The following is a 113,152-nucleotide window of genomic DNA, read 5'->3' as shown; positions in this document are numbered from 1 at the left end:
GTCAGCCGGCCCGTGCCGGAACGACTTATTTTGCCAGATCGTTGCTATTCTGTCCGTTCTTCTGCAGGGAGTCGCGGATTTCACGCAGCAGCACGATGTCTTCCGGCGTGGCCGGTGCAACTGCCGGCGCGACCGGTTCGCTGCGGCGGGCCTTGTTCATCAGGCGCACCATCTGGAAGATGATGAAGGCCAAAATGACGAAATTGAGCAGAATGGTGAGGAAATTACCGTAGGCCAGCACGGCGCCCGCCTTTTTCGCTTCCACCAGGGTCATCGTGGTAGCTTGACCATTCAGGGGCAGATAGTAATTGGCGAAATCGAGTCCGCCGAAAATGCGGCCGATGGGTGGCATGATCACGTCTTGCACCAGGGAATCGACAATCTTGCCGAAGGCGCCGCCGATGATGACACCGACCGCCAGATCGACGACGTTGCCTTTCATTGCAAATTCTTTAAATTCTTTCATCATTGCCATGAATTTCTCCTTCGGATATGTATAAAAAACATGCCGATCATACTATTGATTCCCGGGTACACCAACTTGTGGTTGCCGGCGAGACCAATTCCGGCACAGCCGTGCGCATCTAGTTCGAAAGAACTAGCCACCTCCTGCAAAAGTATATAAATTATGGTACAAGCAACGTTTTTGTTTTATTCGTTGTTTGCTTCACTTATAATTTGCGGTTGCCAGAAGTGGCTTTTTCACTTCCGGATAATCAACAAGAAACTGGCATGGGCTGCGCCATAGTCCGAAGTTCCGCAGGGATGTTGCCACTTTACCGTACAAAGATGCGGGTTGCGGCAATCAGTGGGAAAGAGCTTCGGCGACGGGTTTTTCGCGGCTGCCACTCATAATAAAGATTCGCATTTTGACTGATTGGGGTTTGCATGAGTAACGAAAAGCAGGTCGATTCAGGCCGTCGCGGCTTGCTCGTCGCCACGTGCGCGGCGGGCAGTGTAGTTGGATTGGCAACCGCGGGAGCCTTGGTAAGCACCTTCCAGCCGTCGGAGCGCGCGAAAGCGGCTGGCGCGCCGGTCGAAGTAGACATCACCACCTTGCAACCCGGCGAAATGCGCACCGTCGAATGGCGCGGCAAGCCGGTCTGGATCCTCAAGCGCACGCCGGAAATGATCGCGTCGCTCAAACAAACCGATGGCAAAGTCGCCGATGCCAATTCCCAACGCAATCCCGCCGAATTCACGCCTGAATACTGCATGAACGAGGCACGCTCGATCAAGCCTGAAATTCTCGTCGCTGTCGGCATCTGCACCCACCTTGGCTGCTCCCCTTCCTCGAAATTTACCCCCGGCCCGCAACCGTCGCTGCCCGATGACTGGGAAGGCGGCTTCCTGTGCCCTTGCCACGGCTCCACCTTCGACATGGCAGGCCGCGTGTTCAAGAACAAGCCGGCGCCGGACAACCTGCAAGTGCCGCGTCATATGTATCTGAGCGACACCAAATTGCTGATAGGTAAAGACGAGAAAGGCGAGGCTTGATCATGGCTGCTTTCAAAGAAACGAAGTTCCCGGCAGACGCTCCCGTCGCCGAAAAAGCGCTGGGCTGGGTCGATGACCGCTTTCCCCTGACCAAGCTGTGGAACGACCAATGGGGCAAGTACTACGCCCCGAAAAACTTCAACTTCTGGTACATCTTCGGCTCGCTGGCCATGCTCGTGCTGGTCTTGCAGATCGTCACCGGCATCTTCCTGACCATGCACTACAAACCGGATGCGGCCCTGGCCTTCAATTCCGTCGAGTACATCATGCGCGAAGTACCGTGGGGCTGGCTGGTGCGCTACATGCACTCGACGGGCGCCTCGGCCTTCTTCATCATCGTCTACCTGCACATGACGCGCGGCCTCCTGTACGGCTCGTACCGCAAGCCACGTGAACTGATCTGGCTGTTCGGTTTCGCCATCTTCCTGTGCCTGATGGCCGAAGCGTTCTTCGGCTACCTGTTGCCATGGGGCCAGATGTCGTACTGGGGCGCCCAAGTGATCGTCAACCTGTTTGGCGCCATCCCGCTGATCGGCCCTGACCTATCGCTGTGGATCCGCGGCGACTATGTCGTTTCCGACGCGACCCTGAACCGCTTCTTTGCCTTCCACGTGATCGCCATCCCGCTGGTACTGCTGGGCTTGGTTGCAGCGCACTTGATCGCCCTGCACGAAGTCGGTTCGAGCAACCCGGACGGCATCGAAGTCAAAGAAAATCTGGGCGCCGATGGCCACCCGGTCGATTCGATTCCTTCGCATCCGTACTACACCGTACATGACCTGTTCGGCGTGTCGATCTTCCTCGTCATTTTCAGCGCCGTCGTCTTCTTCGCGCCGGAAATGGGCGGTTATTTCCTGGAATACAACAACTTCCTGCCCGGCGATTCGCTGAAGACCCCGCTGCACATCGCGCCAACCTGGTACTTCACGCCGTTCTACTCGGTGCTGCGTGCCACCACGGCCGACTTCATGTACGTGCTGATGGGTGTCGTGGCTGCCTACGTGGTATTCATCTGGCTCAAGTCGCGCCTGTCGACGATCGTCAAGTCGGTCATCGCCGGCATCGCCATCGTCGCCATCATCGGCATGCTGCCGCAGGTGCTGGACGCGAAATTCTGGGGCGTGGTGTTCTTCGGCGGTTCCGTCGTGATCCTGGCCTTCCTGCCATGGCTCGACCATTCGCCGGTGAAATCGATCCGCTACCGTCCGACCTGGCACAAATATGTGTACGCCATCTTCGGCCTGTCGTTCCTGATCCTCGGCTACCTGGGGACCCAGGCGCCAACGGATACGAAAACCATCGTGTCGCAAGTGTGCACCCTGATTTACTTCAGCTTCTTCCTGTTGATGCCATGGTGGAGTGCAATGGGCAAGTTCAAGACCGTGCCGTCGCGTGTGACGTTTCACCCGCACTAAGCCGCTCTCACGCCACGCTCAAAGGACATACATCATATGAAGATTGCAAAAAAACTGCTCGCCATCCTGGCCTTCGTGCCTGCCATGGCTCTCGCCAGCGAAGGCGGCTTTCCGCTGGACAAGGCTCCTGACCGCCAGACCAACATGGCGGCGCTGCAACATGGCGCCAAATTGTTCGTCAACTATTGCTTGAATTGCCACGCCGCCGTGTCGATGCGCTACAACCGGCTGCGCGACCTGGGTTTGACGGAAGACCAGATCAAGCAGAATCTGTTGTTCTCCGGCGATAAAGTCGGCGACTTGATGACGACAAGCCTGGCACCGCAGGACGCCAAGGCTTTCTTTGGCGTCGTACCGCCGGATTTGTCGGTAATTTCGCGCGCGAAATCATCTTCCGCTGGCACAGGCGGCGACTACCTGTATACTTACCTGCGTACGTTCTATAAAGACGACACTCGTCCGACCGGCTGGAACAACATGGTCGTGCCGAATGTTGCCATGCCGCATGTATTATGGGAATTGCAAGGTGTCCAGTCTGCCAAGTTCGTGGAAGAGAATGATCCGCACGACGCTGGCAAGAAGATCCACAAATTTGCCGGCTTCGAGCAGGTCAAGCCAGGTACGTTGAACAAGATCGAGTATGACAATGCGGTAGCCGACCTGGTCGGCTACATGGAGTGGATGGCCGAACCGGCACAGCAGACACGCAAGCGCCTGGGCGTGTGGGTGCTGCTGTTCCTGTCGGTCTTTGCTCTGCTGGCATGGCGCCTTAACGCGTCGTTCTGGAAGGAAGTCAAATAAGTGAGGCGCCGGCCATAGGCCGGTTTATGCCTGTTTCTGCGTTGTCCGCATGAGTGGACAAGCGACCTGGGGTGAGCCGTTCGCGGCTTCACCCCCTTTGTTTCTAAGGAACTATAAAAAATGATGGTTCTCTATTCGGGTACAACCTGCCCATTTTCGCAACGCTGCCGCCTGGTCCTGTTTGAAAAAGGCATGGACTTCGAAGTGCGCGACGTCGACCTGTTCAACAAACCGGAAGACATTTCGACCATGAATCCGTACGGCCAGGTGCCTATCCTGGTCGAGCGCGAACTGATCCTGTATGAATCGAACATCATCAACGAGTACATCGATGAGCGCTTCCCGCATCCGCAACTGATGCCGGCCGATCCGCTGATGCGTGCCCGCGCGCGCCTGATGCTGTTCAATTTCGAAAAAGAACTGTTCGTGCACGTGCACGTGCTGGAAAGCGAACGCGCCAAGAGCAACGACAAGGCCCACGACAAGGCACGCGCGGAAATCCGCGACCGCCTGACGACCCTGGCGCCGCTGTTCCTGAAAAACAAGTACATGTTGGGCGACGAATTCTCGATGCTCGACGTGGCTGTCGCGCCGCTGCTGTGGCGCCTGGACCACTACGGCATCGAACTGTCGAAGACGGCTGCACCGCTGATGAAATACGCCGAACGCATCTTCTCGCGTCCGGCCTATATCGAAGCACTCACTCCTTCGGAAAAAGTGATGCGTCGTTAAAAGATATTCCCGGCAGGCAGCGCTTGCCGGGATATCTTGCGTCAGCAGCCAGTCTTTTGAATTACCGGTGCGCCACCCTGTCATTGACAGGGGCGCTCCCGCCTCACAGTGTCTACCATGTCTGAAATCTCAACCAAACCTTATATGCTGCGCGCCATCTACGAGTGGTGCACCGACAGCGGCTACACGCCTTATCTCGCGGTCAAAGTCGATTCGCGCACCACGGTACCGATGGAATACGTGAAAAAGGGCGAAATCGTGCTCAACATCAGCTTCGGCGCCACCAGCGGCCTGAAGATGGACAACGACGCCATCCGCTTCCACGCCCGCTTTGGCGGCGTCTCGCGCGAAATCTACGTACCGGTCGACAACGTGATGGCCATCTACGCCAACGAAAACGGCCAGGGCATGGCTTTCGAGCCTGTGTTGGGCAACGATGACCCCGACGCGCAACCGACGGACAGCCCGGCCTCCGCCGACGTCCCGCCGCCAGCGATCGCCCCGGTCTCCAGCGCCCCGACCCTGTCGTCCGTGCCGACCAGTTCCCCCGAACAACGCGACAACGCCACGCCCGGCGACGACGAGCCACCAAAAAAAGGCGGCCGCCCGACCCTGACACGCATTAAATAGCGTATAATTCGCAACGCGCAGTTTTTGCCGACTTAGCTCATTTGGTAGAGCAGTTGATTTGTAATCATCAGGTGGCCAGTTCGAAACCGGCAGTCGGCACCAGAATTTTAGTAGGAAATCAAAGGGTTACATGCTTCGGCAGGTAGCCCTTTTTTCTTTTCTCTGACCCGTCCTGGAATAAGTTGACACTTTTTCGATGCAGAGATGGAGTGTCAAATGGAACAAGGGTTTAGGCGCAGCCAGCGCGATTACAGTCTGGCTTTTAAATTGAGCGTTGTCGAGCAGGTGGAAAAAGGCGAGATGACGTACAGGCAGGCGCAACTACGCTACGGAATACAGGGTCGGTCGACAGTTTTGGTATGGTGTCGCAAACACGGCCTGCAGGATTGGACGCATCCACGGGGCCGAAGCCAAGGGAGCGCGATGATGACAGACAAGCCGACCAAGCCACTGACGCCAGAGCAACGCATTAAGGAGTTGGAGCGTCAACTCAAGGAAGAAAGACAGAAATCGGCGCTGTTCGAAGCGGTTCTCGACGTCCTGCGTGACGAGTACGGGGTGCCGGTAAAAAAGCCTTTGGGCAGGTCATCGCGCGCAAGCAAGTCGAAGGATTAAGCGTCGAGCGGGCCTGCCGCTGTGTCGGCATCAGTCGCCAAGCCTATTACCAGCGCCGTCAGCGCGAGCAACAGTGCCTGGACAGGGCACAAACTGTCGTCAAACTGGTGCAGCCGATACGTCTGCGCCAGCCGCGCATCGGCACGCGCAAGCTGCACAGCATGCTCGGTGCAGCCTTTTCCCGAGAAAAGATCAAAGTGGGACGCGATGGGCTCTTTGACATCTTGCGGCAGGAGCGGCTGCTGGTACAACCGCAGCGGGCCTATCACAAGACCACGAACAGCCATCACCGCTTCCGGCGCCATCCGAACTTGCTCAAGGAGGGACCGGGGCAAGTGTTTGCCACGCAGCCGGAGCAGGTGTGGGTAGCCGATATCACGTATCTCCCGACCGCCGGAAAATTCGTCTATCTGAGCTTGGTGACGGATGCATACTCGCGCAAGATTGTGGGCTACCATGTGCACGCGAGCTTGCAAACCGAGGAAGTCAGCGAGGCCGTGAAAATGGCACTGCGAGCGCGACAGCGCAAGACGCCGCTGATCCATCATTCAGACAGGGGCATCCAGTATTGCTCTACTTACTATCAGGAAATTCATCGTCGTCACGGACTGACTTGCTCCATGACAGATGGCTACGACTGCTATCAGAATGCGCTGGCCGAACGTATCAACGGCATTCTGAAAGGCGAGTTCCTGCTGAATCGACCTGCGGACCTGAAACAGGCGAGCAAAATGGTGGCGCAATCGGTGCGGATCTATAACCAGGAACGGCCGCATACGGCCCTGCAATACAAAACGCCCGATGCGGTGCATCGGGCGTTTCTACAGCAATAAATACTGTCAACCTATTTTAGGACTGGACACTCCCTTCCGCGAACCACTCCCGTGGCGCATTGCTGCACCGCGCAATGACTATCAGCACGTTTAGGCGCAAGATGAGCATGTGCTTGCGCAAAGCAGGCTCCCGATGTCTGGCTTGCCTACCTGGGAAAATATCATGTCCGCACATACTTACAAGCTGATCGAACTGGTGGGAACATCGACCGAAAGCAGCGATCAGGCGATACGCGATGCCATTGCCAAGGCGGCGCTGACGGTCAAGCACATGGATTGGTATGAAGTGACGGAATCGCGGGGCCATATCGTCGATGGCAAGGTGGCGCACTTCCAGGTCACGCTCAAGGTCGGCTTCCGGCTCGAATAGCCGTACTGCGGCGCGCTCAGCGCCGCCCGGCTACTATCCGGCTCTCCAGCCACTCCCGGCCGCCGCTGTCCAGCGCGGTCTCAATGACCTTTTCCGGCAAGCTGTAGACGGTTGCCCAGCTGGCGCGGCCGTCCTGCGTATTCGCGGGGAAACTGTGCGTTTCAATCGGCCAGTGGTATTTGCGTTTCAGCGCCTTGACGATAGCGGCCAACGAGACGCGGCCTTGCAGCGGTTCGGCGCCGGACTGGTCGCGGTTCGACAGCAGCACGGCCAGGACCTGGCCGCGGCCCGTGCGCGCGCCGGGGAAGGTGGGGGTTTTTTTTGCCATGGCCTATTTTACCGGGCAATGATCAGCGAGAGGCGATGTGCCGCACCTTTGATCTGGCGCAAGCACCGCAGCGGCATTGCGGCCACGATGGGCATGTCACCAGGCGTGCCAGGCCCCTTTGGCAGCCTGGGCTTGATACAAGGGGCACAGGAGGACATCATGCACAGCCTGAACATTCACGCCATGCAATGGCAACCCGTCGCCGATATTTCCGCCGTCGATCCGCTGCTGCCCGGCGATCTCGCCTGCTTTCGCGAACTGCGCGACGTGCTGCAACGCTATGGCGCACTCGACCGCTTCGGTATTTCCCTGATCCACCGCCATTTCGACATCGCCGATGACGAAGAATTGATGGAATACACGGATGTGGAGCAACGTACCCTGACGGTAAAACCTGTCAAGAAAAGCGACATCGACTGGCAGCACACGACGATTACCAACTGGAAATTGACGGAAGGCGAGGAAGTGGCGCGCATCGGTTGCGGCTGCGCACGCAATTCGGGCGGCCACCTCGGCTATCACCGGGGCACCTGAGGCTGGCCGGCGCCACCCGCCAGGCGGCGTCGGCCTTTCTTACACTTTGCCCTCTCCAGTTCAGTCCGCTTTGCGCAAGTGTTTGATTCAATATGCTTTTTTTGTGTGGCACGCAAGCTGCTTATCACTGTCTACAAGATGAATCCAGGCAAGTCGAACTGGATTCCTTGCCCCCGGATTTTCCGAGACTGACCACGATAAGAGGCTGCGATGAACGTCGATCACACACGAAGCAAGACCCTGGGCTGGCTGGGCGCACTGGCGGCGGCGAGCCTGCTGGCCAGCGGCCAGGCGCATGCCGGCGCGTACGGCCTGGCCGTCAATGAATTGAACAATTTCCGCATCACCACGAGTGCCGGCACCTTGTCGTTGGCCGGCGCCAATCGCAATGCCAGCGACAGCGCCTTCTTTCAGGGCGGCGTGGCCGTCAATCCGCGCGCCGTCAATACGGGCCCGGCCGCCAACGCCGACGTGCTGCAAGTGTGCTCCGGCGCCGGCTGCGGCGCCTCGCCGCAAAACCACTATGCGCCCACCGCCGCGCTGGAATTCGCGCGCGGCGATGCGCATTCCTTCGGCAACATGCTCACTGCCGCCGGTTCCACCGTCAGCGCCGTGTCGGAAGCGCAACGCAACACGGTGGGGGCGGCGTCCTCCACAGCCGGCGACACGCTCACCGGCTCCGTCAACCTGACCCTGTCGAGCGCCGGCTTCATCACCTTCAGCTTCATGGGACGGCGCGACCTACTGGCCAACGTCACGACCATGGGCGACAAGTCGAACGTATCGATCATGGATATCTTCAATATCTCGTGCAACAGCGCCAGTCCCGTCGGTTGCCTGTCGAAAGCGAATGCCGACGGCGTGATCTTCCAGTTCGCGCCCGATGGCGATGCCAACAATGGCAGCGACATCAACGGCAACCATGGCGCCGGCAGCCTCGACCCGTTCAGCCTGAACATGACGGCCGGCACGAATGACCCGGCCAGCGGGCGCGCCTTCACGAATGGCTTTGCGATGTTTTCCCTGACCTCGAATTTCGCCCTGCCGGCCGGCAGCTATACCTTGAACTTTTCGAAATCAACGCGCACCGATATCGTCGTCATCGATCCCCTGGTCGTGCCCGAACCAGGCACGCTGTTCCTGCTGGGCACGGGACTGGCTGGCCTGGCTTTTACGCGCCGCCGCCGGCCAAGCTAGACACCGGCATGCCAACAACACGCGGCACCCGCAAAGGCGCCGCGTTTTTTATGCAGGCAAGAACGTGTTAACCGAGCCGCGCCAGCGCCTGGCGCGCCAGCTGCAGTTGCTGCAGATAATAGCGGTGCAGCATGGCCGGATCGCTCAGGTCGCGCCCCAGCACCAAGCGCAGCTCGCTGGCGGGGCAATCGGCGGCCTGGGTCTGCACCTGGGTTTGTACCTGCAGCCCCAGCTGGCGGGCCAGCTGACGCGCCGCCTGCTCCTGCGCGGGCCGGTACTCGACGCGCGTGCGCGCCACCTGGAAACTGGTTTCATTGGCCAAGCGCACCACCTGCACGGGAGCACCGGCCAGGCTGCGCGCCAGCGCTGCGGCCAGGCCGGGCACGCCATTGCCGTTCACAATTTCCAGGCGCGGACGGGTCACGGCAGCGGCCGGCATGGACCGCTCCGCCATGGCAGCAAGCACGCCGCGCGCGGCCACCGGCACGCGCTGCAAGCGCGCCATTCCGTCGGTTTGCGTGATGTCGATGCGCGCCATGGCAGGCGCATCCGGCAGCGGCGCGGCCACGGGCACAGCCTGCGGCGGCGCCTCGCTGCGCAAGACGGCCAGGCCGCGCCGTAAGTCATGTTCCTGCAGGCTCTGCGCCTGGCGCCGCATGACGACGGCGCGCGCGTGCTGTCCCAGCCGTTCCAGCACTTGCGCCAGGTGCTGCCAGGCCAGCGCATTGAGCGGGTCGAGCAGACACGCCTGTTCCAGCGCCGTCAACGCTTGCGCATCGCGCCCGCTCAGGGAATAGGCGTGACCGAGATTGCTGAACAGATACGCCTGCTGCGGCTGCGGCGGACTGGCCTCCCGCGTCAAGGCCAGCCAATGGGCGATCGCCGCATCGTGTTCACCGCGCTGCGCATGCAGCACGGCCAGGCCGTTGCGCGCATTCACATGGCGCGGTGCGGCGCGCAACGCCTGTTCATAGGCCGCTTGCGCGGCAGGCAAGTCGCCCCGCTCGAAATGCTGGCGCCCCGCCACGTAGGCGGCATCGGCGTCAGGCCACTGCGGCAGCGGCGCGTGGGCCAGCTGCGTGGTGCAGGCGGCCAGGCCCAGGCAGGCGCAGGCGGCGGCCAGGCGGGAAATCGTCAAGCGCATGATAGCTCCTTTCAGCGGTTGGCCATGGCCGGCACGAGCACGCGATAGACTTCGATCACGGCCGGCCCCATGAGCACCAGCATGAGGGTGGGAAAGACGCAAAAGATCAGCGGGAACAGCAGTTTCAGGGCGATCTTCGCTGCCGCCTCCTCGGCCAGCAGGCTGCGCTTGCCGCGCAGGTTTTCCGAATGCACGCGCAGCGAATCGCCCATGCTGGTGCCGAAACGTTCCGATTGAATCAGCATGGCGACCAGAGTGTCGACGTCTTCCACGCCGCTGCGCAGGGCCAGGTTGCGCAGCGCCTTTTCCTTGGAAAAGCCGGCGCGCATTTCCATCAGCACCAGTTGCAATTCCTGCGCCAGCACCACGCTCTTGATATGGATTTCGCCCGACACTTTGACGAGCGCGCGCTCCAGGCTCAGGCCCGCTTCCACGCACACGGTCAGCAAGTCGAGCGCATCGGGGATGTTTTCAAAGATGTCGCGCTGGCGCCGCTTGGCCGTGCTGGCCAGCACCAGGTTCGGCAGGTAGTAACCGAGGGTGGCACTGACGCACAGCAGCAAGAGCAGCACGCTGCGCAGCTGCGCCGCCATGGCGCTGGCCGCGTACAGGCCCAGCACGGTGGGAAACAGCAGGGCCAGCACGGTTTTCGCCGCAAAGTACAGGGCCGGCGCGCTGGCCTGGCTCCAGCCCGCGTTCATGAAGCGCGTGCGCAGCGGCGAGCGCTCCCAGCCCTCTTCCGGCAGAGAAAGCTTGCTGAACGGCTGCGCCACGCGCGCCACGCGCTCCACCCAGCCAGAGTCGGCCACCGCCTCGCTGGCGGCCGGCGCCATGGAACCGAACAGGCGCTGGCGCAAGGTGCCGGGAAAGAAGATCACCCATGCCAGCAGGGCCAGCGCCACCACCACGGCAAAGACGATCACGAGAAACAGCAGTTGTGCACCGCTCATGCGACCTCCTGTTTTATATCCTGATACGAATGACGTTGCGCATCCACACGATACCCAGCGCCACCATGCCGGCCGCGTACCACAGCAATTTGATGCCGCTGGGATCGGTCCACAGCAGGCGGATGTATTGCGGGTTGACCAGCGCCATGACGCCGATCATCACCACCGGCATCAGCCCCAGCACCCAGGCCGACATGCGCCCCTCGGCCGACAGCACGCGCACCTGCCCCAGCAGCTTCAAGCGGGCGCGGATGATGCGGGCGATGCTGACCAGCACCTCGGCCAGATTCCCGCCCGATTCGCGCTGCACCAGCACGGCGATGACGAGGTAGCGCAAGTCCGTCAGCGGAATGCGCGCGGCCAGGTTTTGCAGCGCTTCGTTCATCGGCACGCCGTAATTGATCTCTTCGTGCGCCATCTTGAATTCGCCGCTGATCGGCTCATTGAGTTCATCACCGACCATCTGCAGCACATTCGAAAACGAGTGCCCGGCGCGCAGCGCGCGGGCCAGGAAATCGGCCGCTTCCGGCAATTGCGCCTCGATCTTTTTCAACCGCGCCGCGCGCGCGCGCAGCACGACCATGCACGGCCCGCCGCCGGCCACGCCCAGCAGCAGCAAGGCACCCGGCAGCGGCATGGGCCAGATGACCAGCCACAGCAGCGCCACCAGCAGCAAGCCGCCCGCGCCGCCCAGGAACTGCGCCACCGACCAGGACAAACCCGATTGCAGCAGCAGGTGGTCGAGCTTTGCCGCCTGCGGCAGGCGCCGCAGCCAGCGCTCGAGGCCGGGCGTGCGCGCATAGCGGCGTTGCTTGAGGATGGAGACCCGCTCGCCGCCCGCCTCGCCGCGCGTCGCCATCAGCCGCAAGCGCCGGTTGATGCGCCGCGCCGCGCTGCCATGCGTGCCAGACCACCACAGCCAGGCACCTTCCACCATCAGGATGCAGGCGGCGAACAGCAGCACGGCAAAGCCGTAGAAGACCAGGTCCATGCTGCCTCCTATTCGTAGATGCGGTCAGGGTCGAAGACGCTGTCTGGCACGGGCGCGCCAAACATGCGCAAGCGTTCCGTGAAACGCGGCCGCACGCCCGTGGCGCAAAAGTGGCCCAGCACCTTGCCGGCGGCATCGACGCCCGTCTGCTCGAAGCGGAAGATTTCATGCATGGCGATGATGTCGCCCTCCATGCCCGTCACCTCCTGCAGGCTGACCAGCTTGCGCGCGCCGTCCGTCAGGCGCGACACTTGCATCACCACCGTCACGGCCGAACAGATCTGCTGGCGCGTGGCGCGCGGCGTCAGGTTCACGCTGGCCATGCCGACCATGTTTTCCAGCCGCGCCAGCGCGTCGCGCGCCGTGTTCGAGTGGATGGTCGCCAGCGACCCTTCATGGCCCGTGTTCATCGCCTGCAGCATGTCGAGCGCCTCGGCGCCGCGCACCTCGCCCAGGATGATGCGGTCGGGCCGCATGCGCAGCGCATTGCGCACCAGCGCGCGCTGGCTCACTTCACCCTTGCCCTCGATATTCGGCGGACGCGTTTCCAGGCGCACCACGTGCGGCTGGCGCAGCGCCAGTTCGGCCGCATCCTCGATGGTGACGATGCGCTCGCTGCCGGGGATGAAGCCGGACAGCACGTTGAGCAGGGTCGTCTTGCCGCTGCCCGTGCCGCCCGAGATCAGGATGTTGACCTTGGCCTGCCCAAGCGCCTGCAGCACCTGCACCATGGGCGGCGTCAGGCTTTTGTAATCGAGCAGATTGGCGATCGTCAAAGGCTGCACGGCAAAGCGCCGGATCGACAGGATCGGGCCATCGACGGCCAGCGGCGGAATGATGGCATTCACGCGCGATCCATCGGGCAGGCGCGCGTCGACCATCGGGCTCGATTCGTCGACGCGCCGTCCCACGCGCGAGACGATCTTTTCGATGATCTTCATCAGGTGCGCATTGTCGTGGAAGGTCACGTCCGTCAGCTGCAGCCGCCCGCCTCGCTCCACGTAAACCTTGTCGCAGGTATTGACGAGGATATCGGACACGCTGGCATCGGCCAGCAGCGGTTCCAGCGGGCCAAAGCCCAGCATCTCGTGCTGGATGTCGAGCACCAGGCTATGCCGCTCGTGCTGGTTCAGCACGATGCGCTCTTCCTCGATCACGCGCTGCACCAGCAGCGCCAGCTCGTGCTTGAACTGCTCCGCCGTCAGGCGTTTCAAGCGTTCCAGGTCGATACGGTCGAGTATCGTCTGGTGCATGGTTTTTTTCAGTTCCTGGTAGGCATGCAGCGCCAGCGCGCCCTGTCCATGCGTGGCGGGGCGCACCGTTTCATTCGCCGCCAGGCGTTCGCGTAAAGTCATCTCGGCTCCCATGATGGCTCCCGGCGGGAGCCTTGACATCTATCCTGTCCTAGGCCTCGCTGCGGCTGAACAGGCGGTCGAACAGGCCGCGGCTTTCCGTCACGCGGCGCGCCGTCACCAGCTCCACCAGTTCGGCCAGGCTGCGCGCCACGGCGCTGGTGCGCGACAGCTGCAGCAGCGGAATGCCCTGGTTGACGGAATCGGTGGCGGCGATGTAATCGTTGGGCACCGTGTGCACCACTTCCGCGCCCAGCGCCTGCTCCAGGTCCGCCAGGCGCAGGCGACCGCCCTTTTCATAGCGGTTGACGATCAGGCGCAGGCGCTCGCCCGGATAGCCGAGCGAGCGGAAAATGTCGAGCAGGCGGCGCCCGTCGCGGATGTCGGGCAAGGCCAGCTGCAGCACCGGATAGATGGCGTCGGCATTGTCGAGCGCGCGCAGCGACAGCGCATCAATCTGGCGCCCCACGTCGAGCACGATGTAATCGTAGTGCTGGCGCGCCACGGCCAGGATGCGGTCCATATGCTCGGGCTGCATGTCGACCTTGTGCGCGGGGTCGTCGGCCGCCGCCAGCACGCCGAAGTTCGGCGTCACGTGCACCAGGCACGAGGCGAGGAAGGCGCCATCCATGCGCGCGATCTGCGCGCAGATGTCGGACAAGGTCATGGCCGGCTTCTGGTCCGAGACATACAGGGTGGCGTCGCCGAACTGGCCGTGCAAGTCGATCAGCAGCACCTTGCAGCCGGCCAGGCTGGCCAGCGCGTAGGAAAAATTCGTCGATAGAAAAGTGGCGCCGCTGCCGCCCTTGCACGAAATGAAGGCGAGCACTTTGCCGTCGCGCATCTGCGTCACGCCGGCCTGGATATCGACCCGGTCCATCGCCTCGTGGAAGGCCTTGTGCACCAGCGGCAGCTGCAGCACTTCGCGCATGCCGGCGCGCATGGCGCGGATCAGCACATCCTGCTGCTGGCCGCGCGTGAGCAGCATCAGCACGGCCAGCGGATACTGGCGCGCCAGGCGCTCGAGCAGGTCGGCTTCGTCGGCATCGATGCCGCTGGCGTCGACGATCACCAGCTCGGGCGCTTCGGGCAGCATGCGCTCGACGGCGTCGCGCAGGCCGCTGCGCCGCTCCAGCAGCCGCAGCACGGGCATGCGGGCCGCGCCTTGCGCCGCGATTTCATCGTGCAGGCTGGCATCGCGGGTAATCACCAAGGCTTTCATCCCCCCCTCCTTCATTCAAGGCACTACATTCGGCTGCGCCGACGGCTTGGCGCTCATGGACAAAAGCCGGGATTGTCCGGATAGCCCAGCGACTCGGCCACCGCCATGGTGGTCCCGCTGGGCAAGCGTATGGAGCCTGCGCCAGAGGGAAACATCATCCCCAGCAGCGGCAGCACGGGCCGGTACGGCACGCGCTCGCAGCGCGCACCCTCGCCGGGCTGGCACAGGCGCGCGCGCACGAAGCGGATGCAGCTGGCGCCCTGCGGATCATCCAGGCAATTGATGCGGTTGCGCTGCGGGCAACCCGGCAGCACCGTCACCGGCACGGCCGCCAGCGCGGCGCCCCCCGCGCTTTCCGACAAATAATCGATGCGCACATGTGCGTCGCTGATGCCGCCGCCCAGCGGCAGCGTGCCCGGCGTGGCGCGCAGCACGGCTTGCGTGCGCACGGCTTGCAAGGCGCCGGCATTGCTGAAATCGGTGACGGCGGCGGCGCGCGCCGCGCGCCGGGTAATCTCATGCACCATGTTCCACACGTACACGGCGCGCGCCATTTCCAGCATGGCGAACAGGAACAGGAAGAACAGCAGCGCCAGCATGGCGAATTCGACGGCGAAGACGCCGCCCTGGCGCTGCCGACGGAGGCGCGGTTCAATGGACATAGCGCAAGGTCGCGTTGGCCCGCAGCGGGATCGGCGCCAGTTGCGGCAGCCACTTGCGGGTCAGCGCAGGCAGGAAATCCACCGGCATGTCGGCGGTGACCTTGATGCGCACCTGCAGCGGCGCCGTGGCGTAGCTGCCGCAGGCATAGGAATCGTCGGCGTACACGCAATCCACATTGACCCATGCGGGATTGATGCCCGGCCAGCTTTCCGCCATCGCTTCGGCCACCATTTCCCGCGCCAGCGCGGCGCCCTGGCTCGCCGTGTCGAACTTGCCCATCTGCGGCAGCGGCATGGTCGCCATGTAGCGCGCCGCATCGTGCGCGCTTTTTTGCAGTGCCGTGTACACCAGCAGCGCGCGGCCGAACAGCAGCACGAAGGGCAGCAGCGCCATGAAGAACAGCAGGATCAGCGCCAGTTCGATGGCGGCGACGCCGCCCTGGCGGCGCGCGGCGCGGCAGGGTGGCCTCATTGCAGCAGCTCCGCGGGGCCGGCCAGCGTGCCCTCGTCCGCCAGGCCGGCAAATTCGCCGCTCAATACGCCATTGCTGGCCGGCGCCGTCATGAAGAAGCGGCCGATGCCACGCACCTGCGCCAGCACGTCGCTGCCGGCCGGCACGGGGCAGGCCAGCAGGGGGATATGCAGCAGGCGCCGCTGCGCCACGCCCGTGTTGCCGGTCGGCGCCGTCTGGAAGCCCAGCGTCTGGTAGGGCGGCGTGGCAGGATAGCCGGACTTGGCGGCCGGCGCGGCCGGGCTGGCCGGATACAGCTTGGGCCAGTCGCTGGTGGCAAACGGCAGATAGCCGCCGGCCGGCTTCGGGTTGCTGTACCTGGCCGCCCTGGAAAAAGACCACAGCGGCCCGTAACTGCCGACGGCGGGCGGCGTCGCGTTCGATTCCGGGTCGGCCACGGACAGCAACGGATTGCCCGTGCTCAGGGCGCTCGGCGCGTCGGGCGCGTTCGTCATCCACCAGCTCGCGGCCGTATTCGGATAGGCGCGGATATTCGTGTCGGGCGGCGCCGTGACGGCATGGCAGCCGCTGCCCGCATGCTGGTTGAAGCGCGCATTGAAAGCCGTCCACAGCGCGGCGGGAAAAGGCCGGTGCACGTGCACCTGGGCGCTGCCGATGCGCGGATACTGCACCGTGCCGCTGCAGACAAACGGCAACACGCTCGCTTCACCGACCTGCTGCGACACTCCCACCACGCCCGGCTGGCCCAGCGGATTGAGCACGAAATGTTCGGCCGTGGCGCCATGCGGATTGAGTTTCAACAGGTTATACGCCACGCCGCGGCGAAAGCCATATTCCAGCAATTCGACGGCCGGCAGCAGTGCCGCATTCGTGCGCGGGCTGGCCGCGCTGGCCGACAGCGCGCAGACGGCCAGCGGCATCAGGTGCAGGCTGGTGCGCCCCGCCACGGCGCGCGCGCCCGTGTCCAGGGTGCGCAGCGCCGGCGACCAGGCGCCGAGGAAGGCCGTCGCCACCCGCCCCAGCGAGGGTGTATTGGCCTGCGTATCGACGCGCACGAACAGCGCCGTGGCAGCGTCGGGCACGGCGCCCGCCGCATGCCACCCGCTGGCGGGTGCGTCGGGCGCGCTGGCGAAGCGGATGCTGGCGTCCGACAGGATGGCGCCCTGCATGCGGCGCCGCCATGCGCTGCGGTCGGCCGCACTGCCCTTGGCTTTTTCCACGGCGGCGAGCAAGCCCTCGGGCGTGCCCACCAGTTCCGCGGCGGCCGCCATCGCCGCATTGTCGGCCAGGTTCTGCAGTTCCGTCTTGCGGCCGATGACTTGCCCCACATCGAGCGCCAGGCCGATAAAGCCCAGCACCACGATGAGCAGGATGGAAAAGGCGATCAGCATCGCCCCGCGCTGGCGTCTATTTGCCACTGCCGCCTCCCAGCATGAATTGCACCGGCTGCGGCGCCTGGGCATTCGGTTCGGCAAACGACGCGCGGTAGCGCTGCATGACGGCGTGCGCGCTGGGTCCGTCGAGGCCATCGGCCGGCGTGCGATTGCCCGCGCTGGCCGGATCGCGCACCTGCTGCGCCATGGCCAGGCGCACGGCGTCGCCGAAGCGCCGGTCCAGCTGCGGCGTGCTGCCGTACGCGCAGGCGGCCAGCTGCATGGCCAGGGCCAGGGCCGCGAGGCGCCGCAGCGATGTCAAGAGCGAGTTCGGCATGGCGTATCTCCCCGTCTCATTTCAACTCGAAACCGTTGGCCGCGCGCGGTGCTGGTACCGACGGCGGCACGGACGGCGGCGCCAGCGTGCCTTCCATCTTGCCGCCCAACATCAAGTCCATGCGCGAAGGCGGCGCCAGCTGCGCCGTCGGCAGCACGGCGTCGGCCGGCAAGGGTTTCACCAGATGCGCGGTAATGACGAACAGCAATTCCGTGCGGTCGTGCTGGAAATCCGTGCTGCGAAACAGCGCACCGAGGATAGGCACTTCGCTGAGCCAGGGCACGCCCGCGATGTTGCTCACCTGGTTGTTCTTGATGAGGCCGCCGATGGCGTAGCTCTGGCCGTCGTACAGCTGCACCGTGGTCGAGGCGCGCCGCGTGGTGATGACGGGCAAAATAGAACGTCCGCTGACGCCGGCGGCGGAAATGCCCACGCCCTCGCGCGACAGTTCCGACACTTCCGGCGCCACCTTCAAATTGATGCGCCCGCCCGACAGCACGGTCGGCGTAAAACGCAGGCCGACGCCGTATTCGCGCTCTTCCAAGGTGATCTTGTTATTGTCCTGGCCGACGGGAATGAATATCTTGCCGCCAGCCAGAAAACTGCCCTCCTGTCCGCTGATCGCCATCACCGTCGGCTCGGCCAGAATGCGCACCAGGCCATCCTGTTTCTGCGCCTCGATGGTCAGTTGCTGGCGGCCATTCGACTTGCGCACGTCGAGCAAACCATTGGCCGTGCCGCTGAGGAAATTCGACAGCAAGGTGGTGGCCCAGCTGCCGGAAGCGAAGCGCAGGGTGGCGCCCACTTCCAGCCGTTCCAGCAGCGACTTCGACACTTCGGCGATCTGCACGGCCAGCATCACCTGCTGCGGCGCGCTGACGTCGAGCATGTTGATGATGCGGCTGTTCGCGCCGCCCGCGCCGCCACCGGGCGCCGTGGCGGCGAGGGGCATGGCGGCGCCATCGGCAGGTTTGGGCAGCGCCAGCGGCACTGTAGCGCGACGCACATAGGCGTGCGCCAGCTCGACGGCGCGCAGCACGGCGCCCGCATCCTGCACCGTGCCCGACAGCACCAGGGTGTCGGCCACGGCCGTGACGCGGATGGCTTTTTCTTCCGGCATCAGGGCCGCCAGGGTCGCTTGCAAGCCGGCCGGGTCCATGCTGACGCTGACGTTCACCACGCTGCACACGCCGCTCCTGCCCTGGATGATCATGTTCGTGCTGCCCACGTCGACGCCGACCACATACAAGGTGTCGGGGGCAACCAGCATGGCCTGCACGACGGCCGGATTGCCGACGCTGCGCTGTTGCACGGCTTCAGGCAGGCGCAGCATGCTCGACTTGCCCACCTGCAGCTGCAAGTTACCGGGCGAGGCCGCTTCACCGCCGCAGCGCGGGCCAGGATCGGCCGCCGCGCCCGCAAGCGGCGACAGCAGGCAGAACAGTATCAGCAGGGCGCGGTTCATGAGCGTGTCCATGGTTGGCTAAAAACATTCGCGCGACTGGCGCGTCCCGTCGATGACGCCGCTGCACTGGCGCGTCGCTTCCGGCGGCGCCTTCGCCACGCGTACCGGGCGCGGCGCCACGGCCAGCACAGGTGCGGCGGGAACAGGAGCGGGCTCGGCGTCGTGCGGTCCGCCCAGCAGGGTCAGCTTGGTGGCGCCCGCCGTCACGCCCGGCTGCGGGTCGACCTGGTTGCGCAGCACCAGCGACAGGCTGCCCACGCTGCGCGCCAGGTCCAGGTTTTCCGCCTGCTCCGGCGTCACTTCCAGGGTCACGGCATTGACCACGCGCGGCTTGGTCTCGTCGCGCCCCACTTCCTGCGCCACGGCCAGCACGAGGATGCGTTCGAGCACGATCTTGGAAATGTTGCGGCTTTGCGGAAACGCGCGGTCGCCGGCATCCTGCTGGGTACTCACGATGATGTCGACATAGTTGCCCGGCAAGGCAAAGCCGGCAACGCCGATCACGTCGTTGACGCGCACGGTGATGGCGCGGCGGCCTTCCGTGATCAGGGCCGACAGGCCGCCCAGGGTGCCGGCCGGCGCCAGCTTGGCTTCGCTCAGCGGCTCGCCGCGCAGCACGCTGGTTTTCAGCACCCGTCCCGCCAGTTTTGCCGGGTCTTGCAGCGCGCCCTGCGGCAAGCTTTCCGCCGGCCATTCGGCCATGCGCAGCATCTCTGGCGTCAGGCGCTGGCCCAGGTTGACATCGCTGGCGGCCACGACGATCTTGCCCTTGCCGGCCGGTGTCTGGCGCAGCAGCCAGTGCGAGGCCAGCAGCACGGCCAACAAGCCCAGCACGACCGCCAGGCCCATCATCAGGAGGGCGCGCCGGTTTTTCATGCGATGCGCTCGCACAGGCTGGCGGCCGGCATGTCGCAGCTGGCAAACAGGCTGCTCCAGGCTTGCTCCAGGGCGGCCACCGTCAGACAGGCCTCGCTGCCGGCAAAGCCGGCGAAGTCGCCTATGCGCGCCAGCAATTCCTGCGGATAGCTGGCCAGCAAGGGCCGTCCCTGCGCGCCATGCAGCTGCAGCAGATGGTGCACGGCCTGCTCGTCGATGGCCATGCCGGCCAGCCGGCATTGCTGGCGGAACAAGGCGCGATAGGCGCTCTCGGCCAGCGGCCCCACCTGCACCTTGTAGCCGATGCGGCGCAGCAAGGCGGCATCAAACAGCTCGCCCGGCGGCACGTTCGTGGCCAGCACGAGGGCATTGTCGAACGGCACGCTGATCTGCACGCCGCCGGGCAAGCCCAACTGGTCGCTGCCGCGTGCCAGCGGCTGCATCAGCCGCGTCAGCAATTCTTGCGCGCCCAGGCGCTGGCGGCCCAGGTCGTCGATGATCAGCATGCCGTTGTTCGCCCGCACATGGGGCGGCGCCTGGTAGCAGCCGCCGCTGGCGTCATGGCGCAGTTCCAGCATGCCGGCGTCGAGCTCGGCGCCCACGTGGATCACGGGACGCTGGCACAGCACCCAGCGGATGTCTGTGCTGCGCCGCTCCAGCGCCTGGCGCGCATGGCTGACGTGCTGCGGCGCGGGCGGCAGGTGCTGGGCCGGATCGTACAGCTGGATGATGTCGTGGCCGACGACGATGGCGTAGGGCACGGCGACTAGACCGTGCAGCAATTGTCCCAGCTGCAGCGCCAGGGTCGACTTGCCGCTGCCTGGCGGACCGTACAGCAGCAGCGAACGCCCCGAATGCAGGGCCGCGCCGACCACGTCGAGCATGCCCGGTCCCGCGTGCGCGCCTCCGAGCACAGCGGCCAGGTCATCGCTGCCGACGCGCTGTTCCTGCGCCAGCCACGACTGGCGCGCCACCATGGCACGATACGCTTCCAGGGTAACGGGAGCGGCACCGATATATGCGCAGCGCTCAAGAAAAGCGCTGGCGCGCTGCTTGCCGGCGCTCGTCAGCTGGTACTGCACATCGATATCGGATTCGCCGCGCCAGGCCACTTCGGCCATCTGCTCCGTCACCATGAAATCGAGCACTTCGCGCAAGACATTGATCGACAGGCGCAAGCGCGTCGTCAGCGCGGACAGGTGCGTCTTGCCGCCCACGAACATCAGCTTGGCGATCAGTTCGACGACCAGCGGCCGCTCAAGTCCCGTTTCACGCAAGCTCTTCGGCTGCGGCGGCAAGGGCGGCATCAGGTTCGCGTCGGCAGGACGCGGCGCACTCTCGGTGCTCAGGGAATAGTCGACCTCGGTCATGCTGCGTCTCCTTAGCCGGTTAAGCGGGCATTCAACAGAATTCATTCTAGCGAGCGGGGACTGGCGCCCATTGATCAAGAGCAATGAATACCAATCAGAAATAGTGCCGCCCTTGCACCAGCAGGCAGCCCAGGGCAATGGCCAGTCCGTACGGCATGTTGCCCACGCTGGCGCCGCTACCGAGTGCGGTTGGCGCCAGGGGAATGCCTGCCATGCGCGCGATCATCGGCCACAGCAGCTGGCGCAGATTGAGCAGGCAGGCGCGCCACTTGCCCTGGTACGTGATCATCAGCACGGCCATCAGGCCGCCCAGGACAAACGTGGCGAAACAGATCTGCAGCACGGGCCAGGGACCGGCAAAGGCGCCCGCCATGGCGATCAGCTTGACGTCGCCGGCGGCCATGCCGCGCAGCACATACAAGGGTAAAAAGAGGAAAAAGCCCGTCGCCATGCCGCCCAGCCACAGCGGCAGCACGTTTTGCGGCCACAGCCACAGGTGCACGACCAGGGCAGTGAGGATGCCGGCCAGCACCAGCCAGTTCGGAATCTTGCGGCGGATCAAATCACTGACGGCGGCCCCCGTCACAAAGCACAGCAACAGCAAATCGCACAAGGCAGTTGCAGGCATGGCACACCTCCCGAAAAAAACCCGCCACCGGCCGGCCGATGACGGGCACCCGCTTAGGGCGTCAACACCAGGTTCGACGAAATGTCGGTGAGGACGGCCAGCAAGTTGGTCTTGATCAGCAAGAAACCGGCCGTGATGGCGGTAGCCATCAAGGCCGCAATCAGGCCGTATTCGATTGCCGTAATGCCATCCTCATCCTTGACAAACTGCTGTACTGCCGACAGGAAGGTATGCATGACAAGCTCCCAAAAGTGAATCACAAGTCCCTGGCGCAATCGGGTGTGAAACATTGCCCATTCCTGCTAATATGTTTCCTGCCGTAAATTTCTGCGCCATTGCATTGACTATAAAGCGTCCACGTTTTGGCAAATTGACGCGCCACAAGTTTCCACATGGAAATTATCAAACCCTGTTGAAATGACGGCTGACGCAAACAAATGTTGCGATCAGGATTGAAAGCCTTCGTCAGAGCAAGTTTTTTGCAATGCAGTGCATGAATCTCATGTATTTACATGAAATATTGCATACGTTAATTGCCTATTAGGCAAAAAGACATTATCCTGCTTAGCTCTTCTTTGGAAAGGCCTCTCGCCCGGCGGTACAGAGCGTCATGCCACCAAATAAATCTTGGCTTCTTGTAGACGGACGCGAACATGCTCTTGCTTGATGCAATGCTGGTATGACGACACTTGTGTGACTACTTTCCAGAGATCGACAATGGATTCCCTACTGAAACACATGGTGGACATGACCGGGCACCGCGACCACACGATGCTGGACATCTCCGTGATCTCGGCGGTCCAGGAACTCGCTGCCGCGTCGCAGACCCGTGTGCTGGCCCTGACCACCGTGCGTGGCCAGGTGTTCGTGCGGTCGCGGGCCATCATCGTGGCGGGCAGCGTGGCCCGCATGGAAGAGCATAACGACCCTACCCTGCCGGGCGAACCGCTGTCGGACTATCCAGCCCTGGCTGCCTGCATCAAGCGCCATGAAGCAAGCGCCGACACCCTGTGCGCCGACGGCCGCCATCTGCTGTGGCTGCCCATCTGGATCGGCGACCAGGTCACCACCTGCCTGGAAATCACCAACCCCACGCCGTACACGGGCGCCACCATCCAGGTGATCGGCGGCATCGTCAGCGTGTACCGCAATTTCCAGAACCTGCTCGACTACAGCGAACGCGATTCGCTCACCGGCTTGTTGAACCGCAAGACCTTCGACGACCAGCTGGCGAAAATCCTGCAAAGCCGCGGCGAACCGGAAGCGGAGAAGCCGCGTCCCGTCGATGAGGAACGGCGCCACCATACGGACACGGAACGGCAATGGCTGGCCGTGATCGACGTCGATCATTTCAAACTGGTCAACGATAAATTTGGCCACCTGTATGGCGATGAAGTGCTGATCCTGATCGCCAACCAGCTGCAATCGTCGTTCCGCTCGCAAGACCGCATCTTCCGCTTCGGCGGCGAGGAATTCGTCGTGCTGCTGCGCTCGATCACCCTGGACAATGCGCAGAAAATCATCGACCGCTTCCGCACCAACGTCGAGGCGCACGACTTCCCGCAAGTGGGCAGAGTGACCGTCAGCGTGGGCTTCGTCAGCATCAACGCCTACGAGGCGCCCGTCATCATCCTCGGCCGCGCCGACCAGGCCCTGTATTACGCGAAAAGCCATGGCCGCAACCTGGCCTGCCATTACGATGAGCTGGTGGCAAAAGGTCTGTTAACAACCATTACCTCGAACGATACGGCAGAATTCTTCTAGGCATCCGCCAGCGATAAAAAACGCATGGGATCGACCTGCCACTTGGCGGCCGACTCATGGCCGACGATCTTGTCGGCGCCGCCGAAGCCGAAGCCGCGCGACAGGTCGACCGTTTCCGGCTTGATGTAGGTCTTGCTCTTCGTACTGAAAAACACATTCACCTTCGGCGCCAGCAGATTGCTCTCGTGTGCCTCGACAACGACGGCCAGGCGGCCCGATTCCAGCATCACCATGGTGCCGACCGGATAGATGCCCACGCAGCGCATGAAATCCTGCGCGAACACGGGGTTGAAATGGAATTTGCTCCATTCATAGATCTTGCGCAAGGCTTCGGCGGCGGGAATCCCCTTGTGATAGCTGCGGTCCGATGTCAGCGCGTCATACACGTCGACGATGGCGGCCATCTGCGCCAGCTCGCTGATGGCGTCGCCGGCCAACTGGTCCGGGTAGCCGCTGCCGTCGCGCCGTTCATGGTGATGCAGGGCGATGTCGAGGGGAATCGCGCCCACCTCGGGCGACTGGCGCAGGATGTCGTAGCCGTCGCGCGGATGGCGTTTGATCAGGGTAAATTCTTCCGGCGTCAAGGGACCGGGCTTGTTCAGCACGCTGTCGGGCACCAGGGCCTTGCCCGTGTCGTGCAGCAAGCCACCGAGGCCCGCCTGGTGCGTGGTAGCCGCATCGATGCCGCGCGAGCGGCAAAACGCCACCAGCAGCGCGCATACGCTGACGGAATGCAAAAAGGTGTAGTCATCCTTGCTCTTGATGCGCAACAAGCCGACCAGGGCGCCAGGATTGCGCAGGATCGATTCGGTGATGTCTTGCACCGTGTGCTGCACGCGGTCGAGCTCAACAGCTTTGCCCAGGCGCACGTCGGCCATCACCGTGCGCACCAGGCTGGCCGCCTGCCGCCGCACCTGCGTGGCGCGCGCCAGCTCCATACCCAGCGACACGCGCGTGACCACTTGCGGCAGCGTGGCGATCTGCACCAGTTCGCGCTCCGTCTCGGCGCGCGCCTGCGCCACGGTGGGCGCGTCCTGCACGTCGAGGCCCTTGCCGCTGTCGATCACCACGTCGTGGATGCCGGCCTGCACGATCTTGCGGATCTCATCGTCGCTGCGCAACAGGAAACGGTTGCGCACGAACGGATGCGTCATCCAGTCGCAACTGAGGTCATGAATGTACATGCCCACTTTTAATTGAGACGAATCAACTTTCTTGAGCATGCTGTCATCCCACAAATACGCGGCTGGAGCACCGAAGGCGCTAGAATGAGTATAACAAAATTGTTATTCTGCTGGCCGCGTTCGGCGCCGTGGCGCAACACCCCGTTTTTTCCGCTCAACGCACCGCTTCTGGGACCCATGGAACTGCGCCAATTACGCTACTTTGTTGCCATCGTCGACCACGGCTCGCTGTCGCGTGCTGCCCTGATCCTGCACGTGGCGCAGCCGGCCCTGACGCAGCAGCTGCGCCAGCTGGAAGAGGAACTGGGCGTGCAACTGCTGCACCGCTCGGCCCAAGGCGTGCTCAGCACGGACGCGGGCAAGGTGTTTTACGAACATGCGCAGGCGATCCTGAAACAGGTGGCCGACGCCCGCTCGGCCGTCACGCAAAGCGCCACGCGGCCGTCCGGCAATGTCACCCTGGGCTTACCGCACAGCATCTCCGGCGCCCTGGCCCTGCCCCTGCTGCTGGCCGCGCGCGAACGCTATCCCGAAATCACCCTGCAGCTGACGGAAGAAATCACGGGCAACCTCAATGAACAGCTCAAATCGGGCCGCATCAACCTGGCCGTGCTGTTCGACGATGGCCAGCTGACGCCGTTTTCCTGCAGCCCGCTGGTGGAAGAAGAGATGCGTTTTATCTGCCGCAGCGATTCGCCATTCGCGCCCACCGGCCATGCCGTGTCGTTCCAGCAAGCCCTGAGCGCCACCCTGATCCTGCCGGGCCTGCAGCATGGCGTGCGCCCGCGCATCGACAGCCGCGCGCGCGAACTGGGCTTGGAAACGGCGAACGTGATCGAGATCAATTCGATCGCCATCCTGAAATCGGCGATCCTGGCCGGCATGGGCGCCACCATCCTGCCGGCCGCGCCCCTGTTGGCCGAACTCGATAGCGGCGCCATGCGCAGCTACGCCATCCACAGCCCCGTCCTGTCGCGCACGGTGGCTCTGTGTGCGTCAAAAAATATCCCGCTGACGAATGCAGGCAACGCCGTGAAAAACCTCGTGCTGCAAGTGGCCGCCGAGCTGTGCGGCAGCGGGCGCTGGGTGGGGGCGAACGTGCTCTCGCCTATGGCATAAGTATTTCTTATACCCCCATCGGCAAAGCGTATTTGCCCACTCCCCTGACTCGTTCTACACTGACCACATTAACTATTTTAAATTTAAAATAGTTATATGCCGCCCACACGCGGCCATCCCGTCTGCACAGCGCGCGCCTTACCGGGCGCGCCCCTTGTACAGCCGTTATCTGAAACACCCTTTTGGAGACAGCCATGTCCGTGACCACGGAAAACGGCTCCGCAGCGTTCGTTAGAAACGCCGGTGCCGCGCCATCTACGCCCCCCGACACTTCCCGTTTGACCACCGTCAGCCTCGACGACAAATACACGGCCACTTCCGGCGCCATCTTCCTGTCCGGCATCCAGGCCCTCGTGCGCCTGCCGATGATGCAGCGCCTGCGCGACCAGGCCGCTGGCCTCAACACGGCCGGCTTCATCTCCGGCTACCGGGGCTCGCCCCTGGGCGGCCTCGACGAGAACCTGTGGAAAGCCAAGAAACAGCTGGAAGCGCACCACGTGCAGTTCGTGCCCGGCGTCAACGAAGACCTGGCCGCCACGGCCGTCTGGGGTTCGCAACAGGTCGACCTGATCGGCCCGGCCAAGTACGACGGCGTATTTGCCATGTGGTACGGCAAGGGTCCGGGCGTGGACCGCTGCGGCGATGTCTTCAAGCACATGAACCACGCGGGAACGTCGAAACTGGGCGGCGTGCTGCTGGTGGCTGGCGACGACCATGGCGCGTATTCGTCGACCCTGCCGCACCAGTCCGACCATTTGTTTTCCGCCTCGATGATTCCCGTCCTGTATCCCTGCAATGTGCAGGAATACCTGGACCTCGGTATCCACGGCTGGGCCATGTCGCGCTTTTCCGGCTGCACGGTAGCCTTCAAGGCCCTGGCCGACACGGTCGAATCGTCGGCCTCCATCGATGCCGACCCGTTCCGCGTGGAAGTGAAGATTCCGCAGGATTTCATCATGCCCGAAGGCGGCCTGAACGCGCGCCTGTCGAGCATCCCGCTGGGCCAGCAGGCGCGCAACCAGGAAGCGCTGATGCAGGATTACAAGATCTATGCAGCCCTGGCCTACGCGCGCGAAAACAAGCTCAACCACACCACCATCGACAGCCCGAACGCCAAGCTGGGCATCATCGCCTCCGGCAAATCGTATCTGGACGTGCTCGAAGCACTGGAAGAGCTGGGCATCGACGAACAGATGGCGGCCGACGTGGGCATGCGGCTGTTCAAGGTCGCCGTGCCGTGGCCGCTGGAACCGGACAGCGTGCGTGAGTTTGCGCAAGGTCTCGATGAAATCCTCGTGGTAGAAGAGAAGCGGCAAATCGTTGAATACCAGTTGAAAGAACAACTCTACAACTGGCGCGACGACGTGCGCCCGCGTGTCATCGGCAAGTTCGACGAAAAGGGCGAATGGGTGGCGCCGCGCGGCGAATGGCTGCTGACCTCGAAGGCGGATTTTTCCGTCTCGCAAGTGGCGCGTGTCATCGCCAGCCGCATCGCACGCCTGATTTCCGACCCCGTCACTTGCGACCTGATCAAGGCGCGCTTGAGTTTCCTCGACGCCAAGGATGCGGTATTAAAGAAAGCCGTGAATACGCCGTTCCGTCCCGCGTTTTACTGCTCCGGCTGCCCCCACAACACGTCGACCAAGGTACCGGACGGCAGCCTGGCGCTGGCCGGCATCGGCTGCCACGTGATGGCCACGTCGATCTACCCGGAAATGAACAAGCTGACCACGCACATGGGCGGCGAAGGCGCGCCGTGGATCGGGCAAGCCGCGTTTTCCGAGCTGCCGCACGTGTTCCAGAACCTGGGCGACGGCACATACTTTCATTCCGGTTATCTGGCCATCCGCGCCGCGCAGGCGGCCAAGGTGAACATCACCTATAAAATCCTGTACAACGACGCCGTCGCCATGACGGGCGGCCAGCCCGTCGACGGCCTCATCACCGTGCCCATGATGGCGCAGCAGGTGGCAGCCGAGGGCATCGCCCGCATCGCGCTCGTGACGGAAGATTTATCGCGCTACAGCGACCGCAGCAACCTGCCCGCCCACCTGACCTTGCACGACCGCAAGGACATGGATGCCGTGCAGCGCGAATTGCGCGAGGTCCCCGGCGTTTCCGTGCTGATCTACGACCAGACCTGTGCGGCGGAAAAACGCCGGCGCAGGAAAAAAGGCGAGTATCCCGATTTACCGAAACGCATGGTCATCAACGACGCCGTCTGCGAAGGCTGCGGCGACTGCGGCGTGCAGTCGAACTGCGTGTCGATCCTGCCGAAAGAGACGGAATTTGGCCGCAAGCGCACCATCGACCAATCCTCGTGCAACAAGGATTACTCGTGCGCCAAGGGCTTTTGCCCCAGCTTCGTCACGGTCGAGGGCGGTAGCCTGAAGAAGACCAAGACGGGCGCCAGCAAAGCAGGCGAGACGGACAACTTCGGCCCCTTGCCGGAACCGGTACTGCCCGCTTGCGACGCGCCGTACAACATCCTCATCAACGGCATCGGCGGCACGGGCGTCATCACCGTGGGCGCCCTGATGGGCATGGCGGCCCACCTGGAAGGCAAGGGCGCGTCCGTGCTGGACATGACGGGCATGTCGCAAAAGAACGGTTCCGTCACCTCGCACGTGAAAATCGCCAGGTCGCCTGCGCACATCCGCGCCCAGCGCATCGCCACGGGCGAAGCGGACCTGATTCTGGGCTGCGACATGCTGACGGCCGGCGCGCAGGATGCCGTGTCGAAAATGCGTCCGGGCCGCAGCCTGGCCGTCGTCAACCTGCACGAGCAGCCGCCGGGCACGTTTGCGCAGAATGCCGACTGGCAATATCCGACGGCGGAAGTGCGCCAGCTGATCGAGGAATCCGTCGGTGGCGCGGACGCGGCCGACTTCATCGACGCGACCAAACTGGCGACCGCGCTGATGGGCGACTCGATTGCCGCGAACCTGTTCATGCTCGGCTACGCCTGGCAAAAAGGCCGTATCCCGCTGACGGAAGCGGCCTTGCTGCGCGCCATTGAATTGAATGGCGTGGGCATCGAATCGAACAAGAAAAGCTTCCTGTGGGGCCGCCGCGCCGCCGTCGACGTGCGCAAGGTAACGCAGATCGCCATGCCGTCGCAAGCGATCATCGTGCAAATGCCACAAAGCCTCGATAGCGTCATCAAGAAAAGAGTGGAGTTCCTCACCGCGTATCAAAATGCCGCGTATGCGGATGGTTACTTGACCCTGGTCAAGCAGGTACGCGACCGGGAAAACACCCTGGGATTGGGCCAGAAGCTGTCGACAGCTGTCGCCAAGAGCTATTTCAAGTTGCTGGCCTACAAGGACGAGTATGAAGTGGCGCGCCTGTACACGGATGGCCGTTTCGTGGAGCAATTGCAGCAGCAATTCGAAGGGAATTTCTCCGTGAAATTCAACCTGGCACCACCACTGTTCGCGAAGAAAGATGCGAAAGGCCACCTCGTGAAAGCGGAGTTCGGTTCCTGGATGTGGCGCGCCTTCAAGCTGCTGGCGAAAGCCAAGGGGCTACGGGGCGGCACCTTCGACGTCTTCGGTTATACGGCCGAGCGCAAGATGGAACGCGCGCTGATCGTCGAATACCGCGAACTGCTGGCCGGCATGCTGGTCAACCTGACGGCGGACAACCTGGCGACCTGCGTGGAACTGGCGACCCTGCCCGAAAAAATCCGCGGCTTCGGCCACGTCAAGGAAGCGGCCGTCGACACGTATCGCCTGGACAAGGCGAGATTGCTGGCCGTGCTGGCTGATGGAAGCAAGCACGCAGCATAAAAGACAACGCAGAGCCTCGGCTCTGCGTTTTTTTTCAATCCGCGCAGCGCCCCACTGTCGCCCCCGGCAACAGCACCGGTTGCCAGATTTCCTGCAGCCGTTCCGGCGGCGTGCCAGCCAGCAGCGATTGCAGCATTTCGACCATCTTGGCGCCCGCGCGGCGCAGGTCGGGCTGGTCGATGGTGGTGACGTTGATGCCGATCAAAGTGTCTTCCACATTGCCCCAGACAATGACGGAGATTTCCTTGCCGATCTCGATACCCGCATCCATCAGCGCGCGCACCACGCCGACGCCGGACAAGTGGTTGTCGACGATGACGGCCGTGGGACGGGGCGAACAGGCCAGCAATTGCTGCATGGCCTGGTAGCCGCTGCGGCGATCAAAAGTATTGTCGAGCAGATAGGCGGGATCGACCGGCAAGCCCGCTTGCGCCATGCAACGGATAAAGCTTTCCTTGCGCTCATAGGCGAAATGCAAGTCCAGCGGTGCGCTCAGCAGGGCGATGCGCTGGTGGCCATGCGCCGCCAGGAAGGACACGGCCAGGTCGATGCCCGTGTCATTGTCGTAGTCAAAATATGCATACGGCGCGTCGATGCGCGTGCGGCCATTCGCGACAAAGGGAAAACCGACTTTCGTCAGGTAGGCGATACGCTCGTCGAGCACCTTGGTGCGGCCCACCACCAGGCCATCGACCTGGCGCCCGCGCACCATGGTTTCATACGAAGGCTGTTCATTCTGCGGTGACACGGGGGCGATGATCAAACTCATCTTCGACGCTTCGACGGCGTCCGACATGCCATTCACCACGGAAAGAAAGACGCTGTCGCCCAGGTCGCTGGGCAGCAGGGGATAGATCATGCCCAGCACATTGGTGCGGCCGACGGCCAAGCTGCGCGCGAGCGGGTTGGGCCGGTAGCCGACTTTCTTGGCGGCGGCCAGGACGATTTCACGGGTGCGGGAATTGACTTCCGGATAGCCGTTCAACGCCCTGCTGACTGTCGTTTTCGACATGCCGAGGGCAATTGCGAGGCTCTTGAGATTCATGTTAACTACCTGTCTGTATGGCAAAAGAAACCAACTCTGACCGTCAATTATAGCCCAGAGCGCCAAACAGACCGCGCATTAGCGTGCGCAGACCCGGTAGAAAAACAACAACATATTGACTATTTAAAAAGCAACGTTTTAAATGTGACCACGTCTACCCTCTGCGCAGTGATGGTAGTCAGACAAGGGCGAAAAACGATAGCAGGTACTCACTTTGACAAGTGCTGCAGCCGCTTCAGGATGACGGCTTGGCAATGCAAGGCGTGCACGATAGCATTATCAAGAAAACATAATTTACTGGAACTGTGCGAGAATTTGTCCTACTCTTGATTCAGGTAAAGATTACCGCTTGGCATGTTGCACCTGGTCCAGCACATCTTCCTGGATTCCCTTCTCTTCTGTACACGCCTGGGCATACTTTCAAAGGTGAACAATGTGGTCACGCTAACGTCTGTCAATAACTTGCAAGCCTCGCTGGTCACGGCGCAACGCCGGGTCGAGCAAGGCCAGAACCAGGTACAGCGCGACAGTGAACAGCTGGCGCAAAGCCGCCAGTTGCTGGCGCGGGAACAGGAATCGCTGAGCCAGACACAGCGCAGCAGCCAGCAAGCCCAGGCCGATGCCCCCACCGCCATCAAGGCGCCGCAGCTGGACCAGGCGATCAAGGTGGCCGTGCCGCAACAAGCCATCCCCGCCGTGCCGAAAAGCACGCCCCAGCTGAACGGCTATGGCCAGACTCTGGGACGCCTGATCGACGTGACGGCGTAGATTACCGCACCATCTCTTCTTCCAGCATCCCCAGCCACCATTTTTCACCTTTTTTCGGCTGCGCCAGGTCGACCGCCTCGCCCATCTGCGGCGTAGCCAGGTTCACGCCCTGCTTGGCCGCCAGCCCCGTGATGCGGTCGAACGGTTCATGCCAGGCGTGCAGCCCCAGGTCAAAGGTGCCGTTGTGCACGGGCATGAGCCACTTGCCACGCAAGTCCAGGTGGGCTTGCAAGGTCTGTTCCGGCTGCATGTGCACGTCCGGCCACAGCTTGTCGTAGGCACCCGTCTCGATCATGGTCACGTCGAACGGGCCGTACTTGTCGCCGATCTGCTTGAAGCCATCGAAATAGCCGGAGTCGCCGCTGAAAAACACGCGTACCTCGGGCGCGTCGATCACCCACGACGCCCACAGGGTTTGATTGCTGTCAAACAAGCCGCGTCCCGAGAAATGCTGCGATGGGGTGGCGACGAGTTTCACGCCAGCAATCGTCGTGCCTTGCCACCAGTCGAATTGCTGCACCTTGTCCTTCGGCACGCCCCATTCGACCAGGGTATCGCCCACGCCCAGCGGCGCAACAAAATGTTCCGTCTTGGCGGCCAGCTGCAGCACGGCAGCATAGTCGAGGTGGTCGTAATGGTTATGCGACAGGATCACGGCCTTGATCGGCGGCAAGTCGGCGATGCTGATGGGCGGCTGGTGGAAACGCTTCGGTCCTGCCCACTGCACCGGCGAGGCCCGCTCGGAAAACACGGGGTCGGTGAGGAAAAACTCGTTGTTGAGTTTCAGCAGCAAGGTCGAATGGCCAAGGCGAAACAGGCTGTTATCGGGCGCGGCCAGCAGTTGCACCCGGGTCAAGACTTGCACGGGCACGGCAGCAGCCGGCACTGTGCTGTCCGGTTTATCAAAGACAAATGTCCACAGCAACTTGAGCGTCGCTGTCGTGCCCAGCTTGTACATTTCCACGGGGTTGCGGAATTTGCCTTCGTGGCGTTGTGGTGATTCAGCGGGCGCGGCAGGCGCGGCGCGCAGGGTGCAAGAACTCATGATGATCAGGACTCCCAGAAAGAAGAGACGACGTGCGGCTCGGTGCAAGTGCATATGTGGTCCGGCAAGGAATGTACAAGGGTTAAATTACACTACACAGTGTAGTTCCTATTTCTAGCAAAGTAAACCAAGAGGTGTAAAATATTGTTTTCAAAGGAGATTTTCAGCCATGGCAGCACCGCAACGCCTCACCGACCGCAAGCGCGTCGCCATCGTCGATGCCGCCATCGCCGAGTTCCGCGACCACGGTTTTGATGCGACCAGCATGGACAGGATCGCTGCCACGGCCGCCGTTTCCAAGCGCACCGTGTACAACCACTTCCCCAGCAAGGACGAGTTGTTCGCGGAAATCCTGCAACGCATGTGGGAAAGCAGCGTGGCCCAGCCCGCCGTGCCCTATGTTGCCGACCAGCCGCTGCGCCCGCAAGTGCTGGCCCTGGTCGAGCAGAAAATGGTGTTGTTATGCGACGCGGCCTTTATCGACCTGGCGCGCGTGATCTTTGGCGAAACCATCCACTCGCCCGAGCGGGCGCAAGCCATGGTGGCGCGCCTGAATGAAAAGGAAACGGGCCTGAATATCTGGATTCGGGCGGCGCAGCAAGACGGGCGCATCAAGGCAGGCGAGACGCTGGAAGTGGCGCACCTGCTGATGTCTCCGTTAAAAACCTTTGCCTTCTGGCCGCAGATCACCATGGGTGAGCCTCTGCTGGGCCCGGCACGCCGGCGCGAAGTGACGGAACTGGCCGTCGATATCTTCCTGTGCTACTACGGCGTGGCAAAACAGACGGCATAAACGGGCGGCAAGTGGGCAGAGATGGTCTGCCAGTGTTCGCCCTCGTCGCCCGAATACCAGGCGCCGCCCGTCGTCGACGCCATCAATAAACTTCGGCCATCATCGGCCAGCGCCAGCCCGTGGCGGTAGATGAGGTCGTAGCAATGCTGCTGCGGCAAGCCCGCGCGCAAGACCTCGAAGGTTTTACCGCCATCGCGCGTGCGCGTGACGGCAAGCGCGCCATCGATGGGAATGCGCAGCACGTCCGCCTGCGCCGGCACAAACCAGGCCGTGTCGCCATTGCGCGGATGCACGGCCACGGCAAAGCCGAAATGCGACAGCGGCGCCGTGGTGACTTCCTGCCACTGCCAGCCGGCATCGTCCGAGCGCCAGATGCCGTTATGGTGCTGGCACCACAGCGCGTCCGGCGTGCCGGTGCTGCGCACGATGCGGTGCGGATCTTGCACGGCTTCGTTTTCATCGAGCTCGGGCGGCATGTAGTCGGCGCGCATGCCCGTCGCGCTCAGGGCCCAGCTGGCACCGCCATCGAGCGTTTGCCACACGCCGCCGCAGGACACGCCGACCAGCACTTTATGACTGTCGCGCGGGTCGACGCAGATGCTGTGGATACCGGGCACGTCGTAGCCGCCGCCAAACCACTGCGCCCGCTGCGGCACGTTCCACAAGGATTCCACCAGCTGCCAGCTGTCGCCGCGGTCGCTGGAACGGAACAGGCCGCCAGGTAAAGTCCCTGCCCACAGCACGCCAGGCTGGTCCGCGCCGCCCGCCGCCAGCGACCAGATCTGCCGCACGGTCCAGTCCACGCTATCGGTGCTGCCCTCGGGCTTGGCGGGATAGGCGGGCACGGCGACTTCGCGCCATTCTCCGCTGTCCGCATCGCGCCGGTGCAGCTTGGCGCCGAAGTGCCCCAGGTTCAAGGCCGCGTACAGGGTACCGTCGCGGCCATCGTGCAGCAGCATGGAAACGGGATCGCCGGCAAACTGCACCAGCGCCAGCTGCCAGGCACCGGCCGCATCGACATCGAACTGGAACAAGCCCTTGCGGGTGCCGAGATACGCGCGCTGCGGGACTGCTGTCATGGCATCAACCTCCTGAAAGGGCCTGCAAGATATACACCTGGCTGTCGGGCCGCAAGGCATCGTCGAGCACGCGTCGCTCGCGGCAGCGGGCGCCGTCGATGAAGATCACCACATTGGGGCGCAAGGCCCCCTGCTCGTCGAGCACATAACCGCGCAGGCGCGGCTGCTGCGCAAACGCGCTATCCAAGGCGGCGCGCAGGCGTGGCGCAGCCACCTCGAGCGTGGGGACGTCCAGGAAGCGTGCCAGTTGTTGCGTAAAATGCAGATGCGCCATGCTGCCCTTCGACGTCCTCGGCCTCGACTCATTCTAGTCCGCTTTGCGGCCAATACAATTAAAATAGCGGCAAGCACACAAGGAGGCCAGGCATGACGATTACCCCGGAAGAACTAGCGGTGCTGATGCAGGAAGTGGAAGTGGCCGATCCCATCGATTTTGCCGACTTGCCCTTCGACGAGCAGGAATTGCGCGGGCTGATCGCCAACCACCTGTGCGAGATGGCCGACGCGATGGAAAGTTTCAGCCCGGAAGACCGCAACCTGGCCCTGCTGGCCGTGGCGGCCAAGCTGGTGTTGGAAAACCTCGTCTTGCACGTGCAGTTGCTGCGCCGCCACGGCTTGCCCGTCAGCGACAGCGTGGAAGCGCTGCTGCAGCGCCTCAAGGGCGGCAAGCCGTCCTGAATTAATTGCCCGTGCGCACGGCGCGCGCCTGAATGGTGAGATCGCTTTCCGCCACGGCCACGCAGGGCAGGATGTAGCCGTCGAAGCGTTCATCGGGGCTAATGCCGGGCCAGTCCACCGTATAGCGCACCTTTCCCTCGGGCATGTGACAGAGGCAGGTGCGGCAAGTGCCGTTGCGGCAGGAACTGAGCAGGCGGATGCCGGCCAGCTCGGCGGCGGCCAGCAGAGTCGTTCCCGCGTCGGCCGGGAATTGCCAGCCTTGCGGAAGGATGGTGATGGTAAAGGAGCGCATGGCTCCAGTGTAACAGTCAGCTTGCCAGGGTCGTCCAGCTCGCGCCATTGGCATGGCTGCGCAGCACGGCTTCCGCAAAGGCCAGGCCGGCCACGCCATCGGTGACGGTGGGCAGCCAGCTGGCTTCCTTGGGCACGGGCAAGCCCGATTGCAACGCACGTATGCGCAAAGCCGCATCCAGGTACAGCTGGGCGAACGCTTCCAGGTACCCTTCCGGATGGCCGGCCGGCACGCGCGTGGCGTGGCGCGCGGCGGCGCTGTCGACCCGGCCAGGACGCAGCAGTTGCCGGTTGCCGCCCTGCGGCGTACACCACAGTGCATTCGGTTGTTCCTGGTCAAAGTCCAGTTGCGCCTTGCTGCCGAACAGGCGCAGGCGCACCGTGTTTTCGCAACCGGTCGCCACCTGGCTGGCCCACAGGGTGCCTTTCGCTCCGTTGGCGTAGCGCAGCATCACCTGCACGTGGTCGTCCAAGGTGCGATTCGGTACAAAAGTCGACAATTCCGCCAGCACGGACTGCGGCGTCAAGCCGCTGACAAACTGCGCCAGGTGATACGCGTGCAAGCCCACGTCGAGCAGGGTGCCGCCTGGGCCAGCTTTCAGCGGGTCGTTATGCCAGTTGCCTTCGTTCATGCCGCCCGCCGCGATGGCATCGGCCAGCCAATCCTGCGAATATTCCACTTGTACGAGGCGCAGCTCGCCGATCTCGCCCGCCTCGACCATGGCTTTCGCGTGGCGCAGCAGCGGGTAGCCGCTGTAGGTATGCGTGAGCGCAAACAGCAGATTTTTCCGCTCGGCCAGCGCCGCCAGCTTTTGCCCTTCCGCCAGCGAGATGCCCAGCGGCTTGTCGCAGATCACATGGATACCCGCTTCCAGGAACGCCGTGGCGACGGGCGCGTGCAAGTGATTCGGCGTGACGATGGCCACGGCTTCGATGCCGTCCGCACGCGCGGCCTCCGCCTGCGCCATGGCGCGGTAATCGCTGTAGCAGCGCTCGGGCGCCAGGTGCAGCGCCGCGCCGCTGTCACGCGCGCGGTCCGGGTCGGACGACAGGGCGCCCGCCACCAGTTCATATTGGTCGTCGATGCGCGCCGCGATGCGGTGCACGGCGCCGATGAATGCGCCCTGCCCGCCCCCTACCATGCCCAGCCGTAAGCGTCGCTGCATGTCGTTTCCTTATTTCAAGCCAAGCAAGTGATGGATTTGATCCTGGTCAACCGCACTGCCCGCGAAATCGTCAAATGCGTGTTCGGCCACGTGGATGATGTGATCGCGGATGAAACGTGCGCCCTCTGCAGCGCCATCTTCCGGGTGTTTCAAACAGCATTCCCATTCCAGCACGGCCCAGCCGGGGAAATCGTACTGCGCCATCTTGGAAAAGATGGCCTTGAAATCGATCTGCCCATCGCCCAGCGAGCGGAAGCGCCCGGCCCGGTCTTGCCAGTCGGCATAGCCGCCATACACGCCCTGGCGCCCGTTCGGCCGGAATTCCGCATCTTTCACATGGAAGGCCTTGATGCGCGCATGATAAATGTCGATGAAGGCCAGGTAGTCGAGCTGCTGCAGCACGAAGTGGCTGGGGTCGTACAAGATCGACGCGCGCGGGTGGTCGTTGACGGCGGCCAGGAAGCGCTCGAAGGTCACGCCGTCATGCAAGTCCTCGCCCGGATGCAATTCATAGCAGACGTCCACACCGGCCGCGTCAAACGCATCGAGGATGGGCAGCCAGCGTTTGGCCAGCTCGGCAAATGCCGTTTCCACCAGGCCAGCCGGGCGCTGCGGCCATGGATACAGATACGGCCAGGCCAGCGCGCCGGAAAACGTCACGTGCGCCGTCAAACCCAGGCGCTGCGAGGCGGTGGCCGCCCACAGCAGTTGCTGCGTGGCCCAGGCCGTGCGCGCGGCGGGATCGCCGCGTACGTGTTCGGGCGCAAAGCCGTCGAACAGGGCGTCGTAGGCGGGATGCACGGCGATCAGCTGACCCTGCAAGTGCGTCGACAGTTCCGTCACCTGCAAGCCATGGCGCGCCAGCAAAGCTTTCACGTCGTCACAATACTGCTGGCTATTGGCCGCTTGTTCCAGATCAAACAATCGCGGCGCCGTCGGCAGCTGCAAGCCCTTGTAGCCCAGGCCGGCCGCCCATTGCGCCAGGTGATCGAGCGAGTCGAACGGCGGTTCATCGCCGAGAAACTGGGCCAGGAAAATGGCCGGGCCCTGGATGGTTTTCATGGGTATCCTTTAGCCCCCAGGAATCTGGCCCTGGGGGAGGTTCAATTTAAAAAGGCGAGTTCGGAAAGTAAAACTGCTTGGCGTTCTCGCGCGTGATCAGCACCGAAGGGATGATCGTGTTGGCCGGCAATTTATCACCTTTCAGGCGCGCTTCCGTCGTCAGCTTGATGGCGTCGTACATGAACTTTGGCGAGTAGGACACGTCGGCCACGATCAGCGGGTCGGAACCGTCCATGATCTTTTTCACGGCGCCCTTGGCGCCCGCGCCGCCGAACACTTGCTTGATGTCCGTGCGCTTGGCTTGCGCGATGGCTTTTTGCACGCCGATGGCCATGTCGTCATCGGCGGCCCAGACGGCGTCGATGTGCTTGAAGCGGGTCAGGTAATCCTGCATGACCTTGAAGGCATCGTCGCGGTTCCAGTTGCCATATTTGGCGTCGAGCACCTTGATCTCGGGATGGCCCTTCATCACGGCACTGAATGCATCGTAGCGTTCGTTGTCGAGGGTGGTCGGCATGCCGCGCAGCACGACGATATTGCCCTTGCCATTCAGGCTTTTCGCCAGGTATTCGGCCGGCAGCTTGCCGAAGGCCGTGTTGTCGCCCGCGATGTACGCATCCTGCGATTGCGTGTTCGTCAAGCCACGGTCGACCACGGTCACGTAGACGCCCTTGTTTTTCACTTGCGCGACGGGCTGCGTCAGCGAGGCCGATTCGATGGGGAAGATCACCAGGGTGTTGATCTTGTTCACCGTCAACATGTCCTGCAGCTGATTGGCCTGCTCGGGCGCCGTGGCGGCCGTCTTGACGATGATCTTCAGGCCAGGATGGGCTTTTTCCAGTTCCGCCTTGGCCTGGTTCGCCCACCAGACGATGCCGGAAGTAAAACTGTGCGTGGCCGTGGGTATGGCCACGCCCACCACCAGCTTTTCTGCGGCTTGCGCACTAGGCAGCGCCCACGCCTGCATCACCAGCACTGCCATCCCTGCTACCCGTATAAAGCTCTTCATGCTGCTCTCCTCCAAGGTTGTGGGCGCCCGTTGGCTGCCCTTTCAGAACGCCGCTGTGTTTTTATTTGCGGCCTCGCTGCAGGAAGGCGACGGCAATGATCACCACGCCTTGCACTGCGGCATTCAGGTAGACACTGATGATGCTGGTCAAATTCAGGATATTGCTGATCACGGACAAGAGGATGGCGCCGATCACGGTGCCGACGATGCGCCCCTCTCCGCCCTTCAGGGCCGTGCCGCCGACGACGACGGCGGCGATGGCTTCGAGTTCCCACAGCAAGCCCGTCGTCGGCGTAGCCGAGCCCAGGCGCGGTACGTACAGCACCGTGGCGATCCCCACGCAGACGCCCAGCAGCATATAGGTGGCAATTTTCACCTTGTCGACATTGATGGCCGCATAGCGCGCCACTTGCTCGTTGGAACCAATCGCCTGCACGTGGCGGCCAAAGGTCGTGCGGTTCAAAATGATGGCGCCGGCCGCGGCGACAAACAGGAAAATCCAGATGGGTATCGGCGCGCCCAGAACGCTCGTGTAGTACACGGGGCTGTACAGCTCGGACAGGGTGGCGTCCAGCGTCAGGGCACCGCCATCAGCCAGGTAGGTCAAGACGGCGCGGAAGATGCCCAAGGTGCCCAGGGTAACAATGAACGGCTCGATATTGCCCTTGCTGATGAGCAAGCCGTGCATCAGGCCGAATCCGGCACCCAATACCAGCGCCATGGCGATGCCCAGCACCAGCATGGTGATCGGCGCCAGGTTGCCGCCCGCGCCTTGCGCCAGCGCATTCATGAAATAAATCATGCAGCCGGCGATCAGGGCCGCCATCGAGCCGACCGATAAATCGATGCCGCCAGAAATAATGACAAAGGTCATGCCGACGGCGATGATGCCGATAAACGCCGTGCGCGTGAGCACGTTCATCAGGTTGTCGAGGGTGGCGAAGTCGCCGTTGAGCAAGGTGCCCGCGATGCACAGAGATAACAGTCCCAGCACGGGGCCAAAGCCCTTGATGCGCGCGCCGAATCGAGCAATAGGGGATACGGTGGTGTCAGTGCGTGCCGGTTGCATGGGCAATCAACTCCTCTTCAGTCAGGTGGTCAGCAGACAGGGTGGCTTGCAAGGTGCCGGCGCGCATCACGGCCACGCGGTGGCACAGGCCTATCAATTCGATCAGTTCGGATGAAATCACGATCACGGCGCGCCCTTCGGCGGCAAGGCGGTGGATCAGGAAATAAATGTCGCGCTTGGCGCCCACGTCCACGCCACGGCTCGGTTCATCAAGCACGATGACACGCGGGTCCGAATGCAGGTATTTCGCCAGCGCCAGCTTTTGCTGGTTGCCGCCAGACAGCATGCGCGCGCGGCTGTCCAGGTCGCCCGTGCGGATATTGAAATCCTCGACGGCCTTGGCCAGCGCCCCCTTTTCCGCTTTCAAGTCCAGCCACGGCCGCGCATAGCGCTCCATCGTCATCATGGTGAGGTTTTCCCGTAAACCCAGGTTCACGTGCAAGCCCTTGCCCTTGCGGTCTTCGCTCAGATAGGTCATGCCGTGCTGCATGGCTTCACGCGGCGTGCGGATGTCCACGGGCTGGCCATTGATCTCGATCACACCCGCGCTGCGCGGACGCAAGCCCAGCAAGGCCTCGAACGATTCCGTGCGCCCCGCGCCCACCAGGCCCGCAAAGCCCAGCACTTCGCCGGCGCGCACCTCGAAGGACAGATCCTTAGCCCAGCCGGGCACAGACAAACCCTCCACTTTCAGCAACACAGGAGCGTCTTTCGCCAGCGGCACTTTGGCCGGGAACATGTCCGACAATTCGCGCCCCACCATCAGGTTCGCCATCTGCTGGCGCGTCAAGCTGGCCGTCGGCTCGCGCGTGACGAAACGCCCGTCGCGCATGACGATGACCTCGTCCGTGTTGCGCTCGACCTCGTCGAGCTTGTGCGAGATATATAAAATCGTCACGCCATCCGCTTTCAGCTGCGCCATCACGGCAAACAATCGCTGGGTTTCCGCCGACGTCAGGGTGGCCGTCGGCTCGTCCATGATCAGGAAGCGGGCGCGGCGCGACAGGGCCTTGGCGATTTCCACAAGCTGCTTTTCAGCAACTATGAGGTCGCGGATTGTCGTATCGGGCGACACGTCCAGGCCCACCTGTTTCAAGTAACGCGACGCTTCCTCGCGCATGGCGGCCTCGTCGAGCAGCCAGCCGCGCGTTTTCTCGTGGCCTAAAAACATGTTTTGCGCCACCGTCAGGTGCTCGGCCAGGTTGAATTCCTGGTGGATCAGCACGATACCGGCCGACTCCGCCGCGCGCGAACTGGCAAAGCGCCGGGGTTGGCCATCGACCAGCAACTGCCCTTCGCTCACAGCCTCGTAGCCGGCAAGGATTTTCATCAGGGTCGACTTGCCGGCGCCATTTTCACCCAGCAAGCCATACACGCGCCCCGGCGACAAGGTAAAACTGACGCCATGCAAGACGCGCACGGGGCCGAAATCCTTGCAGACCCCCTCGAAACCGACGGCAACGCTCACTATGCACTCCCTCGCAAAATTAATTGGTGTTGCAACAACACGCCAGGCACTTGCGCCGCCGGGTCCGCCAAACGCTGCAGCAACAAGCGGGCCGCCGTCTCGCCCAGCTCGCGCATCGGTTGCGCGATCGTGGTGAGACCGGGGTCGATCTGCGCGGCGATGGCGATATCGTCGAAGCCGATGACGGCCACGTCCTCGGGCACGCGTTTTTTCAGCTGGCGCAGCGCGCTCAAGACGCCAATGGCCAGGGTGTCGGAGACGGCAAAGATGGCCGTTGGGGCATCCGCTTCCGCCATCATCCGCAAGGTGGCGGCCGTGCCCGCTTCGTAATCGAGGCTTTGCACCGTGTGCACCCACTGCGGCTGCACGGGCAGGCCGGCGGCAGCCAGGGTGTCCAGGTAGCCTTGCTGGCGTTGCCGTGCGTACAGATAGCGTTCATCGGAGTTGATCAGGCCGATGCGCGTATGGCCACGCGCCAGCAGATGCGCGACGGCGTCGGAGGCGGCCCGGTGGTTGTCGATGCCGACATACGGCACGGCCACGGCAGGGTCGAATTCGCAGCAGGCCACCCACGGCAGGCTGACGGATTCATGTGACAGGGCGTGCTGCACCGTGTCCGGGTCGAGGCAGATGGCACCGTCGGCGCGGTGCATGCGCAGCAAGTCGAAGTACGAGCGCTCGCGGCCCGCGTCGGCGCCCGTGTCGCACAGCAGCACGAAGTAACCGTGTTCGCGCGCCACCGTATCGATGCCGCGCACGATTTGCGCATAGAAGGGGTTGCCCACGTCGGGCACCATGGTCAGCAGCATGCGGCTCTCGGCCGTGCGCAGGCTGCGCGCCAGGTGGTTCATGCGGTAGCCGAGCGCGGCCACGGAAGCGAGGACCTTGTCGCGCGTGGGCGCCCGCACTCCCGCCTGCTCGTTCATCACGCGCGAGACGGTGGCCACCGACACGCCCGCATGCGCGGCAACGGCGCTGATGGAGACGGTTTCTGTCGGCAAAGGGGATGGGACGGCTGCTGGCATGGCGCTTTTCATATAAATGTAATCGATTACATTTATATGCCAGTCGCGCGCACGATGCAAACATTATCGATGCTGCGATGCGCAAAAACTGTGTAAAAAGCGGCCCTGCGCAGGCCTTCGGAAAAGCTATTTCTGGGGCTGCAAGGCGCTCTGCTGCACGGCAAAACCGGCGCGCACGGCGGACAGGGCCGCCACCCACAGGATCAGGCCGGCACCGAGGCAACCGATGGGATGGATGGGGCCGTGGCGCACGGTGAGCGGATAGCCGATGGCCCATACGCACAGGGCCATGCCGATGGCCAGGTGGCGGCGCGCCTTGAACAGCCAGGCCAGCGGAAAGAAATGCAAGCCCACGATCAAGATGACGGCGGGAATGAACCACGCCTGCAGTCCCATGTTTTTCAGGACGTTACCGACGATGAAGATGGCGATCCATTGCCCCGCATTCACGATATTGAACAGCCTGCCCACGCGCCTGGCCTGCGGCGATTGTTCCGCCGCAGCATGCGCGGCGCGGTGGCGGCGAAACTGGCGCCACGCCAGCATGAACAGCAAGACGGTGATGCCGGCAATCGGCAGCAGCGCCGCGGATTGCGCGCCATACGTCTGCACGCACCAGGCGGCCACCCACAGGCCGCCAAACACGGAAAAGAACATGGCGCCAATGGCGCTACGGGCAAGCGCGGCGGCGGGGTCGGTGTTTGGCATGGTCATGGCATGGTCTCGCAGTGAAAGTGCTTACTTCATCATCGCACAAAACGTCTCGGGATTGCCATCAAGAATGACGCCGCTGGGCCAGCGGTGGCTGCGCTGCTGCGCGCGCAGCAAGGACGCGGCCAGGGCCGAGTCGCCATCGACGGCGTACACGAAGACGGGCATGTTCAGGCTGGCTGCATCGGCCAGCAAATTCGGATTGGCGTCCAGGCTGCGCGCATCCACGTGCACGCCCGTGGGCATGCCGATCTGTTGCTGCACGCGCTGCAGCCACGGCTTGTCCAGCTTGGGCGGACGGGCATTTTTCGCGATGTAGCGGCTGACCCGGTTGGCGCCGGCCGCCTGCGCATTGCGCGCGTCAAACACGAGCAGGCCCAGGTAACCCTGCGGGTCGGCGCGGCGCGCGCACGCCAGGTTGTTCGGCACGCCTGACGTCAAGAACCAGTTGCCGTGCTTGATATTCGCGCGCAACTGCCCCACCAGGGTGTTGATCGGCGCGCACGACGCCACGACGTCCTTGATTTCCGCATTCAGGGTTTTCGCCGGGAAAGCCGTCGCCAGGTCGGCAACATCGCTGACGAACGGCGGCGTTTCCGGCGTGGCCACGCCACGGTTCTTCATGCTGGCGGCGCGCCAGTCGTCGGCCGTCAACTGTTTCACGGTGCGGGGCGAGCCCGTGTCGACGACTCTGCCAGTCAACAGATCGTGGTGCACCACCCAGCTGCCGTCGCCGAGCAGCTGCAAGTCCGTCTCGACGCCGTCCCAGGTGCCGAAATACGTGTTGCGCAGCGCGCTCAGCGAGTTTTCCGGCGCATTGCCGGCGCCACGGTGGGCGTGCACCTTCATGCCCAGGCAGTCGGCCTGTACAAACGTGCTGAACATGGAAAGCAGCAAGGCCAGCGTGGACGCCTTATTTTTGTTGCGCGTGATAGCCATAGTGAATTCCCTGCAAAACGTGGATGCGGATCGCTTCGTTGACGGGGTAGCTGTAGCCCTGCCCCACCGCCACGACGTGCGTGATATTGGCCAGGATGGCCTTGCCGGCGAGATTCCAGCGCGTGCTGTCGGGCTCACCCTGGCGCGTCCAGTCCAGCATTTGCCGGAACAGCTCGCTACGCGTGACGTTGTTGTCGAGGATGGACAGCATGCCCCAGGTGCCTGCAAAGGCCGTCGCCAGCACGCCCGTGGCGATCCAGGCGGAACGCCGGCTCAGCTGCCCATCGGCACCCGCCTGCTCGCCACGGCGCATGGCCAGTAGCAATAATACGACGGTAGCGATCAGGTACAGCAATTTGGAAAAGTGGCCGATGGCGCCCAGCAGCGAGAAGAACAGGGCCACGGGCGGTACGATGGCGGCGCGCGCCGCTTCCTTGCCCTCGTGGAAGAACCTGCCACCCGCTTCAAAATCCGTGCGGCTGGCGCGGTATTCCACCAGTTTTTCCGCCGTCTGGCGATCGAGGAACTGCTCGAACAGGCGCCCGAACTCGGCCGGACTCGCATACGCGGCCTGCACCGTGGCGCTGGCCGGCAACTTCAACGCTTCGCGCAATTCCGCCTGCACGCCGGGGCGCGCGACAAAGGCGGCAAACGGCAAGCCCGGCGGGATGCGCTCGCCGCGCACGGAGACGCCCTTGCTGGCCGCCTCGGCCGTGTAACGGCGCTTGACGGCGGCGCGGAAGCCCTGCTCGTCGTCGGTACGCCAGTTGGCGGGCACGGGCACTTTCTTACGCACATTATTGACGACCGCCGCCTGGCGCCGCATCGGCACCGAATGCGGCTGCCAGCCGCGCCGCGACAGGCTGCTCACGTATTCCTGCCACGAGGATTGTTGCTTGGCGCGCAAGCCGGCATCGCTATCGGGGATGATGCCCGCATACAATTCCCACTTGCCGGCCAGCTCGCGCATGGCCTCTTGATATTTGTCATAGTAGCCGGACGGGCCGCCTGCCACCTGGCGCACGTTGGCCCGCACCAGCTGCTCCTTGGCCGGTCCCATGCGCTCGTCAAGATGGCCGACCGAGACGGCCAGGAAGGGGAACAGGGCCAGGAAGGACTTGCCTTCCGGCTTGGCGAACAGGGTGGGATCGTCGACCAGGCCCTGCAGCTGCAAGCTGCCGCCTACCAGCGAACGCTGCAGCAAGGTGGTGTTGAAGGCCATGCGGCGAAATTCCGCGTCGCGCGTATTGACCAGCACATTCACCGTGGTTTTCAGCACGCCGAAGACGACGCCGGCCGTCACCACGCAGCAAACGATGATCTTTGTCCAGCCCGGGCCGCTGCCATTGTTCTTCAGGCGGCGGCGCCACATCAGTTGCAGCACCACCAGCGCGGCGGCGATGCCCGACAGGCTGCGGCCGTAGAATTCCACCCCTTCCACGTCTTCCGGCTTGACGTTGCCACCCACCACGTCGAGCAGGCGGGCATTGAAGCCCAGCTCGAAGCACAGGTAGATAATCGTCAAGATGATCAGGATCAAGGTCTGCCGGATTTGCAGACTGCGCAAACTCGCGGCCATCTTATTTCCTCAAGTCAATGACGACGGGCTTGATTTCTTCCGTCTGGAAACTCATGGCGGCCGGCACGCGCGAGGCGCTGTCGGCGGCACGTGCGGCCTGAGCCGCCGTTGCCGGGGCGCCTTGCACGGTGCGGGCTGGCGCCGGCGCTTCCTGCGCCACCTGGCGGCGGTTCCGGCTGGTCGCGCGGGTGGCCGGTTTCGCGGCCGGTGCCGGTGCGGCGGCCGGAGCGGCGGGAATCACGCGTCCGCTGTCACTGCCGGGCATGTTGGCGATGACGGGGCCGGTGGCGCGCAAGGCGTCGTCGGCAAACGGCTGCGCGCGCGTATCGACGCCGGGCGGCACGGGCACGCTGGCGTTGAGCAAACGGCTGTCCGTGTAGATCATGCGCGCCAGGCGGTTGTAGTTGGGGAAGTCGATATTCAGCGATTTTGCATCCGCCGCCAGTTCCACGCGGGGGCGGTCCTTGCAATTGCCGACCGTCCACTGCAGCACGTCCGTACCCTGGAAAGCCAGCACTTCATAGCGGTAGGCGCAGCCGCGCTCCTGGGTTTCGACGATCACCACGGTGCGCTCGCCCACGTTTTCCACGCGCGCCACGCGGGCCGTGACGGCCTTGTCCAACGGCACGACGCGAAACGCCTGCGACAGCTTGATCGAATACTTGCCCTTCGTATCCTTGCGCAAGGTGCCTTCCGTGCCATCGCGCAAGCGGAAGGTGGAAATCGGCGTGCCGAACAACTCGGCCGTATCGAGGCCCATCAACACGCCGCCACGGCCGTTCGGCGTCATGGCGCAGCCCGTCAACAGGACGCCGGCGGCCAGGCCCATGGCCAGCTTGCGCCAGTGCGCGGATGCAAAATTCTTATACGTTGTCATGCTGGATAACTTTCTCTTATTTCAAAATTCAAGGATTGATCACGGCCAGCGGATTGCCCGGGCCTGGCGGCGGCAAGACTTTCTGGCGGTTGCGCGACAGCACGGTGAAAGCGCCCAAGGTGTCCGGTCCGGCGACGATTTCCAGCTGCTCGCGCTGCAGCCAGGTGCGGATTTCCGCCTCCGTTGCCTCTGCACGGAACAGCACGCGCGTGCGCACGCCCGTCTCGACGCCGCTGCCGCCGTTGCGGAACTCCGCGTTGCCAACAACGGCGCCCTCTTTCGGCAGGAACAGCCACGCCGATTGCACCACCATCACGCTGGCGGCCACGGCCGTGACGATTTTCAGCCAGCGGTTCGCATTGCCTGCCTGCACAGGCTTCGATATCGGCGCCACTGCATCGGCCGGGGCGATCTGCAATTGCTGCAAGCCCTGGCGCAGCAATTGCCGGTAGGCCACGCGGCCATCCTTGCCCAGCTCGCTCGACAGCGGTGTGCCCGTCAAGGCGTAATCGTCGCCGGGCATGGCCACGCGGGCGATCACGCCCGGCTCCGCGGCTACCCCCGCTCCGTTCGCGCGGCCATGCGTTTCCAGCCAGCGCGCCGCCTGCAGGCGCTCCTGGCTGAACACACCCAGGCAGGCGCCCAGGTCCGTCACGGCCAGGGTCACGGGCATGTCGCACAGCACCAGGCCGGCACGGGGGTCGGCGGGCGCGTCGCGCTGCTCGACCACCAGGCCGCAGGCGTCCGCATACGCTGTATCCGGCGTGACGAGCCAGCCGCGCCAGCGCTGCCGCGTGCTGTCCCAGGCGTCGAGCAGCACGGCGCCAAAGCCGGGGCAGCGTGCCAGCAGGTGAATCTGTCCGCCTGCGATGGGCCGCCCGGCCAGCGGCGCGGCGTCGCTGCGGCGCGCAAAACGTTCCATCAGGTGTTCCGGCACGGCAATGCCACGCCAGTCCGGGGTAGCGCCGGCCACATCCTCATCCAGCATGTCGATGGCAGACGGGGGCGACGGCAGGCGCGCGGCAACGATGGCCAGTGTGGGCGTCAATGCAGTCATGCCGGTGGCCTTTCATCAGTGTTCGGGTGGGTGGACACGGGGTCCAGGTGCAGGGATAACGCGGCCACGCACAAAATATCCAAAACTATTTGCGCCGCCTGCAGGTCGCGCTCGGCCAGAGTGTCGCCCACGCGCAGCTTGAGCAGGGTCAAGACCCAGCTGCCCAGCAAGGTGGCGCGGTGGGCCGGCTCGACGATCTGCCGGCCCGCGCTGGCAGGATCGCCCTTCTGCCTGTGCACGAGGCCCAGCTTGCCGCCGTGGTAATGCGCGGAAGCAATCTGCTCGGCCAGTTCCTTGACGGGCATGCCGCCGCAGCCGCAATGGCGCAGCAGCAAGATCAAGTCACGGGGCAAGGTGGTGATGAAAACGTCCGCCGCTTCGCGCACCTGCTGCGGCGTGAGCTGATAGTCGCGCAGCGGTTCCGCATAGGCGTCGGGCGCGCGCAGTGCGCAGCCTTCTTGCGCATCGGCATCTTCGTCATCGCGCTGCTTGCGCAACTGGTCGATGATGAAGCGCTTGAAGTACAGGAACAAAGCGCCGATGTGGTGGGGCGCCGCGTCGCTATCGCCGTGCAAGACTTTTTCGATGAAGAACTGGTGGCGCAAGTCGGCCAAGGAATCGCCCAGCGACGCCGCCTCACGCGGGCGGCATGGGGTCAGCGCGGCGACGACGCGCTGGTAAAACTCGCCCAGTTCGCCTTGTGTCAGCTGTTGGCGGCGGGTCCAGAAAGCATGAATCCGTTCAAATTGTTCCGATTGCACAGCCGGTCCGATCGTGTGTTGGGCGGCACGCGCCACTGGCCAGCGGCGACGCACACCGTGCGCTGGCCAGACAAGAGAAACTTGTCAGTAAGGTAAAATGCATTTAGGCAATTTTCTCATATCAGAGTGAAAATCGCTAACTTTTGTTACTTTCACGACAATTCCACCGGACACCGATGCGCCGCATATTTCCCCTGTTATTGACCATCTTGTTCTTGCTGAGCAGCAACGCCACGCAAGCCGCCAGCGGCCCTGGCAAGCGCATCGCCCTGGTGATCGGCAACGCGGCCTATCCGCAACCGCTATTGAATCCCGTGAACGATGCACGCGCCATGGCCGAACGCCTGCGCCGCCTGGGCTTTGAAGTGCTGTTGCGCACGGACATCAATGCGCAACAGCTGCAAAAGGCGTCGGCCGAGTTTTCCACGCAGGCGCGCGGCGCCGATATCGCCCTCGTGTTTTACGCGGGCCACGGCGCGCAGGCGGGCGAAGCCAACTATGTGTTGCCGCTGGGCGCCAACATGAATGCCCTGAGCGCTGCCGCCATCGCCGCGCAGGGCGTGTCCGTTTCCAGCCTGGCGGGCGATTTGCAGCGCACGGGCGCGCGCGGCGCCGTGCTGATCCTTGACGCTTGCCGCCAGGAATATACGCGCGGCGGCGCCGTGGTGGTCCCTGGCGGCAATGCGGCCAGCCACGGCTTTGCCGACACGCAAGCGCCACGCGGCGTGGTGATCGCCTATTCGGCGGGACCGGGCGCCCTGGCGCGCGATTTCTGGTCGTCCGATTCGCGCAACAGTCCCTACACGAGCGCCCTGCTCGACGCGCTGGACGCGCCGGGCTTGCCGATGAGCGACGTGTTTTCGCAAGTGGCGGCCAGGGTTGCCGCCATGACGCACGACGTGCAAAAACCGCGCGTGTCGTTTGGCGAAACGTCGGCGCGCCTGGTACTGAACATGGGCAGCGGCAAGGGCGTCAGCCAGCCGGCGCCGGGCGTGCTGGCCGGCGCGCAAGGCCAGGGCGGCATGCGCGCGCCTGCCCCGGCGGTGGAGAAGCCGGCAGCATCCGGCGCCAAGGTGTGGCCAGGCAATGTGCTGCAAGACATCAACTATGAAATCCGCATGCAGATCGCGGCCCGCCCGTTTCCCCGCCAGCAACTGGAAAAGCGCGCGCGCGGCGGAGACCTGGTGGCGCTGACGGCCCTCGGCTATGGCATCGGCGGCGGCGATGCGGGCATCAAACAGCCGAAGGCAGGCATGCAGTGGCTGGAAAAGGCGGCCGCGAAAGATTTTCCGATTGCGCAGACCTATCTGGCCGAATTGCTGATGGTCAAGGGTGACCCGGCCTCTTTGAAACGCGCGGGCGTGCTGCTGGATGCCGCCTCGCAGGCGGGCTACACGGCCGCGCACGCGTATAAATTCGACCTGGCCCGGCGCACGGGCGCGCCGCCACAGGATGCGGCCCGGCATTTGCAGGATGCTTTCATGGGCTTGATGAAGGATTACCAGGGCGCCGCCAAGGACATGATGCAGCCGCCAAAAAAATAATTCAAAATAATTTTGGATTTCTCTGAACTGCCCCCGTTATCCGTGGGTACATGCAATACAGCATGACAGTGACCAGGGAAATCCCATGCAAGCATCCAGCCCAGCAACAACAACCACCGGCCAACGTGGCCGCATCCTCGCCTACCAGCCGAGCGGACAGGGTTCCGTCAGCGTGGCCGGCATTCAACATGCCTTCGACGTCACCACGCACTGGCGCTCGGACGTGGCGCCCGCCATCAACGCCGTCGTCGACGTGCGCTTCGATGACGCAGGCAGCCTCGCCACCGTCAGCGCCGTGGCAACGCAGCAACTGGCGCAGGAAGAAATGGCCGGCGCGGCGAAACTGGCGCGCGACAAGGGCCAGCAACTGTGGGGCCAGGCCGTGTCCGCCTTGGGCATCAAGGTGCTGGCCAGCCTGGGCGTCCTGCTCGCCGGCGCCTTTGTCTTCAACACCATCGGCATCCGTTTGTTCGCCTCCGTCTCGCGTACCTATTGGCAGTTGCTGGGCCTGTCCGCCGACAGCCTGGAAAGCTTTGCCCGCGATGGCGGCGGCGGTTTTACGTCGGCACAATTTTTCTTCCTGCTGGCCATCGGCGCCTGCTGCGCCACGATGGTTAGCAAGCACCCGAAAGCGGCGCTGGGCAAGTGCGCGCCCCTGCTGTTCATCGTCATCCACAGCAGCTTGCTGTTCATCAAGATCAAGGGCGCCGTCAGCGATGCGGGTAACGCCATGGGCGGCATCATGGGCACCCGCGCGGCCCGCATGGCCGAGCAGATGGCCAGCGAAATGCTGGGGCAAGTGTGGCAAGGCCTCTCGTTTGGCATCGGTTTTTACCTGGTGCTGGCGTCTGCCATCGTCCTGGCCGCTTACGGCGTCGGCGAATACAAACGTAAAACCATCGGCTAAGCCACCTCACACATTCACTCAAGGAAATATCATGAACCGTACCCTCCCAGCCCTGCTCGCCATCGCCGTCCTGCTGTCCGCCTGCGGCAAGACGGATAACGCCACACCAGCCGCCTCCGCCCCCGTCGCCGCGAATGTCGCCGACATGGCCGCCAAGGCGCAAGTGAAGGCGGCCGCCGCCAGCCTGCCGCAAGCGGACGCTTCCACGCCAACGTCCAGCTATGTCGACATCACCAGCGGCCACCAGTTGATGTACAGCTACCTCGCCCTGTCCGGCCTGCCGCCCGACTATGCGGCCGTGGCGCAGCGCATCTCGCGCGAATATGCGGGCAGCAACGACGCCTTCCGCAAGCAGGAAGTGCTCGACGCCCTGAAACCGCAGATCGACGCCAAGGTCAATGAGGCCAAGGCGAAGCGCTACCTGCGCTACCAGATCAATGGCCAGGGCGCGCTGTCGCCGTACGCGATGGACAAGGCCGCCTTCCCCGCCAAGTTCGCCGACGCGGGCACGTATTACTACATGTACGACAACGGCGACTACAAGCTGGCGTTCACGAATGGCGACGGTTATTCGCTGCTGAAAGTGGACCAGGAGGCGGCGCGCAAGATCGAGGCGGCGCGCAGCGGCTACAAGGACTTCGCCATCGTCGTGTATGCCTATGCCCAGGAAGCGGACATGGCCAGCAACCAGGTCAAGGCGCAGATCGTCAAGGTGGCGATCAAGCTGAACGGGGAAGAAATTCCCGTCAGCCAGGCACGGTAGAACGGGCTCGGTTACACTGTTCGCCACATTGCATCGGGATAGTGACATGGGCGAACAGACACTGGCGGAACAACATCTGGCAAACGGGCAAGGGCTGCAGCAGCAGGGCAAGCTGATCGAGGCGATCAACGCCTACCAGGCCGCGTATAAACTGAACCCGGCCCTGGCCGAAGCACAGCATTTCCAGGGCCTGGCGATGCTGGAACTGGGCCAGGGCGCCATCGGCCTGGGCTTGTTGAAACTGTCGCTCAAGCAGCAGCCCGACAATGCCCTGTTCCACTACAACCTCGGCAATGTGCTGCGCGGCACGGACAGCGAGGCGGCGCTGGCCAGCTACGCCACGGCGGCGCGGCTGGCGCCGCACGAACACGATTTCGCCATCAGCCATGCCGAATTGCTGCTGGGAAAACAGCGGCTGATGGAGACCATCGCCGAACTGGAACGGGCCCACGCCCTGCGTCCGCAGCGCTGGCAAACCCTGCAGGGACTGGCCGAGCTGTACTACCGCACGGGACAGCAGGAACTGGCCTTGCAACGCTACGCGCAAGGCCTGGCGCTGCATCCGGCGCTGACGCAAACGTGCCGCATCGGCTTCGCCAGTCCGCAAGCAGAACAGGTAGAAACTTTGACAGCGATCAACGTCGCGCCATCGCTGCACGATTTCCTGCGCGAAACGGACCTGCACATCCTCGACGATTTCCTGCCCGACCCGATCGCCTGGCGCGCGCAGGCGCTGGCGTTGCCGTTCGAGCAGCAGCGCTATGCGGGACAAAACTATCCGGGCAGCCAGACGGCAGGCCAGCCCAGTCAAGCCATCATGGAGCGCATCGCCACGGCGCTGGGCCGCCCCATCCGTTTCATCTCGCCCGACAACGGTTCGTATCGCCTCAGCTATGCGGACGCGATGGCGCGCACGGATATCCACGTGGACAATGAGACGGGCAACAATTTCAATTTCTATGCGGGCGTGCTGTATCTGAACCCGCCCGAGCAATGCCAGGGCGGCACCACGTTCTGGCGCCACCAGCCCAGCGGCTGGTACCGGAGGTTGCCCGAGGCAGACGTGAAAGCGGGCGGCTACGCCAGCTTCAAGGACTTCCAGAAACGCTGGCTGCCGAACAGTAAAGTGCAGAAATTCAACGACTTGCAGGAACAGCGCGACAGTTGGCAAGCCCTGCTGGAAGTGCCGATGCGCCACAACCGCCTGATCGTGTACAAGGGACATTACTTTCACTCGATCAGCAATGTATTTGGCGACACGCCGGAGAATGGCAGACTGGTGCAGCTGTTTTTCTTTGAAGTGCCCGAGTGAGCATACGGCGCAGGTGTTCGCAGTACAAATCGCCGAAGTTGATGACGGCGCCCAGGAAAATGTTCAGGGCTAGGCGCCGTGCCGCAGGCAGTACGAATGTACGACAAGGCACGGCAACAACGCCATGGACGTTTTATTGGGTGACCGTCAATACATGTCGGCAGCCGTCGCCCGTACAGCCTTGAGTAGCATGTCCGCGCCCGGCGACAGCAAATGATCCTGCTGGCGGATGATGCCGAACGCATCCATCTTGCACGGCAGTTCGATGGGCAAAATGCTCAGCACGTTCAGCGACTCATAGTAATGGGCCACTTCCGTCGGCATCACGTGCAGGGAATCCGTCTGCTGCAGCAGGGACGTGATCAGGAGCAAGGCTGTCGTGTCGACCACGTCGACGGGCGGTTCCAGGCTGGCGCGGCGGAACATCATGTCGAAGCGGTGGCGCAGGATGCTGCCTTGCGGCGGCAAGATCCACGGCTGGCCCGCCAAGTCTTTCAACTGCAGATTCTTGCGCGCCAGCAGCGGATGGCCATTGCGCGCCACGGCGCTGGCCGGCTCTTCCGTCAATTCCTCGTAGATGAGTCCCGCGCTGCTTTCCTTTTCCAGGATGCGCCCGATCATGAAGTCCAGGGTGCCGTGCTGCAGCATGTCCATCAAGGTATTGCTGTGCTCCAGGTGCACGCCGATGCGCATCAAGGGCGCCTGCTGCTTGATGCGGGCAATCGCGCGCGGCAGCAAGGCCATGGCTGGCGTCATGATGACCCCCACTTCCACCTGGCCCGTCAGGCCTGATTTGAGCGCGACGATGTCGTCATGCGCCAGCGACAGGCTCGTCAGGGCCATGCGCGCGTGGCGTATCATCGTCTCGCCGTAGATGGTCGGCTCCATGCCGCGTGGCAACCTGTCGAACAGGCGCACGTCCAGCATCTCTTCCAGGTCCTTGATTTGCTTGGACGCGGCCGGCTGCGTCATGTGCAATTCTTCCGCCGCGCGGTGGATGTTGCGCTGCTCGTCAAGGGCGATCAACAGCAGCAATTGCCGCGTCTTCAGGCGGGCTCGCAAGAACCAGTTGGGGTTGAGGGTATCCATGAATAAATCATATCATGATCGATATCGGATACTGATGGATATCGATATTGTTGATATCGGTGTGTCTCCTTTTTGTACTTGTTGAAATGGCTCAGGATGCCTTGCAGGCGGCGCTCGGGTTGGCGGCCGGGCCAGCCGTTTGATGGATGAATTCGATGGTGCCATCCGGCTTGTATTTCAGCTCTTCCACGGCCACGGAACGCCGGTATTCTCCACCGCCGGGCAACTTGTCATTGTGATAGAAGATGTAGGACTTGCCGTTGAATTCGATGATGGCCTGGTGGATAGTTTTCACGACGGCATTCTTGTCCATAATGGTGCCGCGGAAATGCCAGGGCCCCGTCGGTGTCGGCCCTGTCGAATACGCCGTCTCCTCGGGGAAATTGCGCGAGTACGACAAATAATACGTACCCGCATGCTTGTGCATGTAGGCAGCTTCCGTGAACGCATCCATGCCGAAAGTCAAAATCGGGCCGTCCAGCTCCGTCATATTGGCTTTCAGCTTGGCGTATTTCAAGACCGTGTTGCCCCAGTAAATATAGGCCTGGCCATCCGTATCGATGAAGACGGCCGGGTCGATGTCGTCCCAGGGAATCGCCGTCTGTTTCGTCATGTCGTTCGTGATCAGGGCGCTGCCGCGCGCATCGACGAACGGCCCCGTCGGGCTGTCGGACACGGCCACGCCGATGGCCTTGCCGGCGATGGTCTTGTGATCAACGGTGGAGTAAAAATAGTACTTGCCGTCGCGCTTGACGATGTCGCCGGCCCAGGCATCCTTGCCGGCCCACGCGAAGGTCGAGTAACGCACGGGCGAGCCGTGGTCCGTCCAGTTCGCCATGTCGCACGAAGAATACACGCGCCACTCGTGCATGCGGTAATCCGTATCCGTGGCGCTCGCTTCATCGTGGCCCACGTACAGATACACCCTGCCATTGTCGACCAGCGCGGCCGGATCACCCGTGTAGATGTTTTTCACGATGGGGTTGGCCGCCTGCGCGCCAAAGGTGACACAGGCGAGCGCCGCCGCCATGCCGATGGCTGCGGCAAGTGTGTGTTGCTTCAACATAAAGGTTAACTCCCGTTGGTATTTTTCTGGCCCATGGCCATCAGTCTTTGCACGACGCAAAAGACGAACAGCAGGCCGCCGATGACGATCTTGGTCCACCACGAGCTGAGCGTGCCGTCAAAGGCGATCAGGGTCTGGATGGTGCCCAGCACCAGCACGCCCGACAGCGCGCCCGCCACATAGCCGTAGCCGCCGCTGAGCAGTGTCCCGCCGATGACGACAGCGGCAATCGCGTCCAGTTCCGTGCCTTGCGCATGCAAGCCATAGCCGGACAGCATGTAAAACGAAAACAGCACGCCACCCAGGGACGCACAAAATCCGCTGAAGGCGTAAATGAACACCTTGGTGCGGCCCACAGGCAAGCCCATCATCAGGGCCGACTGTTCATTGCCGCCGATCGCATACACGGCGCGGCCAAACGGCGTGGCGTGCGCCAGCCAGATGGCCAGCAGCAAGGTCGCTACGGCAATCACCACGCCCGGCGAGACGAAGCCACCCAGAAAGCTCAACTGAGTCTGCGACATGGCCACGAACAGCGGGTCATCGATGGTGATGGAATTGATGCTGATCAGATAGCACAGTCCCCGCGCCAGAAACATGCCGGCCAGGGTAACGATGAACGGCTGCAATTTGAAATAATGGATCAGCGCCCCCATGCTGGCGCCAAAGACGGTACCCAGCGCCAGCACGGTGACGATCACCAGCAGCGGCGGCCAGTGCGCCACGTTGAGCAGCCAGGCTGCGATCATGGTCGACAGGGCCAGCACGGAACCGACGGACAGATCGATGCCGCCGGACACGATGACGAAGGTCATGCCGACGGCGATCACCAGCAAAAAGGCGTTATCGATCAACAGGTTAAAGATCACTTGCGTCGACAGCAGGCCCGGATAGGCGGCGCCACCGAGGCCCAGCATCACCACCAGCAGCAAGACCGTGACGAGCGAGGTGAAATACGGGGTGTGCAGCAAGCCCTTCATGCTTTTCTCCGATGCAGCAATTGCTTGAATTCCGACGATTGCGACAGGCAGACGAGGAAGACGACGACGGACTTGACGACCATGTTAACTTCCGGCGGCACTCCCAGCGAATAAATCGTGTAGGTCAGGGTCTGGATGATGAGGGCGCCGATCATGCTGCCCACGAGGCTGAACTTGCCACCGGCCAGGGACGTGCCGCCCAGGGTCACTGCCAGGATGGCGTCGAGTTCCAGCATCAGGCCCGCGTTGTTCGCGTCGGCGCTCTTGATGTTCGAGCTGATCATCAACCCGGACAGGCCCGCGCAGGCGGCACAAAAGACGTAGACGAAAAAGATCAGGGTGGCCGTCTTGATGCCGGCCAGGCGCGCGGCGACGGGATTGATGCCGACGGCCTGGATGAACAGGCCCAAGGCGGTTTTCCGCATCAGCACGGCCGTGATGAGAAACACGGCAGCGACGAGAAACAGGGAGAACGGCAAGCCGAACAGGTAACCGCTGCCGATGAAAAAGTACGGCTGATAATAGACGGTGCCGATCTGCCCATCCGTCAGCAATTGCGCCAGGCCGCGCCCCGCCACCATCAAGATCAGGGTGGCGACGATGGGCTGCAAGCCGAGACCCGCCACCAGCACGCCATTCCAGGCGCCGCACAGCAGGGCCGCGCCCAGGGCCGCCGCCAGCGCCCAGCCCATGGGAATGTTGCTCACATAGGTGGGCACGCCATTCTCCATCACCATGGTGCCGCCGATCAGCATGGCAGCCACGGTGCCGGACAGGGCCACGACGGCACCCACGGAAATATCGATGCCGCGCGTGGCGATCACCAGGGTCATGCCCAGCGCCGCCAGCATCAAGGGCGCCGCGCGGTTGACGATGTCGATCACGCTGCCGTACAAATGGCCGTCGCGAATTTCCAGGTGAAAAAAGCCGGGGATGGCAAAGAAATCGACCAGCAACAGCAGCAACAGCGCGGCCAGGGGCCGGCTCAGGGGGTGATGCAAGACATTCTGCAACATGGAAGCATTCGTAAGGGAAGCCGCACGCGCCAGTGGCGCGCTGGAGGGCGTGGATAAACTCATGTGGCGTCTCCGGCAATCACTTGCAGCACGGAGCTGTCGTCCAGCTCGCCGCGCGCATAGTCGCCGCAGGCCTTGCGGTCGCGCATGACCAGAATACGGTCGCTGCAGCGCAGCACTTCCGGCAATTCGGACGAGATGAACAGGATGGCCATGCCCTTGCGGCAGAGTTTGCCCACATAGCTCATGATTTCCTGCTTGGCGCGCACGTCGATGCCGCGCGTCGGTTCATCGAGAATCAGCATGGCCGGCGAGGTCACCAGCCAGCGCGCCAGCAAGGCCTTTTGTTGATTGCCGCCCGACAGGCTGCCGATCGGCGTTTCGATGTTGGCCGTCTTGATGCCGAGCGCTTTCACATATTCATCGGCCAGCGCCTGCTGGCGTTTGAACGGAATGGCGCGCAGCAAGCCCGTGCGGGCCTGCAAGGCCAATATGATGTTTTCGCGCACGGACAGCGACAAAATCGCGCCCTCGTGCTTGCGGTCTTCCGAGCAAAAGCCGATATCCCGGGCAATCGCATCGCGCGGCACGTTGAACTGGCGTGCCTTGCCTTGCATGGTGATGGAACCGGAGTCAGCCTTGTCGGCGCCGAACAGCAAACGCGCCAGTTCCGTGCGGCCCGAGCCGAGCAAGCCGGCCAGGCCCAGCAGTTCACCCTGTCGGATGTGGAAATCCATGGGCAGCAAGGCGCCCTTGCGGCCCAGTCCCTGCGCTTCGAGCACAGTCGGGCCAAAGCTGGCGGCGCCCGCGTCTTGCGCCAGATCAAGCTCTTGCGCCTGCGTGTCGGCCGCCACGCCGATCATCTTGTTCACCAGCGCCAGGCGCGACAGCTCGCTGCACGCATACTCTCCCTCGCGCTCGCCATTGCGCATGACGGTGATGCGGTCGGAAATGGCGTAGGTCTGGTCGAGGAAGTGGGTCACAAACAGAATCGCCATGCCCTGCTCGCGCAGGCGGCGCAGCACGGAAAACAGCAGATTGACTTCCGCCTCGTCCAGGCTGGACGTGGGTTCATCGAGGATCAGCACGCGGGCCGAAATGTTCAGCGCGCGCGAAATGGCCACCATCTGCTGGATGGCCAGCGGAAAGCTGGACAATTGCGCCGTGACATCGATATCGATCTGCAATTGCTGCAGCAAGGCACGCGCCTGCTGCTGCATGGAACGCCAATCGATCGCCCCGAAGCGGCGCGGGTAGCGGCCGATAAAGATGTTTTCCGCCACTGACAGGTTCGGGCACAGATTGACTTCCTGGTACACGGTGCTGATGCCGAGCAACTGCGCGTCCGAGGTGGATGCGGGGGCGATGGCCTTGCCGTCGAGCAGAATCTGGCCGCTGTCGGGCGTGTAGACGCCCGTCAGCACCTTGATCAGGGTCGATTTCCCGGCGCCGTTTTGCCCCATCAGGGTGTGCACTTCACCCGGATACAGGCGCAGGGCAACGTCGCTGAGGGCTTTGACGCCGGGAAAAGACTTGCTGATGCCGCGCAACTCCAGCAAGGGAGCTGGCGCGGCGTTGTGTTGCGCTTGCGTATTCATCATGCGGCAAGCTTAGTACTTACGGTTCGGGAATTCCTTGGCTGCCACCTCGGCAGGGAACACGCCTTCCACCGTCGTGATGCGCGCCGGCACGGGTTTGCCGGCCACCACATCGCGGGCGATGGACATCAGTTGCGGGCCCAGTAGCGGGCTGCATTCCACGGTGACATTCAGCTTGCCGGCGATCATGGCCTCGAATGCGCCTTTCACGCCATCGATCGAGATGATGATGATGTCCTTGCCCGGTTTCATGCCCGCTTCTTCGATGGCCTGGATGGCGCCGATGGCCATGTCGTCATTGTGCGCATACAGCACGTTGATCTTCTTGCCCTCGGCCTTCAGGAACGCTTCCATCACTTCCTTGCCCTTGGCGCGCGTAAAGTCGCCCGTTTGCGAACGGATGATCTTCATCTTCGGATTCTTGCCGATGACTTCCAGGAAACCGGCCTTGCGGTCGATGGCCGGTGCGGAGCCGACCGTGCCTTGCAGCTCGACGATGTTCAGGGTGGCGTCCGGGGTTTTCTTGGCGTGCTCGAGCAGCCATTGGCCGGCGCGGCGGCCCTCTTCCACGAAGTCGGAACCGATGAAGGTCACGTACAGCGATTTATCGGCCACATTGACGGCGCGGTCCGTCAAGATGACGGGAATCTTGGCAGCCTTGGCTTCACGCAAGACGGTATCCCAGCCCGATTCAACGACGGGCGAGAAGGCGATCACGTCGACTTTTTGCGCGATGAACGAACGCAGCGCCTTGACCTGGTTTTCCTGCTTTTGCTGCGCATCGGCAAATTTCAGGGTGACGCCGTCTTTCTTGGCCGCATCCTTGATGGAGACGGTATTGGCGGTGCGCCATTCGCTCTCGGCGCCTACCTGCGAAAAGCCCATGACGAGGGGCTTGGCGGCGAAAGCGGAAGAAGTAGCGGACAGTGCGAGCAGCATGGCGCTGGCGAGGAGTGTGCGGCGTGTCAATTTCATTCTTGTCTCCAGTTTTTTTTGGAATACCATCACAGCCGGATGCCGGATGGGCGGTTTTTTATGAACCCATGGTAGGAGAAAGCAACATAGCCATCCAATCAATTCTTTTTCGCTTGCGATACCGATTTCCGTATCACTGGATGGCGTCCTTGCCCGTTCCTGCGACTCAGCGCAGCAAGCGCAGCCCGTACAGGCCGCCCGCCACGGAATCCTTGCCGGCGACAAATTTCACGACCAGCTTGCCGTTCTCCGTCGCCACCAGCGCCTTGGGAATGGCGATATCGAGCGTATGCAATTCCTGCGGCGCATCGACCGTCACGGCAACCGTCTGCAGCTTCGTGCCGTTCACCAGCACGTCGAAGGTCCTGCCCGCATCGAGGGTAGAGAGGGTCAGGCGCAATATCCTCGCCTCGGCTTGCGGGTCGCTCAATTCATAGCTGAACCAGCCCGTCGCATGGCGCCAGTGCCGCCCCTTGTTGACGCCGTTTTCTCCGCCTTCGGCCTGGAAGAAATGGTCGGACTCGGGCTGCTGTTGTCCCGGCGCCACCTGGTCGATGGTTTGCGCGTCGAGCGCCAGGCGCTCGGATTCCGCCTGGCGCGTGGATTCCTGCAGCTGCGCCAGCCTGGCGGGCGTGGACACGGGCCAGTACAGCATGTAGCGCGAGTCATGCAGGCGGAAGAACGGGATCAGTTTGATCGTCGCCGCATCCTTGCCCTGGATCAAGCCGGGCGCCGTGAATGTCAGCGGCTGGCCTTTTACGGGTTTGATCTTGTGCATGAACTCTTTTGTGTCGCTGACGAACAGCGGCGACGATTCCAGCGGACACACTTGCCCGTGGGCGATATGGCCCATGCGCGAGTCGTCCGCAAAATAGTTCAGTTGTTCATTCGCAAACGGCTGCGTCCTGGCGGCCAGCACGATGGGGCCGTGCAGCACGGCGTAGTAATTCGACTGGTCCGGCATCTGTTCCAGGCGCGTCGTCATCGGCAGCACCACGTCGACCGTGTCGCCCGCTTTCCAGGCGCGCGTGATCGTCACATACTCGCCCGGCGCGCCGTTCACCCGCAGGGACTTGCCATTGAGTTTGACGCGCAACTTGCCCTTGGCTACCCACTGCGGGTAGCGTATCTTCATGCTGAAGGTTTTATTTCCCAGCACCTTGATGCGCGTCGTGTCCTGGTCGGGAAACTGGGTCGATTGCACGATCCTGACGCCCTGCTGTGCCCAGTCCAGGGTGGACGCCATGAACAGGTTCACGTACAGGGCGTCGCCGTCATGCGCGTAGATGAACTCGCCATATTTGGCCTGGCTTTCGATGCCGGAACCCACGCAGCACCACATGCCCTTGTCCACTTGCGAATACACGCGGTAGTGGTTCGGGCGCATGGGCGTGAAATACACGAAGCCACCCGTGCCCGGGCGCTGCGACGACAGGATATGGTTGTACAGGGCGCGCTCGTAGTAATCCGTGTATTTGACCTGCTCATCGCGGCGAAATAGCTGCTGCGTGAGCTTGAGCATATTGTAGGTGTTGCACGTCTCCGGCCCTTCGACCTCTTCCACCATCGAAGAAAAATCGTGCTCGTCATGAAAATGTTCCTTGACGCTATTGCCGCCGATGGCCACCGTGCGCTTGTCGTGCACAGTTTGCCAAAAGAATTGCGCCGCCTGCTGCCAGTCGCGCCGGCCCGTCAGCGCGCCGATGCGCTCGAAACCGATCACTTTCGGGATTTGCGTATTCGCATGCAAGCCCGTCAGCTTGTCTTGCCGGGCCACCAAAGGTTGCAAGACCGCCTGGTGCGAAAAACGCACGGCCAGGTCCAGGTAGCGCTGGTCGCCCGTCATCGTGTAGACGTCGGCCAGCACTTCGTTCATGCCGCCGTGCTCGGCGCGCAGCATGGCTTGCATCTGCTCATCGCTCAAGGACCCCGACAGTTTCACGGCCCAGTCCGACAAGGCGATCAGCATGCTCCTGGCTTCGGCATTGCCGGCATACTGATACGCGTCGCGCAAGCCCGCAAATACCTTGTGCAGGTTGTACCACGGCACCCATTTACCATTGACGGAGAAGGTATCCGCCTGCAACTCTCCCTTGGCGATGGCTTGCCAGGCGGCATTGCCATCGGGAATGCCGCCCAGATAACCATTGCCATTGGCGTCCTGGCATTTCTTCAGTTCTGCCACCACATAGTTCAGGCGTTCGCGCGCCTGCGCATCGCCCGTGGACGCCACCATCAGCGCCAGCGCGGACAGGTAATGCCCGCCCAAATGCCCATCGAGACCCGTCGACTCCCAGTTGCCATAGCTGGGCTGGATTGGCAGCAAGCCCGCCTCGCGGCGAAACGGCGCCAGCAATTTGTCCGGCTCGAAAGCCAGCAAATAGTGCAAATCCGTCATCTGTGCGTCGAGAAACGGCCCCGCGTTCAAGCGCACGGATGCGAGGGGAAACAGTTCGGCTGCCTGCAGGACAGGCGTGGCAAGGCCGCTGGCGGCCAGCGCCAGCATCAACACGGTCTTGTGCATGGTGCGCCCTTAGGGTTGGGCAGCCGGCAATTGGCGGCTCTGGTAGCGGTTCAAGTCGCGCGCATCGACCCGCGGCCAGCCATCCTTGTCCCACGTCATGGGCAGGATCTTGAGCTTCTGCAAATAATTGTCCGCCGTCTCATACGCGTGCAGCACCAGGTAATCCTTGCCGTCAAACGTGTAGGCGCTGTTGTGGCCCAGGCCCTTCCAATCCTTGTCGCCCTGCAGCAGCACCGTGCCGCCGCCCTGCGCCATGTCGCGGCCATCCTTGTCCAGGTACGGTCCCGTCACGCTCCTGGAGCGACCCACGGCCAGGTGATAGGTGCTTTTTTCCTTCTGGCAGCACAAGCCCCAGGACACAAAGAGGAAGTAATCGTTGCCGTGCTGGAAGATGAACGGCGCCTCAATTTCCTCGGGCGCTGGCTTGAATTCGCCTGCCCTTGGCGGCAGGGGCACGCGGCGTGCGAGGGAATGCCACTCTTGCGGTTCCGCAATGCGGGTCCAGTCTTTGTTGAGTTTCACCAGCTTGATGCCATTCCAGAACGAGCCGAACGACATCCACGGCGTGCCCTTCGCGTCGGTGATGATGTTCGAGTCGATGGCGTTCCACTCGTCGCGCTCGGGCACGGACTGCAGCAGCATGCCCTGGTCGACCCAGCGGTAGTCGGGTGAGCGGGGATTCAAGGTCGTGTTGACGGTCACGCCGATGCCGGACGTGTTCTTGCCGAAGCCGGATACCGAGTAGTACAGATAATATTTACCGTCGTGAAATTGCACGTCGGGCGCCCAGATATGGTCGTCAAAGCTGGGAGCAGCTGTTTTTGCCCACGTAGGCTGGCCCGCGAAGATGCGCCCTTCCGGCTGCCAGTCGACCATGTTTTTCGAACTGTAAAAGGTGATGCCGGGACCCGTGCTGTACAGATAATACGTGTCGCCTTCCTTGGCCATCACGGGGTCGTGCACGCTGACCTGGCTCGCCTGGACGGGGCTGAAGGCAAGCATGGCCGCCAAGGCCATCGTTATCGAAAATCGCATCGTGTTCTCCACATGACCAGCCGGCCCGTCATGCGGGCCGGCTGGATATATCAAAATCGGCAGGTTTATTCGACCGCCACCACCACCACGGCCTTGGCGGGCACGGACACGGTCAGCTTGCCGCCTTGCGCTTTGGCATTAAACGCCACCGGCTGCACGGCTTGCGGTTGCGCAAAGCTGTTGACGGCATCCATCTTGCCAGCGGTCAGCACGCGGCCCGTCACGCTGGCCACTTGCTTGCCCGCCAGTGCCACGCTCACGTCGATGGCCTTGTGCGGGTTCGTGTTGACCAGCGACAAGTACACCTTGCCATCCTTGGCGCGCGCGGCCGAGGCGCTCACTTCCGGAATGCTGACCTTGCCCAGGCTGTATTTGCCATTGCCACTGATGGCGACCGGCAGCGAGGTGGCATCCTGGAACGGCACGTACATTTCAAACGCGTGATACGTAGGCGTGAGGAAATATTTGTCCTTGTCCGTAATGATCATCGCCTGCAGCACGTTGACCATTTGCGCGATATTCGTCATGCGCACACGGTCCGCGTGGGCGTGGAAAATATTGAAGTTCAGGGCGGCGACGAGCGCATCGCGCAAGCTGTTTTGCTGGAACAGGAAACCCGTGTTGGTGCCCGGCTCGACGTCGTACCAGGTGCCCCATTCATCGACGTACAAGCCCGTCTTTTTCGAGGGATCGTTCTTGTCGATGGCGGCGATATTGTTCTTGATCAAACTATCGATGCGCAGGGTGCGGCTCAGGGTGGAAATCCACTCATTTTCGCCAAAGCCTGTGGCGGCGCCCTTCTTTTCCCAGACGCCGGTCGGTACCGTGTAGTAGTGGAAACTGATGGCGTCCATCATGTTCGGCTTGATTTCGCGGCTCAGGGTGCTGGACCAGCTGATGTCGTCGTCATTGCCGCCGCTGGCGATGAATTTCGGGCGCGCGCTTTCCGGCGTCTTCATGAAGGTGTGATAGTGCTTGTACAGGTCGGCGTAATACTGCGGGCGCATATTGCCGCCGCAACCCCAGGCTTCATTGCCGATGCCAAAGTAATCGACTTTATACGGCTGGGCGCGGCCATTCTTGCGGCGCAGCTCGGCCAGGGTCGATTTGCTGTCCGAGGTCATGTATTCGAGCCATTCGGACATTTCCTGCGGCGTGCCGGACCCGAGGTTGCCGTTGATATAGGTTTGCGCGCCCAGCAGCTCGGCCAGGTCGAAGAATTCGTGCGTGCCGACGGCGTTCGATTCTTCCACGCCGCCCCAGTTGGTGTTGACCTTGGTCGGACGCTGGGCGCGCGCGCCGATGCCATCCTTCCAGTGGTATTCATCGGCAAAACAGCCGCCCGGCCAGCGGACCAAGGGCACGTGCAACTGTTTCAGCGCGCCCAGCACGTCATTGCGCCAGCCTTTGGTGTTCGGAATGCTGGACTCCGGCCCCACCCACATGCCTTCATAGATACCGGTGCCCAGGTGTTCGGCGAACTGGCCGTACACGTTCTTGTTGATCACGGAACCGGGCTTGGCCACGTCGATGGTGACGTTGACGGGCGCGGCAAAGGCGCTGCCGGCGACCATGGCCAGGCTGAAGGCCACGATGCTGGTATGGATGAATTTCATGCTGTCTCCTGTTTTTGAGTGAAAAGCAAGGGCCGGGATCAACCCGGCAATGGAATGGCGATGCCTCTCCTGCCGCGGGGTTGGGGCGGCAAGAGGGTATTTCTAGATCGGAGGTGCCGGTCAGTCCCGGCGCGGATTGAACGATGCGCTAAGGCTTAGATCCAGCCAGCATCCACAATGAATTCCTGGGAGGAACACATAGCACCATCGTCCGAGGCGAGGAACAGCACCATGGCGGCGATGTCCTGTGGCATCAGCTTGCTTGGCAAGCACTGGCTTTTCTTGATTTCCACTTCCGCCGCGTCGTCGACCCACAGATCGATCTGGCGCTGCGTCATGACCCAGCCCGGTGTGACCGTGTTGACGCGGATATTGTGGGCGCCATAATCGCGCGCCAGGCCCCGCGTGAGGCCCACGACGGCCGCCTTGGTGGTGGCATACACGGGATAGCCGCCCGACTTCATGTGCCAGGAAATCGAGCTGACATTGATGATGGAACCGCCGCCCTTGCGCTTCATGCCCTCGAAAACGGCCTGGCAGGTGAAGAACATGGGACGCTGATTGATCGCAATGCGCTCGTTCCAGTACTCCAGCGTGACGTCCTGCGCCTGGTGGCGCTGGTCGTTGGCGGCATTGTTGACGAGGATATCGAAGTCACCCAGCTTGCCGGCCAGTTCGGCCATGACGGCTTGCAAGGAGGGAATATCCGTGATGTCGCAATGACGGAACAGTGGCGCCGCCAGACCCGCTTCGGCCAGGCGGCGGCACAGGGCTTCGCTCGCTTCCACGGCAATATCGACAAACGCCACCAGCGCGCCCTGGGCGGCAAACTCCGCCACCAGGGATTCGCCGATGCCGCTGCCGCCGCCCGTGATGAACACGCGCTTGCCCTCCAAGCTGCCATATTTCGCCAATTGCTTCATCTTGTCTCCACCTGTGTATTTTTTATTTTTACCAATAAAACCGTAGCGAGCGGCAACGAGTTGTGGCCGAGACGCGGAACTGTGCGCATGCACAGTGAGCATCACAGGCCGCAAATCGCGCCGCGCAGTAGGTTTTAGTCTTTGCCCAGCACGCCATCGTGACGGCGCCAAATCCCCAGCGGATTATCGTCGCGCAGCGACTCCGGCAGCAAGTCCTGCAGCAGGTTCTGGTACGACACGGGGCGCAGGAAGCGGTTGATGGCCGCCGTGCCCACCGACGTGCTGCGGCCGTCCGACGTGGCCGGGAACGGGCCGCCGTGCACCATGGCCGTCGACACTTCCACGCCCGTCGGGAAACCGTTGGCCAGGATGCGGCCCACGCGGCGTTCCAGCACGGGCAGCAGGCGGCGCGCGTCTTCCAGGTCGCCGGCATCCATCTGCAGGGTGGCCGTCAGCTGGCCTTCCAGGCTTTCCGTAATCTCCAGCAACTGTTGCATGTCGCGGCAAGCCACCAGCAAGGAGGCCGGACCGAAGACTTCGTCGCGCAGATCGTGCTTGGCCAGGAAGGCCTCGCCCGAAGTGACGAACAGGGCCGCGGCGCCCTTGCCTTCGTCGCCCGTGTTTTGCACCAGCGGCGTCACGTCGGCGTGCTGCGCCAGGGCGGCAACGCCCTTGGCATAGCTGCTGGCTATGCCGGCCGTCAACATGGTGGCGGCCGGCGCCGGCGCCAGCGCGTCGGCGGCAGCGGCGGCAAAGGCCGTGAAGTCAGGGCCTTCCAGGCCCAGCACGAGGCCGGGATTGGTGCAAAACTGGCCCACGCCCATCGTCAGCGAAGCGGCAAAACCGCTGGCGATCGCCGCGCCACGGGCGGCCAGGGCTTGCGGCAGCACAAACACGGGGTTGATGCTGCTCATTTCCGCATACACGGGGATCGGCTGCGCACGTTCCGCCGCCACCTTCATCAGGGCGATGCCGCCCGAACGCGACCCCGTAAAGCCAACAGCCTGGATGGCTGGATGGGCCACCAACGCCTGGCCGATGCCATTGCCCGTGCCCGTCAGCAAGGCGAACACGCCGGCCGGCAGCTTGCAGATGGCAATCGCTTTGACGATGGCGCGCGCCACCAGTTCCGACGTGCCAGGGTGGGCCGAGTGGGCTTTCAGGACGACAGGGCAGCCGGCAGCCAGGGCCGAGGCCGTATCGCCGCCCGCCACCGAGAAGGCCAGCGGGAAGTTACTGGCAGCAAACACGGCGACGGGGCCCAGGCCAATCATGCGCAAGCGCAAGTCAGGACGCGGTGGCGTACGGTCAGGCAGCGGGCTGTCGATGCGCGCATCCGTCCACGATCCTTCGCGCAGCAAGCCGGCGAACAGTTTCAATTGACCCACCGTGCGGCCACGTTCGCCTTCCAGGCGCGCGCGCGGCAAGCCGCTTTCCGTCATGGCGCGCACGATCAGGTCGTCGCCCAGTTCGCCGATTTGCGCGGCGATGGTGTCCAGAAAATCGGCGCGCTGCGCATCCGTGGTGGCGCGGAACGGGTCGAATGCGGCTTGCGCCAGACGGCAAGCCTCGTCGATTTGTGCTACGTCAACCATGTGGAAGGCGGGCGCGATGTGGGCGCGCGCGGCCGGGTCCCAGGCTTCGAAGGAGCCGCCATTGCCCTTGACGGCGACGCCGCCGATCAATGCATCACCGGTGATATTGAAACTCATAATGTGCTCACTTTCGCAAATTCGGTTGGGAAGACGTCGAGGCGGTTGCGCAAGGCAGGGCCAAAGGCCGGCGCTTCGATTTCAAAGGTTTCGCCCGGCGCCACGCTCACGCCATCGGCAAAGCTTAACGTTGCCGTGCCGAAGAAGTGCACGTGCACGTCGCCAGGGCGCTTGAACAGCGGATACTTGAAGTGATGATGTTCCAGGTTGGCAATCGTGTGCGACATATTCTCTTCGCCGCTGACAAATGCCTTTTCCCAGCGCACATTGCCTGCCGCATCGAGCACGCGCGAGGCACCGGCGATATGCACGGGCAATTCGCCCACCAGCAGGGCCGGGCCCACGCTGCAGGCGCGCAGCTTCGAGTGGGCCAGGTACAGATAGTTCTGGCGTTCCGTGATGTGGTCCGAGAATTCATTGCCGATGGCGTAGCCGACGCGATATGGCTGGCCGTCATCGCCGATCACGTACAGGCCGGCGATTTCCGGCTCTTCGCCGCCATCGAGGGCAAAGTCCGGCATGCGCAGCGGCTGGCCGCCAGCGCGCACGATGGAGCCGTCGCCTTTATAGAACCATTCTGGCTGGGCGCCAGCCGTGCCGTCAGCCGGCTTGCCGCCTTCCACGCCCAGGCGGAACATTTTCATGGAGTCGCTCAAGGATTCCGCGTCGCCGCCGATCTTCTTGTGCATGGCGTCGCGCGCGCCGGCGCTGCCCAGGTGGGTCAGGCCCGTGCCCGTCACGTAACAGTGCGCTTCATCGGCGTGGTCGAGCGGCGCCAGCAGGCGGCCGCTGGCGGCCACATCCGCATACAAGTGCGTGGCGTTGCCAACAGTGGCATTGACCAGCTCCGCCAGGTTGACCTTCTTGCGGATGGCGTCTTGCGCCAGCGCATAGGTCGTGTTGTAGCCTTCGATGACGCGGATCTGGTCGTCTTGCAGCAGGCCGACGAGGCGCCCGCCGTGTTCATTCGTAAATTGCAGCAACAGCATGATTCTCTCCGCTTAATGTGAGTGGCGCGGCACGGCGGAACCGCGATTGCCGACCAGAAAGTCGAAATCGCAGCCTTCGTCGGCCTGCAACACGTGTTCGATGTACAGCTGCTGGTAGCCGCTCTTCGGTCCGGGCGCGCTGCCCAGTTCGCGCTTCGCCAGGCGCTCGGCGATTTCCGCATCGCTGATGTCGATGTTCAGGCTGCCGTTGTGGCAATCGAGGGCAATCATGTCGCCATCCCGGACGATGCCCAGCGGGCCGCCGGCCATGGCTTCCGGCGCCACGTGCAGGACGACGGTGCCGTAGGCCGTGCCGCTCATGCGCGCATCCGAGATGCGCACCATGTCGGTAATGCCTTGCGCCAGCAGTTTCGGCGGCAAGCCCATATTGCCCACTTCGGCCATGCCCGGATAGCCTTTCGGGCCGCAATTCTTCATCACCAGCACAGAGTTCGCGTCCACATCGAGATCCGGATCAACGATACGCGCCTTGTAATGTTCGAAATCCTCGAACACGACGGCCTTGCCGCGGTGCTGCATCAGATGCGGCGAGGCGGCCGACGGTTTCAGCACGGCGCCGCGTGGGGCCAGGTTGCCGCGCAGCACGCAAATGCCGCCATCGGCCAGCAGCGGGTTGTCCAGCGTACGTACCACCTCGTCGTTGTAGATCGGCGCTTCGACGCAGTTGTCCCACAGCGACTTGCCGTTGACGGTCAGCGCATTCTTGTGCGGCAGCAAGTCGCCCTCGCCCAGGCGGCGTATCACGGCCGGCAAGCCGCCCGCGTAGTAAAACTCTTCCATCAGGAAACGACCCGACGGCAGCAGGTCGACGATGGTCGGCGTGCCGCGGCCTACCTTGGTCCAGTCTTCCAGCTCCAGGGGCACGCCGATGCGGCCGGCAATGGCTTTCAGGTGGATCACGGCGTTGGTCGAGCCACCGATGGCGGCGTTGACCTTGATGGCGTTTTCAAATGCTTCGCGCGTCAGCACTTTCGACAGGCGCAGGTCTTCATGCACCATTTCGACGATGCGGATGCCCGACATGTGCGCCAGCACGTAGCGGCGCGAATCGACGGCGGGAATAGCCGCGTTGTGCGGCAGCGAGGTGCCCAGCGCTTCCGCCATGCTGGCCATGGTCGAGGCCGTGCCCATGGTGTTGCAGGTACCGGCCGAGCGCGACATGCCCGATTCGGCCGACATGAACTGGTGCAAGGTGATGGAACCGGCCTTCATCTGCTCGTGCAACTGCCACACGGCGGTGCCGGAACCGATGTCCTTGCCGTTCAGCTTGCCGTTCAGCATGGGACCGCCGCTGACGACGATGGTCGGGATATCGACGCTGGCAGCGCCCATCAGCAGCGCTGGCGTGGTCTTGTCGCAGCCGACCAGCAGCACGACGGCGTCCATCGGATTGCCGCGGATCGATTCTTCCACGTCCATCGACGCCAGGTTGCGCGTCAGCATGGCCGTCGGGCGCAAATTCGATTCGCCGTTCGAGAAGACGGGGAATTCCACGGGGAAACCGCCCGCTTCCAGGATGCCGCGCTTGACGTGCTCGGCCAGCTGGCGGAAATGCGCGTTGCAGGGGGTCAGTTCGGACCAGGTATTGCAGATGCCGATGATGGGCTTGCCATGAAATTCGTGGTCAGGTATGCCCTGGTTTTTCATCCAGCTGCGGTACATGAAGCCATTCTTGTCCTGCGAGCCGAACCACTCGGCCGAGCGCAGGGCTACCTTCTTTTTTGTCTCAGACATGCCATTCTCCTGGTTGTGCCATGCCGGATCTAAGGTCGTCGGCCCGGGCAGCGATGTTGGAATACTAAAGAATCCTGCCATGCCTTTCCAATCAATTTTTAATGCGTTCCGATATCGAAAACGGTATCAGCAGGTCCCAATGAAAACGCCCTGCGGGCGCGTGGCGGCAGGGCGTGGGCTGTTTTGGCAGAGAGCTTACTCGGCGGAAAAGCGGTACACGGTTTGCGTCCGATATTCCTTACCCGGACGCAAGATGGTGTTCGGAAAGTGGGACTGGTTCGGCGCATCCGGGAAATGCTGGGTCTCCAGGCATAGCGCGCTGCGGTAGCTGTTGGCGCGCAGCTTGCCGGGCTGGCTACCGTCGAGGAAATTGCCCGAATAAAACTGGACACCGGGCTCCTGTGTGTACACCTGCATCACCCTGCCCGATTGCGGATCGCGCACGGTGGCGGCCAGGTTCAGCCCGTTATCTGCCTGTTTATTCAGCACAAAGTTATGGTCGTAGCCGCGGCCGATGCGCAGTTGCTCATGCGGCAGGGCTATGCTGTCGCCGATGACGGTGCTCTGGCGCAAGTCGAACGGTGTGCCGGACACGTCCGCCAGTTCGCCCGTGGGTATCGACCCCGCGTCCACGGGCAGGTAGCGGTCCGCGTTGATGGACAGCTCATGGCCGAGGATAGTGCCCTGCCCCGCCAAATTGAAATAGCTGTGGTTGGTCAGGTTGATCGGCGTGGCCTGGTCCGTGACGGCATGGTAGCGCAGGCTCAGCGCGTTGTCGTTGTCCAGTTCGTACACGACGGTAACGTCCAGCTTGCCAGGGTAGCCGTCTTCGCCGTGCGGGCTGCTGCGCGTGAACGTGACGCCAACGACATCACCCCGGGTGAACGGCTTGGCCTGCCACATGACCTGGTGAAAGCCCTGGTTGCCGCCGTGCAAGTGATTCGGCGCGTTATTGACGGCAAGCTGGTAATCCTTGCCATCGAGGCTGAAACGTCCCTCGGCGATGCGGTTGCCGTAGCGGCCGATGACGGCGCCGAGAAAAGCGCCGTTGGCCAGATACGGTTCGATGCGCTCGAAACCGAGCACTACGTCGGCAAAAGTGCCGTCGCGGTCCGGCACGTGGATTTCGCTGATGATGGCGCCAAAGTCGAGCACCCTGACTTGCATGCCCTGGCGGTTCGTCAGGGTAAATACGCTGACGGGCTGGCCATCAGGCAGGGTGCCGAACGGCGCTTGCGTCACTGAAACAGAATCAACTGGGGTCATGGCGTCGGGTCCAGGTTTTACAGGGTCGATGAGCGGCCGAACACGGGCATGCCTTGCGCATCCCAGCGCAGCGGTTTGACAAAGGTGTGGCGGTCCGGGTTCCACAGCGGGTCGCCGACGATTTCCGTGTAGGTGCGGGCATGGTACACCAGCAAAACGCCGTCGCCGTCGTCGGCCGTCGTAAAGCTGTTGTGGCCGGGGCCGTAGATGCCGTGCTCATAGCAGGTGGCAAACACGGGCTCGGGCGACTTGCTCCACGAAAACGGGTCGAGCAAGTCGGCGGACTCGTCGGCCCACAGCAGACCCATCGCGTAGTTTTCATCGGTGGCGCTGGCCGAGTAGCTGATGAAGATCTTGCCGTTGCGCTTCAGCACGGACGGCCCCTCGTTGACCCAGAAGCCGCGGATTTCCCAGTCGAACTCCGGCTTGCTCAGCATCACGGGCGGCCCGGCCAGCTGCCACGGCGTGGCCATCGGCGCGATGTACAGGTTCGAATTGCCCTCGATGGCGACATCTTTCTGCGCCCACAGGTAGTACAGCACGCCGTCGTGCGTAAAGGTGGTGGCATCCAGGCAAAAGGTGTCGATGCCTGTATCGATCTGCCCCATGAATTCCCACGCGCCGTCCAGTGGATTCGCATGCGTATTGCGGATCGTATACATGCGGTGCTGGAACAGTTTATGTTTGATCTCGCGGCTCGGCGCGGCGGCGAAATACACATACCAGGCGCCCTGGTTGAAGTGCAGCTCGGGCGCCCACACCAGCTCGCTGTACGGCCCCGTTTCCGGCTTGTGCCACACGTCGACCGTTTGCGCGTCGGCCAGGCCGGCGATACTGTCGGCGCGGCGCAGTTCGATACGGTCGTACTGGGGCACGGACGCCGTAAAGTAATAGTAGCCGTCGCTGTGGCGGTAGATATGCGGGTCGGCGCGCTGTTCGATCAGCGGGGTCAGTACTTCTGTCATGTTATTTACTCCGTTCAGTTATTGCTTAGGCGGCCACAAAACCGCGCTTGTGCATTTCCGATTTGACGCCGCTGTAGTACTCGTCGCTGATGCGGTACTTGAACATCAGCAAGCCCATCAGCAAGTGGAAAAAGCCGGGGATGATCGACAGCATCAGGGCGATGCCGTTCAGGGCGAATTGCGTTTGCTCATGGTTGGGCTGGTAGTCGAAATACGCGAGCAGCACGCCGACCAGGCCGCCCGCCACCGCCATGCCCGCCTTCTGGCACACGGAAATGCCGCCAAAGGCGAAGCCGGAGACGCGCTTGCCCGTTTTCACTTGGCCATAGTCGATGGTCTCGGCGATGGCCGACCAGAACACGGGCGCGTGCAAGTCCACGACAAACGACAGCAGGAAATACAGGGCGAAGGCCAGCACGGTATCGCTCGGTTTTACCAGGAAATAGATCGCCAGGCTGATCAGGGCGACGCCGATCTGCGTGTAGCGGAACAGTTTTACCTTGCAGTAAAACTTGGTGATCCAGGTCGAGGCGATCATGGCCAGGATGGCGGCCACCACGCCCGTGGTCAAAAAGGCGGCGACAGTTTCCGTGCTGCCGCCCAGATAGTATTTCGCGTAATAAATGGCGACGGAACCGCGTACGACATAGCCGATGGTGCCCGTGACGCACACGCCGCACAGCACCAGCCATTGGTCGTTTTGCAGCAGCACTTTCAATTGCGCCAGCAACGATTGCTTTTCCACCACGTGCACGACCCTCTCGGTGGTAGAAAAATAGCAGAACAGGAACAGGGCCACGCCCATGACGGCCATTACGGCCATGGCTGCCTGGTAGCCGACGGCTGGATTGCCGCCGCCCCAGCGCTGCGACAGGATGGGTACGACGATGGTCACCATGAAGGCGCCGATCTTGGCAAAGAACAGGCGGTAGCCGTTGGCCGACAGGCGGTCCTGCGGGTCGCTGGTCAGGCCGCTGATCAGGGAAATGTAGGGGATGCCCACGCCGGCCGTCATGATGGTCATCAAAATATACGTCGAATATGCCCAGATCAGCTTGGCGTCATACTGCCACTCGGGCGTGCTGAAGACAAAGAAGACGCTGACGCCATACGGCACGGCCAGCCACAGCAGATACGGTCGGTAGCGGCCCGAGGCAAAGCTGTAGCGGTCGGTGATCTGGCCCATGACCAGGTCGGCGATGGCGCCGATGACTTTCACGGCCACAAACAGCAGGGCCAGGTCGGTGGTTTTCAAGCCATAGATATCGGTATAGAAAAAGGTGATGATCAGCATCATCGACGAAATGACGACATTGAGCGCCATGTCGCCGGCGCCGAAGCCGACCTTTTCAACGGTAGATAATTTTTGCGTCTCCATGCTTTCCGTCCATTCTTTTTATGATGAATCGTGCGTGACTGCCCAACTGACAGGGGCGTTGCCGGCCGAAACCATGGCAACGCCCTTGATTTTTTACTGTGCGACCAACTTACATTTTCCAGCGCAGGGATAACCCTACCGTGCGGTCATAGCGGCGCGTATCGCGTGCATACACGCCCGGCGTGTTCCAGTAATCCTTGAACTTGGTGTCGAGCAAGTTATTACCATCGAGGGTCACGGTGAACTGGTCGTTGATTTTGTACGACAGCGATCCGTCGAGCTGGGCTGTGGCCGCCACTTTCAGGTCCAGGCCGGGGCCGCCCTGGTTGTAGCTGTCGATGAATTTCGAGCGCCAGTTGTAGGCCAGGCGACCCGACCACGCATCTTTTTCGTACAGCAGCACCAGGTTGTAGGCATAGCGCGATACGCCCGTGATGGCATGGCTGCCCGTCTCGTCGTCCGTGGTACCGCTCATGTAGGTGCCGTTCGCTTGCAAGCCCAGGCCGCTCAACAAGCCCGGCAAGCCGTCATAAAACTGCTGGTAGCCAATTTCCAGGCCTTGCAGCTTGCCGGCCGCCGTGTTGTACGGGCGGTCCACGTCGTAGGTCTTGCCGGCGATGGTTTCGCTGGAAATGCGTTGCTGGATATAGCCGTCGAACTTGTGGTGGAAGACGGTGGCCGTGACGGAACCGGCTGGCGCGAAATACCATTCCAGCGCGGCATCGACATTGTCGCCCGTGACCGGTTTCAAGTTCGGATTGCCGCCCGCGCCTGTCGCCTTGACTGTTTCCGTCGAATTGACGAGGGCCACGCCCGGGTTCAGCTGGGAAAAGCCGGGGCGGCTGATGGTGCGGCCGGCAGCGAAGCGGCCGACCAGGTCAGAGCGCAGCTTGATTTTCAGGGCCACGCTCGGCAGCACGTCGGTGCTGGCCGTGTCGCTGATGACAGGCGTGTAGACGCCATCTTGCGAACTGTTGCCTTGCAGACTTTGCTCGGTGCGCACGACGCGCACGCCCAGGGTGCCGTCGACGGGATATTCGGCCAGCTTGAAGGCGACCTTCGCCTTGGTATAGATGGAATACGTCTTTTCCGTGTCCTTGAAGAATGAGCCTGGGTCCATGGCGCGCGCCGCGCTGCTGCCCGTGACGGCTTCGCGGATCGTGCCCGTGTTATTGAGCAGGAAGCTGGCGCACGGCGTGTACCATTGCTTCAAGCCATAGTCGGGGCCACCGCTGGACATCGGTTCCGACAAGCAATTAAGGCCAGGAATCGACGTCACGCTCTGGCGGCTGAACGGAAACGCGGCACCGGACACGTCCGGTGCTTCCGCATTGCCCTCGAAACTCTTGATCGATTCGGCCTCGCGCTTCACGCCGCGCAGGCCGACGCTGATTTCCTTGAAGATACCGCCGGCACTCGGCGTGTACGCCAGATCGGCGCGCACGTCGTTCGAGCTGCCCTGATCCCGGCCGTAACGGTCGAAAAAGCCCTTCAAATAGTAATTCGACGGGTCTTGCAAATCGATGCCCGTGTAGTCGACGTGCAAGGTACCATTCTGGTTGGTATTGATGCGGGCATTCGGCACGACGGTAATCGCATCGAGAATCGGGTTGCGCCAGGCATAGGTGCTTTTGGTGCTGGCCACTTCCGACGTGAAACGCCATTCCGGGTTGATATCCCACAAGCCGCCCACGGCAAACTGATGCGTCTTCGTCTGGTTCTTGTTCGCCTGCGTCGACATGATGGTGTTGACGTTGGTGGAAGTGAGCGTTTGCAGCTGGTCGGTGCCGGGAATTTTTGTTGCCGACACGGGCGTGCCCCACCATGGCAAGCCGACAAAGTAGTCGGACTCCGCATCGAGCAGGAAGCGCGTGGCCATGCCTTCCGCGTACAGTTCGACGTCGGCGTTCGGGCGCCATTGCAGCACGGCATTGGCGGTGCTACGGCGCCGGTCACCCTTGATCGGCAGCAAGCCCACCTGGTCCGGCCCCGTCAAACCGGGCAACAGGAAACTTTTATCCACAGGCGCCGTATTGAATGCGCGCTCTTCGTGGTAACGGTGCTGCTGCTGCGACAGGCCCAACAGCGCACCCACTTCGCCGATGCCCGTCTTCCAGCGGTTAGCCACCATGCCGCTGATGTTCGGGTCCGTGGCTTTCGATTTGTCGCTGTAGACAGCGCGCGTGTTCACGCTGGCCGTGAAATCCTTGAAGTCGAACGGGCGGTTGGTGCGCACGTCGATGATGCCGGCCACGCCGCCTTCGACCTGGTCCGCGCCCTGCGATTTGTACACGTCCACGCGCTGCAGCATGGTGGCGGGAATGTCGGCCAGGTTGACGTAGCGACCCGTGGTGGTGAACAGTTCGCGGCCATTGAGCAGGGTCGTGACATCGCGCAAGCCGCGGATCATGACGGCGCTCGCTTCGCCCGAATCGCGGCGGATCTGGATGCCGGAAATACGCGCCAGGGTTTCGGCTACATTGTTATCAGGGAATTTGCCGATGTCGTCGGCCACGATGGAATCGATGACCTGGTCCGAGCGCATCTTGATCTGCTGCGAATTCTGCGCCGAGCGGCGCACGCCGCTGACGGTCACGACCGACACTTCCGCAGCCGGCTCGGCACTGGCGTCCGCCGCCACCGCCTCCTGCGCCCAGACCGATGCCGTGCTCAGCAAGCCAATACCGGCCAGTGCCGCAACAGCTGCCTTCAGGGTGAATGGACGAGGGGAAGTGGCCGCGAGCGGGCCGGTGGCGTTGCGCATCATGAATCTCCAGATATTGTATTGATATTTTTTATGTCGCTTGCATGTCGTTCGCATGCTCGGCGTTTATCTTAGGGGCTGGGAGATAATCTCTCCAATCAATTTTTCCACTGTTTCGATATCAATTTTGATATCGGCAGCTGGAAAGACTTTGGAGGTTGCAAAGCGACAACGACAGGGGCGTCAGGAGCGTTTTCGGGTGAGCGACGCGCATGGCATCTCTCGCAAGCTGGCAAGCAGCGATACAGGCCTTGTCAGGCTTGCTGAAGTAATAATGGGGGATACAGCATGCAGCCGCATGGGAATGCCGGCTGGATAAAACAACGGGGGTCTTGATTTGTCTGGTGCGGCTGGCGGGGATCGAACCCACGACCCTTGGCTTCGGAGGCCAATACTCTATCCACTGAGCTACAGCCGCGTAGGGGGAATTTCTGAAGTGATGCGAAGGATACCGTTTTTCTTTACCTACGTCTACGGAAACTGTCGTATCGCTGGCAATTGCATGTCGCTGCTCAATTTTTGTGCCTATAATTGTGGGTTTCATAAAGGTTTACATACAAGCATGTAAAAATGCTACCTTACACGGCCATCAGTTTCAAATCTGGACTAAGGACATCATGAGCGACGCACATAACGAACAACAATCAGCGATCAAAACGCCTAAACAATTGCTTGCCGCCGTAGCTGGCTTCTTCCTCATCACCGTCATCGGCATCATCCTGCTGGTGCAGTTCGTCACGGCGCAAAAACTGACGGGCGCCGGTACGGACAGCCAGTCGCCGGAAGCCATTGCCGAGCGCTTGAGCCCGGTGGCCAATGCCGGCTTTACCTTCAAGGATGCCAGCGGTCCGAAAGTGCTGCAAAGCGGCGAAGCCGTGTACACGGCGACCTGCGTGGCGTGCCATGGCGCCGGCGTGGCCGGTGCACCGAAATTTGGCGACGCGGGCAGCTGGTCGGCCCGTCTGGCCCAGGGCTACGATACGGTCCTGAAACACGCCATCGAAGGCTTGCGCGCGATGCCTGCCAAGGGCGGCAATCCCGACCTCGACGATGTGGAAGTAGCGCGCGCCGTCGTCTACATCGCCAACGCGTCGGGCGGCAAGTTCAAGGAACCGGAAGTGCCGGCACCGGCCGCTGCCGCTGATGGCGCTGCTCCTGCCGCAGAACCTGCCAAGTAAGCAACGTGCAGTATCAAGGAACCGCCCGGATGGGCGGTTTTTTTTACCCGCAATTTGCGCCAGATCAAACGACGTAAAAAAGCCGCCCGGCTTGCGCGGGGCGGCTGGCAACTTATGCCTGGGACAAGCGTCTTACCACATGATGACGCGGTCTTTTGGTGGCAGATACATCTTGTCGCCCGGTTTCACGTCAAAGGCTTGATAGAAGCCGGGCTGGTTGCGCATGGTGCCGTTGGCGCGGAACTGGCCTGGCGAGTGCGGATCTGTTTTCAGCAAGACCAGTTGCTGCGCTTCGCGCATCTTCATGCGCCATACCTGGGCAAAGCCAGCATAAAAACGCTGCTCGCCCGTGAAACCGTCAATGACGGGGGCTTTCTTGCCGTTCAGCGACAATTTATACGCTTTGTACGCGATCGCCACGCCGGAATTGTCGGCGATGTTTTCGCCCAGGGTCAGCTCGCCGTTGACGAAGTGGTCCTTGACGGGGCTGAAGCTGTTGTACTGCGCCACCAGCTGCTTGGTTTTCTTGGCGAAGTTTTTATGGTCTGCCTTGGTCCACCAGTCGCGCAGGTTGCCGTCGCCGTCGTACTGGGCGCCCTGGTCGTCGAAGCCATGGCTGATTTCATGGCCGATCACGCCGCCGATGGCGCCGTAGTTGACGGCGTCGTCCGCGTTGGCGTCAAAGAACGGCGCTTGCAGGATGGCGGCCGGGAAGACGATTTCGTTCATTTCCGGGTTGTAATAGGCGTTCACGGTCTGCGGCGTCATGCCCCACTCGTCGCGGTCGATGGGCTGGCCCAGCTTGTTCAATTCGCGGTTGTAGTTGAGCAGGTGTGAACGCTGGATGTTGCCGATCAAATCGTCCGACGCCACCGTCAGGCCCGAGTAATCACGCCATTTGTTCGGATAGCCGATCTTGGTGGTGAACTTGGCCAGCTTGATTTGCGCCTGTTTCTTGGTGACAGGGCTCATCCAGTCGAGCTTGTCGATGCTTTGCTTGTACGCCGTCATCAGGTTTTTCACCAGCGCTTCCATGCGCACCTTGCGCTCGGCCGGGAAATATTGTTCCACGTACAGCTGGCCCACGGCTTCGCCCAGCGCGCCTTCGACGGCGCCCACGCCGCGTTTCCAGCGCGGACGCATTTCCGTCACGCCCGTCAGGGTGGTGCCATAGAATGCGAAGTTTTCATCGACATACGCTTTTGGCAGGTAGCCTGCGTTAGCGTGCAGCAAGTGCCATTGGAAGTATGCTTTCCACGTTTCCAGCGGCGTCTTGTTGGCGATCTCCGCAAAGCCTTTCAGGTAGCTGGGCTGGCTGACGATCACGTAATTGACCTTGCCGGCAATGCCCGTATCCTTCAGGTAGCGGGCCCAGTCGTAGCCTGGCGCCACGGCGGCCAGTTTCGCCAGTTCCACCTTATTGTAGGTCTTGACGGGATCACGATTCTGCACATTGCTCCATTGCGCCTTGGCCAGTTCCGTTTCCAGCGCCAGGATGGCCTTGGCATTGGCGGCCGCGTTCGCATCACCTGCCAAACTGAGCATTTTTTCCACGTGGGCCAGGTACTTGGCGCGCATGTCGGCCTTGCCTGCTTCCAGGTAGTAATCGCGGTCAGGCAAGCCCAGGCCGCTTTGCACGATGTCGGCCACGTATTTGGTGGAATCCTTGGCGTCCTGGTGGATGGCGAAGTCGTAAGGCGAGGTCACGCCCAGCTTGCTGAAGTGCGCGATGACGGCCGGCAATTCCGCCTTGTCCTGCAGCGCGGCGATCTTCGCCAGCTCCGCGTTCAAAGGGGTCAGGCCCAGGCTTTCCAGCTTGGCTTCGTCCATGAAACTGTTATAAAAATCACCGATTTTCTGCGCATTCGAACCGGCCGCGCGGGCCTTGTCGGCGGCAGCGCCTTCAACGATGCCGCGCAGTTGCGTTTGCGTATCGTCGGCCAGCTTGGCAAAGCTGCCCCAGCTCGACTTGTCGGCTGGAATGACGGTTTCCGCCAGCCATTTGCCATTCAGGTGCTGGAACAAATCGTCCTGCGCGCGCACGGCAGGGTCGACGTATTCGACGGCGATGCCGGACGTCAGCGCCGCAGCGGCGACGGCCGTGGCGGGAGCGGCAGCAGCTTTCTTCGCAGAATCAGCGGCGCCAGCCATGCCGGACACGCCGGCCAGCAAACTCAGGGTCAATGCACTTAACAAATAACGATTCACGGTTGTCCTCTATATTATATTGTGTGGAATATAAGGGTCAGAAGGCCCAAGGCTTCTGGCCCGGTTTTTGACTGTAGCATACCGGCCGAAACGACAGAAAAAACTTTGGCCAGAATGCAAAAAAGACCACGCGAGGTGGTCTTTTCTGTTGTTACAGTAGTACGTTTTCTACGACGTGCACGTGATTACCAGATGATCACGCGGTTTTCCGGAGCGACATACATCTTGTCGCCCGGTTTCACTCCAAACGCTTCATAAAAACCTGGCTGGTTAACCATGGTGCCGTTGGCGCGGTACTGGCCCGGCGAATGCGGATCGGTCTTGATCTGCACGATTTGCTGCGCTTCGCGCATCTTGCTGCGCCACACCTGGCCAAAGCCCATGTAGAAGCGCTGGTCGCCCGTCAAGCCATCGAGCACGGGCGCCGGCTTGCCGCCCAGCGAGATTTTATAGGCTTTATAGGCGATCGCCACGCCCGAGTTGTCGGCGATGTTTTCGCCCAGGGTCAGGGCGCCGTTGACGTGGTAGCCAGGCAATGGGCTGTAGCCATCGTATTGCTTGGTCAGCGCGTCGGCCTTGGCCGCAAAATTCTTGCGGTCGGCCGGGGTCCACCAGTCGCGCAAGTTGCCGTCGCCATCGGACTGGCTGCCCTTGTCATCGAAACCGTGGCTGATTTCATGGCCGATGACGGCGCCGATGGCGCCATAGTTGACGGCGTCGTCCGCGTTGGCGTCAAAGAATGGCGGTTGCAGGATAGAGGCCGGGAAGACGATTTCATTCATCGTCGAGCTGTAATAGGCGTTCACCGTTTGCGGCGTCATGCCCCACTCTTCGCGGTCGATCGGTTTGCCCAGCTTGGCCACCTGGCGGGCGGAACCGAAGTTGGCGGCGCGCATCATGTTACCCACCAGGTCGCCCTGGATGATCTGCAGCTTCGTGTAATCGCGCCATTTGTTCGGATACGCGATCTTCGGCGTGAACTTGGCCAGCTTGGCTTGCGCTTCCTTCTTGGTTTCCGGGCTCATCCAGTCCAGGGTGTCGATGCTGTCCTTGTAGGCGGCCAGCACGTTTTTCACCAATTCCTGCATGTGCGCCTTGCGCTCCGCAGGGAAATATTGCGCGACATACAGTTTGCCGACGGCTTCGCCCAGCACGCCTTCGACGGCGCCCACGCCACGCTTCCAGCGCGGCTGGTTTTCCGTCACGCCGCTGAGCACCGTGCCGTAGAAGGCAAAGCTTTCGTCGACGAAGTTTTTCGACAGGTAGCTGGCATAGCTGCGCAGCAACTGCCATTCGAAATACGCTTTCAGGGTGTCCAGGTCGGCGGATGCGAGTACCTTGTTGTAGCCGCTCAGGTAGCTCGGCTGGTTGACGATGACGTAATCAACCTTGTTGGCGATGCCCAGGGCGGCCAGGCCGGACTTCAGGTCGTAGCCGGGAGTGAGGTCGTTCAGCTTGTTGATGTCGGTCTTGTTGTAGCGTTTCACGGGGTCGCGGTTCTCGACCTTGGTCCATTGCACTTCGGCCAGGGCCGTTTCCAGCGCAACAACAGCCTTGGCGCGGGCAGCGGCGTTCTTGTCGCCGGCCATGGCCAGCATCTTTTCCACGTGCGCCTGGTATTTCTCCTTGACGTCAGCCTGCTTGGCTTCCAGGTAGTAATCGCGGTCTGGCATGCCCAGGCCGCTCTGGCTCACGTACGCCGCATATTTCGTTGAGGCGCGGGCATCCTGGCCCACATAGACGGCGTACGGGGTCGACACGCCCGTCTGGCTCAGGTGGGCGATCAGGGCCGGTACGCCCTTCTTGTCGCGCAACGAGCGGATGCGGTTCAGTTCGCCGGCCAGCGGCTTCGTGCCCAGCGCTTCGAGCTTGGCTTCATCCATGTAGCTGGCGTACAGGTCGCTGATTTTCTGCGCTTCGGAACCGGCCTTCTTGTTTTTGTCCTGTTGCGTGGCGACGATGATGCCGCGCAATTGCGGCGTGGTGTCATCGCGCAGCTTGGCGAACGAACCCCAGCTCGACTTGTCGGCAGGAATCTCGGCCGTGGCCAGCCACTTGCCATTCAAATGGGTGAAGAAGTCGTCTTGCACGCGCACGGCAGGGTCGATGTACTGCACATCGATGCCGGAAACGACGCCAGCGGCGGCAGGCGCGACGCTGGGCGCCACGGTCGGGGCGGCCACGGCGGATGCGGGTTCGGCGGCATGGGCAAACGCAGCCAACAGGGTCAGGGTCAGACTGCTTAAGAGATAGCGATTCACGGATTGTCCTTATGGGGCATGTCAAAGAGACCGGGCGGATAGCTGCGGGCGGATAGCCTGCCGCGCCAGGCGCTGCAGGAATGTAGCACGCGACCATGCCCTTTGACCATCCTTGCCCCCGGACTGCTCCTCAGTTACCGGGCAACGTCATGCCGGCACCGCCGCTGCCCATGCTCACGCCCGCACCGCCCATGCCGCCCATTCCCCCCTTGCCGCCCTTGCGCCCGCCGTGCTCGCCACCGGGCGCGCCGCGCGACTCGCTGCTGGGCGCGGCGGCGTCCATCACGCGCGCCATCTGGCCGGCGATGAACTGGGCCACCATCTGGCGCTGGTTCTCGTCGAGGGCATCGTTGACGCTCAGCCACCATTCGCGCAGCTGCTTTTCTTCGGCCAGGCTCTGCGTGCTTTCCGTGTCCAGGCCGGCGAGCAAGTCGCGCAACTCCAGCCGGGGCGTTTGCAAACCCTGCGTCACCGCCGCTTGCAGGCGTTCTCGGCGCGCCTTGCGTTCGCGCAACAGTTGGCGCGATTTCCCTTCCACCTGTTGCCACAAGGTGCTTTGATTCGCATTGAGCTTCAATTCCGTCTTGAAATCGGGCGCCATGGGCAACAAGTCTTCCAGGCGCATGTCGGCAATCGGCACGGCCGAGGCGGTCAAGGCGGTCGCACCCAGCAGCAAGGCCAGGCCGAAACGGCGCACGGCGGGGAGAAAGGTCAACGAGGTCATGGAGGCTCCGGATAAAAAAAAGCCTGCGTCCGCAGACGCAGGCAAAACCACTTCGGGTCGAGAATGCGAGTCCACTATAGGGCCGCGGCACACGCTTTTTTTCGACTCTTACAAATGCTTACTCCCCTCAAGAGTAACTATACATCGCATACAAAACCGCAACATATGGCAAGCTGACCGCCCCGTTTTCGCGCGTAGACTGGGCCCAGGCACGCTTTTTCCACGACCGGCCCACGCCGGCAGAGATTCAGGTCTATACTTTCAACAAAGCGCCGCTCCACGGGGACTGGCGCTTGTGCAAGACACGCTAGCTGCAAAGGTGCAATGATGGGCAAACTCAAAAATACCGGCTTGATCGGCCTGGGCGTGGTAGCCGGCGTCGCCGTGTCGCTGCAATTTTCCGCCATGGCGCAAAAAACCGTCGAGCCGCCCCTGCCGCTGGAAGAGTTGCGCCAGCTGGCCGATGTGTTTGGCCTGATCAAGTCCGATTACGTGGAACCCGTCGAAGACAAGAAACTGCTGGAAGACGCCATTTCCGGCATGGTTGCCTCGCTCGACCCCCATTCCGCCTACCTCGACAAGAAAGCCTACGCCGAGCTGCGCGAAGGTTCCGAAGGCAAGTTCGTCGGCCTGGGCATTGAAATTGGCCTCAGCGAAGACGGCTACATCAAGATCGTCTCGCCCATCGAGGATTCGCCCGCCTACCGCGCCGGCATCAAGGCCGGCGATCTGATTACCCGCCTCGACGGCCAGCCCGTGAAAGGCGTGAGCCTGGACGACAACGTCAAGCGCATGCGCGGCGAGCCGGGCACCAAGGTGTCGCTGACGATTGCCCGCAAGGATGAACCGCAGCCGCTGGCCTTCACCATCACGCGCGAGGAAATCCATCAAAAGAGCGTGAAAGCGAAGATCGTCGAGCCGGGCTACGCCTGGCTGCGCGTGTCGCAATTCCAGGAACCCACCGTCGACGACATGGCCGCGCAGATCACGGCGCTCTACCAGCAAGACCCGAACCTCAAAGGCATGGTGCTGGACCTGCGCAACGATCCGGGCGGCGTGCTGCAGGGCGCCATCGGCGTGTCGGCCGCCTTCCTGCCGAAGGACGCGGCCATCGTCTCGACGAATGGCCAGTTGCCCGATTCGAAACAGGTGTTCTACGGCCGCGCCGAATACTATACCTTCCGCTCGGAAGGCGATGCCCTGGCGAAATTGCCGGCCGCCATCAAGAAAGTGCCGCTGGTGGTGCTCGTCAACACGGGTTCGGCTTCGGCCTCGGAAATCGTCGCCGGCGCCCTGCAGGATTACAAGCGCGCCACCATCATCGGCACGCAAACCTTCGGCAAGGGTTCCGTGCAAACCATCCGTCAATTGACGGCCGACACGGCCGTCAAGCTGACGACGGCCCGCTACTACACGCCGAATGGCCGCTCGATCCAGGCCAAGGGCATCGTACCCGACTTGCTGGTCGATGAAAATGCGGACGGCGACGGCCTCAACGGCTTGCGCATCCGCGAAGCGGACCTGACCAAGCACCTGAGCAACGACCGCGACAAGGAAAGCACCAAGGCGGCCCCCGTCAACGACGAGATGGAAGAGCAATTGCGCATCATCGCCCTGGAAAAGACCCGCAAGCCGCTGGAATTTGGCAGCAAGGACGATTTCCAATTGCACCAGGCGCTGAACCACCTGAAGGGTTTGCCGGTGCAGCTGGCCAAGGCCGAACCGGTGGTGGTGCAAGCCGACGTCAAGAAAGAACAGAAAAAGTAAGCAGTACTGACGGGGGGCGCCATGCCCTCCGGTCAGCCGTCCACGCGACAAAAATCAATCTTCCGCCACACTTCCCCTGCCCCGCAACACGAAACTCTCTACAGTCGAGCCTGTTTGTGTAAAATTTGCTTCACTTATCGGCGCCACGTCGATTGCCAAATTTGAAAGTTTAACCATGAAACAAGTCGTCATCAGCGGTACCGGACTGTACACGCCGCCATTTTCGATCTCCAACGAAGAGCTGGTCACCTGCTTCAATGCCTACGCGGAAAAATTCAATGCAGACAACGCCGACGCGATCGCCGCGGGCACAGTGACGGCGCTGGACCTGTCGAGCGTGGCCTTCATCGAAAAGGCGTCCGGCATCAAGTCGCGCTTCGTGATGGAAAAGGAAGGCATCCTCGACCCGGCGCGCATGGTCTCGCGCATTGCGGAGCGGGGCGATGACGAACTGTCGCTGCAGGCGGAAATGGCTGTCGCCGCCGCGCACGACGCGCTGGCCCGCGCCGGCCGCACGCCGGCCGATATAGACATGGTACTGGTCGCTTGCAGCAATATGCAGCGCGCCTACCCGGCCATGGCCGTGGAAGTGCAGGATGCGCTGGGCATCGATGGTTATGGTTTTGACATGAACGTGGCGTGCTCGTCCGCCACCTTCGGCATCCAGCAAGCCGTGGCCGCCGTGCAAAGCGGCCAGGCGCGCGCCGTGCTGGTGTTGAATCCCGAAATCACCAGCGGCCACCTGAACTGGCGCGACCGCGACAGCCATTTCATTTTCGGCGACGCCTGCACGGCCATCATCGTCGAAGCGAAAGACACGGCCGTCTCTACGCACCAGTTCGAAATCATCGGCACGGAACTGAAAACGCGCTTCTCGAATGCCATCCGCAACAATTTCGGCTTCCTCAACCGTTTTGACGAATCCGGCGTGGGCAAGGCCGATAAATTATTCCGCCAGCAAGGCCGCAAGGTCTTCAAGGAAGTGTGCCCGATGGCCGCCGAGATGATCAAGGCCACCCTGGCCAAGGCCGGCGTGGAAGTGGCGCAAGTCTCCCGCTACTGGCTGCACCAGGCTAACCTGAACATGAATTTGCTGATCGCGCGCCTGATCCTGGGCCGCGACGCGGAAGCCAACGAAGCGCCCGTGATCCTCGACACCTACGCCAACACCTCGTCGGCCGGTTCCATCATCGCCTTCCATAAATATCAGGATGACATGGCGGCGGGCGCCACGGGCGTCATCTGCTCGTTCGGCGCCGGCTATTCCATCGGCTGCGTGGTCGTGCGCAAGCTCTGAGCGCATGGGTGTAACATCGCCTGACTCCTGAATTAGGCGATGTTCGAGGTGGATGACATGCGTTCGTGGCCACCTGGACGAAGATATAGCACAGGTTTTTTGCAATAAAGCCGCAGGAAATTTTCCGGCAGGGGCTTTGATGCGTTTATACTTGGTCGCTGAGCAACATCTTTTTCTACCAGCACGTCCCCATAAGGAACCCCACACGCATGCCCCATGACATCAGCCTGATCACCACCATCGCCGCCGCCCTCGGGTTCGGCCTCATCTTCGGCTTCATCGCCGCGCGCCTGAAACTGCCGGCCCTGGTCGGCTATCTGGCCGCCGGCATCATCATCGGACCGGCCACGCCCGGTTTTGTGGCGGATGCGGAAATAGCGGGACAATTGGCGGAAATCGGGGTGATGCTGATGATGTTCGGTGTCGGCCTGCACTTTTCCATCGAAGACTTGTGGGACGTGCGCAAGATCGCGCTGCCCGGCGCCATCCTGCAGATCGGTGTCGCCACGGCGATGGGCATGGGCCTGGCCCACTGGTGGGGCTGGACCCTCGGCGGCGGACTGATCTTCGGCCTGGCCCTGTCCGTGGCCAGTACCGTGGTGCTGCTGCGCGCGCTGGAAGAACGGGGCATCCTCGACTCCCTGAATGGGCGCATCGCCGTCGGCTGGCTGGTGGTGGAAGACCTCGTCACCGTGCTGGTCCTCGTGCTGCTGCCGGCGTTTGCCGGCGTGCTGGGCGGCAAGGTCGCGCCGGATGCCGAGGCCGTCAGCCTGTGGCAAACCCTGGCCATTACGCTGGGGCAAGTAGCCGGTTTCATCGTCTTCATGCTGGTGGTCGGCCGCAAGCTGTTCCCATGGATCCTGTGGCAAGTGGCGCGCACCGGCTCGCGCGAGCTGTTCACCCTGTGCGTGATCGCCGCCGCCGTCGGCATCGCCTACGCTTCGACCAAGCTGTTCGGCGTGTCGTTCGCGCTGGGCGCCTTCTTCGCAGGCATGGTGCTGCGCGAATCCGAACTGAGCCACCGCGCCGCGGAAGAGTCGCTGCCGCTGCGCGACGCGTTTGCCGTGCTGTTCTTCGTTTCCGTCGGCATGCTGTTCGAGCCGAATATCCTCATCGACAAGCCCCTGCAAGTGCTGGCCGTGTGCGCCATCATTATCTTCGGCAAGTCGATTGCCGCCTTTTTGCTCGTGATGGCGCTGCGCTATCCGCCGAAAACGGCCATCATCGTCTCGGCCAGCCTGGCGCAGATCGGTGAATTCTCATTCATCCTGGCCGCGCTGGGCCTCTCCCTGGGCCTGATGCCGCAGGAAGGCCAAAGCCTGATCCTGGCAGGCGCCATCCTGTCGATCGCCCTCAACCCGCTCGTCTTCAGCATGGCCAAGCCGCTGCTGCGCGTGATGAGCAACAGCGATTTCGCGCGCAAGTTCGAACGCACCACGGACCCGCTGGCCGAGCTGCCGATGACGGTGCCGCAGGAAAAACTGTCGGGCCAGATCGTTCTGGTCGGCTATGGCCGCGTGGGCCGGCGCATCGCCGCCGCCCTGATGGAACGGGGCATCCACTTCGTCGTGGCCGAGGAAAACCGCGAAATCGTCGACCAGCTGCGCAAGCAGGGCATCCCGGCCGTGGCCGGCAATGCGGGCGAACCGGCCGTGCTGATCCAGGCGCACATCACGCACGCCACCATGCTCGTCATCGCCACGCCCGATACCTTCCACGTGCGCGCCATGATCGAGACGGCGCGCGCGCTGAACCCGAGCATCATGACGGTGGTGCGCACGCATAGCGAGGAAGAGGCGGAATTGCTACGCGCGGAAAACGCAGGCAAGGTATTTATTGGCGAGCACGAGCTGGCCAATGGCATGGCCGAACACGTGCTGCAGAGTTTTGATGCGGCGAAGAAAGGGCATGGCGGGCATTAAGCCGGCACCCTTTCCATCCAGCAAGCCTGCCCGCTACCCAGCCGGCAGGCTTTCTTTTTACAGGCTGGCGGCCAGCTCCGCCCCTTCCCGTATCGCCCGCTTGGCGTCGAGTTCCGCCGCCAGCGCGGCGCCGCCAATCTTGTGGAAGCGCGGACCGCCAGTGGCCAGGGGCTTGCCATCCTTGTCGGCGGGCGGCATGAGTTCCGTCAGGCTGTCCTGGCCGGCGCAGATGACCACGTTGTCCACCGCCAGCAGGCGCTGCTCGCCGCCCACGGTGATGTGCAAGCCCTGCTCGTCGATCTTGTCGTAGCTCACGCCGGCCAGCATGGCCACGCCATTTCTCGCCAGCGCCGCGCGGTGCACCCAGCCCGACGTCTTGCCCAGCCCCGCGCCCACTTTCGACGTCTTGCGCTGCAACAGGAAGATTTGCCGCACGGGATCGGGCGCGACGGGCGGCACCAGGCCGCCGCCGGTGGCCGCGTTCAAGTCCACGCCCCACTCGCCCGCCCACGTCGCCACGGGCTGCGGCAACGGATGCGCCGGGTCGTGCAATAAATACTCTCCCACATCGAAGCCGATGCCGCCCGCGCCGATGATGGCCACGCGCGCGCCCACGGGCTTCTTGGCTTGCAGCACATCCAGGTACGACAGCACCTTCGGATGGTCGATGCCGGGAATGGCCGGCAAGCGCACCTTGATGCCGGTGGCGACGATGACGTCGTCATAGCCGCCGGCCAGCAATTGCTCGCGCGTGACGCGCTGGCCCAGGCGCAACTTGACGTCCAGCAGTGCCAGCCGGCGCGCAAAATAGCGGATGGTTTCCGTGAATTCTTCCTTGCCCGGAATTTGCATGGCCACCTTGAACTGGCCGCCCACGCTGTCGCTGCTGTCGAACAGGGTCACTGCGTGCCCGCATTCGGCGGCCACGCAGGCGGCGGACAAGCCGGCCGGTCCCGCGCCGACGACGGCCACCCGGCGCGGCACGGCCTTTTTCGCGTACACGAGTTCCGTTTCATGGCAGGCGCGCGGGTTGACGAGGCAGCTGGCACGCTTGTTGGCAAAGGTATGGTCCAGGCACGCCTGATTACAGCCGATGCAGGTGTTGATTTCGTCCGTGCGGCCGGAGGCGGCCTTGGCGACAAAATCGGGGTCGGCCAGGAAAGGGCGCGCCATCGACACCAGGTCGCAGTCGCCCCGCTCCAGGATGGCGTTGGCTTCGTGCGGCATGTTGATGCGGTTCGACGCCACCACGGGAATCGTCACTTCGCGGCGCAATCGGCCCGCCACGGAAGCGAAGGCGGCGCGCGGCACCGAGGTGACGATGGTGGGCACCCTCGCCTCGTGCCAGCCGAAGCCGGTATTCAGAATGGTCACGCCGGCCTGCTCCAGCGCCTTGGCCACCGTTACCACGTCCTCCCAGGTGTTGCCGCCCTCGACCAGGTCGAGCAGGGAATGACGGTACATGATGATGAAGTTGGGGCCGACGGCGGCGCGGATGCGGCGCACGATGTCCACGGGCAGGCGCATGCGGTTCTCGATCGTGCCGCCCCAGCGGTCCTGGCGCAGATTCGTGCGCGCGCACAGGAACTGGTTCAGCAAATATCCTTCGCTGCCCATCACTTCGATGCCGTCATAGCCCGCCTTTTGCGCCAGGCGCGCGCAGCGCACGTAGTCGCAGATGGTGCGCTCGATGCCCCGCTCGCTCAGGGGACGGGGCCGGAACGGCGAAATCGGCGATTTCTTGGCCGACGCCGAAACGACGAATGGCTGATAGCCATAGCGGCCCGCATGCAGGATCTGCATGACGATCTTGCCGCCCTCTTCGTGCACGGCGCGCGTCACCTTGCGGTGGTTCGGCACGTCGCCGAGGAAATTGAGCGTGCCGCCGAACGGCAGCAGCCAGCCCTGGCGGTTCGGCGAGATGCCTCCCGTGACGATCAGCCCCACGCCGCCGCGCGCCCGTTCGCGGTAAAAGGCGGCCAGCTTGCCATAGTGATAAAAACGGTCTTCCAGGCCCGTATGCATGGACCCCATGATGACGCGGTTGCGCAAAGAGGTAAAGCCCAGGTCAAGCGGGGCCAGCAGGTGGGGATAGGCAGTCATGGTGATCGGTCCGGTAGAGGTGGTATGCAGGCCGTACGGTAGCAAGCATTGCCGATCGCCGCAGTGTATTTCTCTAGACCGGGAGTTCTAAATCGCCCGGCGCACGGGCCGGCGATGCGTACAGCTTGTGCCGGGCGCAAGTTTCCCGTAGGCTAGGTGCATGACGCGACTCTTCCTTTGCCTGCTGATGCTGTGCGCCGTCCCCGCGACCGCGCTGGCACAGGCGATACGCCTGGACAAGCTGAAGGTCGACGTCAAGCGCATCGAGGTCGACGGGCAGCGCATGTATGAAGTCGATGCCAGCGGCAGCGTGCAGGCGCCGCCGGCGTCCGTGTGGAAGACCCTGACCACCTACGAGCGCATGAGCGAATTCGTGCCCGACCTCAGTTCCTGCCGCGTGCTGTCGCGCAACGGCAATGAAGTCGTCATCGAGCAGCAGGGCATGGCGCGCTTCCTGTTCATGAACCACCCCATCCACCTGGTGGTGCGGGCCACGGAAACGCCGTTCACGGCCATCGACATCGCCCTGATCTCCGGCGACATGCGGCACTACGAATCGCGCTGGAATTTGTATCCCATCCCCGAGACGGGTGGCACGCGCATCGTCTTTTCCAGCCGGCTGATGCCAGGCTTCTATGTGCCCGGCATGCTGGGCACGACCATGATACGCGGTGATATCGAACGCATGATGGCGGCAGTACTCACCCGCATCGACAGCCAGTACGCCGATAAATCCGGATAACGACACCGGAAAAAACCTACTGCGCGTCGCGATTTGCAGCCTCCGCTGCTCACTGTGCTAAAGCACAGCTCCGCTGCTCAGCTACAACTCCCATCCGCTCGCTACGGTTTCATCCGGTGTTAAAAAATCAGGCCAAATAGGTGTCGCGGTCGCGGATTTCCGCGAAGTTTTCCAGGCTGCCCAGCTTGACCGTGACGGGATTCAGGCTCGCTTGCGGCTGCATCGAGCGCCAGGCGAACAGCCATTCCTGCTCGGCTGCTTCGGCGCGCGTCTTGGTGAAAGCGGCGCCCAGGGCGGCGCGCTGGCCATACTCAACGACGCCATCGATGCCTGCCCAGCTGGGCAAGGTGCGCTGCACGGCGCGGTGCAGGCGTTCGCCGAATTCTTCCGTATTGTGGATGATCAGACAGGCGTCGGCCGGGGCGAACAGGTCGAACAGTTGCTTGTCCCACACTTGCGAAAAACTCAGGGTCAAACAATTTCCCGCAGGCATCAGGCGGAACTGGCCCAGGCTCAGCGCCAGCTCGAGTTCGCTGCGCTGGCCGTAGCGGTGCAGGGTGGGGGGACGTTTGTAATCGTGCATGCTGGACTCGTTCTTCAATAGTAGGGTAAACCGGCGCGCCGCTTAGCGTGGCGGGCGGATATGGCGCCGGATGCGCTGGGCCGTCGCGGCCAGATAAATTTCGCGCAGTAAATAAATAAAACAGCCGATCAGGCAAATCACGGCCAGCACAAAGAAGGCCGCGATGTATTTGTCCAGGGTCAGGTTCAGAATATCGCCCAAAAACAGCATGGCGATGATGACGCAGACGAAGAAACCGCACGCCGTGCTCAGCGAAATCGAATAATTGATCAGATGGGTACGCTGATACAAGGTATCGAGCTCATCCATATAGAAATCGTTGTAGCCGATGTCGAGCCGGTCTTCCAGCACGCGCGTACGGTCGATGATGCGACCCAGGCGGTTGGTCAGCACCACCAGCATGGTGCCGATACCGGTCAACAGGAAAACCGGCGCAATCGCCAGCTGGATGATATGGCCGATGTCGCCGATCTGTATGTTCATGGATAAAAAGTCGTGGGTTCACACCGGCGCCCGACCTTGGCGCCAGCACAGGCCATAGTGTAGCAGGTGGCGCACGCCGGCTGGCCGCTTTGCCAACCGGCGTGGTCTGGCATCATGCGAAGCCGCGCCCCGGCACGAAGCGCTCGGTGGCGCGCACCAGCGCCGAAGCGATGCCGTGCTCGAGCGCGCCATGGCCCGCGTCGGGGATCATTTCCAGCTGCGCGCCGGGCCAGGCTTGCTGCAGGCGGTAGGCCGACAGCGGCGGGCAGATGGCGTCATAGCGTCCCTGCACGATGACGGCCGGCAAATGCGCGATACGCCCCATGTTGCGGATCAGCTGGTCTTCCTCGAAGAAACCGAGATTGGCCATGTAGTGCGATTCGAGCCGGCCCACGCCCAGGTCCAGCGCATCGTTCGGCGCATCTTCCGGCTGCGGCATCAGGTACACGCGGCGCCCTTCGAAGCGGCTCCAGGCGCGCGCGGCCGGCCAGTACACGGCGGGATCACTGCTGAGGATGCGTTTCACGTAAGCCGCCAGCAAGTCGCCCCGTTCCTCGGCTGGAATAGGCGCGGCGAATTCTTCATACAGTTCCGGATAAAACCAGCGCACACCCTCGATGAACCAGTCGATTTCCGCTTGCGTGCACAGAAAAATGCCGCGCAGCACGAAACCGAGGCACGCTGCCGGATGCGCCTGGCCATACGCCAGGGCCAGGGTCGAGCCCCACGAGCCGCCAAACACCAGCCATTGGGCGATGCCGAACTGGGCGCGCAAGCGTTCGATATCGGCGATCAGCAGCTGCGTCGTGTTGTTGCGCCATTCGCCCAGCGGCGTGGACTTGCCGGCGCCGCGCTGGTCGAACAGGATCACGCGGTAGCGCTGCGGGTCAAAAAAGCGGCGATGCTGCGGCGACAGGCCCGCGCCCGGGCCGCCATGCAGGAACAGCACGGGAATGCCGTCGGGATTGCCGCACTCTTCCCAGTAAATGGTGTGGATGTCATCGACCGCCAGCATGCCGTGCCGGTTCGGCGACAGGACAGGAAACAGGGGGGACAAAGAATCGGGCATGGCGGTCCTTAGAATGGCAGTCAGGGCGCCAGGCACGCGTCCTGGCAACTGTTCCAATTATAGTGCGCCGCCAGCGCCTCAGGCCAGCAGCAAGGGCAGGCGGTTCGACGACTTGATTTCGCGCATCGACAGGCTGGACTGGATTTCCGCCACGCCAGGCAGGCGGCGCAGCACGGTCGAGACGAATTCGCCATACGCTTCCAGGTCGCGCGCCACCACTTGCAGGAAATAATCGGCTTCGCCCGCCACATTGTGGCACGACAATATCTCGGGAATCGTCGCGATGGCTTGCTCGAACTGCGACGGCTGTTCGCCGCCATGGTTGGCAAACACGACGCGCACAAACGCCACCAGGCCGATGCCCAGCTTCTTGCGGTTGAGCAAAGCCTGGTAGCCGGTAATAAAACCTTCCTCTTCCAGGCGGCGCAAACGGCGCCAGACGGGGGTTTCGCTCAGTTTCAAGCGCTCGGCCAGGCGCGCATTCGACAGCCGTCCTTCATCCTGCAACAGCCTGAGTATCTGTAAATCGGTGGCGTCGAGGCTAACTTCTGAAATTTTCATCTAATTTTTATTTTTATAAGAGTGGAATCTACCCTAATACTAGGGCATGCGAGGCAGGAAAAGCAAGCACATTTCATCACAGCAAGAACATAATGGGATACCGGCGAGCAGGCCGCACCGTGCGCATGCTCCCGCTTTCTTTTCGACCGAGCCATGTCCGATTCTACCTTCCTGATGTACCTGCTGGCACTGGCTGGCGCCTTTTTATTACCGGGCCCCGACATGGCGCTGGTGCTGGCGACGGGCGCCGCGCGCGGCGTGGCCACGGCGCTGGTGACGGCCATGGGCATTGCCGGCGCGCGCGCCGTGCACGTGGCGCTGTCGGGCGCGGGCCTGGCGGCATTGATGGTGACGCATCCGCAAGCCTTGCAGTGGGTCAAATGGGCGGGCGCCGCCTACCTGCTGTACCTGGCGCTGCGCCTGCTGCAGTCGGCCCTGTCGAGCAAAACGGCACAGGGAGCAGCTGCCCCCGCCACGGCGCATGGCGCCCGCGCCAGCCTGGTGCGCGGCTTCCTGACGAATCTGCTCAATCCGAAGGCACTGTTGTTTTGCAGCATGTTCCTGCCGCAATTCGTCGTCGGCAGCGAGCAGGTCGGCATGCAATACCTGCGCCTGGGTGCCGTGCTGGTGCTGGTGGGCCTGCTGTTCGATGCCCTGTACGCCGTGCTGGCCGCGCGCCTGGCGCGCCGCCTGCGTGGTAAACCCTCGCCTTACGGCAAGTTCGTGCTGCCCACCGTCTTCGTCTTGCTGGCCGGGCGGCTGGTGCTGGGCTGACCTTCAGGCGGAAGCGTCGTGCCTTCGGCAAAGAAGGCGGGATAATCGTGCAGCAGGCTGCGCTCCAAATCGTCGACCTTGCGAAATTGCCGCAGCGACGGCGCCATGGCACGCCCCGCATCCCAGCTGCGCCAGGCGTTCGGCGCATCGAATTGCGCCAGCAAGGCGTCACCCAGGTCCTGGTACACGGCGGCCATATGCGGTTTTGCCTGCAGCACTTGCAAATACAGCGCGGTCGCTGCCGGCCACTGCCCCAGCTTGGCACGCAAATTTCCCTCGAACAAGGCCAATACGGGCTGCTCCAGCCCCGTTTGCTTCCTCAATTCCTGCACGGTAGCCAGCGCGGCCGCGATGCCCTCCTGGTCCTTGGCCAGCAGCCCCCGCGTCAGATCGTGGATGGGCTCGCACTCCTGCATGGCCCGTATCTGCTGGGGCGACAGCTTGTCGACCAGTTCGCCCGTGGAAAAATGGTCTTCCAGCATGGTCAAGAAAGCCTCGAAGGGCTTTTCCGCGGCAAAGAGCTTTTCCGCTTCGGCCCGCAGCGCGAGATGTGCCTGGGCCGCCTGGGGTCCCAGCGGCGGCAAGCGCGCCGCCTGCGCCAGCACGCGCTCGAGCGGGGACGCATCGGCCTCCAGCGGACGGGGCCGGTAGGCGGCCAGAGAATATGTGGCGGGCGCATCCATGACAAGCCGGCTGATGCGGAAATGCCGCGTCACCGTGCCGCCCACCTCCTGGTAGTGCAAGGTGAAGTCGGCAGGAAGGCGCTTGCCGCCGGCCAGCATCTTCAGCACCAGCGGGTGGCCACCCCAGGTGTAGCGCAGGTACTGGGCAAACGCCGTGGCCTCGTCACCGCTGACGGGGCTGCCGGCTATGCCCAGGCGCAGCAGGGGCTGTCCGTCGAGCGACCACAGCACGGCACCGTCGAGCACGTGCGGCGCCAGCGCATTGCGCCGCCTGGCCGCCGGCACGGACAGCGCTTGCTCTTCATACACGGGCAGCGTGACGTGAGCCTGCAAGCCGCCAGCCTGGAGCGCGCCGGCCATGCCCTGGCGGTGCGCGATCTCGATGCGGCGAAAGCCCGCCACGTCGAACAGCGAATAGCTATCGTAGGTGGATGCCGCCAGATCGATCAGGTGGCGGCGGCGCGTGGCAAAGTCGAGCACGGACAGGCTCTTGCCATCACGCACGCTCAGGTAATGAGGCCCCAGCACGACATCGCTTTCCTGCATAGCGCGCGCGGGCAAGCTGGTTTTCACGCCAGGCTGGTTGACGCGCTCGGTAGTCACCGTGACGTGGAAGGCGACGCTGGCCTGGGCCACGCTGGCGCCCAGGAAAAGGATGGCGGCCACGCTGGCGCGGCGCAAGACAGGAACAAGGGTCATGGAGATGATGCATTGGAGAAATACTGATTCTAAGGCAAATCCGGCGATCTCCTTGTTTTGCTGGCAAGCATAAAAAAAGACAGCCGCAGCTGTCTTTTCTGTTTTACCTCAACAACGATTACGACATGTGCTGGCCGCCGTTGATCGAGATGTTGGCGCCCGTGACGAACGCCGCTTCATCGGAAGCCAGGTAAGCCACCAGGCCGGCCACTTCTTCCGGCTTGCCCAGGCGCGCCATCGGAATTTGCGGGATGATTTTGCTGTCGAGCACTTCCTGCGGAATCGCCATGACCATCTTGGTGCCGATGTAGCCTGGCGAGATGGTGTTGACGGTGACGTTCTTGCGCGCCACTTCCAGCGCCAGCGACTTGGTGAAACCATGCATGCCGGCTTTCGCGGCCGAATAGTTGGTCTGGCCGAAGGCGCCCTTCTGGCCATTCACGGACGAGATATTGATGATGCGGCCCCAGCCGCGTTCCACCATGCCGTCGCAGACAGGCTTGGTCATGTTGAAGACGGAATCGAGGTTGGTGCCCATCACGGCATCCCAGTTCGGCTTGTCCATCTTCTTGAACGTCATGTCGCGCGTGATGCCGGCGTTATTCACCAGCACGTCGACAGGACCGATGTCCTTTTCCACGGCAGCCACGCAGGCGGCCGCCGAATCGTAGTCGGCCACGTCGCACGGATATGCCTTGAAGTCATAGCCCATGTCCTTCGTCGTCGCCAGCCAGTCAGCGACCTTCGGATTGCCTGGGGAATATGTGGTCACCACGCGATAGCCGAGCGCGGCCAACTTGAAACACACCGCTTCGCCCAGACCACCCATGCCACCAGTTACCAATGCAACTCTTGCCATTTTCATCCCCTCAGTGTCGTTCTGTTGCTAAAAAGTTAATTATTTAAATAAAGCAGTCCAAAACCGCTGCATGACGGCGGCGTACCGCATCAAACCAGGCCGCCGCACGGTATGCGCAACAGCCTGGGTTCGTGCTAGCGCTTAATCCCGCTCGATCGCTAAAGCAACACCCATGCCGCCACCGATGCACAAGGCAGCCAGGCCTTTCTTGGCGTCGCGGCGGATCATTTCGTGGATCAGGGTGACCAGGATGCGCGCGCCGGAGGCGCCGATCGGGTGGCCGATGGCAATCGCGCCGCCGTTCACGTTGATCTTGCTGGTATCCCAGCCCATTTCCTTGTTCACGGCAATCGCTTGCGCGGCAAACGCTTCGTTGATTTCCATCAGGTCCAGCTCTTCATGCGTCCAGCCGGCTTTTTTCAGGCACAGACGCGATGCGGAGACGGGGCCCATGCCCATGACGGCCGGGTCCAGGCCCGACGATGCGTAGGCCTTGATGCGCGCCAGCGGCTTCAAGCCCAGTTCCTTCGCTTGCGAGGCGGACATCATGATCACGGCGGCGGCGCCGTCGTTCAGGCCCGACGCGTTGCCGGCCGTGACAGTACCGTCCTTGGCGAACGCGGGACGCAGGCCGGCCAGCGATTCCAGGGTCGAACCAGGCTTGATGTATTCATCGCTGTCGAAGACGACGGTGCCTTTTTTGTTGGCGATTTCCAGCGGCAGGATTTCATCCTTGAACTTGCCCGCCTTTTGCGCCGCTTCCGCCTTCAGTTGCGACTGCAGCGCGAACTCATCCTGCTCGGCGCGCGTCACTTCGTATTTCTTGGCGACGTTTTCCGCCGTGATGCCCATGTGATACTGGTTGTACACGTCCCACAGGCCGTCGACGATCATGGTGTCGATCATCTTGAAGTCGCCCATGCGGAAACCGTCGCGCGAGCCGTTCATCGCGTGCGGCGAAGCGCTCATGTTTTCCTGGCCGCCGGCGATGATGATGTTGGCGTCGCCGCACTTGATCGCTTGCGCCGCCAGGTGCGTGGCCTTCAGGCCGCTGCCGCATACCTTGTTGATGGTAAATGCCGGGATGGAGCTAGGCAGGCCAGCCTTGATGACGGCCTGGCGCGCGGCGTTCTGGCCGACGGCGGCCGTCAGTACCTGGCCCAGGATCGCTTCGCCGATCAGGTTCGGGTCGATGCCGGTTTGTGCCAGCAAGCCCTTGATTACATGCGCGCCCAATTCGGACGCAGGAATCTTGGCCAGACTGCCACCGAATTTGCCGACTGCGGTACGGCCGGCGGCCACGATTACGACATCATCCATTTATTTCTCCGATAAGCAGGCCACGAGGGCCAAGGTCAAGGTGTTAATACAATCCAATGAGAATCCGGGAAGACACAGCAAGCTGTGTTTCATTCTAGCGCGGCATGCGCCGCAGTTCCAGCGCCGCACCGCAGGCGGCGGCGATGACAGCCTGCTTGCGGTGGCGGCGGGCGGCCTGGCGCGGCGGATAGCCGCTGCCGGGCCGCAACACGCTCAGGCCTGGCGAGCAGGACGCGTATTTTTATTTTTATCATACCCTTCATCGGCGCCGCCGAAAGTGGTTTTTAGAAAATTATTGAAGGGAATAATCAGGGGCACGGGCGTTTGCTTTACCACCTGCAACAGCTCGTCAATTTTTTGACGCGATGCAGCAAACTCACCCTTTGTCACAGTATCGAATTTCTCCTGGGTTTCCTGAGCAACATCCTTTGCCTGACGGTTATATGCACCGATGCGTTCGATGGCCAGTTGCGACTGCGTGCGCGACAGTTGCAGCAGCGCTTGCGTATCCTTCGCGGACAGCAGCTGATTGCCCGCTACCGTAGCGGCCGCCAGCGCCGCGCGGGCCGCATCTAGCTGCAATTCCAGGACGCTGGCGCCGCTGTCGACGGCGGCCTGGGCATACGCTTGCGCGCTGATCAATTGTGCTTCCACCACGGCCTTGCCGGCCAGTGCCCATTGCTCGGAAAATGAAAACATAGTGTTCCTCCCCAAAGAGTAGGCAGCGCCATGTTGCGCCGCACAGTGCTCAACTGTAAGCGGTGGTTCATTGCTGAACCTTGATATTTATCAAGCTTTGCTGTTGGTTTGTTTCCAATTCAACGTTGATCAGGACAACAACTTGATACCGTCGAGCGAGGCCGCGCACTGCTCGCGTATCACGCCGACGAAATCGCGCACATACGCCTTGTCCTGCAGGTGGTCCGGCACGGACACGTACAAATCGCTCCACAAGCCGTGCTCGCCCACCGGGCGCGCCACCACATAATCGTAATCGACGTAATTCTTGATGGCCCAGTTCGGCAAGGCGGCAATGCCGCGCCGGCTCGCCACCAGCTGCAGCACGGCGACCGTCAATTCGGCCGTGCGACGTTCAAACTGGATGCCGGCGGGCCGCAGCACTTCGCGGATCAGGTCGATGCGTTCTTCCGGCACCGGATAGGTAATCAGGGTCTCGCCCGTAAAGTCGGCCGCCACCAGCCGGCGCTGCGCCTGCAGCCGGTGCTTCTGCGCCATCACCACCAGCATTTCAAAGCGGAACAGGGGGAACACGGTGAAATCGGCGCCATACGGCGAACCGATCACGAGGTCCGCCTCGCCCGAACGCAGCAAGTCCGCCGGTTCGCTGTGAAAGCCGGAGACAAGATCGATCTCCACTTCCGGCCAGCGCTGGCGGAACGCATCCATCACGGGCATGAGCCAATCGAAACAGGTATGGCATTCGAGCGCCACGCGCAACTGCCCCTTGTCCCCCTGCGACAGGCGCGCCACGTCGCGCTCGGCCAGCTCGATCTCGGGCAGCAGCTTGTCGGCCAGCTCCAGCAACCGGCTGCCCGTGGCCGTAAACGCGATCGGCATCGACTTGCGCTCGAACAGGGGCGCCTTGTAGCGCTCTTCGAGCAAACGGATCTGGTGCGACAGGGCCGACTGGGTCAGGTTGAGCAGCTGCGCGGCGCGCACCAGGCTGCCGGACGAACGCAGGGCACTCAAGGTGCGCAGGTGACGGATTTCTAGCATCGGGGAAATGGATTCTGTGCGTGAATTATTTTCATGTTATTCGGCAAAATGTTTCGTTTTGATTATAGTTCAAGTTGCCGCACACTCTAGCGCATTCACATTAAATCTCGATGACATCATGACCATTCGTACCCACATCCTTGGCTTTCCCCGTATCGGCGCCGCGCGTGAGCTGACATTGGCGCTGGAAAGCCACTGGCGCGGCGAGGTGTCGGAGGCGGCCCTGGAAGCGACGGCCCAGCAATTGCGGGCGCGCCACTGGGCCTTGCAACGCGATGCCGGGCTTGATTACGTGACCGTGGGCGACTTCGCCTTGTATGACCAGGTGGCCAACCATATCCAGCTGCTGGGCTGCGAACCGGCGCGTTTCAACTTCACGCCGGAGCAATCGCCCCTGGCGCGCTACTTCACGATGGCGCGCGGTGAAGCAACGCATGCGGAGCATGCGGACTGCGGCCACGCGCACCGTAGCAACGCCGCCGGCACTGCCGCGCTGGAAATGACCAAGTGGTTTGACACCAATTACCATTACCTGGTGCCCGAACTGTCGCCGCAGACCCGATTTTCTCTCGCTGGCGAGCGCCTGCTGGCGGAAGTGGCCGAAGCGCAGGCGCTCGGTCACCAGGTCAAGGCGGCCCTGATCGGCCCCCTCACCTTCCTCTGGCTGGGCAAGGAAAAGACGCCGGACGAGTCAGGCTTCGACCGTCTGGCCCTGCTGGAACAATTGCTGCCCGTCTACGGCGCTCTGCTCGACCGCCTGAAACAGCAAGGCGTGACGTGGGTGCAGCTGGACGAACCGATCCTGGGCCTGGACTTGCCCAGCGCCTGGCGCAGCGCCTTCGAGAGCACGTATTGGCAGCTGAACCAGGTGGGCGTGAATATCCTGCTGGCCACGTATTTCTCGCCGCTGGAAGAAAACCTCAGCCTGACCTGCCGCCTGCCCGTGGCCGGCCTGCATGTGGACGGCATCCGCGCGCCGCATGAACTGACCAGCGTGACGGACTGGCTGCCCGCGCATAAAGTCTTGTCGGTCGGTATCGTCGATGGCCGCAATATCTGGCGCACCGACCTCGACGCAGCCCTGGCCGTGCTGCGGCCGCTGGCGGCCAAGCGCAATGGCCACCTGTGGCTGGCGCCGTCATGCTCCTTGCTGCACGTGCCGTTCAGCCTGGCGGCCGAGACGGAGCTCGATAGCGAAATCAAGACCTGGCTGGCGTTCGCCACGGAAAAACTGTCGGAAATCGCCGTTCTCAAGGATGCGCTTGAAGGCCACCCCGATGACAGCGCACTGGCCGCATTGGCCACTTTCCGTCAGGCCATTGCCAGCCGCCGCGCCAGCCATAAGCGGGGCGAACTTGGATCCGCCGAGTATGAAGCACAGATGCGCGCCGAAATCGCCCACGCTGTGGGACGCCAGGAAGCGCTGGGCCTGGACGTGCTCGTGCATGGCGAGGCGGAACGCAACGACATGGTCGACTACTTTGGCGAGCAACTGGACGGTTTTATCTTCACGCGCCACGGCTGGGTGCAATCGTACGGCTCGCGCTGTGTGAAACCGCCCGTCATTTACGGCGACGTGCAGCGCCCGGCCGCCATGACGGTGGCCTGGACGGTGCACGCGCAAAGCCTGACCAATAAACCGATGAAGGGCATGCTGACGGGCCCGGTGACGATCTTGCAATGGTCGTTCGTGCGCGACGACCAGCCGCGCGCCGCCACGGCGCTGCAGCTGGCCCTGGCCATCCGCGATGAAGTCCAGGATCTGGAAACGGCTGGCATCGGCATCATCCAGATCGACGAGCCGGCCATGCGCGAAGGCTTGCCGCTGCGCCGCGGCCAGTGGGACGCCTACCTGGACTGGGCCACGCGCACCTTCCGCATCGCCGTCATTCCACCAGCCCAGTTATGGGTCAACCCGGACTGCGGCCTGAAGACGCGGGGCTGGGCGGAAACGGAGGCGGCTTTAAAGAATATGGTCGCGGCGGCGCGGCAGATGCGCGCAGCTTGATCCAGGACAGCGCCGTCAGGGCGCATTCTCGGCTGCTTTCAGAGCGGCGCCCCGGTTTTCCGGGGCGCCGTCCGTTTTTTTTGACATGAAGTAGGTGTTGCCCTGCGGAATAGCACGCGCCAGGCCCCTGATGCTGATTTTTTTGCAGTAGAATGCAAGAAATTTACTGCTCCCATTGTTGCCGTACGGAACATCTGGCCTGCCGCAGTTTCACTTTGATAAATGTTTATGTCCAAAAGCCCGTCGCAGAAGCCTATCGAAATCAAGATTTCCACCGTCGTTGCTGTCTCCGCCATTCTGCATAGCGCCGATACGCAGGCACTCGATGCCGCCCTGCGCGACATGACGGGAGGCGTGGCCGACTTTTTCGAGGACGACCTGGCCGTGCTGGACGTGGCGGCCTTGCCGCCCGGCAGCGTGCCCATCGACTGGGCCGCCCTCGTGGCCCTGCTGAAAAAATACCGTTTGAATGCCGTGGCCGTGCGCAATGCGCCGGCCGACATGTATGACGCCATCCTGGCGCAAGGCTTGAGCCTTGACAGCGGCAAGACGCGCGACGATGCGCCGCCCAAGGATGGTCCCAAGGATACGCCCACGGCCGCCGCCCAGTCCGGCGCCGACGCACAGGTGATGGTGATCGACACGCCCGTGCGGGCCGGCCAGCGCATTTATGCGCGCGGCTGCGACCTGATCATTACCGCCGTCGTCAACAATGGCGCCGAAATCATCGCCGACGGCAGCATCCACGTATATTCCTCGCTGTACGGCCGCGCGCTGGCCGGCGCCTCGGGCAATGCCCAGGCCCGCATCTTCGCGCTGGCCATGGAACCGGAACTGGTCTCGATCGCCGGCGTGTACCGCACGTTCGAGGATGGTTTCCCTGCGGAAATGGCGCGCGGACCCGCGCAAATTCGTTTGGCTGGCGACAGAATCGATATACACTCTGTCAATCCGGTCACTCCTGTGAACCGCTCTTAAGCTGCACAATTCAAGAGATATCTGAAAAGGATTATTTGTGGCAAGAATTATTGTTGTGACGTCCGGCAAGGGCGGTGTCGGCAAGACGACCTCTAGCGCCAGTTTTTCCACTGGCCTGGCCATGCGCGGCCACAAGACAGCCGTGCTCGACTTCGACGTGGGCCTGCGTAACCTCGACCTGATCATGGGTTGCGAACGCCGCGTCGTCTACGACCTGATCAATGTGATCAACAAAGAGGCCACGCTGAACCAGGCCTTGATCAAGGACAAGCACTGCGACAACCTGTTCATCCTGCCCGCCTCGCAAACGCGCGACAAGGATGCCTTGTCGGAAGAAGGCGTGGAACGCGTGTTGAACGACCTGATCAACATGGGTTTCGAGTTCATCATCTGCGATTCGCCGGCCGGCATCGAGCATGGCGCGCTGATGGCGCTGACGTTTGCCGACGAAGCCATCATCGTCACCAACCCGGAAGTGTCGTCGGTGCGCGATTCGGACCGCATCCTCGGCATCCTGCAAGCCAAGTCGCGCCGTGCGCAGACAGGCGGCGAACCGGTCAAGGAACATTTGCTGATCACCCGCTACTCGCCGAAACGCGTGGAATCGGATGAAATGCTGTCCTACCAGGACGTGCAGGAAATCCTGCGCATCCCGCTGGTGGGCATCATTCCGGAATCGGAGCAAGTGCTGGCTGCCTCGAACCAGGGCAATCCGGCCATCCACTTCACGGGCACGGACGTGGCGCAAGCCTATGAAGACGTGGTCTCGCGTTTCCTCGGCGAAGATGTCGAGTTGCGCTTTACCAACTATGAAAAGCCTGGATTACTCCAGCGCATTTTTGGGGCGAAGTGATATGGCCTTGCTTTCTTTCCTGTTCCCCCCCAAGCCGAAGACGGCCACCGCGGCCAAGGAACGCCTGCAGATCATCATCGCCCGCGAACGCAGCGGACGCGATGGTCCGGACTTCCTGCCCGCCCTGCACAAGGAATTGATCGCCGTCATTTCCAAGTACACCAAGGTGAATGCCGACGACATCAAGATCTCGCTGGACCGCCAGGGCAACCTGGAGGTGCTCGACGTCAACGTGGTGCTGCCGGACGCGTAAGCGTTAATCCGGCCTGACCGTGAGCAATTCCTGCGCCACCGCGGCGCAGGCGTTCACGTGCTGGTTGCCGATCTGGCGAAACACGGCGTAGCCAATGGCTGCCGCCACCGCCTGGCCGGCGAACGGCACGAAGCGCGCCACCTGCTTGGTGGCAATCTTGACGCCACTGCGCTTGAGCAGGTGGAGGATCAGTTCGCGCGACACTAGCTTTCCCACCAGCATGCCACCCATGCCCACCGCCGCGCGGTAGGCCATCATTTTGAACTGCGGGTTCAACCGCTCGATCTGCTCGGGCGTGAGACCGAATTCGTGGTTGATATCATTGATCAGCATGGAAAACAGGCCCACGTCGGACATCAGGTCGATGCCGGGAATGGGGATGGCCGAGGCGCCCGCCGACATCATGGCACGCCGCTGCACCAGGCGCCGGCAACGCTCGCGCACTTGCTCGATGTCCGCATGGTTGCCCGGTATCAGGGTCCAATCGGTAGTACTCTTGTCTGGCATGGCCGTTTCTCCGCGAGTAAGGGTAGATGAACAAGTGTAACGTAAAGGCCTGCGCTGCCGATTTCACTGGACACAGTTGCAATCTCTGTTATATTTCACTTGAGCATTCCTTAACATTACGATAAGCAGAGCGGACCGTCTGTTTGTTGCTACACACTCCAGCCCATTATGCGAATTGCCGTACTCGATAGCGACCATAGCCAGGCAGAACTGATCTGCCAGGTGCTCACCGCCGCCGGCCACGCTTGCCACGAGTTTCAGAGTGGCAAGGAAATGCTGGGGCAACTGCGCAAGGACAGTTGCGACATGCTCATCCTCGACTGGCATGTGAGCGATCTGGACGGTGCCGAAGTCTTGCGCCGTGCCCGGGAAAAACTGGCACCCAAGGCACCCGTGTTGTTTATGACCAACAGTTCCGGCGAAGACGACGTGGTGGCGGGCATGACGGCCGGCGCCGACGACTACATGATCAAGCCCCTGCGCCGCAGCGAACTGACCTTGCGTACCCAGGCGCTGCTGCGCGTGGCCTACCCGGCCCAGAATGGCGCCGAGTACCTGCAATTCGGTCATTACACGTTTGAAACCCGCCCCGGCCGCCTGTTGCGCGATGGCGAAGTACTGGACGTGACGCACAAGGAATTCGCACTGGCGCTGCTGTTTTTCCGCAATCTGGGCCGTCCCCTGTCGCGCGCCTACATCCACGAAGCCGTGTGGCAACGCGATACGGCCCTGCCCTCGCGCACCATGGATACCCACGTCTCGCGCGTGCGCAACAAGCTGCAGCTGAAACCGGAACACGGCTACCGCTTGGTGCCCGTCTACAGCTACGGTTATCGCCTGGAAAAACTGGGTGGCTGAACGGCGGCAAACGGCTGACCTGCTCAAAGCGCGGGCACAAAGCGCTATAATGTCGGCATAAGTCATCCCAACAGCCCTGAAATGCAACTGCTCGCCGTCGGCCTCAACCATACCACCGCCCCAGTGTCGCTCCGCGAACAGCTGGCGTTTGCGCCTGAGCACTTGGGTTCGGCGGTGATGGCGGCGCGCACCTGGTTCCAGCGCATCGACTTGCGCGACAACGACGAAGCGGCCATCCTGTCGACCTGCAACCGCACCGAGCTGTATGCGGCCAGCCACGTGCCCAATCCGCTCGACGCGGGCGCGCATTTCCTGGCCGACTATCACAAGCTCAACTACAGCGAGCTGCGCCCCCACTTATATATGCTGCCGCAGCACGATGCCGTGCGCCACACCTTCCGCGTCGCCTCCGGGCTCGATTCGATGGTGCTGGGCGAAACGCAGATCCTGGGGCAGATCAAGGACGCCATCCGCACGGCCGACGAGGCGGGCGGGCTGGGCACGTATCTGCACCAATTGTTCCAGCGCAGCTTTTCCGTCGCCAAGGAAGTGCGCAGCAGCACGGAAATCGGCGCCCACAGCGTGTCCATGGCGGCGGCCGCCGTGCGCCTGTCGCAACGCATCTTCGACAAGATCGCCGAGCAGAACGTGCTGTTCATCGGCGCCGGCGAAATGATCGAATTGTGCGCCACGCACTTCGCGGCGCAAAACCCGAAAAGCATCACCATTGCCAACCGCACCATGGAACGGGGCGAGGAACTGGCGCACCGCTTCAACGGCAAGGCCATCCGCCTGGCGGACCTGCCGGAGCAGCTGCACCAGTTCGACATCGTCATCTCGTGCACGGCATCGTCCTTGCCGTTGCTGGGCCTGGGCCTGGTCGAGCGCGCCATCAAGGCACGCCGCCACAAGCCCATGTTCATGGTGGACCTGGCCGTGCCGCGCGACATCGAAGCGGAAGTAGGGCGTTTGAACGACGTCTTCCTGTACACGGTCGACGACCTGGGCAAGGTCGTGCAGACGGGCCTGGAAAGCCGGCAAGCAGCCGTGGCGCAAGCGGAAGCCATCATCGAGACGCGCGTGCAATCGTTCATGAGCTGGGTCGATGACCGCGCCATGGTGCCCGTCATCCAGCATTTGCATGAAAACAGCGAAGCGCTGCGCCTGCTGGAAGTGGAACGGGCGCGCAAGATGCTGGCCAAGGGCGCCGACATCGACGCCGTCCTGGAAGCGCTGTCGAAAGGCTTGACGGCCAAGTTCCTGCACGGCCCGCAGCAGGCGCTGCACCACGCGCAAGGCGACGAGCGCAAGCAGCTGGTCACCCTGCTGCCGAAACTGTTCCGCCCCCGCCGTTAGCGCAGCCCCGCTGGCCGCCCGCGCGGCCGCCCCCTTGCCCGCCTGCCGGGCGTGCCGGACCCGCACCATCCCTACACTCTTTTACCGCGAATCGCTATGAAACCATCCATGCTGGCCAAACTCGATCAACTGGCGAACCGCCTGGTCGAACTCGACGAACTGCTGATGCACCCGGACGCCACGTCGAACATGGACAGCTACCGCAAGATGACGCGCGAGCATGCCGAACTGGGCCCGCTGGTGGCGCTGTACCATTCCTACCAGGAAGCGGGCAACGATATTACGACAGCGCAAGAGATGTTGTCCGACCCGGACATGAAGGAATTTGCCCAGGAAGAAATCGAGACGGCCAAGGCCACCATGACGCGGCTGGAACGCGAATTGCAAACCATGCTGCTGCCGAAGGATGTCAATGACGAGCGCAATATCTTCCTGGAAATTCGCGCGGGCACGGGCGGCGATGAATCAGCCCTGTTCGCCGGTGATTTATTACGCATGTACACGCGCTTTGCCGAGCGCAACCGCTGGCAGGTGGAACTTGTGTCGGCATCCGACTCCGATCTGGGCGGCTACCGCGAAGTGATCGTGCGCGTGGTGGGCAATGGCGCGTATTCGAAACTGAAATTCGAGTCGGGCGGCCACCGCGTGCAGCGCGTGCCGGCCACGGAAACGCAGGGTCGCATCCACACCTCCGCCTGCACGGTGGCCGTGATGCCGGAAGCGGACGAGGTGGAAGACGTCAACATCAACCCGGCCGACCTGCGCATCGACACCTACCGCGCCTCGGGCGCCGGTGGACAGCACATCAACAAGACGGATTCCGCCGTGCGCATCACCCACTTGCCAACCGGCATCGTGGTCGAATGCCAGGATGACCGCAGCCAGCACAAGAACAAGGCGCAGGCGATGAAAGTGCTGGCCGCGCGCATCAAGGACGTGCAACTGCGCGAGCAGCAGTCGAAGGAAGCGGCCACGCGCAAGAGCCTGATCGGCTCGGGCGACCGCAGCGAGCGCATCCGCACGTATAATTTCCCGCAAGGCCGGCTGACGGATCACCGCATCAATCTGACCTTATATAAGCTGGACTTCATCATGGATGGGGATTTGACGGACTTGACGAATGCGCTGGCGGCAGAGCACCAGGCGGAACTGCTGGCTGCCTTGGGCGATTAAACGCTGACACCGTTGTTGTCGGCTTACGCTACGCTAAGCCGACCTACCGAGTTTGTAGGTCGGCTTAGCGCGCAGCGCGTAATCCGACAGCTTTAAGTAGCGGCTAAGCAATAAAAAACCAGCCTTGTGCGAAAATGACCAGCTCGATTCCATCCACCTCACCGTGTCGCCCATGAAAAATTCACGCACCGTCCTCCTGTTGATCGCCGCCCTGTGTTTCCTGATGCTGGGTGTGGCCATGTATTTGCAGCATGCCATGAACATGGCGCCGTGCCCGCTGTGCGTGATCCAGCGCTACCTGTTCCTCGCCATCGGCATCGCCTGCCTGGCCGGTGCGGCGGCCAACCGTCCGAAAATCGGCGCCGGCATCGGTGTGTTGGCGGCCCTGGGCGGCCTGGGCGTGGGCGCCAAGCATTTGTATGTGCTGGCCAACCCCGGCTTCTCCTGCGGCATCGACCCGGTGGAAACGGCGCTGAACAAGGTCTTCACGGCCGAACTCATGCCCTTCATGTTTGAATCGTACGGCGCCTGCGAAAACGCCGGCGAGCCCTTCCTCGGCCTGTCGATTCCCCAATGGGCATTCGCCTGGTTCGCCATCTTCGCCATCGCCATGCTGTGGACCTTGCTGCGTCGCAAACAATAGCCATTTATCTATGCCAGAAACACTGATCCCCGCCGGCAGCACTGTCGGCGCCCTGCAAATCCGACCCCTGCTCGATCCGCTCGACAACCGCATCCTGCTGGGCCACGCGCTGGGCCTGTCGCGCGTGAGCCTGATTACGCAATCGGAGCGTGTACTCACTCCCGTTGAAGCAGAACGTTTATCAGGCTTGCTGGCGCGCCGCCTGCAGGGCGAGCCGATCGCCTACATCGTCGGCCAGCGCGAATTTTTCGGCCTGCCGTTCGAAGTCAACGACGCCGTACTGATCCCCCGCCCCGACACGGAAGTGCTGGTGGAACTGGCGCTCGAGCGCCTGCCGCCCGGCGGAAGGGTGCTCGACATGGGCACGGGCAGCGGCGCCATCGCCGTCGCCCTGGCGCATACGCGGCCCGATGCCGTCGTCACGGCCCTGGACGTGAGCAGCACAGCGCTGGCCGTGGCGCGCCGCAACGCCAGCGCCAACGGCGTCAACATCACCTTCATGGCCAGCGACTGGTTCGAAGCGCTGGGCACGGAAAAGTTCGACCTGATCGTCTCGAATCCCCCCTACATCGCCAGCGGCGACCGCCACCTGGCCGAAGGCGATTTGCGCTTCGAGCCGACGGGCGCGCTGACCGACCATGCGGATGGCCTGTCGGCCCTGCGCACCATCGTCTCCGGCGCCGCGCGCCACCTGGCGTCCGGCGCCTGGCTGCTGATGGAACACGGCTATGACCAGGCGGCCCAGGTGCGCGAACTGCTGGCCGCTGCCGGCTACAGCAAAGTGCAAAGCTGGCGCGACCTGGCCGGCATCGAAAGAGTCAGCGGCGCCCGCCTGGGCTGACCCATCCACGTGCGCGGGACTTGATCCGGCAACGCGCCAGATCCCCCGCAGTTTGTTAAAATATCAAGCGAATTCCTGACCGAAGCGCCGCCCCCCTTGTGCGGGGCGGACGCTGGCGACGCGGCGTTTTTTGGGCCGGCGCCGACGCATTTGCCAAAATTCGGTTAATCTCAGCACAAATTATTTATATGCTGCACAAGAAAGGAAGCTCAAATTGCCCAACCTGTTGACTCGCCGCCTGGCATTGCTGACTGAAGATGCCAACCGCGCGCTGCTGGGCGGCTTGCGCGGCATCGAGCGTGAAACCCTGCGCGTCGACCACGCCGGCCATCTGGCTTCCACGCCCCACCCCGCCGCCCTGGGTTCGGCGCTGACGCACCCAGAAATCACCACCGACTACGCCGAAGCGCTGCTCGAATTCATCACCCCGGCCGAAGCCGACATCGGCGTCACGCTCGACAAGCTCGACACCGTGCACCGCCACGCCTACAGCCGCCTGGGCAACGAGTTGCTGTGGAGCCAGTCGATGCCGTGCCAGCTGCCGCCCGAAGCGGAAATCGAGATCGCCAACTACGGCAGCTCCAACATGGGCATGCTCAAGCACGTCTACCGGCGCGGCCTGGCCTTGCGTTACGGCAAAGCCATGCAATGCATCGCCGGCATCCATTACAACTATTCGCTCGACGAACAGCTGTGGCAAGTGCTGGCCAACAACCCGGACACCAGCGCCAGCCCGACCCACGCGGCCGCCACGCCGAAAGACGTGCAGTCGGAAAGCTACCTGGCGACGATCCGCAATTTCCGCCGCTACAGCTGGCTGTTGATGTACCTGTTCGGCGCTTCGCCGGCCCTGTCCGCCGGTTTCCTGCGCGGCCGCGCGCACAAGCTCGACACCCTGTCCGACGACACATTGTTCCTGCCCTACGCCACCAGCCTGCGCATGAGCGACCTCGGTTACCAGAACGATGCCCAGTCCGGCCTGCGCCCGCACGAAAACAGCCTGGAAGACTACGTCAACGCGCTCACGCACGCCGTCAACGACCCGTATCCGCCGTATGCGGCGCTGGGCACAAAGAAGGATGGCGAGTGGATCCAGTTGTCCACCAACGTGCTGCAGATCGAGAATGAATACTATTCGACCATCCGCCCGAAACGCGTGATCCGCACGGGCGAGCGCCCGATCCAGGCCCTGTGTCTGCGCGGCGTGCAATACATCGAAGTGCGCTGCATGGATGTCGACCCGTTCGAACCGGTCGGCATCAGCCTGGAAACGGGCCGCTTCCTCGACGCGTTTTTGCTGTTCTGCGCGCTCGACGACAGCGGTCCCATCTCGGCCGAGCAAAGCGCCTGCTACACGAACAATTTCGCCCGCACCGTCAAGGAAGGCCGCAAGCCGGGCCTCACCCTGCGCCGCGATGGCGAAGAGATCACCCTGCAGGCCTGGGGCGAGGAATTGCTGGCGCGCATCGCGCCCGTGGCAGCCTTGCTCGATGCGCGCATTGGCGGCACGCAGCATGCGGACAGCCTGGCGGCACAAGCCATCAAGCTGGCCGACCCGGATGCGACGCCGTCGGCGAAGGTATTGGCCGAGCTGCGCGCCAATGGCGGCTCGTTCGCCGCCTTCGGCCTGCGCCAGAGCGAACGCCACGCCGCCTACTTCCGCGCGCATCCGGCGACGCAGGAACAAAGCGCGTATTTCGACGCGATGGCCGCCAGCTCGCTGGCCGAGCAGCGCGCCATGGAAGCGGCGCCAGCCGGCAGCTTCGACGATTTCGTCGCCGCCTACCGCGCCAGCACCCTGTGTTCGCACACCTGAGCCTGACCTTGCGCAAAGCGCCCCCATGCTGACCTTCTACAATGAATTGCACAGCCAGCACCGGGGCCGCTTCGAAATGTTTCGCGGCACCCTGGTGCCCTGCTTCGAGACGCCGGAGCGGGCCGACATGGTGGTGGCCGAGCTGGGACGGCGCAACCTGGGCCGCATCGTCACGCCGCACGGCGTGCCGCTGACCTCGCTGGAGCGCATCCACACGCCGCGTTACCTGCATTTCCTGCGCCACGCCTGGCACGACTGGCTGGCGCTCGATCCCGACAACGCGGGCAAGGACGCCTTGCCATCCGTCTGGCCCGTGCGCACCTTGCGCAGCGACATCGAACCGGACGACTTCACGGCCAAGCTGGGGCTGTACTCGATGGACAATGGCACGCCGCTGACGGCCGGCACGTGGACGGCGGCCAAGACGGGCGCCGACTGCGCCGTCAACGCGGCGCACGCGTTGCGCCTGGGCGAGCGGGCCACGTTCGCCCTGACGCGCCCGCCGGGCCACCATGCGGGCAGCGATTTCTTTGGCGGCTACTGTTTTCTGAACAACGCGGCCCTGGCCGCACAGCATCTGCTCGACGACGGCGCCCGCAAGGTCGCCATCCTCGATATCGACTACCACCACGGCAACGGCACGCAAAGCATCTTTTACCAGCGCGACGACGTGCTGTTCGCCTCCGTGCATGCCGACCCGCGCAGTGAATATCCGTTTTACCTGGGCCATGCCGATGAAACGGGCAGCGGCGCGGGGCTCGGCTACAACGTCAACTTGCCGCTGCCGGCCGGCAGCACCACGGCCAGCTGGTTCGCCGCGCTGGAAACGGCCTGCCTGCGCATCAATATGTATGCGCCCGATGCGCTGGTGGTCTCGCTCGGCGTGGATACTTTCGCCGGCGATCCGCTGTCGCACTTCGCCCTGCAAAGCGGCGACTACCTGCGCGTGGGCGAACGCCTCGCGCATCTGAACCTGCCCACCGCCTTCATCCTCGAAGGGGGCTATGCGGTGAAGGAAATCGGCATCAATGTCGTCAATGTGCTCGAAGGTTTCGAGACGGCTGACTAAGCCGGCCTACATATTCCGGAACAAGGCCATGAACGGCTGGCTCACGGCCAGGGTTTCCGGCCGCGTTTTCAGGCGCAAGGCGCCGCGCCCCACCTCGTCGCGCGTGACCGACGCCACCATCTTCATGTTGACGATGGTGGAGCGGTGGATCTGCTTGAAGATGGCCGGATCGAGCACGTCGAGCAGTTCGCGGATCGGCTTGCGCAGCAGCGCCTCGCCCTCGGCCGTCATGACGGCCGTGTACTTGGTGTCGGACTGAAAATAGGCGATGTCTTCCACCATGATCAGGCGCGTATCCTTGCCGCTGCTGGCCGTCAGCCACACCAGCGGCGGCGACTTGGCCGCCGCCGGCAAGGCGCTGCTCAATTGCTGCAGCAGGCCGGCCAGCGCGCCGTCGCCGGCCTGGCTCTTGCCGGCCCGTGCCTGCACGCGCTGCAAGGTCGCCTGCAGGCGCTCGCGGGCTATCGGCTTCAATAAATAATCGACGGCGCCGTTATCGAAGGCATCGATCGCGTACTGGTCATAGGCGGTGACGAACACCACCTGCGTGGCGGGACTCGCTTCGAGCGCGCCGGCCGCCACTTCCAGCCCCGTCAAGCCCGGCATGCGAATGTCGAGGAAGGCGATGTCGGGGCGCAGGGCAGCGATGGCCTCGAGCGCCGCGCCGCCGTCGTCGCAGGCGGCGACGATGCGCAGTGCCGGCCACTCTTCGGCCAGCAGGGCCACCAGCGCATCGCGCAGCAGGGCTTCGTCTTCGGCGATGACGCAGGTCATCTCGGGCTTATGCATAGGAAACTCCTTGCGCCGTACTGTCCGGCACCGTGATGGTGGCCGTCACGCCATCGGGGAAATTGGCGACAATGGCAAACGCGGCGGCATTGCCGTAGGTCAGGCGCAGGCGTTCGCGCACATTGCGCAGGCCTATGCCCGTGCCGGCGCCGTCGTCGCTGAACCCCTTGCCGTCGTCGGCCACCGTGACGATCACCGTGCCATTGCCGCTGCGCGCCATGATCCAGATGGTGCCGCCGCCGCTTTTCGGCTCCAGGCCATGCTTGATGGCGTTTTCCACCAGGGTTTGCAGCATCATCGGCGGCAGTTCCGCCTGGCGCAGGTATTGCGGTACCTCAATCTGCAGGTTCAGGCGGCCGCCCATGCGGATTTTCAAAATATCGAGGTAGGCGCGCGCCCGTTCCAGCTCCGTGCCCAGCGTCGACATGGCTTGCTCCGTGCGCGGCAGCGAGTGGCGCAAATACAGGATCAGATTACCGAGCATCTCGTCGGCACGCACGGGGTCGCTGCGCGTGAGCAACTGCGCGCTGGCCAGAGTGTTGTACAGGAAGTGCGGCTCGACCTGCGCGTGCAGCAGGCTCAGCTTGGCCACCGTGAGTTCCTTTTCCGTCACCGTCTGGCGCGCCTCGGCCTGCTCGCCGCGGCGGCGCTGCGCCACGCGGCGCGTCATCGCCCGCGTCACCGCTTCCGCGTTTTCCAGGTTGCTGCCATGGTCGACGAGGAACCAGTCGGTCCAGGCGTTGCGCGCCGGCTCGCAGATCAGGGTCACGCTGCCCGCTTCGCCATT

103 protein-coding genes and 2 tRNA genes (1 of these 105 cut by a window edge) are annotated in these 113,152 nt (G+C 62.7%); 37 read left to right on the top strand and 68 right to left on the bottom strand.

Annotation, left to right across the window (positions count from 1 at the left end; translation table 11 throughout):
• Positions 1 to 25: 25 nt before the first annotated feature.
• Positions 26 to 475 carry a large conductance mechanosensitive channel protein MscL gene (gene mscL / locus AC3IQ7_RS02510; protein WP_099377847.1) on the bottom strand — a complete coding sequence of 150 codons (450 nt, stop codon included), beginning with the start codon at positions 473 to 475 and terminating at the stop codon, positions 26 to 28.
• A 413-nt stretch (positions 476 to 888) separates the two neighbouring features.
• Between mscL and petA the strand changes: the two genes are divergently transcribed.
• From petA to AC3IQ7_RS02470, 8 genes are all read left to right on the top strand, one after another.
• Positions 889 to 1,497 carry a ubiquinol-cytochrome c reductase iron-sulfur subunit gene (gene petA, locus AC3IQ7_RS02505; RefSeq protein WP_034783594.1) on the top strand — a complete coding sequence of 203 codons (609 nt, stop codon included), beginning with the start codon at positions 889 to 891 and terminating at the stop codon, positions 1,495 to 1,497.
• Positions 1,498 to 1,499: 2 nt separating this feature from the next.
• Positions 1,500 to 2,912 (top strand): cytochrome b, encoded by a 1,413-nt coding sequence (locus tag AC3IQ7_RS02500; protein WP_099377846.1) that lies wholly within the window; start codon positions 1,500 to 1,502, stop codon positions 2,910 to 2,912.
• A 36-nt stretch (positions 2,913 to 2,948) separates the two neighbouring features.
• A complete protein-coding gene (locus tag AC3IQ7_RS02495) occupies positions 2,949 to 3,713 on the top strand; it encodes a cytochrome c1 (protein WP_322426621.1) in 765 nt (254 codons plus the stop codon).
• Positions 3,714 to 3,833: 120 nt separating this feature from the next.
• The gene (locus tag AC3IQ7_RS02490; RefSeq protein ID WP_010394154.1) at positions 3,834 to 4,445 is read left to right on the top strand and encodes a glutathione S-transferase N-terminal domain-containing protein; all 612 of its coding nucleotides are present in this window, start codon (positions 3,834 to 3,836) and stop codon (positions 4,443 to 4,445) included.
• Positions 4,446 to 4,562: 117 nt separating this feature from the next.
• Positions 4,563 to 5,075 (top strand): ClpXP protease specificity-enhancing factor, encoded by a 513-nt coding sequence (locus AC3IQ7_RS02485; RefSeq protein WP_225243046.1) that lies wholly within the window; start codon positions 4,563 to 4,565, stop codon positions 5,073 to 5,075.
• A 26-nt stretch (positions 5,076 to 5,101) separates the two neighbouring features.
• Positions 5,102 to 5,177: transfer RNA gene (locus AC3IQ7_RS02480), tRNA-Thr, on the top strand.
• A gap of 114 nt (positions 5,178 to 5,291) precedes the next feature.
• Positions 5,292 to 6,523, top strand: a protein-coding gene (locus tag AC3IQ7_RS02475; protein ID WP_489208282.1) for an IS3 family transposase whose coding sequence is annotated in 2 segments (ribosomal slippage) — positions 5,292 to 5,657 and positions 5,660 to 6,523 — 1,230 coding nt in all. Because the reading frame shifts where the segments join, the coding sequence is not laid out codon by codon here.
• Between the two features lie 163 nt (positions 6,524 to 6,686).
• Complete coding sequence (locus tag AC3IQ7_RS02470) at positions 6,687 to 6,893, top strand: dodecin (protein ID WP_034753599.1); 207 nt, start codon at positions 6,687 to 6,689, stop codon at positions 6,891 to 6,893.
• A gap of 16 nt (positions 6,894 to 6,909) precedes the next feature.
• Here the strand turns inward: AC3IQ7_RS02470 and AC3IQ7_RS02465 are convergent, their stop codons facing one another.
• The gene (locus tag AC3IQ7_RS02465) at positions 6,910 to 7,221 is read right to left on the bottom strand and encodes a hypothetical protein (protein ID WP_489208281.1); all 312 of its coding nucleotides are present in this window, start codon (positions 7,219 to 7,221) and stop codon (positions 6,910 to 6,912) included.
• Positions 7,222 to 7,380: 159 nt separating this feature from the next.
• Here AC3IQ7_RS02465 and AC3IQ7_RS02460 point away from each other — a divergent pair, with 159 nt between their 5' ends.
• Positions 7,381 to 7,755, top strand: a complete 375-nt coding sequence (locus tag AC3IQ7_RS02460) for a hypothetical protein (RefSeq protein WP_489208279.1) — start codon at positions 7,381 to 7,383, stop codon at positions 7,753 to 7,755.
• 210 nt (positions 7,756 to 7,965) lie between these two features.
• Positions 7,966 to 8,952 carry an EDSAP-1 family PEP-CTERM protein gene (locus AC3IQ7_RS02455; RefSeq protein ID WP_489208277.1) on the top strand — a complete coding sequence of 329 codons (987 nt, stop codon included), beginning with the start codon at positions 7,966 to 7,968 and terminating at the stop codon, positions 8,950 to 8,952.
• Between the two features lie 67 nt (positions 8,953 to 9,019).
• Here the strand turns inward: AC3IQ7_RS02455 and AC3IQ7_RS02450 are convergent, their stop codons facing one another.
• The 14 genes from AC3IQ7_RS02450 to AC3IQ7_RS02385 form a co-directional block, all read right to left on the bottom strand.
• Positions 9,020 to 10,096, bottom strand: coding sequence for a LytR C-terminal domain-containing protein (locus AC3IQ7_RS02450; protein ID WP_489208276.1), 1,077 nt, complete (start codon positions 10,094 to 10,096; stop codon positions 9,020 to 9,022).
• Between the two features lie 11 nt (positions 10,097 to 10,107).
• Complete coding sequence (locus tag AC3IQ7_RS02445) at positions 10,108 to 11,046, bottom strand: type II secretion system F family protein (protein ID WP_489208275.1); 939 nt, start codon at positions 11,044 to 11,046, stop codon at positions 10,108 to 10,110.
• A gap of 13 nt (positions 11,047 to 11,059) precedes the next feature.
• Positions 11,060 to 12,037, bottom strand: coding sequence for a type II secretion system F family protein (locus AC3IQ7_RS02440; protein WP_489208274.1), 978 nt, complete (start codon positions 12,035 to 12,037; stop codon positions 11,060 to 11,062).
• An 8-nt stretch (positions 12,038 to 12,045) separates the two neighbouring features.
• Positions 12,046 to 13,392, bottom strand: a complete 1,347-nt coding sequence (locus AC3IQ7_RS02435; RefSeq protein ID WP_199534321.1) for a TadA family conjugal transfer-associated ATPase — start codon at positions 13,390 to 13,392, stop codon at positions 12,046 to 12,048.
• Between the two features lie 49 nt (positions 13,393 to 13,441).
• Entirely contained in the window at positions 13,442 to 14,611 is a 1,170-nt protein-coding gene (locus tag AC3IQ7_RS02430; protein ID WP_489208271.1) for a CpaE/TadZ family protein, read from the bottom strand.
• Positions 14,612 to 14,664: 53 nt separating this feature from the next.
• Positions 14,665 to 15,273 carry a TadE/TadG family type IV pilus assembly protein gene (locus AC3IQ7_RS02425; RefSeq protein ID WP_489208270.1) on the bottom strand — a complete coding sequence of 203 codons (609 nt, stop codon included), beginning with the start codon at positions 15,271 to 15,273 and terminating at the stop codon, positions 14,665 to 14,667.
• Complete coding sequence (locus tag AC3IQ7_RS02420; RefSeq protein WP_099377834.1) at positions 15,263 to 15,745, bottom strand: TadE/TadG family type IV pilus assembly protein; 483 nt, start codon at positions 15,743 to 15,745, stop codon at positions 15,263 to 15,265. The genes AC3IQ7_RS02425 and AC3IQ7_RS02420 overlap by 11 nt, the downstream gene beginning before the upstream one ends.
• On the bottom strand, positions 15,742 to 17,163 hold the full coding sequence (locus AC3IQ7_RS02415) for a pilus assembly protein TadG-related protein (protein ID WP_489208268.1): 1,422 nt from the start codon (positions 17,161 to 17,163) through the stop codon (positions 15,742 to 15,744). Before AC3IQ7_RS02415 ends, AC3IQ7_RS02420 begins: the two co-directional genes overlap by 4 nt.
• Positions 17,153 to 17,455, bottom strand: a complete 303-nt coding sequence (locus AC3IQ7_RS02410; protein ID WP_489208267.1) for a hypothetical protein — start codon at positions 17,453 to 17,455, stop codon at positions 17,153 to 17,155. The genes AC3IQ7_RS02415 and AC3IQ7_RS02410 overlap by 11 nt, the downstream gene beginning before the upstream one ends.
• A gap of 16 nt (positions 17,456 to 17,471) precedes the next feature.
• Complete coding sequence (locus AC3IQ7_RS02405; RefSeq protein ID WP_489208266.1) at positions 17,472 to 18,920, bottom strand: type II and III secretion system protein family protein; 1,449 nt, start codon at positions 18,918 to 18,920, stop codon at positions 17,472 to 17,474.
• A gap of 18 nt (positions 18,921 to 18,938) precedes the next feature.
• On the bottom strand, positions 18,939 to 19,796 hold the full coding sequence (gene cpaB / locus AC3IQ7_RS02400; protein WP_322426609.1) for a Flp pilus assembly protein CpaB: 858 nt from the start codon (positions 19,794 to 19,796) through the stop codon (positions 18,939 to 18,941).
• Positions 19,793 to 21,166: an ATP-binding protein gene (locus AC3IQ7_RS02395; RefSeq protein WP_099377830.1), complete on the bottom strand. Its 1,374-nt coding sequence runs from the start codon at positions 21,164 to 21,166 to the stop codon at positions 19,793 to 19,795. The genes cpaB and AC3IQ7_RS02395 overlap by 4 nt, the downstream gene beginning before the upstream one ends.
• Before the next feature lie 94 nt (positions 21,167 to 21,260).
• The gene (locus AC3IQ7_RS02390) at positions 21,261 to 21,794 is read right to left on the bottom strand and encodes an A24 family peptidase (protein WP_099377829.1); all 534 of its coding nucleotides are present in this window, start codon (positions 21,792 to 21,794) and stop codon (positions 21,261 to 21,263) included.
• A gap of 53 nt (positions 21,795 to 21,847) precedes the next feature.
• Entirely contained in the window at positions 21,848 to 22,030 is a 183-nt protein-coding gene (locus AC3IQ7_RS02385) for a Flp family type IVb pilin (protein WP_034752975.1), read from the bottom strand.
• A 481-nt stretch (positions 22,031 to 22,511) separates the two neighbouring features.
• Between AC3IQ7_RS02385 and AC3IQ7_RS02380 the strand changes: the two genes are divergently transcribed.
• Complete coding sequence (locus AC3IQ7_RS02380) at positions 22,512 to 23,558, top strand: GGDEF domain-containing protein (protein WP_099377828.1); 1,047 nt, start codon at positions 22,512 to 22,514, stop codon at positions 23,556 to 23,558.
• On the opposite strand, the gene AC3IQ7_RS02375 is transcribed toward AC3IQ7_RS02380, so the two are convergent.
• Entirely contained in the window at positions 23,555 to 24,781 is a 1,227-nt protein-coding gene (locus AC3IQ7_RS02375; RefSeq protein ID WP_099377914.1) for an HD-GYP domain-containing protein, read from the bottom strand. The genes AC3IQ7_RS02380 and AC3IQ7_RS02375 overlap by 4 nt on opposite strands.
• Before the next feature lie 138 nt (positions 24,782 to 24,919).
• On the opposite strand from AC3IQ7_RS02375, the gene AC3IQ7_RS02370 reads away from it, so the two are divergent.
• A complete protein-coding gene (locus AC3IQ7_RS02370) occupies positions 24,920 to 25,861 on the top strand; it encodes a LysR substrate-binding domain-containing protein (protein WP_489208265.1) in 942 nt (313 codons plus the stop codon).
• 194 nt (positions 25,862 to 26,055) lie between these two features.
• Positions 26,056 to 29,652: an indolepyruvate ferredoxin oxidoreductase family protein gene (locus AC3IQ7_RS02365; protein ID WP_489208264.1), complete on the top strand. Its 3,597-nt coding sequence runs from the start codon at positions 26,056 to 26,058 to the stop codon at positions 29,650 to 29,652.
• Between the two features lie 34 nt (positions 29,653 to 29,686).
• Here the strand turns inward: AC3IQ7_RS02365 and AC3IQ7_RS02360 are convergent, their stop codons facing one another.
• The gene (locus AC3IQ7_RS02360) at positions 29,687 to 30,697 is read right to left on the bottom strand and encodes a substrate-binding domain-containing protein (RefSeq protein WP_489208263.1); all 1,011 of its coding nucleotides are present in this window, start codon (positions 30,695 to 30,697) and stop codon (positions 29,687 to 29,689) included.
• A gap of 435 nt (positions 30,698 to 31,132) precedes the next feature.
• Between AC3IQ7_RS02360 and AC3IQ7_RS02355 the strand changes: the two genes are divergently transcribed.
• On the top strand, positions 31,133 to 31,465 hold the full coding sequence (locus AC3IQ7_RS02355; RefSeq protein WP_489208262.1) for a hypothetical protein: 333 nt from the start codon (positions 31,133 to 31,135) through the stop codon (positions 31,463 to 31,465).
• A 1-nt stretch (position 31,466) separates the two neighbouring features.
• On the opposite strand, the gene AC3IQ7_RS02350 is transcribed toward AC3IQ7_RS02355, so the two are convergent.
• Positions 31,467 to 32,510: an MBL fold metallo-hydrolase gene (locus tag AC3IQ7_RS02350; protein WP_489208261.1), complete on the bottom strand. Its 1,044-nt coding sequence runs from the start codon at positions 32,508 to 32,510 to the stop codon at positions 31,467 to 31,469.
• A gap of 169 nt (positions 32,511 to 32,679) precedes the next feature.
• Here AC3IQ7_RS02350 and AC3IQ7_RS02345 point away from each other — a divergent pair, with 169 nt between their 5' ends.
• The gene (locus AC3IQ7_RS02345; protein ID WP_099377823.1) at positions 32,680 to 33,303 is read left to right on the top strand and encodes a TetR/AcrR family transcriptional regulator; all 624 of its coding nucleotides are present in this window, start codon (positions 32,680 to 32,682) and stop codon (positions 33,301 to 33,303) included.
• Here the strand turns inward: AC3IQ7_RS02345 and AC3IQ7_RS02340 are convergent.
• Positions 33,276 to 34,382: a WD40/YVTN/BNR-like repeat-containing protein gene (locus tag AC3IQ7_RS02340; protein WP_489208259.1), complete on the bottom strand. Its 1,107-nt coding sequence runs from the start codon at positions 34,380 to 34,382 to the stop codon at positions 33,276 to 33,278. The genes AC3IQ7_RS02345 and AC3IQ7_RS02340 overlap by 28 nt on opposite strands.
• Before the next feature lie 4 nt (positions 34,383 to 34,386).
• On the bottom strand, positions 34,387 to 34,656 hold the full coding sequence (locus AC3IQ7_RS02335; RefSeq protein ID WP_219310226.1) for a MoaD/ThiS family protein: 270 nt from the start codon (positions 34,654 to 34,656) through the stop codon (positions 34,387 to 34,389).
• 92 nt (positions 34,657 to 34,748) lie between these two features.
• Here AC3IQ7_RS02335 and AC3IQ7_RS02330 point away from each other — a divergent pair, with 92 nt between their 5' ends.
• Complete coding sequence (locus AC3IQ7_RS02330; RefSeq protein ID WP_071325785.1) at positions 34,749 to 35,060, top strand: hypothetical protein; 312 nt, start codon at positions 34,749 to 34,751, stop codon at positions 35,058 to 35,060.
• A 1-nt stretch (position 35,061) separates the two neighbouring features.
• Here AC3IQ7_RS02330 and AC3IQ7_RS02325 read toward each other — a convergent pair whose 3' ends face one another.
• From AC3IQ7_RS02325 to AC3IQ7_RS02265, 13 genes are all read right to left on the bottom strand, one after another.
• Positions 35,062 to 35,352, bottom strand: coding sequence for a 2Fe-2S iron-sulfur cluster-binding protein (locus AC3IQ7_RS02325; protein WP_099377820.1), 291 nt, complete (start codon positions 35,350 to 35,352; stop codon positions 35,062 to 35,064).
• A 16-nt stretch (positions 35,353 to 35,368) separates the two neighbouring features.
• Entirely contained in the window at positions 35,369 to 36,517 is a 1,149-nt protein-coding gene (locus tag AC3IQ7_RS02320; RefSeq protein WP_233516122.1) for a Gfo/Idh/MocA family protein, read from the bottom strand.
• Between the two features lie 9 nt (positions 36,518 to 36,526).
• A complete protein-coding gene (locus tag AC3IQ7_RS02315) occupies positions 36,527 to 37,579 on the bottom strand; it encodes a sugar phosphate isomerase/epimerase family protein (RefSeq protein WP_489208257.1) in 1,053 nt (350 codons plus the stop codon).
• 46 nt (positions 37,580 to 37,625) lie between these two features.
• Positions 37,626 to 38,561, bottom strand: coding sequence for a substrate-binding domain-containing protein (locus tag AC3IQ7_RS02310; protein WP_225243231.1), 936 nt, complete (start codon positions 38,559 to 38,561; stop codon positions 37,626 to 37,628).
• An 88-nt stretch (positions 38,562 to 38,649) separates the two neighbouring features.
• The gene (locus AC3IQ7_RS02305; protein WP_099377816.1) at positions 38,650 to 39,657 is read right to left on the bottom strand and encodes an ABC transporter permease; all 1,008 of its coding nucleotides are present in this window, start codon (positions 39,655 to 39,657) and stop codon (positions 38,650 to 38,652) included.
• Entirely contained in the window at positions 39,638 to 41,125 is a 1,488-nt protein-coding gene (locus tag AC3IQ7_RS02300; RefSeq protein ID WP_489208255.1) for a sugar ABC transporter ATP-binding protein, read from the bottom strand. The genes AC3IQ7_RS02305 and AC3IQ7_RS02300 overlap by 20 nt, the downstream gene beginning before the upstream one ends.
• Positions 41,125 to 42,150: a LacI family DNA-binding transcriptional regulator gene (locus AC3IQ7_RS02295; protein WP_233516121.1), complete on the bottom strand. Its 1,026-nt coding sequence runs from the start codon at positions 42,148 to 42,150 to the stop codon at positions 41,125 to 41,127. Before AC3IQ7_RS02295 ends, AC3IQ7_RS02300 begins: the two co-directional genes overlap by 1 nt.
• A 126-nt stretch (positions 42,151 to 42,276) precedes the next feature.
• Positions 42,277 to 42,864 (bottom strand): hypothetical protein, encoded by a 588-nt coding sequence (locus AC3IQ7_RS02290; protein WP_099377813.1) that lies wholly within the window; start codon positions 42,862 to 42,864, stop codon positions 42,277 to 42,279.
• Positions 42,865 to 42,888: 24 nt separating this feature from the next.
• Positions 42,889 to 43,800: a glycerophosphodiester phosphodiesterase gene (locus tag AC3IQ7_RS02285; RefSeq protein WP_322426598.1), complete on the bottom strand. Its 912-nt coding sequence runs from the start codon at positions 43,798 to 43,800 to the stop codon at positions 42,889 to 42,891.
• Complete coding sequence (locus AC3IQ7_RS02280) at positions 43,775 to 45,379, bottom strand: hypothetical protein (RefSeq protein ID WP_489208254.1); 1,605 nt, start codon at positions 45,377 to 45,379, stop codon at positions 43,775 to 43,777. The genes AC3IQ7_RS02285 and AC3IQ7_RS02280 overlap by 26 nt, the downstream gene beginning before the upstream one ends.
• Position 45,380: 1 nt before the next feature.
• Positions 45,381 to 46,256 carry a hypothetical protein gene (locus AC3IQ7_RS02275; RefSeq protein WP_489208253.1) on the bottom strand — a complete coding sequence of 292 codons (876 nt, stop codon included), beginning with the start codon at positions 46,254 to 46,256 and terminating at the stop codon, positions 45,381 to 45,383.
• A 28-nt stretch (positions 46,257 to 46,284) separates the two neighbouring features.
• Positions 46,285 to 47,313, bottom strand: a complete 1,029-nt coding sequence (locus AC3IQ7_RS02270) for a hypothetical protein (protein ID WP_322426596.1) — start codon at positions 47,311 to 47,313, stop codon at positions 46,285 to 46,287.
• Positions 47,310 to 48,074: a hypothetical protein gene (locus tag AC3IQ7_RS02265; protein WP_489208251.1), complete on the bottom strand. Its 765-nt coding sequence runs from the start codon at positions 48,072 to 48,074 to the stop codon at positions 47,310 to 47,312. The genes AC3IQ7_RS02270 and AC3IQ7_RS02265 overlap by 4 nt, the downstream gene beginning before the upstream one ends.
• 176 nt (positions 48,075 to 48,250) lie before the next feature.
• Between AC3IQ7_RS02265 and AC3IQ7_RS02260 the strand changes: the two genes are divergently transcribed.
• From AC3IQ7_RS02260 to AC3IQ7_RS02245, 4 genes are all read left to right on the top strand, one after another.
• Complete coding sequence (locus AC3IQ7_RS02260) at positions 48,251 to 49,618, top strand: caspase family protein (RefSeq protein ID WP_099377808.1); 1,368 nt, start codon at positions 48,251 to 48,253, stop codon at positions 49,616 to 49,618.
• An 85-nt stretch (positions 49,619 to 49,703) separates the two neighbouring features.
• A complete protein-coding gene (locus tag AC3IQ7_RS02255) occupies positions 49,704 to 50,525 on the top strand; it encodes a hypothetical protein (protein ID WP_099377807.1) in 822 nt (273 codons plus the stop codon).
• A gap of 31 nt (positions 50,526 to 50,556) precedes the next feature.
• Positions 50,557 to 51,288, top strand: coding sequence for a hypothetical protein (locus AC3IQ7_RS02250; RefSeq protein WP_322426594.1), 732 nt, complete (start codon positions 50,557 to 50,559; stop codon positions 51,286 to 51,288).
• Between the two features lie 46 nt (positions 51,289 to 51,334).
• Positions 51,335 to 52,600: a DUF6445 family protein gene (locus AC3IQ7_RS02245; RefSeq protein WP_489208250.1), complete on the top strand. Its 1,266-nt coding sequence runs from the start codon at positions 51,335 to 51,337 to the stop codon at positions 52,598 to 52,600.
• Positions 52,601 to 52,747: 147 nt separating this feature from the next.
• Here AC3IQ7_RS02245 and AC3IQ7_RS02240 read toward each other — a convergent pair whose 3' ends face one another.
• The 18 genes from AC3IQ7_RS02240 to AC3IQ7_RS02155 all read right to left on the bottom strand — a co-directional run bounded on the left by AC3IQ7_RS02240 (position 52,748) and on the right by AC3IQ7_RS02155 (position 76,669).
• Complete coding sequence (locus tag AC3IQ7_RS02240; RefSeq protein ID WP_099377804.1) at positions 52,748 to 53,689, bottom strand: LysR family transcriptional regulator; 942 nt, start codon at positions 53,687 to 53,689, stop codon at positions 52,748 to 52,750.
• 91 nt (positions 53,690 to 53,780) lie between these two features.
• Positions 53,781 to 54,755 (bottom strand): glycoside hydrolase family 43 protein, encoded by a 975-nt coding sequence (locus AC3IQ7_RS02235; RefSeq protein ID WP_099377803.1) that lies wholly within the window; start codon positions 54,753 to 54,755, stop codon positions 53,781 to 53,783.
• Positions 54,756 to 54,760: 5 nt separating this feature from the next.
• Positions 54,761 to 55,735, bottom strand: coding sequence for a galactofuranose ABC transporter, permease protein YjfF (gene yjfF, locus AC3IQ7_RS02230; RefSeq protein WP_489208249.1), 975 nt, complete (start codon positions 55,733 to 55,735; stop codon positions 54,761 to 54,763).
• Positions 55,732 to 56,814, bottom strand: coding sequence for an ABC transporter permease (locus AC3IQ7_RS02225; protein WP_489208248.1), 1,083 nt, complete (start codon positions 56,812 to 56,814; stop codon positions 55,732 to 55,734). The genes yjfF and AC3IQ7_RS02225 overlap by 4 nt, the downstream gene beginning before the upstream one ends.
• A complete protein-coding gene (locus AC3IQ7_RS02220) occupies positions 56,811 to 58,352 on the bottom strand; it encodes a sugar ABC transporter ATP-binding protein (protein ID WP_489208247.1) in 1,542 nt (513 codons plus the stop codon). Before AC3IQ7_RS02220 ends, AC3IQ7_RS02225 begins: the two co-directional genes overlap by 4 nt.
• A gap of 9 nt (positions 58,353 to 58,361) precedes the next feature.
• Positions 58,362 to 59,324, bottom strand: a complete 963-nt coding sequence (locus AC3IQ7_RS02215; protein WP_099377799.1) for an ABC transporter substrate-binding protein — start codon at positions 59,322 to 59,324, stop codon at positions 58,362 to 58,364.
• Positions 59,325 to 59,490: 166 nt separating this feature from the next.
• On the bottom strand, positions 59,491 to 61,848 hold the full coding sequence (locus AC3IQ7_RS02210) for a beta-L-arabinofuranosidase domain-containing protein (RefSeq protein ID WP_489208246.1): 2,358 nt from the start codon (positions 61,846 to 61,848) through the stop codon (positions 59,491 to 59,493).
• Between the two features lie 9 nt (positions 61,849 to 61,857).
• Complete coding sequence (locus AC3IQ7_RS02205) at positions 61,858 to 62,883, bottom strand: arabinan endo-1,5-alpha-L-arabinosidase (protein WP_489208244.1); 1,026 nt, start codon at positions 62,881 to 62,883, stop codon at positions 61,858 to 61,860.
• Between the two features lie 65 nt (positions 62,884 to 62,948).
• Entirely contained in the window at positions 62,949 to 64,499 is a 1,551-nt protein-coding gene (locus AC3IQ7_RS02200) for an alpha-N-arabinofuranosidase (protein WP_489208243.1), read from the bottom strand.
• Positions 64,500 to 64,654: 155 nt separating this feature from the next.
• Complete coding sequence (locus AC3IQ7_RS02195) at positions 64,655 to 65,422, bottom strand: SDR family NAD(P)-dependent oxidoreductase (protein ID WP_489208242.1); 768 nt, start codon at positions 65,420 to 65,422, stop codon at positions 64,655 to 64,657.
• Positions 65,423 to 65,556: 134 nt separating this feature from the next.
• Positions 65,557 to 67,134 (bottom strand): aldehyde dehydrogenase (NADP(+)), encoded by a 1,578-nt coding sequence (locus AC3IQ7_RS02190; RefSeq protein ID WP_489208241.1) that lies wholly within the window; start codon positions 67,132 to 67,134, stop codon positions 65,557 to 65,559.
• On the bottom strand, positions 67,131 to 68,123 hold the full coding sequence (gene araD1, locus AC3IQ7_RS02185) for an AraD1 family protein (protein WP_489208240.1): 993 nt from the start codon (positions 68,121 to 68,123) through the stop codon (positions 67,131 to 67,133). The genes AC3IQ7_RS02190 and araD1 overlap by 4 nt, the downstream gene beginning before the upstream one ends.
• A gap of 12 nt (positions 68,124 to 68,135) precedes the next feature.
• Positions 68,136 to 69,878 (bottom strand): IlvD/Edd family dehydratase, encoded by a 1,743-nt coding sequence (locus AC3IQ7_RS02180; protein WP_035823649.1) that lies wholly within the window; start codon positions 69,876 to 69,878, stop codon positions 68,136 to 68,138.
• A gap of 195 nt (positions 69,879 to 70,073) precedes the next feature.
• Positions 70,074 to 71,144 carry an aldose epimerase family protein gene (locus tag AC3IQ7_RS02175; protein WP_489208239.1) on the bottom strand — a complete coding sequence of 357 codons (1,071 nt, stop codon included), beginning with the start codon at positions 71,142 to 71,144 and terminating at the stop codon, positions 70,074 to 70,076.
• A gap of 17 nt (positions 71,145 to 71,161) precedes the next feature.
• Positions 71,162 to 72,109: a glycoside hydrolase family 43 protein gene (locus AC3IQ7_RS02170; RefSeq protein ID WP_489208237.1), complete on the bottom strand. Its 948-nt coding sequence runs from the start codon at positions 72,107 to 72,109 to the stop codon at positions 71,162 to 71,164.
• A gap of 25 nt (positions 72,110 to 72,134) precedes the next feature.
• Positions 72,135 to 73,487, bottom strand: coding sequence for an MFS transporter (locus tag AC3IQ7_RS02165; protein ID WP_489208236.1), 1,353 nt, complete (start codon positions 73,485 to 73,487; stop codon positions 72,135 to 72,137).
• 109 nt (positions 73,488 to 73,596) lie between these two features.
• Entirely contained in the window at positions 73,597 to 76,254 is a 2,658-nt protein-coding gene (locus tag AC3IQ7_RS02160) for a TonB-dependent receptor (RefSeq protein ID WP_489208235.1), read from the bottom strand.
• 339 nt (positions 76,255 to 76,593) lie between these two features.
• Positions 76,594 to 76,669: transfer RNA gene (locus AC3IQ7_RS02155), tRNA-Arg, on the bottom strand.
• 199 nt (positions 76,670 to 76,868) lie between these two features.
• Here AC3IQ7_RS02155 and AC3IQ7_RS02150 point away from each other — a divergent pair.
• The gene (locus AC3IQ7_RS02150) at positions 76,869 to 77,429 is read left to right on the top strand and encodes a c-type cytochrome (RefSeq protein ID WP_046681924.1); all 561 of its coding nucleotides are present in this window, start codon (positions 76,869 to 76,871) and stop codon (positions 77,427 to 77,429) included.
• 132 nt (positions 77,430 to 77,561) lie between these two features.
• Here AC3IQ7_RS02150 and AC3IQ7_RS02145 read toward each other — a convergent pair whose 3' ends face one another.
• The 3 genes from AC3IQ7_RS02145 to AC3IQ7_RS02135 form a co-directional block, all read right to left on the bottom strand.
• Entirely contained in the window at positions 77,562 to 79,637 is a 2,076-nt protein-coding gene (locus AC3IQ7_RS02145) for a M13 family metallopeptidase (RefSeq protein ID WP_489208233.1), read from the bottom strand.
• 185 nt (positions 79,638 to 79,822) lie between these two features.
• A complete protein-coding gene (locus AC3IQ7_RS02140) occupies positions 79,823 to 81,898 on the bottom strand; it encodes a M13 family metallopeptidase (protein WP_489208232.1) in 2,076 nt (691 codons plus the stop codon).
• A 130-nt stretch (positions 81,899 to 82,028) separates the two neighbouring features.
• Positions 82,029 to 82,622 carry a hypothetical protein gene (locus tag AC3IQ7_RS02135; protein WP_489208231.1) on the bottom strand — a complete coding sequence of 198 codons (594 nt, stop codon included), beginning with the start codon at positions 82,620 to 82,622 and terminating at the stop codon, positions 82,029 to 82,031.
• Between the two features lie 324 nt (positions 82,623 to 82,946).
• Between AC3IQ7_RS02135 and AC3IQ7_RS02130 the strand changes: the two genes are divergently transcribed.
• The 3 genes from AC3IQ7_RS02130 (at position 82,947) to AC3IQ7_RS02120 (ending at position 87,608) form a co-directional block, all read left to right on the top strand.
• Positions 82,947 to 84,389, top strand: a complete 1,443-nt coding sequence (locus tag AC3IQ7_RS02130; protein ID WP_099377780.1) for a S41 family peptidase — start codon at positions 82,947 to 82,949, stop codon at positions 84,387 to 84,389.
• A gap of 175 nt (positions 84,390 to 84,564) precedes the next feature.
• Positions 84,565 to 85,686: a beta-ketoacyl-ACP synthase III gene (locus AC3IQ7_RS02125; protein ID WP_489208230.1), complete on the top strand. Its 1,122-nt coding sequence runs from the start codon at positions 84,565 to 84,567 to the stop codon at positions 85,684 to 85,686.
• A 209-nt stretch (positions 85,687 to 85,895) separates the two neighbouring features.
• Positions 85,896 to 87,608 carry a cation:proton antiporter domain-containing protein gene (locus AC3IQ7_RS02120; RefSeq protein WP_099377778.1) on the top strand — a complete coding sequence of 571 codons (1,713 nt, stop codon included), beginning with the start codon at positions 85,896 to 85,898 and terminating at the stop codon, positions 87,606 to 87,608.
• A gap of 57 nt (positions 87,609 to 87,665) precedes the next feature.
• Here AC3IQ7_RS02120 and AC3IQ7_RS02115 read toward each other — a convergent pair whose 3' ends face one another.
• A complete protein-coding gene (locus tag AC3IQ7_RS02115; RefSeq protein ID WP_489208229.1) occupies positions 87,666 to 89,711 on the bottom strand; it encodes a 2,4-dienoyl-CoA reductase FMN-binding domain-containing protein in 2,046 nt (681 codons plus the stop codon).
• A gap of 160 nt (positions 89,712 to 89,871) precedes the next feature.
• Between AC3IQ7_RS02115 and AC3IQ7_RS02110 the strand changes: the two genes are divergently transcribed.
• Complete coding sequence (locus tag AC3IQ7_RS02110; protein ID WP_489208228.1) at positions 89,872 to 90,453, top strand: SRPBCC family protein; 582 nt, start codon at positions 89,872 to 89,874, stop codon at positions 90,451 to 90,453.
• A 127-nt stretch (positions 90,454 to 90,580) separates the two neighbouring features.
• Here AC3IQ7_RS02110 and AC3IQ7_RS02105 read toward each other — a convergent pair whose 3' ends face one another.
• The 4 genes from AC3IQ7_RS02105 to AC3IQ7_RS02090 all read right to left on the bottom strand — a co-directional run bounded on the left by AC3IQ7_RS02105 (position 90,581) and on the right by AC3IQ7_RS02090 (position 93,149).
• A complete protein-coding gene (locus AC3IQ7_RS02105) occupies positions 90,581 to 91,036 on the bottom strand; it encodes a hypothetical protein (protein ID WP_099377775.1) in 456 nt (151 codons plus the stop codon).
• A 42-nt stretch (positions 91,037 to 91,078) separates the two neighbouring features.
• The gene (locus AC3IQ7_RS02100; protein WP_035823621.1) at positions 91,079 to 91,519 is read right to left on the bottom strand and encodes a DUF2721 domain-containing protein; all 441 of its coding nucleotides are present in this window, start codon (positions 91,517 to 91,519) and stop codon (positions 91,079 to 91,081) included.
• A gap of 112 nt (positions 91,520 to 91,631) precedes the next feature.
• Positions 91,632 to 92,588, bottom strand: coding sequence for a prolyl aminopeptidase (gene pip, locus AC3IQ7_RS02095; RefSeq protein WP_322426575.1), 957 nt, complete (start codon positions 92,586 to 92,588; stop codon positions 91,632 to 91,634).
• Between the two features lie 78 nt (positions 92,589 to 92,666).
• Entirely contained in the window at positions 92,667 to 93,149 is a 483-nt protein-coding gene (locus AC3IQ7_RS02090; RefSeq protein WP_034752896.1) for an Lrp/AsnC family transcriptional regulator, read from the bottom strand.
• Positions 93,150 to 93,302: 153 nt separating this feature from the next.
• Between AC3IQ7_RS02090 and AC3IQ7_RS02085 the strand changes: the two genes are divergently transcribed.
• Positions 93,303 to 93,923, top strand: coding sequence for a LysE family translocator (locus AC3IQ7_RS02085; protein ID WP_489208226.1), 621 nt, complete (start codon positions 93,303 to 93,305; stop codon positions 93,921 to 93,923).
• On the opposite strand, the gene AC3IQ7_RS02080 is transcribed toward AC3IQ7_RS02085, so the two are convergent.
• From AC3IQ7_RS02080 to AC3IQ7_RS02060, 5 genes are all read right to left on the bottom strand, one after another.
• Positions 93,860 to 95,305 carry a hypothetical protein gene (locus tag AC3IQ7_RS02080; RefSeq protein WP_489208224.1) on the bottom strand — a complete coding sequence of 482 codons (1,446 nt, stop codon included), beginning with the start codon at positions 95,303 to 95,305 and terminating at the stop codon, positions 93,860 to 93,862. The genes AC3IQ7_RS02085 and AC3IQ7_RS02080 overlap by 64 nt on opposite strands.
• A 118-nt stretch (positions 95,306 to 95,423) precedes the next feature.
• Positions 95,424 to 96,164 (bottom strand): acetoacetyl-CoA reductase, encoded by a 741-nt coding sequence (phbB, locus tag AC3IQ7_RS02075; protein WP_099377910.1) that lies wholly within the window; start codon positions 96,162 to 96,164, stop codon positions 95,424 to 95,426.
• A gap of 141 nt (positions 96,165 to 96,305) precedes the next feature.
• Positions 96,306 to 97,484 (bottom strand): acetyl-CoA C-acetyltransferase, encoded by a 1,179-nt coding sequence (locus AC3IQ7_RS02070; RefSeq protein WP_034783723.1) that lies wholly within the window; start codon positions 97,482 to 97,484, stop codon positions 96,306 to 96,308.
• Between the two features lie 213 nt (positions 97,485 to 97,697).
• Entirely contained in the window at positions 97,698 to 98,183 is a 486-nt protein-coding gene (locus tag AC3IQ7_RS02065; RefSeq protein ID WP_099377772.1) for a phasin family protein, read from the bottom strand.
• Positions 98,184 to 98,312: 129 nt separating this feature from the next.
• The gene (locus AC3IQ7_RS02060) at positions 98,313 to 99,221 is read right to left on the bottom strand and encodes a LysR family transcriptional regulator (RefSeq protein WP_489208223.1); all 909 of its coding nucleotides are present in this window, start codon (positions 99,219 to 99,221) and stop codon (positions 98,313 to 98,315) included.
• Positions 99,222 to 99,339: 118 nt separating this feature from the next.
• Here AC3IQ7_RS02060 and AC3IQ7_RS02055 point away from each other — a divergent pair, with 118 nt between their 5' ends.
• The 4 genes from AC3IQ7_RS02055 (at position 99,340) to minE (ending at position 103,313) form a co-directional block, all read left to right on the top strand.
• Positions 99,340 to 101,229, top strand: a complete 1,890-nt coding sequence (locus AC3IQ7_RS02055) for a 5-methyltetrahydropteroyltriglutamate--homocysteine S-methyltransferase (protein WP_489208222.1) — start codon at positions 99,340 to 99,342, stop codon at positions 101,227 to 101,229.
• A 228-nt stretch (positions 101,230 to 101,457) separates the two neighbouring features.
• The gene (gene minC / locus AC3IQ7_RS02050) at positions 101,458 to 102,207 is read left to right on the top strand and encodes a septum site-determining protein MinC (protein ID WP_489208221.1); all 750 of its coding nucleotides are present in this window, start codon (positions 101,458 to 101,460) and stop codon (positions 102,205 to 102,207) included.
• A 37-nt stretch (positions 102,208 to 102,244) separates the two neighbouring features.
• Positions 102,245 to 103,060, top strand: a complete 816-nt coding sequence (gene minD / locus AC3IQ7_RS02045) for a septum site-determining protein MinD (protein WP_034783730.1) — start codon at positions 102,245 to 102,247, stop codon at positions 103,058 to 103,060.
• 1 nt (position 103,061) lies between these two features.
• A complete protein-coding gene (minE, locus tag AC3IQ7_RS02040; RefSeq protein WP_034752886.1) occupies positions 103,062 to 103,313 on the top strand; it encodes a cell division topological specificity factor MinE in 252 nt (83 codons plus the stop codon).
• Positions 103,314 to 103,316: 3 nt separating this feature from the next.
• Here the strand turns inward: minE and AC3IQ7_RS02035 are convergent, their stop codons facing one another.
• Positions 103,317 to 103,820, bottom strand: a complete 504-nt coding sequence (locus tag AC3IQ7_RS02035) for a hypothetical protein (RefSeq protein WP_099377769.1) — start codon at positions 103,818 to 103,820, stop codon at positions 103,317 to 103,319.
• A 168-nt stretch (positions 103,821 to 103,988) separates the two neighbouring features.
• Between AC3IQ7_RS02035 and AC3IQ7_RS02030 the strand changes: the two genes are divergently transcribed.
• The 7 genes from AC3IQ7_RS02030 to AC3IQ7_RS02000 all read left to right on the top strand — a co-directional run bounded on the left by AC3IQ7_RS02030 (position 103,989) and on the right by AC3IQ7_RS02000 (position 111,576).
• Positions 103,989 to 104,678 carry a response regulator transcription factor gene (locus AC3IQ7_RS02030; protein WP_046681910.1) on the top strand — a complete coding sequence of 230 codons (690 nt, stop codon included), beginning with the start codon at positions 103,989 to 103,991 and terminating at the stop codon, positions 104,676 to 104,678.
• Between the two features lie 81 nt (positions 104,679 to 104,759).
• Entirely contained in the window at positions 104,760 to 106,034 is a 1,275-nt protein-coding gene (gene hemA / locus AC3IQ7_RS02025) for a glutamyl-tRNA reductase (RefSeq protein ID WP_099377768.1), read from the top strand.
• Positions 106,035 to 106,130: 96 nt separating this feature from the next.
• Positions 106,131 to 107,207 (top strand): peptide chain release factor 1, encoded by a 1,077-nt coding sequence (prfA, locus tag AC3IQ7_RS02020; RefSeq protein WP_099377767.1) that lies wholly within the window; start codon positions 106,131 to 106,133, stop codon positions 107,205 to 107,207.
• A gap of 124 nt (positions 107,208 to 107,331) precedes the next feature.
• Positions 107,332 to 107,850 (top strand): disulfide bond formation protein B, encoded by a 519-nt coding sequence (locus AC3IQ7_RS02015; protein WP_489208220.1) that lies wholly within the window; start codon positions 107,332 to 107,334, stop codon positions 107,848 to 107,850.
• Between the two features lie 10 nt (positions 107,851 to 107,860).
• Positions 107,861 to 108,691: a peptide chain release factor N(5)-glutamine methyltransferase gene (gene prmC / locus AC3IQ7_RS02010; protein ID WP_489208218.1), complete on the top strand. Its 831-nt coding sequence runs from the start codon at positions 107,861 to 107,863 to the stop codon at positions 108,689 to 108,691.
• A 214-nt stretch (positions 108,692 to 108,905) separates the two neighbouring features.
• Positions 108,906 to 110,507, top strand: a complete 1,602-nt coding sequence (gshA, locus tag AC3IQ7_RS02005) for a glutamate--cysteine ligase (RefSeq protein ID WP_489208217.1) — start codon at positions 108,906 to 108,908, stop codon at positions 110,505 to 110,507.
• 25 nt (positions 110,508 to 110,532) lie between these two features.
• Positions 110,533 to 111,576: a histone deacetylase family protein gene (locus AC3IQ7_RS02000; RefSeq protein WP_099377764.1), complete on the top strand. Its 1,044-nt coding sequence runs from the start codon at positions 110,533 to 110,535 to the stop codon at positions 111,574 to 111,576.
• Positions 111,577 to 111,582: 6 nt separating this feature from the next.
• Here the strand turns inward: AC3IQ7_RS02000 and AC3IQ7_RS01995 are convergent, their stop codons facing one another.
• Complete coding sequence (locus tag AC3IQ7_RS01995; RefSeq protein WP_489208216.1) at positions 111,583 to 112,365, bottom strand: LytR/AlgR family response regulator transcription factor; 783 nt, start codon at positions 112,363 to 112,365, stop codon at positions 111,583 to 111,585.
• Positions 112,358 to 113,152: the 3' portion of a histidine kinase gene (locus tag AC3IQ7_RS01990; protein WP_099377762.1), read on the bottom strand. 465 nt of this gene lie beyond the right edge of the window; the window shows 795 of its 1,260 coding nt (coding positions 466–1,260); its start codon lies beyond the right edge, outside the window; it ends in the stop codon at positions 112,358 to 112,360. Before AC3IQ7_RS01990 ends, AC3IQ7_RS01995 begins: the two co-directional genes overlap by 8 nt.

It is taken from the genome of Janthinobacterium sp. GL_088 (assembly GCF_057837845.1).
Note: the sequence above shows the minus strand (reverse complement) of the source record. Positions and strands in the feature narration are given on the sequence as shown.

What these genes read in the sequence shown, in the direction of transcription:
- mscL (WP_099377847.1), bottom strand. Translation starts at nt 475, where the DNA reads ATGGCAATGATGAAAGAATTTAAAGAATTTGCAATGAAAGGCAACGTC.
- petA (WP_034783594.1), top strand. Translation starts at nt 889, where the DNA reads ATGAGTAACGAAAAGCAGGTCGATTCAGGCCGTCGCGGCTTGCTCGTC.
- AC3IQ7_RS02500 (WP_099377846.1), top strand. Translation starts at nt 1,500, where the DNA reads ATGGCTGCTTTCAAAGAAACGAAGTTCCCGGCAGACGCTCCCGTCGCC.
- AC3IQ7_RS02495 (WP_322426621.1), top strand. Translation starts at nt 2,949, where the DNA reads ATGAAGATTGCAAAAAAACTGCTCGCCATCCTGGCCTTCGTGCCTGCC.
- AC3IQ7_RS02490 (WP_010394154.1), top strand. Translation starts at nt 3,834, where the DNA reads ATGATGGTTCTCTATTCGGGTACAACCTGCCCATTTTCGCAACGCTGC.
- AC3IQ7_RS02485 (WP_225243046.1), top strand. Translation starts at nt 4,563, where the DNA reads ATGTCTGAAATCTCAACCAAACCTTATATGCTGCGCGCCATCTACGAG.
- AC3IQ7_RS02470 (WP_034753599.1), top strand. Translation starts at nt 6,687, where the DNA reads ATGTCCGCACATACTTACAAGCTGATCGAACTGGTGGGAACATCGACC.
- AC3IQ7_RS02465 (WP_489208281.1), bottom strand. Translation starts at nt 7,221, where the DNA reads ATGGCAAAAAAAACCCCCACCTTCCCCGGCGCGCGCACGGGCCGCGGC.
- AC3IQ7_RS02460 (WP_489208279.1), top strand. Translation starts at nt 7,381, where the DNA reads ATGCACAGCCTGAACATTCACGCCATGCAATGGCAACCCGTCGCCGAT.
- AC3IQ7_RS02455 (WP_489208277.1), top strand. Translation starts at nt 7,966, where the DNA reads ATGAACGTCGATCACACACGAAGCAAGACCCTGGGCTGGCTGGGCGCA.
- AC3IQ7_RS02450 (WP_489208276.1), bottom strand. Translation starts at nt 10,096, where the DNA reads ATGCGCTTGACGATTTCCCGCCTGGCCGCCGCCTGCGCCTGCCTGGGC.
- AC3IQ7_RS02445 (WP_489208275.1), bottom strand. Translation starts at nt 11,046, where the DNA reads ATGAGCGGTGCACAACTGCTGTTTCTCGTGATCGTCTTTGCCGTGGTG.
- AC3IQ7_RS02440 (WP_489208274.1), bottom strand. Translation starts at nt 12,037, where the DNA reads ATGGACCTGGTCTTCTACGGCTTTGCCGTGCTGCTGTTCGCCGCCTGC.
- AC3IQ7_RS02435 (WP_199534321.1), bottom strand. Translation starts at nt 13,392, where the DNA reads ATGACTTTACGCGAACGCCTGGCGGCGAATGAAACGGTGCGCCCCGCC.
- AC3IQ7_RS02430 (WP_489208271.1), bottom strand. Translation starts at nt 14,611, where the DNA reads ATGAAAGCCTTGGTGATTACCCGCGATGCCAGCCTGCACGATGAAATC.
- AC3IQ7_RS02425 (WP_489208270.1), bottom strand. Translation starts at nt 15,273, where the DNA reads ATGTCCATTGAACCGCGCCTCCGTCGGCAGCGCCAGGGCGGCGTCTTC.
- AC3IQ7_RS02420 (WP_099377834.1), bottom strand. Translation starts at nt 15,745, where the DNA reads ATGAGGCCACCCTGCCGCGCCGCGCGCCGCCAGGGCGGCGTCGCCGCC.
- AC3IQ7_RS02410 (WP_489208267.1), bottom strand. Translation starts at nt 17,455, where the DNA reads ATGCCGAACTCGCTCTTGACATCGCTGCGGCGCCTCGCGGCCCTGGCC.
- AC3IQ7_RS02405 (WP_489208266.1), bottom strand. Translation starts at nt 18,920, where the DNA reads ATGAACCGCGCCCTGCTGATACTGTTCTGCCTGCTGTCGCCGCTTGCG.
- cpaB (WP_322426609.1), bottom strand. Translation starts at nt 19,796, where the DNA reads ATGAAAAACCGGCGCGCCCTCCTGATGATGGGCCTGGCGGTCGTGCTG.
- AC3IQ7_RS02395 (WP_099377830.1), bottom strand. Translation starts at nt 21,166, where the DNA reads ATGACCGAGGTCGACTATTCCCTGAGCACCGAGAGTGCGCCGCGTCCT.
- AC3IQ7_RS02390 (WP_099377829.1), bottom strand. Translation starts at nt 21,794, where the DNA reads ATGCCTGCAACTGCCTTGTGCGATTTGCTGTTGCTGTGCTTTGTGACG.
- AC3IQ7_RS02385 (WP_034752975.1), bottom strand. Translation starts at nt 22,030, where the DNA reads ATGCATACCTTCCTGTCGGCAGTACAGCAGTTTGTCAAGGATGAGGAT.
- AC3IQ7_RS02380 (WP_099377828.1), top strand. Translation starts at nt 22,512, where the DNA reads ATGGATTCCCTACTGAAACACATGGTGGACATGACCGGGCACCGCGAC.
- AC3IQ7_RS02375 (WP_099377914.1), bottom strand. Translation starts at nt 24,781, where the DNA reads ATGCTCAAGAAAGTTGATTCGTCTCAATTAAAAGTGGGCATGTACATT.
- AC3IQ7_RS02370 (WP_489208265.1), top strand. Translation starts at nt 24,920, where the DNA reads ATGGAACTGCGCCAATTACGCTACTTTGTTGCCATCGTCGACCACGGC.
- AC3IQ7_RS02365 (WP_489208264.1), top strand. Translation starts at nt 26,056, where the DNA reads ATGTCCGTGACCACGGAAAACGGCTCCGCAGCGTTCGTTAGAAACGCC.
- AC3IQ7_RS02360 (WP_489208263.1), bottom strand. Translation starts at nt 30,697, where the DNA reads ATGAATCTCAAGAGCCTCGCAATTGCCCTCGGCATGTCGAAAACGACA.
- AC3IQ7_RS02350 (WP_489208261.1), bottom strand. Translation starts at nt 32,510, where the DNA reads ATGAGTTCTTGCACCCTGCGCGCCGCGCCTGCCGCGCCCGCTGAATCA.
- AC3IQ7_RS02345 (WP_099377823.1), top strand. Translation starts at nt 32,680, where the DNA reads ATGGCAGCACCGCAACGCCTCACCGACCGCAAGCGCGTCGCCATCGTC.
- AC3IQ7_RS02340 (WP_489208259.1), bottom strand. Translation starts at nt 34,382, where the DNA reads ATGACAGCAGTCCCGCAGCGCGCGTATCTCGGCACCCGCAAGGGCTTG.
- AC3IQ7_RS02335 (WP_219310226.1), bottom strand. Translation starts at nt 34,656, where the DNA reads ATGGCGCATCTGCATTTTACGCAACAACTGGCACGCTTCCTGGACGTC.
- AC3IQ7_RS02330 (WP_071325785.1), top strand. Translation starts at nt 34,749, where the DNA reads ATGACGATTACCCCGGAAGAACTAGCGGTGCTGATGCAGGAAGTGGAA.
- AC3IQ7_RS02325 (WP_099377820.1), bottom strand. Translation starts at nt 35,352, where the DNA reads ATGCGCTCCTTTACCATCACCATCCTTCCGCAAGGCTGGCAATTCCCG.
- AC3IQ7_RS02320 (WP_233516122.1), bottom strand. Translation starts at nt 36,517, where the DNA reads ATGCAGCGACGCTTACGGCTGGGCATGGTAGGGGGCGGGCAGGGCGCA.
- AC3IQ7_RS02315 (WP_489208257.1), bottom strand. Translation starts at nt 37,579, where the DNA reads ATGAAAACCATCCAGGGCCCGGCCATTTTCCTGGCCCAGTTTCTCGGC.
- AC3IQ7_RS02310 (WP_225243231.1), bottom strand. Translation starts at nt 38,561, where the DNA reads ATGGCAGTGCTGGTGATGCAGGCGTGGGCGCTGCCTAGTGCGCAAGCC.
- AC3IQ7_RS02305 (WP_099377816.1), bottom strand. Translation starts at nt 39,657, where the DNA reads ATGCAACCGGCACGCACTGACACCACCGTATCCCCTATTGCTCGATTC.
- AC3IQ7_RS02295 (WP_233516121.1), bottom strand. Translation starts at nt 42,150, where the DNA reads ATGCCAGCAGCCGTCCCATCCCCTTTGCCGACAGAAACCGTCTCCATC.
- AC3IQ7_RS02290 (WP_099377813.1), bottom strand. Translation starts at nt 42,864, where the DNA reads ATGACCATGCCAAACACCGACCCCGCCGCCGCGCTTGCCCGTAGCGCC.
- AC3IQ7_RS02285 (WP_322426598.1), bottom strand. Translation starts at nt 43,800, where the DNA reads ATGGCTATCACGCGCAACAAAAATAAGGCGTCCACGCTGGCCTTGCTG.
- AC3IQ7_RS02280 (WP_489208254.1), bottom strand. Translation starts at nt 45,379, where the DNA reads ATGGCCGCGAGTTTGCGCAGTCTGCAAATCCGGCAGACCTTGATCCTG.
- AC3IQ7_RS02275 (WP_489208253.1), bottom strand. Translation starts at nt 46,256, where the DNA reads ATGACAACGTATAAGAATTTTGCATCCGCGCACTGGCGCAAGCTGGCC.
- AC3IQ7_RS02270 (WP_322426596.1), bottom strand. Translation starts at nt 47,313, where the DNA reads ATGACTGCATTGACGCCCACACTGGCCATCGTTGCCGCGCGCCTGCCG.
- AC3IQ7_RS02260 (WP_099377808.1), top strand. Translation starts at nt 48,251, where the DNA reads ATGCGCCGCATATTTCCCCTGTTATTGACCATCTTGTTCTTGCTGAGC.
- AC3IQ7_RS02255 (WP_099377807.1), top strand. Translation starts at nt 49,704, where the DNA reads ATGCAAGCATCCAGCCCAGCAACAACAACCACCGGCCAACGTGGCCGC.
- AC3IQ7_RS02250 (WP_322426594.1), top strand. Translation starts at nt 50,557, where the DNA reads ATGAACCGTACCCTCCCAGCCCTGCTCGCCATCGCCGTCCTGCTGTCC.
- AC3IQ7_RS02245 (WP_489208250.1), top strand. Translation starts at nt 51,335, where the DNA reads ATGGGCGAACAGACACTGGCGGAACAACATCTGGCAAACGGGCAAGGG.
- AC3IQ7_RS02240 (WP_099377804.1), bottom strand. Translation starts at nt 53,689, where the DNA reads ATGGATACCCTCAACCCCAACTGGTTCTTGCGAGCCCGCCTGAAGACG.
- AC3IQ7_RS02235 (WP_099377803.1), bottom strand. Translation starts at nt 54,755, where the DNA reads ATGTTGAAGCAACACACACTTGCCGCAGCCATCGGCATGGCGGCGGCG.
- yjfF (WP_489208249.1), bottom strand. Translation starts at nt 55,735, where the DNA reads ATGAAGGGCTTGCTGCACACCCCGTATTTCACCTCGCTCGTCACGGTC.
- AC3IQ7_RS02225 (WP_489208248.1), bottom strand. Translation starts at nt 56,814, where the DNA reads ATGAGTTTATCCACGCCCTCCAGCGCGCCACTGGCGCGTGCGGCTTCC.
- AC3IQ7_RS02220 (WP_489208247.1), bottom strand. Translation starts at nt 58,352, where the DNA reads ATGATGAATACGCAAGCGCAACACAACGCCGCGCCAGCTCCCTTGCTG.
- AC3IQ7_RS02215 (WP_099377799.1), bottom strand. Translation starts at nt 59,324, where the DNA reads ATGAAATTGACACGCCGCACACTCCTCGCCAGCGCCATGCTGCTCGCA.
- AC3IQ7_RS02210 (WP_489208246.1), bottom strand. Translation starts at nt 61,848, where the DNA reads ATGCACAAGACCGTGTTGATGCTGGCGCTGGCCGCCAGCGGCCTTGCC.
- AC3IQ7_RS02205 (WP_489208244.1), bottom strand. Translation starts at nt 62,883, where the DNA reads ATGCGATTTTCGATAACGATGGCCTTGGCGGCCATGCTTGCCTTCAGC.
- AC3IQ7_RS02200 (WP_489208243.1), bottom strand. Translation starts at nt 64,499, where the DNA reads ATGAAATTCATCCATACCAGCATCGTGGCCTTCAGCCTGGCCATGGTC.
- AC3IQ7_RS02195 (WP_489208242.1), bottom strand. Translation starts at nt 65,422, where the DNA reads ATGAAGCAATTGGCGAAATATGGCAGCTTGGAGGGCAAGCGCGTGTTC.
- AC3IQ7_RS02190 (WP_489208241.1), bottom strand. Translation starts at nt 67,134, where the DNA reads ATGAGTTTCAATATCACCGGTGATGCATTGATCGGCGGCGTCGCCGTC.
- araD1 (WP_489208240.1), bottom strand. Translation starts at nt 68,123, where the DNA reads ATGCTGTTGCTGCAATTTACGAATGAACACGGCGGGCGCCTCGTCGGC.
- AC3IQ7_RS02180 (WP_035823649.1), bottom strand. Translation starts at nt 69,878, where the DNA reads ATGTCTGAGACAAAAAAGAAGGTAGCCCTGCGCTCGGCCGAGTGGTTC.
- AC3IQ7_RS02175 (WP_489208239.1), bottom strand. Translation starts at nt 71,144, where the DNA reads ATGACCCCAGTTGATTCTGTTTCAGTGACGCAAGCGCCGTTCGGCACC.
- AC3IQ7_RS02170 (WP_489208237.1), bottom strand. Translation starts at nt 72,109, where the DNA reads ATGACAGAAGTACTGACCCCGCTGATCGAACAGCGCGCCGACCCGCAT.
- AC3IQ7_RS02165 (WP_489208236.1), bottom strand. Translation starts at nt 73,487, where the DNA reads ATGGAGACGCAAAAATTATCTACCGTTGAAAAGGTCGGCTTCGGCGCC.
- AC3IQ7_RS02160 (WP_489208235.1), bottom strand. Translation starts at nt 76,254, where the DNA reads ATGATGCGCAACGCCACCGGCCCGCTCGCGGCCACTTCCCCTCGTCCA.
- AC3IQ7_RS02150 (WP_046681924.1), top strand. Translation starts at nt 76,869, where the DNA reads ATGAGCGACGCACATAACGAACAACAATCAGCGATCAAAACGCCTAAA.
- AC3IQ7_RS02135 (WP_489208231.1), bottom strand. Translation starts at nt 82,622, where the DNA reads ATGACCTCGTTGACCTTTCTCCCCGCCGTGCGCCGTTTCGGCCTGGCC.
- AC3IQ7_RS02130 (WP_099377780.1), top strand. Translation starts at nt 82,947, where the DNA reads ATGATGGGCAAACTCAAAAATACCGGCTTGATCGGCCTGGGCGTGGTA.
- AC3IQ7_RS02125 (WP_489208230.1), top strand. Translation starts at nt 84,565, where the DNA reads ATGAAACAAGTCGTCATCAGCGGTACCGGACTGTACACGCCGCCATTT.
- AC3IQ7_RS02120 (WP_099377778.1), top strand. Translation starts at nt 85,896, where the DNA reads ATGCCCCATGACATCAGCCTGATCACCACCATCGCCGCCGCCCTCGGG.
- AC3IQ7_RS02115 (WP_489208229.1), bottom strand. Translation starts at nt 89,711, where the DNA reads ATGACTGCCTATCCCCACCTGCTGGCCCCGCTTGACCTGGGCTTTACC.
- AC3IQ7_RS02110 (WP_489208228.1), top strand. Translation starts at nt 89,872, where the DNA reads ATGACGCGACTCTTCCTTTGCCTGCTGATGCTGTGCGCCGTCCCCGCG.
- AC3IQ7_RS02105 (WP_099377775.1), bottom strand. Translation starts at nt 91,036, where the DNA reads ATGCACGATTACAAACGTCCCCCCACCCTGCACCGCTACGGCCAGCGC.
- AC3IQ7_RS02100 (WP_035823621.1), bottom strand. Translation starts at nt 91,519, where the DNA reads ATGAACATACAGATCGGCGACATCGGCCATATCATCCAGCTGGCGATT.
- pip (WP_322426575.1), bottom strand. Translation starts at nt 92,588, where the DNA reads ATGCCCGATTCTTTGTCCCCCCTGTTTCCTGTCCTGTCGCCGAACCGG.
- AC3IQ7_RS02090 (WP_034752896.1), bottom strand. Translation starts at nt 93,149, where the DNA reads ATGAAAATTTCAGAAGTTAGCCTCGACGCCACCGATTTACAGATACTC.
- AC3IQ7_RS02085 (WP_489208226.1), top strand. Translation starts at nt 93,303, where the DNA reads ATGTCCGATTCTACCTTCCTGATGTACCTGCTGGCACTGGCTGGCGCC.
- AC3IQ7_RS02080 (WP_489208224.1), bottom strand. Translation starts at nt 95,305, where the DNA reads ATGACCCTTGTTCCTGTCTTGCGCCGCGCCAGCGTGGCCGCCATCCTT.
- phbB (WP_099377910.1), bottom strand. Translation starts at nt 96,164, where the DNA reads ATGGCAAGAGTTGCATTGGTAACTGGTGGCATGGGTGGTCTGGGCGAA.
- AC3IQ7_RS02070 (WP_034783723.1), bottom strand. Translation starts at nt 97,484, where the DNA reads ATGGATGATGTCGTAATCGTGGCCGCCGGCCGTACCGCAGTCGGCAAA.
- AC3IQ7_RS02065 (WP_099377772.1), bottom strand. Translation starts at nt 98,183, where the DNA reads ATGTTTTCATTTTCCGAGCAATGGGCACTGGCCGGCAAGGCCGTGGTG.
- AC3IQ7_RS02060 (WP_489208223.1), bottom strand. Translation starts at nt 99,221, where the DNA reads ATGCTAGAAATCCGTCACCTGCGCACCTTGAGTGCCCTGCGTTCGTCC.
- AC3IQ7_RS02055 (WP_489208222.1), top strand. Translation starts at nt 99,340, where the DNA reads ATGACCATTCGTACCCACATCCTTGGCTTTCCCCGTATCGGCGCCGCG.
- minC (WP_489208221.1), top strand. Translation starts at nt 101,458, where the DNA reads ATGTCCAAAAGCCCGTCGCAGAAGCCTATCGAAATCAAGATTTCCACC.
- minE (WP_034752886.1), top strand. Translation starts at nt 103,062, where the DNA reads ATGGCCTTGCTTTCTTTCCTGTTCCCCCCCAAGCCGAAGACGGCCACC.
- AC3IQ7_RS02035 (WP_099377769.1), bottom strand. Translation starts at nt 103,820, where the DNA reads ATGCCAGACAAGAGTACTACCGATTGGACCCTGATACCGGGCAACCAT.
- AC3IQ7_RS02030 (WP_046681910.1), top strand. Translation starts at nt 103,989, where the DNA reads ATGCGAATTGCCGTACTCGATAGCGACCATAGCCAGGCAGAACTGATC.
- hemA (WP_099377768.1), top strand. Translation starts at nt 104,760, where the DNA reads ATGCAACTGCTCGCCGTCGGCCTCAACCATACCACCGCCCCAGTGTCG.
- prfA (WP_099377767.1), top strand. Translation starts at nt 106,131, where the DNA reads ATGAAACCATCCATGCTGGCCAAACTCGATCAACTGGCGAACCGCCTG.
- prmC (WP_489208218.1), top strand. Translation starts at nt 107,861, where the DNA reads ATGCCAGAAACACTGATCCCCGCCGGCAGCACTGTCGGCGCCCTGCAA.
- AC3IQ7_RS02000 (WP_099377764.1), top strand. Translation starts at nt 110,533, where the DNA reads ATGCTGACCTTCTACAATGAATTGCACAGCCAGCACCGGGGCCGCTTC.
- AC3IQ7_RS01995 (WP_489208216.1), bottom strand. Translation starts at nt 112,365, where the DNA reads ATGCATAAGCCCGAGATGACCTGCGTCATCGCCGAAGACGAAGCCCTG.